At 69.1% G+C, this 113,624-nt stretch carries 104 protein-coding genes, 4 tRNA genes and 1 other RNA gene (2 of these 109 cut by a window edge); 43 read left to right on the top strand and 66 right to left on the bottom strand.

Annotation, left to right across the window (positions count from 1 at the left end; all coding sequences use genetic code 11):
• Nucleotides 1-1,024 carry the 3' end of a DNA gyrase/topoisomerase IV subunit A gene (locus tag AC4FS1_RS03935; RefSeq protein ID WP_491152826.1) on the top strand. It extends 1,433 nt beyond the left edge of the window, so the window shows 1,024 of its 2,457 coding nt (coding positions 1,434-2,457); its start codon lies off the left edge, out of view; the stop codon is at nt 1,022-1,024.
• Between the two features lie 32 nt (nt 1,025-1,056).
• Here AC4FS1_RS03935 and AC4FS1_RS03930 read toward each other — a convergent pair whose 3' ends face one another.
• On the bottom strand, nt 1,057-3,129 hold the full coding sequence (locus AC4FS1_RS03930; protein WP_491155636.1) for a DNA gyrase/topoisomerase IV subunit B: 2,073 nt from the start codon (nt 3,127-3,129) through the stop codon (nt 1,057-1,059).
• Nucleotides 3,130-3,293: 164 nt separating this feature from the next.
• Here AC4FS1_RS03930 and AC4FS1_RS03925 point away from each other — a divergent pair, with 164 nt between their 5' ends.
• Nucleotides 3,294-3,518 (top strand): DUF7455 domain-containing protein, encoded by a 225-nt coding sequence (locus AC4FS1_RS03925; RefSeq protein WP_491152824.1) that lies wholly within the window; start codon nt 3,294-3,296, stop codon nt 3,516-3,518.
• Here the strand turns inward: AC4FS1_RS03925 and AC4FS1_RS03920 are convergent.
• Both AC4FS1_RS03920 and AC4FS1_RS03915 read right to left on the bottom strand, forming a co-directional pair.
• Nucleotides 3,502-4,557: an alanine racemase gene (locus AC4FS1_RS03920; RefSeq protein WP_491152822.1), complete on the bottom strand. Its 1,056-nt coding sequence runs from the start codon at nt 4,555-4,557 to the stop codon at nt 3,502-3,504. The genes AC4FS1_RS03925 and AC4FS1_RS03920 overlap by 17 nt on opposite strands.
• Nucleotides 4,554-5,207: an alanine racemase C-terminal domain-containing protein gene (locus tag AC4FS1_RS03915; RefSeq protein ID WP_491152821.1), complete on the bottom strand. Its 654-nt coding sequence runs from the start codon at nt 5,205-5,207 to the stop codon at nt 4,554-4,556. The genes AC4FS1_RS03920 and AC4FS1_RS03915 overlap by 4 nt, the downstream gene beginning before the upstream one ends.
• Before the next feature lie 45 nt (nt 5,208-5,252).
• On the opposite strand from AC4FS1_RS03915, the gene AC4FS1_RS03910 reads away from it, so the two are divergent.
• On the top strand, nt 5,253-6,275 hold the full coding sequence (locus AC4FS1_RS03910; protein WP_491152819.1) for a sugar-transfer associated ATP-grasp domain-containing protein: 1,023 nt from the start codon (nt 5,253-5,255) through the stop codon (nt 6,273-6,275).
• 351 nt (nt 6,276-6,626) lie between these two features.
• Here AC4FS1_RS03910 and AC4FS1_RS03905 read toward each other — a convergent pair whose 3' ends face one another.
• From AC4FS1_RS03905 to AC4FS1_RS03895, 3 genes are all read right to left on the bottom strand, one after another.
• On the bottom strand, nt 6,627-7,325 hold the full coding sequence (locus AC4FS1_RS03905) for a coenzyme F420-0:L-glutamate ligase (RefSeq protein WP_491152816.1): 699 nt from the start codon (nt 7,323-7,325) through the stop codon (nt 6,627-6,629).
• Nucleotides 7,322-8,665 (bottom strand): RNA polymerase sigma factor, encoded by a 1,344-nt coding sequence (locus AC4FS1_RS03900; protein ID WP_491152814.1) that lies wholly within the window; start codon nt 8,663-8,665, stop codon nt 7,322-7,324. The genes AC4FS1_RS03905 and AC4FS1_RS03900 overlap by 4 nt, the downstream gene beginning before the upstream one ends.
• Nucleotides 8,666-8,880: 215 nt before the next feature.
• Nucleotides 8,881-9,825: a proteasome assembly chaperone family protein gene (locus tag AC4FS1_RS03895; RefSeq protein WP_491152812.1), complete on the bottom strand. Its 945-nt coding sequence runs from the start codon at nt 9,823-9,825 to the stop codon at nt 8,881-8,883.
• Between the two features lie 84 nt (nt 9,826-9,909).
• On the opposite strand from AC4FS1_RS03895, the gene AC4FS1_RS03890 reads away from it, so the two are divergent.
• The 3 genes from AC4FS1_RS03890 to sucB are packed head-to-tail and all read left to right on the top strand — an operon-like array spanning nt 9,910 to nt 14,656.
• Nucleotides 9,910-11,379 carry a leucyl aminopeptidase gene (locus AC4FS1_RS03890; RefSeq protein WP_491152811.1) on the top strand — a complete coding sequence of 490 codons (1,470 nt, stop codon included), beginning with the start codon at nt 9,910-9,912 and terminating at the stop codon, nt 11,377-11,379.
• Entirely contained in the window at nt 11,376-12,749 is a 1,374-nt protein-coding gene (gene lpdA, locus AC4FS1_RS03885) for a dihydrolipoyl dehydrogenase (protein WP_491152810.1), read from the top strand. The genes AC4FS1_RS03890 and lpdA overlap by 4 nt, the downstream gene beginning before the upstream one ends.
• Nucleotides 12,750-12,805: 56 nt before the next feature.
• On the top strand, nt 12,806-14,656 hold the full coding sequence (sucB, locus tag AC4FS1_RS03880; protein WP_491152808.1) for a 2-oxoglutarate dehydrogenase, E2 component, dihydrolipoamide succinyltransferase: 1,851 nt from the start codon (nt 12,806-12,808) through the stop codon (nt 14,654-14,656).
• On the opposite strand, the gene AC4FS1_RS03875 is transcribed toward sucB, so the two are convergent.
• Nucleotides 14,657-15,928, bottom strand: coding sequence for a hypothetical protein (locus AC4FS1_RS03875; RefSeq protein WP_491152807.1), 1,272 nt, complete (start codon nt 15,926-15,928; stop codon nt 14,657-14,659).
• Between the two features lie 122 nt (nt 15,929-16,050).
• On the opposite strand from AC4FS1_RS03875, the gene AC4FS1_RS03870 reads away from it, so the two are divergent.
• Complete coding sequence (locus AC4FS1_RS03870; protein WP_491152806.1) at nt 16,051-16,761, top strand: DUF4191 domain-containing protein; 711 nt, start codon at nt 16,051-16,053, stop codon at nt 16,759-16,761.
• A 59-nt stretch (nt 16,762-16,820) separates the two neighbouring features.
• Here the strand turns inward: AC4FS1_RS03870 and AC4FS1_RS03865 are convergent, their stop codons facing one another.
• Nucleotides 16,821-17,222, bottom strand: a complete 402-nt coding sequence (locus AC4FS1_RS03865; protein WP_491152805.1) for an RDD family protein — start codon at nt 17,220-17,222, stop codon at nt 16,821-16,823.
• Nucleotides 17,223-17,358: 136 nt separating this feature from the next.
• Here AC4FS1_RS03865 and glnA point away from each other — a divergent pair, with 136 nt between their 5' ends.
• A complete protein-coding gene (gene glnA, locus AC4FS1_RS03860) occupies nt 17,359-18,783 on the top strand; it encodes a type I glutamate--ammonia ligase (protein WP_491152803.1) in 1,425 nt (474 codons plus the stop codon).
• A 160-nt stretch (nt 18,784-18,943) separates the two neighbouring features.
• Here the strand turns inward: glnA and AC4FS1_RS03855 are convergent, their stop codons facing one another.
• From AC4FS1_RS03855 to AC4FS1_RS03840, 4 genes are read right to left on the bottom strand one after another with little or no spacing between them, the layout of a single operon-like run.
• On the bottom strand, nt 18,944-19,927 hold the full coding sequence (locus tag AC4FS1_RS03855; RefSeq protein WP_491152801.1) for an epimerase: 984 nt from the start codon (nt 19,925-19,927) through the stop codon (nt 18,944-18,946).
• Nucleotides 19,920-22,916: a bifunctional [glutamine synthetase] adenylyltransferase/[glutamine synthetase]-adenylyl-L-tyrosine phosphorylase gene (locus AC4FS1_RS03850; protein ID WP_491152799.1), complete on the bottom strand. Its 2,997-nt coding sequence runs from the start codon at nt 22,914-22,916 to the stop codon at nt 19,920-19,922. The genes AC4FS1_RS03855 and AC4FS1_RS03850 overlap by 8 nt, the downstream gene beginning before the upstream one ends.
• A gap of 13 nt (nt 22,917-22,929) precedes the next feature.
• On the bottom strand, nt 22,930-24,270 hold the full coding sequence (locus AC4FS1_RS03845) for a glutamine synthetase family protein (protein ID WP_491152797.1): 1,341 nt from the start codon (nt 24,268-24,270) through the stop codon (nt 22,930-22,932).
• Between the two features lie 20 nt (nt 24,271-24,290).
• Nucleotides 24,291-24,500 (bottom strand): SPOR domain-containing protein, encoded by a 210-nt coding sequence (locus AC4FS1_RS03840; protein ID WP_491152795.1) that lies wholly within the window; start codon nt 24,498-24,500, stop codon nt 24,291-24,293.
• A 91-nt stretch (nt 24,501-24,591) separates the two neighbouring features.
• Between AC4FS1_RS03840 and ppgK the strand changes: the two genes are divergently transcribed.
• On the top strand, nt 24,592-25,386 hold the full coding sequence (gene ppgK, locus AC4FS1_RS03835) for a polyphosphate--glucose phosphotransferase (protein ID WP_491152793.1): 795 nt from the start codon (nt 24,592-24,594) through the stop codon (nt 25,384-25,386).
• A 6-nt stretch (nt 25,387-25,392) separates the two neighbouring features.
• On the opposite strand, the gene rnpB is transcribed toward ppgK, so the two are convergent.
• The 4 genes from rnpB to AC4FS1_RS03815 form a co-directional block, all read right to left on the bottom strand.
• Nucleotides 25,393-25,775, bottom strand: an RNA gene (gene rnpB, locus AC4FS1_RS03830) — RNase P RNA component class A.
• A 40-nt stretch (nt 25,776-25,815) separates the two neighbouring features.
• The gene (locus AC4FS1_RS03825; protein WP_491152791.1) at nt 25,816-27,531 is read right to left on the bottom strand and encodes a bifunctional 3'-5' exonuclease/DNA polymerase; all 1,716 of its coding nucleotides are present in this window, start codon (nt 27,529-27,531) and stop codon (nt 25,816-25,818) included.
• Nucleotides 27,518-27,958, bottom strand: a complete 441-nt coding sequence (locus AC4FS1_RS03820; RefSeq protein WP_491152789.1) for a reverse transcriptase-like protein — start codon at nt 27,956-27,958, stop codon at nt 27,518-27,520. The genes AC4FS1_RS03825 and AC4FS1_RS03820 overlap by 14 nt, the downstream gene beginning before the upstream one ends.
• The gene (locus tag AC4FS1_RS03815) at nt 27,955-28,686 is read right to left on the bottom strand and encodes a zinc ribbon domain-containing protein (protein WP_491152788.1); all 732 of its coding nucleotides are present in this window, start codon (nt 28,684-28,686) and stop codon (nt 27,955-27,957) included. The genes AC4FS1_RS03820 and AC4FS1_RS03815 overlap by 4 nt, the downstream gene beginning before the upstream one ends.
• 127 nt (nt 28,687-28,813) lie before the next feature.
• Between AC4FS1_RS03815 and AC4FS1_RS03810 the strand changes: the two genes are divergently transcribed.
• The 4 genes from AC4FS1_RS03810 to AC4FS1_RS03795 all read left to right on the top strand — a co-directional run bounded on the left by AC4FS1_RS03810 (nt 28,814) and on the right by AC4FS1_RS03795 (nt 33,152).
• The gene (locus tag AC4FS1_RS03810; RefSeq protein WP_491152786.1) at nt 28,814-30,379 is read left to right on the top strand and encodes a deoxyguanosinetriphosphate triphosphohydrolase family protein; all 1,566 of its coding nucleotides are present in this window, start codon (nt 28,814-28,816) and stop codon (nt 30,377-30,379) included.
• A 1,003-nt stretch (nt 30,380-31,382) separates the two neighbouring features.
• Nucleotides 31,383-31,455 (top strand) — tRNA-Val (locus AC4FS1_RS03805).
• 120 nt (nt 31,456-31,575) lie between these two features.
• A complete protein-coding gene (locus tag AC4FS1_RS03800) occupies nt 31,576-32,199 on the top strand; it encodes a bifunctional 4-hydroxy-2-oxoglutarate aldolase/2-dehydro-3-deoxy-phosphogluconate aldolase (protein ID WP_491152785.1) in 624 nt (207 codons plus the stop codon).
• Complete coding sequence (locus AC4FS1_RS03795; RefSeq protein ID WP_491152783.1) at nt 32,196-33,152, top strand: sugar kinase; 957 nt, start codon at nt 32,196-32,198, stop codon at nt 33,150-33,152. The genes AC4FS1_RS03800 and AC4FS1_RS03795 overlap by 4 nt, the downstream gene beginning before the upstream one ends.
• Before the next feature lie 12 nt (nt 33,153-33,164).
• On the opposite strand, the gene AC4FS1_RS03790 is transcribed toward AC4FS1_RS03795, so the two are convergent.
• From AC4FS1_RS03790 to AC4FS1_RS03770, 5 genes are read right to left on the bottom strand one after another with little or no spacing between them, the layout of a single operon-like run.
• Nucleotides 33,165-33,917, bottom strand: a complete 753-nt coding sequence (locus AC4FS1_RS03790; protein WP_491152782.1) for an IclR family transcriptional regulator — start codon at nt 33,915-33,917, stop codon at nt 33,165-33,167.
• A 30-nt stretch (nt 33,918-33,947) separates the two neighbouring features.
• Complete coding sequence (locus AC4FS1_RS03785) at nt 33,948-34,712, bottom strand: SDR family NAD(P)-dependent oxidoreductase (protein WP_491152780.1); 765 nt, start codon at nt 34,710-34,712, stop codon at nt 33,948-33,950.
• A complete protein-coding gene (locus AC4FS1_RS03780; RefSeq protein ID WP_491152778.1) occupies nt 34,709-36,067 on the bottom strand; it encodes a mannitol dehydrogenase family protein in 1,359 nt (452 codons plus the stop codon). The genes AC4FS1_RS03785 and AC4FS1_RS03780 overlap by 4 nt, the downstream gene beginning before the upstream one ends.
• Nucleotides 36,064-37,419, bottom strand: coding sequence for an MFS transporter (locus AC4FS1_RS03775; RefSeq protein ID WP_491152776.1), 1,356 nt, complete (start codon nt 37,417-37,419; stop codon nt 36,064-36,066). The genes AC4FS1_RS03780 and AC4FS1_RS03775 overlap by 4 nt, the downstream gene beginning before the upstream one ends.
• On the bottom strand, nt 37,416-38,483 hold the full coding sequence (locus AC4FS1_RS03770; RefSeq protein WP_491152775.1) for an Ldh family oxidoreductase: 1,068 nt from the start codon (nt 38,481-38,483) through the stop codon (nt 37,416-37,418). The genes AC4FS1_RS03775 and AC4FS1_RS03770 overlap by 4 nt, the downstream gene beginning before the upstream one ends.
• Nucleotides 38,484-38,769: 286 nt before the next feature.
• Between AC4FS1_RS03770 and aceE the strand changes: the two genes are divergently transcribed.
• From aceE to AC4FS1_RS03740, 6 genes are all read left to right on the top strand, one after another.
• Complete coding sequence (gene aceE, locus AC4FS1_RS03765) at nt 38,770-41,496, top strand: pyruvate dehydrogenase (acetyl-transferring), homodimeric type (protein WP_491152772.1); 2,727 nt, start codon at nt 38,770-38,772, stop codon at nt 41,494-41,496.
• Between the two features lie 6 nt (nt 41,497-41,502).
• The gene (locus AC4FS1_RS03760; RefSeq protein ID WP_491152770.1) at nt 41,503-42,723 is read left to right on the top strand and encodes a PucR family transcriptional regulator; all 1,221 of its coding nucleotides are present in this window, start codon (nt 41,503-41,505) and stop codon (nt 42,721-42,723) included.
• Nucleotides 42,724-42,805: 82 nt separating this feature from the next.
• Nucleotides 42,806-43,726, top strand: a complete 921-nt coding sequence (locus tag AC4FS1_RS03755) for an ACP S-malonyltransferase (RefSeq protein ID WP_491152768.1) — start codon at nt 42,806-42,808, stop codon at nt 43,724-43,726.
• Nucleotides 43,723-44,724: a beta-ketoacyl-ACP synthase III gene (locus AC4FS1_RS03750; RefSeq protein WP_491152766.1), complete on the top strand. Its 1,002-nt coding sequence runs from the start codon at nt 43,723-43,725 to the stop codon at nt 44,722-44,724. Before AC4FS1_RS03755 ends, AC4FS1_RS03750 begins: the two co-directional genes overlap by 4 nt.
• A 74-nt stretch (nt 44,725-44,798) precedes the next feature.
• The gene (locus tag AC4FS1_RS03745; RefSeq protein WP_124293295.1) at nt 44,799-45,047 is read left to right on the top strand and encodes an acyl carrier protein; all 249 of its coding nucleotides are present in this window, start codon (nt 44,799-44,801) and stop codon (nt 45,045-45,047) included.
• Between the two features lie 52 nt (nt 45,048-45,099).
• A complete protein-coding gene (locus tag AC4FS1_RS03740; protein ID WP_491152764.1) occupies nt 45,100-46,338 on the top strand; it encodes a beta-ketoacyl-[acyl-carrier-protein] synthase family protein in 1,239 nt (412 codons plus the stop codon).
• A gap of 134 nt (nt 46,339-46,472) precedes the next feature.
• On the opposite strand, the gene AC4FS1_RS03735 is transcribed toward AC4FS1_RS03740, so the two are convergent.
• The 3 genes from AC4FS1_RS03735 to AC4FS1_RS03725 form a co-directional block, all read right to left on the bottom strand.
• Complete coding sequence (locus tag AC4FS1_RS03735) at nt 46,473-46,976, bottom strand: DUF3145 domain-containing protein (protein WP_491152762.1); 504 nt, start codon at nt 46,974-46,976, stop codon at nt 46,473-46,475.
• A gap of 224 nt (nt 46,977-47,200) precedes the next feature.
• Nucleotides 47,201-47,710, bottom strand: coding sequence for a DUF1269 domain-containing protein (locus AC4FS1_RS03730; RefSeq protein WP_491152760.1), 510 nt, complete (start codon nt 47,708-47,710; stop codon nt 47,201-47,203).
• 126 nt (nt 47,711-47,836) lie between these two features.
• Nucleotides 47,837-48,610 carry a hypothetical protein gene (locus AC4FS1_RS03725; RefSeq protein WP_491152758.1) on the bottom strand — a complete coding sequence of 258 codons (774 nt, stop codon included), beginning with the start codon at nt 48,608-48,610 and terminating at the stop codon, nt 47,837-47,839.
• Between the two features lie 213 nt (nt 48,611-48,823).
• Between AC4FS1_RS03725 and AC4FS1_RS03720 the strand changes: the two genes are divergently transcribed.
• On the top strand, nt 48,824-50,839 hold the full coding sequence (locus AC4FS1_RS03720) for a DUF262 domain-containing protein (protein ID WP_491152756.1): 2,016 nt from the start codon (nt 48,824-48,826) through the stop codon (nt 50,837-50,839).
• Nucleotides 50,840-50,971: 132 nt separating this feature from the next.
• Nucleotides 50,972-51,838 carry a CAP domain-containing protein gene (locus AC4FS1_RS03715; protein WP_491152754.1) on the top strand — a complete coding sequence of 289 codons (867 nt, stop codon included), beginning with the start codon at nt 50,972-50,974 and terminating at the stop codon, nt 51,836-51,838.
• A gap of 122 nt (nt 51,839-51,960) precedes the next feature.
• On the opposite strand, the gene AC4FS1_RS03710 is transcribed toward AC4FS1_RS03715, so the two are convergent.
• Nucleotides 51,961-52,434 carry a MarR family transcriptional regulator gene (locus AC4FS1_RS03710; protein WP_491152752.1) on the bottom strand — a complete coding sequence of 158 codons (474 nt, stop codon included), beginning with the start codon at nt 52,432-52,434 and terminating at the stop codon, nt 51,961-51,963.
• 81 nt (nt 52,435-52,515) lie between these two features.
• Here AC4FS1_RS03710 and AC4FS1_RS03705 point away from each other — a divergent pair, with 81 nt between their 5' ends.
• Complete coding sequence (locus AC4FS1_RS03705) at nt 52,516-53,409, top strand: alpha/beta fold hydrolase (protein ID WP_491152750.1); 894 nt, start codon at nt 52,516-52,518, stop codon at nt 53,407-53,409.
• Between the two features lie 165 nt (nt 53,410-53,574).
• Here AC4FS1_RS03705 and AC4FS1_RS03700 read toward each other — a convergent pair whose 3' ends face one another.
• From AC4FS1_RS03700 to AC4FS1_RS03680, 5 genes are all read right to left on the bottom strand, one after another.
• Nucleotides 53,575-54,132, bottom strand: coding sequence for a TetR/AcrR family transcriptional regulator (locus AC4FS1_RS03700; RefSeq protein WP_491152748.1), 558 nt, complete (start codon nt 54,130-54,132; stop codon nt 53,575-53,577).
• A gap of 145 nt (nt 54,133-54,277) precedes the next feature.
• Complete coding sequence (locus tag AC4FS1_RS03695) at nt 54,278-55,027, bottom strand: SDR family NAD(P)-dependent oxidoreductase (protein ID WP_491152747.1); 750 nt, start codon at nt 55,025-55,027, stop codon at nt 54,278-54,280.
• A gap of 235 nt (nt 55,028-55,262) precedes the next feature.
• Nucleotides 55,263-55,427, bottom strand: a complete 165-nt coding sequence (locus tag AC4FS1_RS03690; protein WP_491152745.1) for a hypothetical protein — start codon at nt 55,425-55,427, stop codon at nt 55,263-55,265.
• 70 nt (nt 55,428-55,497) lie between these two features.
• A tRNA-Ile gene (locus AC4FS1_RS03685) sits at nt 55,498-55,571 on the bottom strand.
• A gap of 70 nt (nt 55,572-55,641) precedes the next feature.
• Nucleotides 55,642-56,628 (bottom strand): DMT family transporter, encoded by a 987-nt coding sequence (locus AC4FS1_RS03680; protein WP_491152744.1) that lies wholly within the window; start codon nt 56,626-56,628, stop codon nt 55,642-55,644.
• Nucleotides 56,629-56,670: 42 nt separating this feature from the next.
• Here AC4FS1_RS03680 and def point away from each other — a divergent pair, with 42 nt between their 5' ends.
• The 3 genes from def to AC4FS1_RS03665 all read left to right on the top strand — a co-directional run bounded on the left by def (nt 56,671) and on the right by AC4FS1_RS03665 (nt 58,295).
• Nucleotides 56,671-57,237 carry a peptide deformylase gene (gene def / locus AC4FS1_RS03675; protein ID WP_491152742.1) on the top strand — a complete coding sequence of 189 codons (567 nt, stop codon included), beginning with the start codon at nt 56,671-56,673 and terminating at the stop codon, nt 57,235-57,237.
• A 74-nt stretch (nt 57,238-57,311) separates the two neighbouring features.
• Nucleotides 57,312-57,992 (top strand): HAD family hydrolase, encoded by a 681-nt coding sequence (locus AC4FS1_RS03670; protein ID WP_491152740.1) that lies wholly within the window; start codon nt 57,312-57,314, stop codon nt 57,990-57,992.
• A gap of 39 nt (nt 57,993-58,031) precedes the next feature.
• Nucleotides 58,032-58,295 (top strand): DUF8836 family protein, encoded by a 264-nt coding sequence (locus AC4FS1_RS03665; RefSeq protein WP_491152738.1) that lies wholly within the window; start codon nt 58,032-58,034, stop codon nt 58,293-58,295.
• A 31-nt stretch (nt 58,296-58,326) separates the two neighbouring features.
• On the opposite strand, the gene AC4FS1_RS03660 is transcribed toward AC4FS1_RS03665, so the two are convergent.
• From AC4FS1_RS03660 to dusB, 6 genes are all read right to left on the bottom strand, one after another.
• Nucleotides 58,327-58,536 (bottom strand): hypothetical protein, encoded by a 210-nt coding sequence (locus AC4FS1_RS03660; protein ID WP_491152736.1) that lies wholly within the window; start codon nt 58,534-58,536, stop codon nt 58,327-58,329.
• A gap of 161 nt (nt 58,537-58,697) precedes the next feature.
• Nucleotides 58,698-58,770: transfer RNA gene (locus AC4FS1_RS03655), tRNA-Asn, on the bottom strand.
• A gap of 62 nt (nt 58,771-58,832) precedes the next feature.
• Nucleotides 58,833-59,606: an ATP-binding cassette domain-containing protein gene (locus tag AC4FS1_RS03650; protein WP_491152734.1), complete on the bottom strand. Its 774-nt coding sequence runs from the start codon at nt 59,604-59,606 to the stop codon at nt 58,833-58,835.
• 32 nt (nt 59,607-59,638) lie between these two features.
• Nucleotides 59,639-61,504, bottom strand: a complete 1,866-nt coding sequence (gene dnaG, locus AC4FS1_RS03645) for a DNA primase (RefSeq protein WP_491152732.1) — start codon at nt 61,502-61,504, stop codon at nt 59,639-59,641.
• Nucleotides 61,504-62,844 (bottom strand): deoxyguanosinetriphosphate triphosphohydrolase, encoded by a 1,341-nt coding sequence (locus tag AC4FS1_RS03640; protein WP_491152730.1) that lies wholly within the window; start codon nt 62,842-62,844, stop codon nt 61,504-61,506. The genes dnaG and AC4FS1_RS03640 overlap by 1 nt, the downstream gene beginning before the upstream one ends.
• Nucleotides 62,834-64,012, bottom strand: coding sequence for a tRNA dihydrouridine synthase DusB (gene dusB / locus AC4FS1_RS03635; protein ID WP_491152729.1), 1,179 nt, complete (start codon nt 64,010-64,012; stop codon nt 62,834-62,836). The genes AC4FS1_RS03640 and dusB overlap by 11 nt, the downstream gene beginning before the upstream one ends.
• Nucleotides 64,013-64,065: 53 nt before the next feature.
• Here dusB and AC4FS1_RS03630 point away from each other — a divergent pair, with 53 nt between their 5' ends.
• The gene (locus AC4FS1_RS03630; RefSeq protein WP_491152727.1) at nt 64,066-64,566 is read left to right on the top strand and encodes a glutathione peroxidase; all 501 of its coding nucleotides are present in this window, start codon (nt 64,066-64,068) and stop codon (nt 64,564-64,566) included.
• 21 nt (nt 64,567-64,587) lie between these two features.
• On the opposite strand, the gene AC4FS1_RS03625 is transcribed toward AC4FS1_RS03630, so the two are convergent.
• The 3 genes from AC4FS1_RS03625 to recO all read right to left on the bottom strand — a co-directional run bounded on the left by AC4FS1_RS03625 (nt 64,588) and on the right by recO (nt 66,964).
• Nucleotides 64,588-65,286, bottom strand: a complete 699-nt coding sequence (locus AC4FS1_RS03625) for a DsbA family oxidoreductase (RefSeq protein ID WP_491152725.1) — start codon at nt 65,284-65,286, stop codon at nt 64,588-64,590.
• Between the two features lie 146 nt (nt 65,287-65,432).
• A complete protein-coding gene (locus AC4FS1_RS03620) occupies nt 65,433-66,239 on the bottom strand; it encodes an isoprenyl transferase (RefSeq protein ID WP_491152722.1) in 807 nt (268 codons plus the stop codon).
• On the bottom strand, nt 66,236-66,964 hold the full coding sequence (recO, locus tag AC4FS1_RS03615; protein WP_491152720.1) for a DNA repair protein RecO: 729 nt from the start codon (nt 66,962-66,964) through the stop codon (nt 66,236-66,238). Before recO ends, AC4FS1_RS03620 begins: the two co-directional genes overlap by 4 nt.
• A gap of 72 nt (nt 66,965-67,036) precedes the next feature.
• On the opposite strand from recO, the gene AC4FS1_RS03610 reads away from it, so the two are divergent.
• Nucleotides 67,037-67,726, top strand: coding sequence for a trimeric intracellular cation channel family protein (locus AC4FS1_RS03610; RefSeq protein WP_491155635.1), 690 nt, complete (start codon nt 67,037-67,039; stop codon nt 67,724-67,726).
• 104 nt (nt 67,727-67,830) lie between these two features.
• Here AC4FS1_RS03610 and leuA read toward each other — a convergent pair whose 3' ends face one another.
• From leuA to AC4FS1_RS03545, 13 genes are all read right to left on the bottom strand, one after another.
• The gene (leuA, locus tag AC4FS1_RS03605; protein ID WP_491152718.1) at nt 67,831-69,591 is read right to left on the bottom strand and encodes a 2-isopropylmalate synthase; all 1,761 of its coding nucleotides are present in this window, start codon (nt 69,589-69,591) and stop codon (nt 67,831-67,833) included.
• A gap of 277 nt (nt 69,592-69,868) precedes the next feature.
• Nucleotides 69,869-70,762, bottom strand: coding sequence for a GTPase Era (gene era, locus AC4FS1_RS03600; RefSeq protein ID WP_491152717.1), 894 nt, complete (start codon nt 70,760-70,762; stop codon nt 69,869-69,871).
• Nucleotides 70,755-72,089, bottom strand: a complete 1,335-nt coding sequence (locus tag AC4FS1_RS03595; protein ID WP_491152715.1) for a hemolysin family protein — start codon at nt 72,087-72,089, stop codon at nt 70,755-70,757. Before AC4FS1_RS03595 ends, era begins: the two co-directional genes overlap by 8 nt.
• Entirely contained in the window at nt 72,086-72,553 is a 468-nt protein-coding gene (gene ybeY, locus AC4FS1_RS03590; protein WP_491152713.1) for an rRNA maturation RNase YbeY, read from the bottom strand. Before ybeY ends, AC4FS1_RS03595 begins: the two co-directional genes overlap by 4 nt.
• Nucleotides 72,550-73,656: a PhoH family protein gene (locus tag AC4FS1_RS03585; protein WP_491152711.1), complete on the bottom strand. Its 1,107-nt coding sequence runs from the start codon at nt 73,654-73,656 to the stop codon at nt 72,550-72,552. Before AC4FS1_RS03585 ends, ybeY begins: the two co-directional genes overlap by 4 nt.
• Nucleotides 73,634-73,981: an HIT domain-containing protein gene (locus tag AC4FS1_RS03580; protein WP_491152710.1), complete on the bottom strand. Its 348-nt coding sequence runs from the start codon at nt 73,979-73,981 to the stop codon at nt 73,634-73,636. Before AC4FS1_RS03580 ends, AC4FS1_RS03585 begins: the two co-directional genes overlap by 23 nt.
• A 43-nt stretch (nt 73,982-74,024) precedes the next feature.
• Nucleotides 74,025-74,756, bottom strand: coding sequence for a 16S rRNA (uracil(1498)-N(3))-methyltransferase (locus AC4FS1_RS03575; protein WP_491152708.1), 732 nt, complete (start codon nt 74,754-74,756; stop codon nt 74,025-74,027).
• A gap of 3 nt (nt 74,757-74,759) precedes the next feature.
• Nucleotides 74,760-75,881, bottom strand: a complete 1,122-nt coding sequence (gene dnaJ / locus AC4FS1_RS03570; RefSeq protein WP_491152706.1) for a molecular chaperone DnaJ — start codon at nt 75,879-75,881, stop codon at nt 74,760-74,762.
• Nucleotides 75,882-75,934: 53 nt separating this feature from the next.
• Nucleotides 75,935-76,975, bottom strand: coding sequence for a heat-inducible transcriptional repressor HrcA (gene hrcA, locus AC4FS1_RS03565; RefSeq protein WP_491152704.1), 1,041 nt, complete (start codon nt 76,973-76,975; stop codon nt 75,935-75,937).
• An 82-nt stretch (nt 76,976-77,057) separates the two neighbouring features.
• Complete coding sequence (hemW, locus tag AC4FS1_RS03560) at nt 77,058-78,275, bottom strand: radical SAM family heme chaperone HemW (RefSeq protein WP_491152702.1); 1,218 nt, start codon at nt 78,273-78,275, stop codon at nt 77,058-77,060.
• Complete coding sequence (locus AC4FS1_RS03555) at nt 78,275-78,925, bottom strand: DUF1990 domain-containing protein (RefSeq protein WP_491152700.1); 651 nt, start codon at nt 78,923-78,925, stop codon at nt 78,275-78,277. Before AC4FS1_RS03555 ends, hemW begins: the two co-directional genes overlap by 1 nt.
• Before the next feature lie 107 nt (nt 78,926-79,032).
• Complete coding sequence (lepA, locus tag AC4FS1_RS03550; RefSeq protein WP_491152698.1) at nt 79,033-80,877, bottom strand: translation elongation factor 4; 1,845 nt, start codon at nt 80,875-80,877, stop codon at nt 79,033-79,035.
• Nucleotides 80,878-80,889: 12 nt separating this feature from the next.
• Complete coding sequence (locus AC4FS1_RS03545; protein WP_491152696.1) at nt 80,890-82,044, bottom strand: pyridoxal phosphate-dependent aminotransferase; 1,155 nt, start codon at nt 82,042-82,044, stop codon at nt 80,890-80,892.
• Nucleotides 82,045-82,261: 217 nt separating this feature from the next.
• Between AC4FS1_RS03545 and AC4FS1_RS03540 the strand changes: the two genes are divergently transcribed.
• From AC4FS1_RS03540 to rpsT, 3 genes are all read left to right on the top strand, one after another.
• Nucleotides 82,262-86,914: an ExeM/NucH family extracellular endonuclease gene (locus AC4FS1_RS03540; RefSeq protein ID WP_491152694.1), complete on the top strand. Its 4,653-nt coding sequence runs from the start codon at nt 82,262-82,264 to the stop codon at nt 86,912-86,914.
• A 63-nt stretch (nt 86,915-86,977) separates the two neighbouring features.
• Nucleotides 86,978-87,697 carry an alpha/beta fold hydrolase gene (locus AC4FS1_RS03535; RefSeq protein ID WP_491152692.1) on the top strand — a complete coding sequence of 240 codons (720 nt, stop codon included), beginning with the start codon at nt 86,978-86,980 and terminating at the stop codon, nt 87,695-87,697.
• A 111-nt stretch (nt 87,698-87,808) separates the two neighbouring features.
• Complete coding sequence (gene rpsT, locus AC4FS1_RS03530) at nt 87,809-88,069, top strand: 30S ribosomal protein S20 (protein ID WP_491152690.1); 261 nt, start codon at nt 87,809-87,811, stop codon at nt 88,067-88,069.
• A gap of 59 nt (nt 88,070-88,128) precedes the next feature.
• Here the strand turns inward: rpsT and holA are convergent, their stop codons facing one another.
• From holA to pabB, 5 genes are all read right to left on the bottom strand, one after another.
• Nucleotides 88,129-89,166, bottom strand: coding sequence for a DNA polymerase III subunit delta (holA, locus tag AC4FS1_RS03525; protein ID WP_491152688.1), 1,038 nt, complete (start codon nt 89,164-89,166; stop codon nt 88,129-88,131).
• 9 nt (nt 89,167-89,175) lie between these two features.
• On the bottom strand, nt 89,176-91,497 hold the full coding sequence (locus AC4FS1_RS03520; RefSeq protein WP_491152686.1) for a ComEC/Rec2 family competence protein: 2,322 nt from the start codon (nt 91,495-91,497) through the stop codon (nt 89,176-89,178).
• Nucleotides 91,494-92,090, bottom strand: a complete 597-nt coding sequence (locus tag AC4FS1_RS03515; protein ID WP_491152684.1) for a ComEA family DNA-binding protein — start codon at nt 92,088-92,090, stop codon at nt 91,494-91,496. Before AC4FS1_RS03515 ends, AC4FS1_RS03520 begins: the two co-directional genes overlap by 4 nt.
• A gap of 90 nt (nt 92,091-92,180) precedes the next feature.
• Nucleotides 92,181-94,760, bottom strand: a complete 2,580-nt coding sequence (gene leuS / locus AC4FS1_RS03510; RefSeq protein ID WP_491152682.1) for a leucine--tRNA ligase — start codon at nt 94,758-94,760, stop codon at nt 92,181-92,183.
• Nucleotides 94,726-96,129 (bottom strand): aminodeoxychorismate synthase component I, encoded by a 1,404-nt coding sequence (gene pabB / locus AC4FS1_RS03505; protein ID WP_491152680.1) that lies wholly within the window; start codon nt 96,127-96,129, stop codon nt 94,726-94,728. The genes leuS and pabB overlap by 35 nt, the downstream gene beginning before the upstream one ends.
• A gap of 42 nt (nt 96,130-96,171) precedes the next feature.
• Between pabB and AC4FS1_RS03500 the strand changes: the two genes are divergently transcribed.
• From AC4FS1_RS03500 to AC4FS1_RS03485, 4 genes are read left to right on the top strand one after another with little or no spacing between them, the layout of a single operon-like run.
• On the top strand, nt 96,172-96,834 hold the full coding sequence (locus AC4FS1_RS03500; RefSeq protein WP_491152678.1) for a DedA family protein: 663 nt from the start codon (nt 96,172-96,174) through the stop codon (nt 96,832-96,834).
• A 5-nt stretch (nt 96,835-96,839) separates the two neighbouring features.
• Complete coding sequence (locus AC4FS1_RS03495; protein WP_491152676.1) at nt 96,840-97,883, top strand: App1 family protein phosphatidate phosphatase; 1,044 nt, start codon at nt 96,840-96,842, stop codon at nt 97,881-97,883.
• 28 nt (nt 97,884-97,911) lie between these two features.
• Nucleotides 97,912-98,625 (top strand): SOS response-associated peptidase, encoded by a 714-nt coding sequence (locus AC4FS1_RS03490; RefSeq protein WP_491152674.1) that lies wholly within the window; start codon nt 97,912-97,914, stop codon nt 98,623-98,625.
• 19 nt (nt 98,626-98,644) lie between these two features.
• Nucleotides 98,645-99,508, top strand: coding sequence for a 3-methyladenine DNA glycosylase (locus AC4FS1_RS03485; protein ID WP_491152672.1), 864 nt, complete (start codon nt 98,645-98,647; stop codon nt 99,506-99,508).
• Here the strand turns inward: AC4FS1_RS03485 and AC4FS1_RS03480 are convergent, their stop codons facing one another.
• A complete protein-coding gene (locus AC4FS1_RS03480; protein WP_491152671.1) occupies nt 99,509-100,708 on the bottom strand; it encodes a glycoside hydrolase family 3 N-terminal domain-containing protein in 1,200 nt (399 codons plus the stop codon). It lies immediately after the preceding gene.
• Nucleotides 100,709-100,851: 143 nt separating this feature from the next.
• Nucleotides 100,852-101,880 carry a LacI family DNA-binding transcriptional regulator gene (locus tag AC4FS1_RS03475; protein ID WP_491152670.1) on the bottom strand — a complete coding sequence of 343 codons (1,029 nt, stop codon included), beginning with the start codon at nt 101,878-101,880 and terminating at the stop codon, nt 100,852-100,854.
• A 147-nt stretch (nt 101,881-102,027) separates the two neighbouring features.
• Here AC4FS1_RS03475 and AC4FS1_RS03470 point away from each other — a divergent pair, with 147 nt between their 5' ends.
• The 5 genes from AC4FS1_RS03470 to AC4FS1_RS03450 are packed head-to-tail and all read left to right on the top strand — an operon-like array spanning nt 102,028 to nt 107,820.
• Nucleotides 102,028-102,963 (top strand): nucleoside hydrolase, encoded by a 936-nt coding sequence (locus AC4FS1_RS03470; RefSeq protein WP_491152668.1) that lies wholly within the window; start codon nt 102,028-102,030, stop codon nt 102,961-102,963.
• A 28-nt stretch (nt 102,964-102,991) separates the two neighbouring features.
• On the top strand, nt 102,992-104,029 hold the full coding sequence (locus tag AC4FS1_RS03465; RefSeq protein WP_491152666.1) for an ABC transporter substrate-binding protein: 1,038 nt from the start codon (nt 102,992-102,994) through the stop codon (nt 104,027-104,029).
• Nucleotides 104,026-104,817, top strand: coding sequence for an ABC transporter ATP-binding protein (locus AC4FS1_RS03460; protein WP_491152664.1), 792 nt, complete (start codon nt 104,026-104,028; stop codon nt 104,815-104,817). The genes AC4FS1_RS03465 and AC4FS1_RS03460 overlap by 4 nt, the downstream gene beginning before the upstream one ends.
• Entirely contained in the window at nt 104,814-106,412 is a 1,599-nt protein-coding gene (locus AC4FS1_RS03455) for an ABC transporter permease (RefSeq protein WP_491152661.1), read from the top strand. The genes AC4FS1_RS03460 and AC4FS1_RS03455 overlap by 4 nt, the downstream gene beginning before the upstream one ends.
• A 34-nt stretch (nt 106,413-106,446) precedes the next feature.
• Nucleotides 106,447-107,820 (top strand): amidohydrolase family protein, encoded by a 1,374-nt coding sequence (locus AC4FS1_RS03450; protein ID WP_491152660.1) that lies wholly within the window; start codon nt 106,447-106,449, stop codon nt 107,818-107,820.
• Nucleotides 107,821-107,844: 24 nt separating this feature from the next.
• Here AC4FS1_RS03450 and AC4FS1_RS03445 read toward each other — a convergent pair whose 3' ends face one another.
• A complete protein-coding gene (locus AC4FS1_RS03445) occupies nt 107,845-109,353 on the bottom strand; it encodes an alpha/beta hydrolase (protein ID WP_491152658.1) in 1,509 nt (502 codons plus the stop codon).
• Between the two features lie 162 nt (nt 109,354-109,515).
• Here AC4FS1_RS03445 and AC4FS1_RS03440 point away from each other — a divergent pair, with 162 nt between their 5' ends.
• The 3 genes from AC4FS1_RS03440 to AC4FS1_RS03430 all read left to right on the top strand — a co-directional run bounded on the left by AC4FS1_RS03440 (nt 109,516) and on the right by AC4FS1_RS03430 (nt 110,656).
• The gene (locus AC4FS1_RS03440; protein WP_491152657.1) at nt 109,516-109,845 is read left to right on the top strand and encodes a hypothetical protein; all 330 of its coding nucleotides are present in this window, start codon (nt 109,516-109,518) and stop codon (nt 109,843-109,845) included.
• A 426-nt stretch (nt 109,846-110,271) separates the two neighbouring features.
• Entirely contained in the window at nt 110,272-110,433 is a 162-nt protein-coding gene (locus AC4FS1_RS03435; RefSeq protein WP_491152655.1) for a hypothetical protein, read from the top strand.
• Nucleotides 110,423-110,656 carry a hypothetical protein gene (locus AC4FS1_RS03430; protein ID WP_491152653.1) on the top strand — a complete coding sequence of 78 codons (234 nt, stop codon included), beginning with the start codon at nt 110,423-110,425 and terminating at the stop codon, nt 110,654-110,656. Before AC4FS1_RS03435 ends, AC4FS1_RS03430 begins: the two co-directional genes overlap by 11 nt.
• A gap of 3 nt (nt 110,657-110,659) precedes the next feature.
• Here AC4FS1_RS03430 and AC4FS1_RS03425 read toward each other — a convergent pair whose 3' ends face one another.
• Both AC4FS1_RS03425 and AC4FS1_RS03420 read right to left on the bottom strand, forming a co-directional pair.
• On the bottom strand, nt 110,660-110,818 hold the full coding sequence (locus AC4FS1_RS03425) for a hypothetical protein (RefSeq protein ID WP_491152651.1): 159 nt from the start codon (nt 110,816-110,818) through the stop codon (nt 110,660-110,662).
• A 94-nt stretch (nt 110,819-110,912) separates the two neighbouring features.
• Nucleotides 110,913-110,985: transfer RNA gene (locus AC4FS1_RS03420), tRNA-Ala, on the bottom strand.
• 111 nt (nt 110,986-111,096) lie between these two features.
• Here AC4FS1_RS03420 and AC4FS1_RS03415 point away from each other — a divergent pair.
• The gene (locus tag AC4FS1_RS03415; protein WP_491152649.1) at nt 111,097-111,531 is read left to right on the top strand and encodes a VOC family protein; all 435 of its coding nucleotides are present in this window, start codon (nt 111,097-111,099) and stop codon (nt 111,529-111,531) included.
• A gap of 16 nt (nt 111,532-111,547) precedes the next feature.
• On the opposite strand, the gene rsfS is transcribed toward AC4FS1_RS03415, so the two are convergent.
• The 4 genes in view from rsfS to AC4FS1_RS03395 are tightly spaced (at most 9 nt apart) and all read right to left on the bottom strand, a layout consistent with a single transcriptional unit that may run on beyond the window.
• The gene (gene rsfS, locus AC4FS1_RS03410; RefSeq protein ID WP_491152647.1) at nt 111,548-111,919 is read right to left on the bottom strand and encodes a ribosome silencing factor; all 372 of its coding nucleotides are present in this window, start codon (nt 111,917-111,919) and stop codon (nt 111,548-111,550) included.
• A complete protein-coding gene (locus AC4FS1_RS03405) occupies nt 111,919-113,004 on the bottom strand; it encodes a hypothetical protein (protein WP_491152645.1) in 1,086 nt (361 codons plus the stop codon). The genes rsfS and AC4FS1_RS03405 overlap by 1 nt, the downstream gene beginning before the upstream one ends.
• On the bottom strand, nt 113,001-113,597 hold the full coding sequence (gene nadD / locus AC4FS1_RS03400; RefSeq protein WP_491152644.1) for a nicotinate-nucleotide adenylyltransferase: 597 nt from the start codon (nt 113,595-113,597) through the stop codon (nt 113,001-113,003). The genes AC4FS1_RS03405 and nadD overlap by 4 nt, the downstream gene beginning before the upstream one ends.
• Before the next feature lie 9 nt (nt 113,598-113,606).
• Nucleotides 113,607-113,624 carry the 3' portion of a hypothetical protein gene (locus AC4FS1_RS03395; RefSeq protein WP_491152642.1) on the bottom strand. The gene runs 204 nt beyond the window's last position, so only the last 18 of its 222 coding nucleotides appear in the window; its start codon lies beyond the right edge, outside the window; the stop codon is at nt 113,607-113,609.

Genomic DNA, 113,624 nt, shown 5'->3' with positions numbered 1-113,624 from the left:
GGCGACATCGGATGCCCTCGGCACGCCGCGGCGGACAATGCTGCTGAACGGCGGACCGGTCACGCCCCGCGCGGCCCGCGGCGCTGCCGCCGCCGATCTCCAGATCGCTGACGCGCCATGCCGCGTATTCCTGTCGGCGACCGGGCGGATGGTGCGTGCCGAGCGCGCACCGGATGCTCCGAACGAGGGCATCGTGACACCGGCGCGCCGATCGAAGCACGACGCGATCCGCTCAGCCGTGGACACCACCACGCGCGGGGACGTCGGTGCCGTGACCAGCGCGGGCCGACTCATCCGCTTCTCCCCCGTCGACCTGCCCTCGGTTCCGGGGAACGCGGTGCAGCTGGCCGCGGGCACGCGTGCGGATCAGTATCTGGGCCTCTCCGGGGGCGAGCACGTGGTGGCCGTCGTGCCCCTGGTGGCCGATCCGCCGATCGCTCTCGGAACCGCGCACGGTGTCGTCAAGCGGGTGGCCGCGACCGAGTTGCCGGCGGGTAAGCACGACGTCTCCATCATCGCTCTGCGGGACGGCGACCGCGTGATCGGTGCCGCTCCCGCCAGCGACGGCGCCGAGCTCGTCTTCATCGCCGCCGACGCACAACTGCTGCGCTTCGACGCGTCCTCTGTGCGACCCCAGGGGCGCGCAGCAGGCGGCATGGCCGGCATCCGCCTGGCCGACGGGGTTGAGGCGATCGGGTTCTCCGCGGTCGGCGCATCCGCCTTCGACGCCGTCGTCGTGACCGTCGCCGGCTCCAGCACGGCGATTCCCGGTATGGATGCGGGAAGCGCGAAGGTGTCGGCGTTCACGGAGTACCCGGCGAAGGGTCGGGGCACCGGCGGTGTGCGCGCACAGCGGCTCCTCAAGGGCGAAGACGGGCTCACCCTGGGCTGGGTCGGCTCCGACCCCCGTGCGGTGGGCACGGACGGCGGCGTGCGACAGCTTCCACCCTCGGGGGCGAAGCGCGACGCGTCAGGCACGCCGGTCGACGGCATCATCGGCGCGCTGGGCACCACCGTCCGCTGACCTGGCAGTGTGGGGGCGAAGGATGCGGCCGGTCAGGCGTCGATGCGCTCGCGCGCGAGACGGTCGCTGGCGTCCACGATGAACTCGCGGCGCGGCGCCACGTCGTTGCCCATGAGCAGTTCGAAGACGCTCGCGGCCACCTCGGCGTCCTGGACGCGGACGCGGCGCAGCGTGCGGCCGGCGCGATCCATGGTCGTCGTGGCCAGCTGGTCCGCATCCATCTCGCCGAGGCCCTTGTAGCGCTGCACGGGCTCCTGCCAGCGCTTGCCCGCCTTGGTGAGCTTCGTCAGCAACGCGTGCAGCTCCGGCTCGCTGTAGGTGTAGATCGTCTCGTTCGGCTTGGTGCCCGGGTTCATGACCACGACCCGGTGCAGCGGCGGGACCGCCGCGTAGACGCGGCCCGCTTCGACCAGCGGCCGCATGTAGCGGAAGAAGAGGGTCAGGAGGAGGGTGCGGATGTGCGCGCCATCCACGTCCGCGTCGCTCATCAAGATCACCTTGCCGTACCGGGCGGCTTCGAGGTCGAACGAACGACCTGATCCGGCGCCGATCACTTGGATGATCGAGGCGCACTCGGCGTTGGAGAGCATGTCGCTGACCGACGCCTTCTGCACGTTGAGGATCTTGCCTCGGATCGGCAGAAGTGCCTGGTATTCGCTGCTGCGCGCCAGCTTCGCCGTCCCCAGCGCCGAATCACCCTCGACGATGAAGAGTTCGGAATCGCTGACGTCGTTGGACCTGCAGTCGACCAGCTTCGCCGGGAGCGACGACGACTCCAGCGCGTTCTTCCGGCGCTGGGTTTCCTTGTGCGTGCGCGCGGAGATGCGCGACTTCATCTCGGAGACGACCTTGTCCAGCAGGAGGGCGGTCTGCGCCTTATCGTCACGCTTGGCCGACGCGAAGCGGGCCGCCAGTTCTTTGGTGACCACGGACGACACGATCTGCCGGACGGCGGGCGTACCCAGGATCTCCTTGGTCTGCCCCTCGAACTGCGGTTCGGGCAGTCGCACGTTCAGCACCGCGGTGAGTCCGGCGAGGATGTCGTCCTTCTCGAGCTTGTCGTTTCCGACCTTGAGCCGACGCGAGTTCTGCTCGACCTGGCTGCGGAGCGTCTTCATGAGGCCCTGCTCGAACCCCTGCTGGTGCGTGCCGCCCTTGGGGGTGGCGATGATGTTGACGAAGGAGCGCATCACCGTGTCGTAGCCCGTCCCCCACCGCAGCGCGACGTCGACCTCGCACGTGCGCTCGACCTCTGTCGGCACCATCGCCCCGGCTGCCTGCAGGACGGGCACGGTCTCCGTGAACGTGCCGGAGCCGGTGAGGCGCCACGTGTCCGTCACGCCGCTGTCGGGCGCGAGGTAGTCGGCGAATTCGGAGATACCCCCGTCGAAGCGGTAGGCCGTTTCGACGGGCTCGGCGCCACGCTCATCCCGGACCACCATCTCGAGTCCGGGGACGAGGAAGGCCGTCTGACGAACGCGCTGCTCGAGCTCGTTCAGTCCGAACGCGGCGTCTTTCGTGAAGATCTGCCGGTCGGCCCAGTACCGGATGCGCGTGCCGGTCACGCCTTTGGGCGCTTTGCCCACGACCCGCAGTTCGCTGCTCTTCTCGAACGGGGTGAAGGTGGAATCCGGCGTGGGACCGGAGAACACGCCCGGCTCACCGCGGTGGAACGACATGGCGTACGTCTTGCCGCCACGGTCCACTTCGACGTCGAGGCGTTCGGACAGGGCGTTGACGACGGATGCGCCGACACCGTGCAGACCGCCCGATGCGGCGTACGAGCCGCCGCCGAACTTGCCGCCGGCGTGCAGTTTCGTGAAGACCACCTCGACGCCGGGCAGGCCGGTACGAGGTTCGATGTCCACCGGGATGCCGCGCGCGCGGTCCCGTACCTCGACGCTGCCGTCGGCGTGCAGGAGGATGTCGATGCGATTGCCGTGTCCGCCGAGGGCCTCATCGACGGAGTTGTCGATGATCTCCCACAGGCAGTGCATGAGACCCCGGGAGTCGGTGGAACCGATGTACATCCCCGGGCGCTTGCGGACCGCTTCGAGCCCTTCGAGCACCTGAAGGTGGTGGGCGGAATACTCGGAGGTCACAATCTCCCACGATAACGGGGGCCGCCCCCACTGGGACGCAGACACACGGCGCCCGTGGGCCGCCGTACGCGCTCAGCGAAATGGGGGGACAGGCGGGCATGCACCCAGAACCCCCGTGGTTGTATGTGATGACCGAAGCACCGCGAGCACCGGAGGAGGGTACCGAGATGAACACGCTTTCGACACCGACCGACAACGCTGCCGTCCTGGAGTACCGTCTCACCGCCGCTGATCGGTGTGACTCGTGCGGGGCGCAGGCATACATCGCCGCAGAGGTGAATGGCAGCGAGCTGCTCTTCTGCGCGCACCACGGCCGCAAGTACGAGGAGAAGCTGCGCAGCATCGCTTCCTCGTGGCACGACGAGACCGCGCGCCTCAGCGAGTCGGTCTGAACCGATAGATCCGCTCGATCGTCGGGGAGATCCGCAACGCGATCTCCTCGCCGATCGTCGCGATGCGCTCGGCAGCATCCGTGAACGGATGCGGCGAATCCGCGCCCAGCACGATCACCTCATCGCCGGGGCGCATGCCGTCCCACCCTTCCACCACCAGCCGATCCGGCAGTACGGAAATCACGCGCCGGACACCGCCGGGCGTACGGATACTGAGCATCCCGCCCAAGGGTGAGGGAATCCCATCGAGGTTTCCGACCCCCACGTGAGCGCGGACGCCGTCCGTCTCGATGACTTCGGCTCGAAGCGAAGCGATCGGCCTGATGCCGAGGGCTTCCTCGTCCGGGCCGCCGGCGGCACGGATGCCATACGCGAACGCCCCGATCCGGACGAGGTCCTCCCGGAACTCCGGGCGCGCGAAGCCGGCAGCGCTGGCCGCGAGGTGCGCGAACCGCGGTGTCAGCCCGGCGGCGACTGCTGTTTCCTGGGCCTGGAGGAACAGTGCGCGCGCTGCGTCGTCCTCCGCGTCCGACGCCTCGGCGATGTGGCTCCACACCCCCTCGACACCCAGGATGCCCGCTCGCTCCAGCTCGGCAGCGCGGGCGACCGCGTCCGGCCACTGCTCGGGACGGATGCCGTTGCGATGCAGCCCGGTGTCGATCTTCAGGTGCACGCGGGGCCGCGACCCGGCGGGTGCCGGTCCCCGTGCCGCGACATCCTCGAGCAACAGGTCATCCCCGACCCCGAGGTCGAGGTCCGCTTCCACGGCTGTCTGCAGATCTTCCTCGGAACTGATCATCCAGACGAAGATCCGGACGTCCGGGCCGAGCTCTTCGCGAACCGCGAGTCCGGTGGCGGTGTCGAACGCACCGAACCATCGGATGCCTTCCGCGTGGGCGCGGTGCACGATCGGGCGGAGCCCGTGCCCGTATGCGTCATCCTTGACGACCAGCATGTGGTGCGCTGGTGCGATCTGCTGCCGGATGACCCGCAGATTGCTCGCAAAGGCGTCCAGGTCGACCACCAACCGGGCGCTCACGGGCCCACCTCCCGGGCGGCGCGGAGTCCGGTGGTCGCGACGATCTCTCCCGCGGTCCATCCCGTCGCCCGGACCCACTCGGCCAGCGGGGGCGCGTCCTCGCGCGGGTCGCCGAAGAACACGACTTCGTCACCGCGTGATACGGCGTGTTCGGTGATGTCCACCACGCAGACGTCCATCGCCACACGTCCGACCAGCGGATGAAGCGTCCCGCCGATCCGCACCGCGACCCGGTTGCCCAGCATCCGCACGACCCCCTGCGCATACCCCCCGGCGACGAGGGCCACACGGGTGTCTTCGGGGGCGCGGTGGGCGTACCCGTACGAGACGCCTTCGCCCGCACGCAGGTGCTTGGTGGAGAGCACCCGGCCGACGAGGGTCAGTACGGGGCGCGCGTCCGAGTCCCCTCCGGGCAGCCCGAAGAGCGTCTCGGCCTCGACCGCCGCCTCGTCGACGCCTGCGGCGGCGAGCACATCCGTCACCCACGTGGCTCCGTGGCCCCACGCGTCGGCGTACAGCGCCGCCACTCGTCCCGCGCGCCGCGACAGGGCCAGCGGGATGTTGTGTCGCAGAGCGGAAGCGGACAGGCGGGCCACCGGCCCGGAGCCTTTCGGCGCAGGCCGGGGGGTTCCGAGGTCCGGCGCAGTCACGCCCAATAGACTATCCGCGTCCCGTCCCCCGACCCCGGAGACCGCATGCCTGAAAGAGGCTTCGCCCTCGCGCCCCGCGTCCGCTACCTGATCGGCCGCGCGCGGCGGATCGATGTCGGATCCGTCTTCGAGCGTGCGCGAGAGGCCTCGCAGCAGCACGGGAAGTGGATGCCGGTGATCGTGGCCGACATGCTGTTTCAAGCCGGATTCCGTAACGTCGGGTTCCAGGACTACATCGACTACGACTTCGCGATCCTTTCTCGCGCCGAACGCGGCACGTACATGACGCATCCGGTGTCGAACCAGATCTCGCAGAAGTACGACCACCCGGACTTCCGGCACCTGTTCCAGGACAAGATCGCGTTCGACCGTGTCTTCAGCGAGCATCTCCACCGCGAGTGGATGGTCGTCGAGGAGGACAACGCCGATGCCGTTCGGGCATTCGCCGAACGCCACGGCACGATCGTCACCAAGGAGCCGGTCGGTCAGGCGGGTACCGGGGTGCACCGGTACCACGCGGCAGAGGTGGACGACTGGGCGGCCTTCCACGCGGGCCTGCGGCAGCGCGGTGAACTCCTCCTCGAGCAGCTCATCGTGCAGCATCCCGATCTCGCGGCCGTCTGCCCCGGCACGGTCAACACCACGCGGGTCACCGCGTTCTTCGACGGTTCCACGACGCACATCCTTGCGATGGCGCAGAAGTTCGGCCGCGGCGCGGTGAGCGACCAGATGACGTTCGGCGGCTTCTACACGATGCTCGACGAGAACGGCCACGCCGTCGGCGCAGGTTACGACTCGCACGGCCATGTGCACGAGCACCATCCTGATTCGGGGTTCCGGATCGCGGACTTCCAGCTGCCGATGATGGACGAGGTGCGCGCGTTCGTAGACCGGGTCGCCCGTGTCGTGCCGCAGGTGCAGTACGTGGGCTGGGACATCGTGGTGACGCCTGAGGGCCCCGTGCTTGTCGAGGGCAACTGGGGTGCGGGCGTTTACGAGAACAAGCCCAGCGTCACGGGCATCCGCACCGGGCACAAACCGCGGTACCGCGCCGCCATCGGCTTCTAGCTCCACCCACGCGCGGCCCTTCGTCTCGGTCGCTGCGCTCCCTCGCTCAGGGTCCGGAACTTGCGATCACCGGGCGCTGAGCGAGCGCAGCGAGACGAAGCGTCAAAGGCCGCGCGGAGTGGCCCTTCGTCTCGGTCGCTGCGCTCCCTCGCTCAGGGTCCGGGGATTGCGATCACCGGGCGCTGAGCGAGCGTAGCGAGACGAAGCGTCAGGGCCCGCGCGGGGCCCTTCGTCTCGGTCGCTGCGCTCCCTCGCTCAGGGTCCGGGAATTGCGATCACCGGGCGCTGAGCGAGCGCAGCGAGACGAAGCGTCACGGCCGCGCGCGGCGTGTCCGGGTGCAGACCGACGGGTCAGGCGGGGCGGACGACGCCGAGCGGCGTGGACTCGTGGCCCTGCCCGAGCGGGTTGTCCTTCAGAATCGCCACCAGCCGGCGCTCACCGGCCTTATCCAGCGTCGAGCCGAGGATGTTGCCACCCAGGTCGTTGATGTCGACCACGGCGACCTCCGCCACTCCGCCGAGCAGCGACTTCAGATGCTGAGCGACCTCGCGTGGCTTGTCCGGACCCAGCACGACCGCCTTGTTGTACGGCGGGATTGTTCCGCTCGTCGGGCCGTCGATCGCGCGGGCCTTGTCTCCCGCGATGCGGTAGAAGTCGCCCTTGCGGCCGAAAGCCTTCGTCACGGCCGAGACCGCGGCAGCGAACAGGATGCGGGGTACCCCGCACTCGCGCAGCGCCATCTCCATCGTCTCCGGCATGCCGAGGCCGATGCCGTAGGGCGTGCGAACGACGAAACGCGACAGGAACAGTGCCAGACGCCGCGGATGGATGTCTTCGACGAGGTACGACCGGCCCTGCGTGATGGCGACGATCTTCTCCGTGACGAAGAAGATATCGCCGGGCTGCACGACGTCGGCGGCGTACTCGCGGATGAACGGATCGAGCTCGTCGCCCGGCATCACAACCCGCGTACGGATCGGGATGCGGGCGAACGACGCCCCATCGACGGTGACCGTCAACGCCTTGCCGGCGTTGGCCTCACCGGTCACTCGAGGTAATCCCGCAGCGACTGCGAACGGCTCGGGTGGCGCAGCTTCGCCATCGTCTTCGACTCGATCTGGCGGATGCGCTCGCGCGTCACACCGAAGGTGTCGCCGATCTGGTCCAGCGTCTTCGGCTGGCCGTCGCCCAGGCCGAAGCGCATGCGGATCACGCCCGCCTCACGCTCCGACAGGGAGTCCAGGAGCGACTCGAGCTGACGCTGCAGCATCGTGAAGCCGACAGCATCCGCCGGAACGACCGCCTCGGTGTCTTCGATGAGGTCACCGAACTCGCTGTCGCCGTCCTCGCCGAGCGGGGTGTGCAGCGAGATGGGCTCGCGCCCGTACTTCTGCACCTCGATGACCTTCTCGGGGGTCATGTCCAGCTCGCGGCTGAGCTCCTCGGGCGTGGGCTCCCGGCCCAGGTCCTGCAGCATCTGCCGCTGAACGCGGGCGAGCTTGTTGATGACCTCGACCATGTGCACCGGGATGCGGATGGTGCGGGCCTGGTCGGCCATCGCGCGTGTGATCGCCTGACGGATCCACCAGGTGGCGTACGTGGAGAACTTGAAGCCCTTGGTGTAGTCGAACTTCTCGACCGCGCGGATGAGGCCCAGGTTGCCCTCCTGGATGAGGTCGAGGAACTGCATTCCACGACCCGTGTAGCGCTTGGCGAGGGAGACGACGAGGCGGAGGTTCGCGCCGAGCAGATGCGACTTCGCGCGCTGACCGTCACGAGCCACCCACTGGAGGTCGAGGCCGAGCTGGCCCGACTTCTCCGCCGCCGACATGTGCGACAGCTTCTCCTCGGCGAACAGTCCCGCCTCGATGCGCATCGCCAGTTCGACCTCTTCGGCCGCGTTCAGCAGCGGAACTTTACCGATCTGCTTGAGGTAGTCCTTGACGGGGTCGGCGGTGGCGCCGGTGATCTGAGCGGAGTAGACCGGGACGTCATCCTCGTCATTGGACGAGATGACGATCGCGCCGGTCGGCAGCGGTTCGCTGAAGGCCGGCTTGGTGGCGTCTTCTTCGTCGTCGTCGTCCGCAGCGCCTTCGGCGGCCGGCTTGGCTGCGGGGGCAGCCCCCGGCGCGTCGTCATCGGTCACGTCGGTCGTGTCTTCTTCGACGACTTCGATATCGGCGTCCAGTTCGACGTCTTCGATCTCTTCGTCGACGTCGGCTTCGTCAGCCTTGGTCTTGCCCTTGGCCGTCTTCGACTTGGCAGCAGCCTTGGGGGCCGCCTTCTTCGCGGGCGTCTTCTTCGACGGCACCGCGGCGGTCTCGTCGACCGTGTCGATGTCGGTGTCCTCGCCGCTGCGGGAGCGGGTCTTGGTGTTCGTGCCTGCCACGTTTCGCCTTTCACCGGTGGCGCGCGTTACACGGTCGCCGGTCGTTCTCGGACACTATTAAGACCCTTGTCAAGTCCGCGGCGGTGAGCGGATGCTCCCACCGAGGATCGACAACGGGCCAGGTCCTTTATTGTCTCATACCTTCTCCGAGCAGCTGACGCGCGCAGAGAATACACCAGTCATAACCTCTGGCGACGGGTGGATATTCCCCCGCGTCAGCCCAGACTCGGCCCGCCGCGCTTGTCCTCGTCACCGCTCGGACGCGTGGCGAGGAAGCGCTCGAGTTCGGCCGCCAGTTCATCCGCGCTCGGGAGGTCTCCCGTGTGGATGATGGGCGTCGCCTGGTTGGAGCCGGCCATCCCCGCCATGTACGAGTCGTAGCGCTCCTCGAGGCCTTCGAGCATCCGGGTGAGTTCGTCGCTGCCGGTGACCTGCTCCTGGACCTTGTCGAGGTACTCCCGGTTCTCCTCGCGCACGGCGTCGCCGTCGAAGACCAAGCCGGTCGCGACGGTGATGCTGTCCATGCCCGCGAGAGCTGCGGCGGGATACTCCGTGTCGCCGAGATAGTGAGGGATGAGCAGGACGAAACCCGCCACCTTCGCGCCTGCCTCGGCGAAGCGGTACTCCAGCAGGTGGCCGACGGTCGCCGGAACCCGGGTGTGCGGTCGCCACACCGAATGGGCTTCGACCAGCTCGGTCCGCGTGCCGCTGACAGTCGTACCGATGGGGCGGGTGTGGGGCACGGGCATCGGGATGGCATGCACCCACGTGACCGATGACACCTGGAGACCGGCGCTGAGTTCCAGCACGGCATCGACGAAGGCATCCCATGCGAAGTCCGGCTCGTAGCCGGCCAGCAGGACGAAGGGCTGGCCCAGGGCGTCGTGGGCGAGGGAGAGCTCCAGGCGCGGCGGGTGATATCCGGTCAGGTGGTCTTCGTCGAAGGAGATGACAGGGCGCCGGGCACGGTAATCGAGCAGCACGTCGTTGGAGAAGACGTACAGCGCGGAGGGCTGCAAGTCATCGCGGAAGTAATCGATCAGCCGGGACACGGCAGAGCCGGCGTCGGTGAACCCTGTCAGCGCGATGACCAGCGGAAGCCCGGACGGCACCGGCGGCGCCGAGACGGCACGGTCGAACAGCGACGCGGGATAAGGCATACCTCAACTCTACGAGCGCAACCGACCTCGGGGAGCCGCGACCCCTCCCGCTCACAGCGAACACGCGAACCTAGGATGGAGCGCATGCCGTTTCCCCTCGTGACGCACAGCAGCACCCCCCTGGATGAGATCTCCGCCGATGCCATCCTTCTCGTCCTGCCGGCGGCGGGTGAGGATGCCGCGGTACCCGGCTGGCCAGGTCTCCGTGAGACGCTCAGCGCGGTGGGCTTCACCGGGAGCGCGGGGTCGTTCCAGCGGGTGGCCGTTCCCGGGATGACGACGCCGATCGCGGTGGCCGGAGCGGGCACCGACCCGCAGGCCTCTGGGTTGCGGGCGGCAGCCGGAACCGGCATCCGCCAGCTCACCGGATTCGCCCGAGTCGCCGTCGGCGCGCCCTCGACGCCGGATGCTGCGTGGCGCGCCCTGGCGGAAGGCGCAGCTCTCGGCGGTTACCGATTCGCCGGATACAAGACCGCTGCTCCGCCCTCGCGGGCCGAAGAGGTCGTGGTGGTGACTCCCACGGCGCCGGATGATGCTGAGGTCGAGGCCGTCGCTGCGATCAGCGACGCCGTGGCACTGGTGAAGGATCTGGTCACCACTCCCGCCGAGTGGCTCGGGCCGGCCGATCTCGCTGAGCGGGCGGCGGAATCAGTCGCGGGTCTCCCCGTCGACGTGACGATTCTGGATGAGGAAGCGCTCCGGGAAGCGGGATACGGCGGCATCCTCGGCGTCGGCCAGGGATCGGACCGTCCGCCGCGGCTCGTTCGCCTCGAGTACTCCCCCGACACCGCTACGCGCTCGGTCGCGCTGGTCGGTAAGGGGATCACCTTCGACACCGGTGGGCTGTCGTTGAAGCCGGCGGCGTCGATGGTCGGGATGAAGTACGACATGTGCGGTGCCGCCACGGTGCTCGCGGTGGTGCGGGCGGCGGCGGCTCTCCGCCTTCCCGTGCGCGTCACGGCGTGGATGTGCATCGCCGACAACATGCCCTCGGGCCGCGCCACCCGCCCCGGCGATGTCGTGCGGACGCTCGACGGAACGACCGTCGAGGTGCTGAACACCGATGCGGAGGGACGCGTCGTCCTCGCCGACGGCCTCGCCGCCGCAAGTCGGGAACACCCCGACCTTCTCATCGACGTGGCCACGCTGACCGGCGCGATCACCGTGGCTCTGGGAACCCGGCACGCCGGCGTGATGGGCGACGAGGAGGCCGTGAGCCGGTACCTGGATGCGGCGTCCCGCGTCGACGAACTGGCCTGGCCGCTGCCGCTCCCCGACCACATGGCCGATGAGCTGGACTCCCCCATCGCCGATCTGCAGAACGCGAAGATCGGCGACCCGGCGGGCGGCTCGCTGTTCGCGGGGCTGTTCCTCCGGCGTTTCGTCGGGCAGACTTCCGACGCGGAGGACGCTCCCCGCATCCCGTGGGTGCACCTCGACATCGCGGGCGTCGGCATGAACAAAGGTGCGCCGTATGGCTTCACGGACAAGGGTGTGACCGGCGCGACGGTGCGCTCGCTCATCGAACTTCTGGCCACGGAGGCGGCAGCATGACGGAGCACACGGCCGACCTCGTCGTGCTCGGCGGTGGCAGCGGGGGCTACGCCGCGGCGCTCCGCGCCGCGGAACTGGGCTCCTCGGTGATCATCGTGGAGAAGGACAAGGTGGGAGGCACGTGCCTGCACCGCGGATGCATCCCGACGAAGGCTCTGCTCCACTCGGCGGAGGTGGCCGACGCCACGCGCACCGCCGCCTCTGTCGGCGTGCGCGCAACCCTGGAGGGGATCGACCCGGCGGCCGTGCGGACCTACCGCGAAGGAATCGTCTCCAAGAAGTACCGCGGCCTCGAAGGCCTGCTCTCCGCGCGCGGGATCACTGTCGTCGCCGGGGAAGGCAGGCTCGAGGCGGGGCTCGCCGTCCGTGTAGGCGACGACCTGTACCGCGGCGCGGATGTCGTCATCGCCACCGGCTCGTATAGCCGGACGCTCCCGGGGCTCGACATCGGCGGTCGCATCATCACCAGCGAACAGGCTCTCGAACTCGACGCGATCCCCGCCCGCGTGATCGTCCTCGGCGGCGGCGTCATCGGCGTGGAGTTCGCGAGTGTCTGGCGTTCGTTCGGCTCTGAGGTCACGATCATCGAAGCACTGGATCATCTGGTGCCCGCAGAGGACGTCGCCTCCAGCAAGACGCTCGAACGCGCCTACCGCAAGCGCGGGATCGACTTCCGCCTCGGCACGCGGTTCGCTTCTGCCTCACAGAGCCCCGACGCGGTCACGGTGCAGCTCGAGGACGGCAGCTCTCTCGAGGCCGACTACCTCCTGGTCGCCGTGGGGCGCGGTCCCGCGACTGCGGGACTCGGGCTGGAGGAGTCCGGCGTGCTGCTCGACCGCGGTTTCGTGCGCACCGACGAGCGCCTGCGCACCGACGCCGAACACGTCTGGGCCGTCGGTGACGTCGTCGCCGGCCTGCAGCTTGCCCATCGCGGGTTCCAGCAGGGCTTCTTCGTGGCGGAGGAGATCGCCGGTCGCTCCCCCGTGCGTGTTCCGGAACACCACATCCCGCGAGTCACCTACTCCCACCCCGAGGTCGCCTCCGTCGGGTGGACGCAGGCCCAGGCCGCCGAACAGCACGGTGCCGACGCGCTCGTTGTCACCGAGTACAACCTGGCCGGCAACGCCCGCAGCGAGATTCTCGGCACGGCGGGTATCGCGAAGGTCGTCCGCCTCAAGGACGGCCCGGTTGTCGGGGTCCATCTCGTGGGCGACCGCGTGGGTGAACTCATCACCGAGGCTCAGCTCGTCGTGGGGTGGGAAGCGCATCCCGAAGACGTCGCTCCGTACATCCATGCGCACCCCACGCAGAGCGAGGCGCTCGGTGAAGCGTTCCTCTCCCTGGCGGGCTCGCCGTTGCACACGCTCTGAGCTGCCCGGCGCGTCACTAAGCTAGATACGAATCCGCCTTTGAAGGAGACAAGCTCATGAGCACTTCCGTCGTCCTCCCCGCGCTCGGAGAGAGCGTTACCGAGGGAACGGTCACCCGCTGGCTCAAGAAGGTCGGTGACACGATCCAGGAGGACGAGGGCCTGCTGGAGATCTCGACCGACAAGGTCGACACCGAGATCCCGTCGCCCGTCAGCGGAGTGATCGAAGAGATCCTGGTCGAAGAGGACGAGACCGTAGAGGTCGGCGCCGTGCTGGCGAAGATCGGTGACGGCTCGGGCGCGTCCACGGACGATGCCCCCGCGAGCGAGGCAGCAGCGGCGGAGTCGGCTCCGGCCGAGCAGTCCGCTCCCGCGGAGGAGTCCACCCTCGCCGAGCAGCCCGCTTCCGCCGAAGAGCCGGCTCCGGCGGCGGAGGCCCCACCCGCCGAGCAGCCCGCCGCCGAGCCGGCCGCCGCTGAGCCGGCTGCCCAGGATGGTGGCGAGAGCCGAGAGGTCGTTCTGCCGGAACTGGGTGAGAGCGTCACGGAGGGCACGGTCACCCGCTGGCTGAAGCAGGTCGGTGACGACGTCGCCGTCGATGAGCCGCTCCTGGAGATCTCGACCGACAAGGTCGACACCGAAATCCCCTCCCCCGTCGCCGGCGTGCTGCAGGAGATCCTCGTGGGCGAGGACGAGACGGTGGCGGTGGGGGCAGCCCTCGCACGCATCGGCAGCGGCTCAGCTCCCGCTCCTGCTGCGGCAGCCGCGCCCGAGGCGCCTTCCGTGGACAAGCCCGTAGAGGCTGACGAGCCCGCGGCGCAGCCGGAGCCCGCAGCCGCCCCAGCTCAGTCCGCCGAGCCGGAGAAGACGGCGGAGCCGTCCAAGCCGGCTGAACCGGAGAAGCCCGCCCCCGCGCCCGGAGCCTCCACTCCCGCCCCGCAGGCCCCGTCGACGTCGTCGGAGTCGCTGTCCGCGTCGAACGACGAGGTGACGTATGTGACCCCGCTCGTGCGCCGACTCGCACAGCAGCAGGGCGTCGACTTGTCGAAGATCACCGGAACCGGTGTCGGTGGACGCATCCGCAAGGAAGACGTGCTCAAGGCTGCCGAGCAGGCAGCGCAGGCGGCGCAGGCACCGGCGCCGGAGCCCGCGGCGCCCGCCGCCGCGGCACCCGCACCGCTCGAGGTCTCGCCGCTCCGCGGCACGACGCAGGCGATGTCTCGCCTCCGGAAGGTACTCGCCGAGCGTGCCGTCGCATCCATGCAGGCCACGGCTCAGCTGACGACTGTCGTCGAGGTGGATGTCACGAAGCTCGCGTCGTACCGCGATCAGGTCAAGGGCGATTTCCAGTCCAAGACCGGTGACAAGCTGTCGTTCCTGCCGTTCTTCGTCCTGGCCGCCGCCGAGGCGCTGCAGGCCTACCCCGTGATCAACGCCACGGTGGACGGCGAGACCATCGTCTACCCGCCGTCGGAGAACATCTCGATCGCGGTCGACACGGAGCGGGGCCTGTTGACCCCCGTGGTGCGTGAGGCCAGTGGGAAGAACCTCGCTCAGATCGCGCACGAGATCGCAGATCTGGCGGCGCGCACGCGGAACAACAAGCTCAAGCCGGACGAGTTGGCCGGCGGCACCTTCACGGTCACGAACACGGGCTCCCGCGGCGCGTTGTTCGACACCCCGCTGGTGTTCCTGCCTCAGTCCGCGATCCTCGGCACCGGAACGGTCGTCAAGCGCCCCGGCGTCGTGTCGGTGGACGGTAAGGACGCGATCTCGGTTCGCTCCTACGTGTTCCTCGCGCTTTCCTACGACCACCGAGTCATCGACGGGGCGGACGCCGCCCGGTTCCTCTCCGCGGTCAAGGCACGCCTCGAGGCGGCACAGTTCCAGGACAACCTCGGCATCTGATCAGGCGGGTGGATCCGCGACGTCGAACGCGTCGCGGATCCGCCAACCCCCCGGTGTCGTGACCACGGTCACGAACTGGGAGAGTTCCCCGGGAGCGTCCACCCGGAGGACTGCAAGGCCGCCGAAGTCGTCAAGCAATGCGATCGTCCGTTGCTCGGCGTCAACGGCGCCCGGGGGCAGCGTCTTGCCCTGATCCTCCTGAGCCAAAGCTCGGCAGGGCGCGTCCGGACACGCGGCACGCGCATCCAACAGCCCGCGCAGTGCCTCCGCGGCGTCGGCCGGCTGGTCACCGCTCCCTGTGCTCGCTTCCGCATCCGGTGCGACGGGCGACGCGGATGCCGGGGTGGACGGAACCGGCTTCTCGGCGCCGAGGGCAGCGTGAGGCCCGCTCGGCTCCGGCCAACTCAGTCCCACGACCAGGACCACTGCGGCCAAGCCGGCGGCCCACGCGACCGGACGGACCTTCCTGCCACGGCTCGTCATTCGCACGCGGATCCGATGCATGAGATCGAACGCGCTGGCGGCGAGCCCCGAGTCGGCGGCGACGGCCAGGCTGCTCCACCACTCGCGGCGCAGCGCCTCCGGCTCTCCGCCGGCCACCGTGTCCGCTGCCGGGATCGTGGGAGGCCGCACCGGACCGATCACCTCGGTCATGAGGGGTTCCGCCTCGACGACGGCGAATAAGGCGTCCTCCCACCTGTCGGCGTTACGGGGAAGGACGCGGGGCTGAGTCAGAGCATCGCGGAAGTCGTCGAGGACGTCGCGCAGACCTGGATCAGCGACTGTTTCCGCGAGTCCGGCGACGAGCTCTTGCGACGCGCGAACGGCGTCGCTTTCGCCCGAACCGCAGACGAGCACGGGCTTCCCTTCGACTGTGACCCACCAGGACGCGGTCTCGCCATCGAGCTCTTCGGTGAGCGCCGTCACGAGCCCGCGCAGGACGCTGACGGCCACCGTGAGCGCCTCACCGTCCGACACCGGCGCGCCCGCACCGCCCCGCCGGGCCACCAGACGGTCGAGGCGGTCGGCCACGGCCGGAAGCACGATGTCGTGCCCGTCTTTCCGTCGCACGACATCGAGCGGGGCGAGCATGTGGCTGTCGCCCGGTGCGCGCCACGCCGGCCAGTCCTGAAGCAGGTTCCGATCGACCAGCAGGACCGTGCCATCGCCGGCGCCGCGAGCAAGCACGCCCTCGAACGGCGCATCGGGGGGACCGACGGCGCGGATGGCCGGATAGGCGGTGTAGGCGGAAGGAACCGGAAGCGCTCGCACGCCTTGATCCTGTGCGCGGACGCGCCGGTGGTGGCGCCGTGGCACGGAATCAGGGGAAAGAGCCATCAGGACGCCGGTTGTGGAGGACGGACGCCCGGGGCGCCGGAAGGTAGAATCCCGTTATGGCCGCTCGCAGTTCCGCACCCGAGAAGCGCCCTGGCTTCTTCTCGCAGCTTCGTACCCTTTTCCGGTTCACACGCGAGGCTTACCGATGGCTCCCGTTCGCCCTCATCGGGATCCTTCTCGCCGGTATCGCTCTCGGTATCGGCATCGGCTTCCTCATCCCGCCCGTCGCGGTGTGGAGTGTCATCCTGTGGGGCGTCACGGGCCTGATGGCCGGCATCCTGGCGGCGATGATCACGATGACCCGTCTGTCGACCAAGGCCATGTACAAGAAGATCGACGGGATGCCCGGTGCCGCCGGTCACGTGCTGTCCACGGGGCTCGGCCGCAACTGGAGCGCATCCGAGATGCCGGTGGGTGTCAACCCGCGTACGCAGGAGGCGGTGTACCGCGCGATCGGTCGCGGAGGTGTCGTCATCGTCGGCGAAGGCGCGCGCGGCCGCCTCACGCGGCTCATGAACGATGAGCGCTCGAAGGTACAGCGGGTGGCGTCGGGTGTCCCCGTGCACGTGTTCTACGTCGGGCACGGCAACGATGAGGTCCCCATCGGCAAGCTCGCGTCGACCATCAAGGCGCTGCCGAAGAAGATCGACCGGGCCACGATGGCCGCTGTCATCAAGCGTGTCGACTCGATATCGCAGTCGGTGACGTCGCTGCCCATTCCGAAGGGCGTCGATCCCACCAAGGTCCGCGCGCCGCGGCCCCGCTGACTCCCGCACCACCAGCCCGCTGACTCCCGCACCATCGCGGCCCTGAGCGCGTCGAAGGGTCAGGCGCGAACGAGGACCGTGCCGGCCGCCCTGTCGTGGAGGCCGCGATTGTCCGCATCCCAGATCACCGCGGGAATCACCAGCGCGAGCAACACCGTCCGCACGATCGGCCGCCACAAGCCGGTCCAGCCTCCGGTCACGCGCTGCAACCGCATCCCGAACACCCGGTGACCGGGGCTTCCGCCGATCGTCGGGATGAAGAGGATCTGCACGAGCGCGAAGATCACCGTGGTGGCGAGGGCGTCGTACGCGAAGAACGCGATCGAGATCACCACTGCGCACGCCCAGTCGAGGATGATCGCCCCCACACGGCGGCCCAGGGTGGCGATGCTGCCCCTCCCCTGCGCCGGCAGCCCCAATCGCTCACCGGGATAACGTTCTGCGGGTGTAGCGTCGGGCATTACCTCAGCCTAATCAGGCACGCGTAACATGCCGGAAACATGAGAGACACTGCCGGGCAATGCCTCCTGGGTAGGTTCGAGGGGCCAGCCCTGGCAGGCCGGCGAATCCCGATGCCCTACCTCTGGAGTCTTCCACATGTTCAAAGATTCATCCGAGGTGCTGAAGTTCATCAAGGACGAGGACGTCAAGTTCCTCGACATCCGATTCACGGATCTCCCTGGCGTGCAGCAGCACTTCAACATTCCCGCGGCCACCGTCGATGAGGACTTCTTCACGGTCGGACAGCTCTTCGACGGCTCGTCGATCCGCGGGTTCGCGAACATCCATGAGTCGGACATGCAGCTGATCCCGGATGTCACCACCGCGTACCTCGACCCGTTCCGCGAGGCGAAGACGCTCATCATGGTCTTCGACATCTACAACCCCCGTAACGGCGAGATCTACTCCAAGGACCCGCGTCAGGTCGCCAAGAAGGCCGAGAAGTACCTCGCCTCGACCGGCATCGCCGACACCGCCTACTTCGCGCCCGAGGCTGAGTTCTACATCTTCGACGACGTCCGCTACGAGGTGAAGCAGAACACGAGCTTCTACGCGGTGGACTCCGAGGAAGGGGCCTGGAACACCGGCCGCGCCGAAGAGGGCGGCAACCTCGCCAACAAGACGCCTTACAAGGGCGGCTACTTCCCCGTCTCCCCCGTCGACAAGCAGGCCGACCTTCGTGACGACATCAGCCTCAAGCTCATCGATGCGGGCCTCATTCTCGAGCGCGCGCACCACGAGGTCGGCACCGGCGGCCAGGCGGAGATCAACTACCGCTTCGACACGATGGTGCACGCCGCCGATGACATCCTGAAGTTCAAGTACATCGTCAAGAACACGGCGCTCGAGTGGGGCAAGGTCGCGACCTTCATGCCCAAGCCGCTCTTCGGCGACAACGGCTCGGGCATGCACACGCACCAGTCGCTGTGGAACGACGGCAAGCCGCTGTTCTACGACGAGACCGGCTACGGCGGCCTGTCCGACGTCGCGCGCTGGTACATCGGCGGCATCCTCGCCCACGCGCCGGCCATCCTGGCCTTCACGAACCCGACGCTGAACAGCTACCACCGCCTGGTGAAGGGCTTCGAAGCTCCGGTGAACCTGGTGTACTCGGCCGGTAACCGCTCGGCGGCCATCCGCATCCCGATCACCGGCTCCAACCCGAAGGCCAAGCGCATCGAGTTCCGGGCACCCGACGCGTCGGGCAACCCGTACCTCGCGTTCGCCGCTCAGCTCATGGCCGGCATCGACGGCATCAACAACCGCATCGAGCCGCACGAGCCCGTCGACAAGGACCTCTACGAGCTGCCCGCCGAAGAGGCCAAGAACATCCCGCAGGTTCCGAACTCGCTGCTCGACTCGCTCGAGGCGCTGCGCGCCGACCACGAGTTCCTGCTCGCCGGTGGCGTCTTCACCGAGGAGCTCATCGAGACCTGGATCGAGTACAAGATCGAGAACGAGATCCAGCCGATCGCCCAGCGCCCGCACCCGTTCGAGTACGAGCTGTACTTCGGCGTCTGAGTTCTGGTCTGCGCGAAGGGGCTCCGGTTCGCCGGGGCCCCTTCGTCGTTTCCGGGATGCTGCGACTGCGCAGCGACGAATGCACGACGTGATGTCGAGCGCACGGCCTGATCACGTTGGGACGTCGTGCGTTGGGCGAGAACCCGTGCAGTCGGCGCGGTCAGGGCCGGCGCGAGACCACGGTTGCGAGCGACTCCTCGAGGTCAGGCCGACCGAAGACGAACCCCGCCTCCGTCAGCTTTCCGGGCAGCACCCACCGGCTCTTGAGAACGAGCTCCGGCTCCGTGCGCAGCACCCACATGGCCGGCTCCAGCATCCACCGCCACGCCGGAAGACCGATCGGCGTCCGGACGGCACGGCGGAGGGTGCGCATCAGCGTACGGTTGTCGACCGGATGCGGGCTGGCGAGGTTCACCGGCCCGGAGATGTCGTCGCGGGCCAGGAGGAAGTCGACCGCCGCCACGACGTCGTCCACATCGATCCAGCTGAACTTCTGCCGACCCCGTGTCCGGTGTCTGGGGGCGCTGCCCCCGGTGGGGCGCGGACCGATCCCGCGATAGCGCCGGTGCGGGAACCACCATCCGTCGAACTGCGGTCCGCCGAGCCCCACCCGCGCGAGCCGCAACAGCGTGCGCGTGGCCGGTCCGTCGCCGATCACGATGGCCATCCGCAGCGCGACCCGGCGCGTCGTCGGCAGGTCGCCGGCGAAGAATTCCTCTTCCCAGGCTCGAGCGACGTCGACTGAGAACCCGCTGCCCAGATCGCCGTGGTTCTCCGTGTTCGGCCGGTCCATCGCGTGACGGTAGATCGTCGCCGTGGACGCGTTCAGCCACACCCGAGGTGGCCGCGCAGCCGATTCCACCGCCTCGCGCAGTTGACGTGTGGTTTCCATGCGCGACCGCAGGATCTCGTCCCGGTTGGCGTCGGTGTACCGGCAGTTGACCGACTTCCCCGCCAGGTTGATGAGCACGTCCGCGCCGTCGACGAGCCGGCGGACCCCGGCCGCGTCGCCCCACACGGCGTCCCCGGACCGCCCGATCGTCCGTACGGCGAAGCCCTGCGAGGAGAGGGACCGGGTCAAGGCGCTTCCGACGAAGCCGCTGGCGCCCGCGATCACGGCCGTGCGGGGGCTCACATCATCCATAGAAGAGCTTCTCGAACACTCGGCGGGCCCGACGGGTGGCGGCGAGGTAGTCCTCCTCGACGCGCGTCGCGGAGCGGGGCGGGTACTCCAGGATGCGGCCGATGCCGTCGAGCTTGGTGCGGTCGGTAGGCAGCACGTCGCTGGTCTGCCACGACAGCAGGGTCGCCGCCGACCGCAGGCGGCTGGCCAGGCGCCACGCCTCCCTGAGTCTGGAGGCGTCGACATCGCCGACGAACCCGGCTTCTCGGGCCGCCTCGAGCGCGTCGAGTGTGGAGGTGGTCCTCAGACCGGGGACGGCGGCGGCGTGCTGGAGCTGGAGGATCTGCACGAGCCATTCCACATCGCTGAGCGACCCCGGGCCCAGCTTCAAGTGGCGCGCCGGGTCGGCGCCTTGAGGGAGGCGCTCGTTCTCCACACGCGCCTTGATGCGCTTGATCTCCCGCAACCCGTGGGGGTCGACCTGCGCCGGATATCGCACCTCGTCGGCGAGCTCGGTGAACGCGGCGATGAGCTTGACGCTGCCGGCCACTCCCCGCGCGCGGAGGAGCGCCTGGGCCTCCCACGACAGCGACCAGCGGCGGTAGTACTCCGCGTACGCCTCGAGCGACCGCGCGACGGGGCCGTTCCGTCCTTCGGGGCGCAGCCCGGCGTCGAGGTCGAGCGGCAGGCGGTGGTCCTCGGAGTACCGGCGCAGGCCGGCGACCAACTGCAGCGACAGTTCGTGTGCACGCTGCGGGTCCACCCCGTTCGCGCGGTAGACGTACATCACATCGGCATCGGAACCGAACCCGAGTTCGCGGCCGCCGAACCGTCCCATCGCGATCACCGAGAAATCGAGCGCCTCGTCTTCCGGCGGCACGACCTCGCGTCGTACCGCACGGAGCGTCGCCTGGATCGTCGTCTCCGTGATCGTCGTGAGCGCCCCGGCCAGCTCGTCGATCGTCAGCACACCGAGCACGGCCGCCATGGCCGTGCGCAGCATTTCCCGGCGCCGCAGGGTGCGCACCGAGCGCATGGCGTCTTCGATCGAGGTGTGCCTCGTCTGGATGGCGCGAGCCTCCGCCTGAAGCGCCATCCCCGTGCGGGGACGCAGCAACGCGTCGCCGTCGAGCCACGCCGCCGATTCCGGGATCCACTCCATCAATTCGCCGACGTAGCGCGACCCCGACAAGAGGCGGGTGAGGCTCTCAGCCGCGCCGGAGGAGTCGCGCAGCATCCGGAGGAACCAGGGTGTGTTGCCCAGCCGCTCGCTGATCCGGCGGAAGGCGAGGAGACCGTAGTCCGGGTCGACGCCTTCGGCGAACCACCGGATCATGATCGGCATGAGGTGCCGCTGGATCGTGGCTTTCCGACTCAGGCCGCTCGTGAGGGCGGCGATGTGACGGAGCGCCCCGGCCGGGTCACGGAACCCGATGGCCGCCAGACGGTCGTGGGCCTGCTCGGTCGACAGCATGCGCTCGTCTTCACCCAGGCCCGCCACAGCGCTGAGGAGCGGACGATAGAACAGCCGCACATGGATGTCGCGGACTTCGCGTTTGATGCCCTCCCACGCCTCCTGGATGCCGGCGCCGGTATCGGCGATGCGGGTCGCCCGAGCGAGGACGCGGAGGTTCTCGGGTTTCGTCGGCATGAGGTGGGTGCGGCGCAGGGCGCGGAGCTGGAGGCGATGCTCGATGACCCGGAGGACCCGGTAATCACGCGCGAAGGCGCTGGCGTCCGAGCGACCGATGTACCCCTCGGCTTCGAGCGCATCGAGGGCCTCGAGGGTGCCGCGCTGGCGGATGCGGTCATCCGTCAGTCCGTGCACCAGCTGCAGGAGCTGCACCGTGAACTCCACGTCCCGGATGCCACCGGGGCCGAGTTTCACCTGACGAGCCACCTCGTCCGGCGGGATGTGCTCGGTGACGCGCTCGCGCATCCGTTGCACACTGTCGACGAAGTTCTCCCGCGCGGCGCTCGTCCAGATCTTCCGCTGCACGGCTTCGACGTACTCTCCGCCCAGTGCGGGGTCGCCGGCGATGGCTCGCGCCTTCAGGAGCGCCTGGAACTCCCAACTCTGCGCCCACCGGTCGTAATAAGACAGGTGGGATGCCAGCGACCGTACCAACGCGCCCTGCTTGCCCTCCGGCCGGAGATTCGGATCGACTTCCCACAGCGCGGGCTCGATCTCCGGGCCGGAGATGCCGCGCATGGTCTGGACCGCCAAGCGTGTGGCGATATCAATGGCGCGCGCCTCGGTCACGAGGTCTGCGTCTGCCGTGCCGCCGACGAAGATGACGTCCACGTCGCTGACGTAGTTGAGCTCGCGCGCCCCGGCCTTTCCCATGGCGATGATCGCGAGCTGGGTGGGCGCGACCTCCTCGCGGGGAAACAACACCGGTGAGCAGCCGATCCCCGACACGCGAGCGCGTGCGACGGCCAGCGACGCCTCCAACGCGGCGCCGGCGGCGTCGGCCAGGCGCGCCGAAACCTGAGCGACGACGTCGGCGGGGTCGTCCTGCGCGAGATCGAAAGCCGCGATCCGCGCCAGCACCCGGCGGTAGGCGACACGCAGGAGGACCCAGGAGTCATCCGCGCCGGAGGCCGCGAATCCGTCCGCGGCACCCACCGCCTCGAGCATCGCGGCGCGGAGCTTCTCCTCATCGGGAAGGTCCTCGCCGGCGCCGTGGAGGTTCGCCAGCTCGTCGGGGTGGCGCTGGAAGAACTCGCCGAAGCCGCTGGACGCACCGACCAGCCGCCACAGCGCGGACCAGCCGAGTTCGTCGGTAGCGAGCGCCTTGACGGCACCGGCGTCGCGTCGCGCGATGCGCACGACGGCATTCAGTCCGTCGTCGGGGTCTGCCCCGAGTGAAGCGTGATCAGCGAGGGTATCGGCGGGCAGACCGATCGCATCGGACAGCTCGGTGAGGAGGTCGTCTGCCGCTTCCAGGCGCGTGAACCCACGGCGCGCGAGCGCCGTGAGCGAGCCGCTGCGTTCTCCCGACGTCATCGCCGGCGCCGGATCAGAGCATCTCGAGGTTGCTGCGGAGCTCGAAGGGTGTGACCTGGGAGCGGTACTGCTGCCATTCGCGACGCTTGTTCAGCAGGACGTAGTTGAAGACCTGCTCGCCGAGCGTCTCGGCGACCAGCTCCGACTCCTCCATGTACCCCAGCGCGTGGTCGAGGCTCTGCGGGAGCGGTGCGTAGCCGAGCGCGCGGCGTTCCGCGTCGGTCAGCGACCACACGTTGTCCTCCGCCTCGGCGGGGAGCTCATACTCCTCCTCGATGCCCTTCAGGCCTGCCGAGAGCATGAGCGCGTAGGCCAGGTAAGGGTTCGCCGCGGAATCGAGAGCGCGGTACTCGACACGCGACGACTGTCCCTTGTTCGGCTTGTACAGGGGCACCCGCACGAGGGCCGACCGGTTGTTGTGACCCCAGCAGATGAAGCTCGGGGCCTCGTCGCCGCCCCACAGTCGCTTGTAGGAGTTGACGAACTGATTGGTGACGGCCGAGATCTCGTTGGCGTGGCGCAGAAGTCCTGCGATGAAGTGCCGGCCGACCTTGGAGAGCTGGTACTGGGCGCCCTCTTCGTAGAACGCGTTCAGGTCGCCTTCGAACAGCGACATATGCGTGTGCATCCCGCTTCCGGGCTGTCCGCTCAGCGGCTTGGGCATGAACGTCGCGTACACGCCCTGCTCGATCGCCACCTCCTTGATCACCGTGCGGAAGGTCATGATGTTGTCCGCGGTGGTCAGCGCATCGGCGTAACGCAGGTCGATCTCGTTCTGGCCGGGGCCGCCTTCGTGGTGGCTGTATTCCACCGAAATGCCCAGGTCTTCCAGCATCCGCACGGACCGGCGGCGGAAGTCGTGGGCCGTGCCGCCGGGCACATTGTCGAAGTACCCCGCGGAGTCCACCGGTTCTGGCCGCCCGTCCGGGCCGGGTGCGGAGGACTTGAGCAGGTAGAACTCGATCTCGGGATGGGTGTAGAACGTGAACCCGGCGTCGGCGGCCTTGGCGAGAGTGCGCTTGAGCACGTGCCGCGGGTCGGCGACGGCAGGCGCCCCGTCGGGCGTCGTGATGTCGCAGAACATCCGCGCCGTCGGGTCGATCTCGCCGCGCCAGGGCAACGTCTGGAACGTCGTGGGATCGGGATGTGCGAGCAGATCCGACTCGTACGAGCGGGTCAGGCCCTCGATGGCCGATCCGTCGAAGCCGAGTCCCTCTGCGAAGGCGCCTTCGACTTCAGCCGGCGCAATCGCGACAGACTTGAGCGTCCCGATGACATCCGTGAACCACAGGCGCACGAACTTCACGCCGCGCTCCTCGATCGTGCGCAGTACGAAGTCGCGCTGCTTGTCCATGCTTCCCCCTCGTTCCCGGTTTACTTCCGGGATCCTTCGCCGCCCCAATTGTCATCGCGAGCTTCGTCCTCCGACCACGCACGCGAGCGCTCCTTGAAGATCTCTGGTGCCCGCGCGGCCTCTTCGGCGGTGTCGAAGGGGCCGGCCCGGTCAACGGCCGGAGACGCGAAGCCGCGCTCGACCGAACCGGTCGTGAGGTTGTACCAGTACTTCTCGCTATCGGCGCTCACAATGACTCCCTGCGTTCGCGTGCGCCCTGACCGGCCGGGCACCTCCATCGATCCTACTGACCCCGGCCCCGAGCCTGGATAGGCTGGGCGCATGGCAACGAACACGTCCCGCGCGGTGGGAGTCGACATCGGAGGAACCGGCATCAAAGCAGGTGTCGTCGACCTGGAGGCGGGTGCCCTCGTCAGTGACCGGATCAAGGTGCCCACGCCCGCCGGTGCGGAGCCGAAGGATGTCCTGGCCGCCGTCACAGAGGTTCTCGACCGGCTCGGCGTCGCCGGCGACGACTCTCTTGCGCTCGGCGTGGCCTTCCCCGCCATCGTGAAGAACGGGCGGACGATGTCGGCCGCGAACGTGTCGGAGAAGTGGATCGGCTTCGAAGCCGAGAAATTCTTCGAAGACGGCCTGGGCCGCGACATCCATTTCGCCAACGACGCCGATGTCGCCGGCATCGCCGAGGTGCGCTTCGGCGCGGCGAAGGGGGTCGAGGGTCTGGTGATCCTCACGACGCTGGGCACAGGCATCGGCTCCGCGATGATCTACGACGGCGTCCTCATCCCCAACAGCGAGTTGGGTCACCTGCAACGGGCGAACCACAAACGGGACGCCGAGGGCTACGCGGCCTACTCCGCCATGGAGCGGGAGAGCCTGTCGTGGGCGAAGTGGGCCGCGCGCCTGCAGTGGTACTACGACTACGTGGAGTTCCTCTTCAGTCCCGATCTGATCATCGTGGGGGGCGGGGTCTCCAAGCACGCGGATCAGTTCCTGGATTTGCTGAAGTTGAAGGCCCCCATCATCCCCGCGGTGCACCGCAACAACGCAGGGATCATCGGGGCCGCCGCACTCGGCCTGGCCGTACCGGAGGCGCTGCCCGCGGTCAACGAGTAGCGGAGGCGAATGGGCCGGCCTGTACGCCGGGTTCTGTTCGGGGGCCGAAGCCCCGTCGACGGTCATCTCTCTCGGCGACACGTTGCCGTGCCGCTCCAGCGGCCTACCCGGGGACTCGGCGAGCCGCGTCAACATCCCCTGTCTGGCCTTGCTCCGGACGAGGTTTACCTTGCGAATCGCGTCACCGCGATCCCGGTGGTCTCTTACACCACCCTTTCACCCTTACCGCTCCCGACCCTTCGACAAGCTCGGGGTCGGGTGCGGCGGTCTGCTCTCTGTGGCACTGTCTCGCGGATTGCTCCGGGTGGGTGTTACCCACCGTCCTGCCCTGTGGAGCCCGGACGTTCCTCGGCGCGGGAATCCCGCTACGCGACCGTCCAGCCGACCCATTCGCACCGCCGAGTGTAGCGGGGTGCGCTGAACGCGGCCTCACTCCTTGCCGGCATGGTCCACGATCCGCAGGTCAAGGAGGAAATCCACCGGGAAGTCCCCGAACAGCAGACGCCCGGCGGATGCTGCGGACTCCTGCACCGACGCGGCGACGGCATCGGCATGCACCACCGGCGTATGCACGATGATCTCGTCGTGCAGGTAGAACGCGACGTGCGGCCGGCGTGCGAAGGCCGGTCCGGAGCGCGGCGCGGACTGGTCCGCCGTCACCTCCGGTAGCGCTGTGAGCCGGCTGCGGAGGTCGGCCAGCCAGGCGAGCGCCCACTCCGCAGCTGTGCCCTGAACCACGAAGTTCCTCGTGAACCGGCCGCGGTCGCGCGCCGACCGGCGGGCGTGGGTCTGATCGACGTCCGAGGCGTCGGCATCGCTCGCGCGCGACTGGAGCTGTGCCCATCGCGCCCCCGGCTGGGGCGACGTCCTTCCGAGCCATGTGGACACGGTGTGGCCCTCCTCGCCCGTGCGAGCGGCGTCATCCACCAGTCGCATAGCGCGCGGAAACGCCTTCCGCAGGCGTGGGACCAGACGGCCTCCGTCGCCGCTCGTGGCCCCGTACATCGCACCGAGGAGCGCCACCTTCGCCTCGGCGCGGGATTCCAGGGCGCCCTGGGCCACGATCCCCGCGTAGAGGTCACGACCGCGCGCCGCCTCCGCGAGAGCGGTGTCTCGTGCCATGGCGGCCAGGATGCGGGGTTCGAGCTGGGCCACGTCGGCGATGACGAAGCACCAGCCGGGATCGGCGCGGACGGCGGCGCGCAGCTGTCTCGGGATCTGCAGTGCCCCGCCGCCGGACGAGGCCCATCGCCCGGTGACGACCCCCGCCGGCACGTAGACCGGGCGGAATCGACCGTCATGCACCCACTCCGCGAGCCACGCCCACCCGTTGGCCGTGTACAGGCGCATGAGCCGCTTGTACTCGATCAGTGGTTCGACGACGGGATGCCGGTGACGCTGGAGCTCCCAACGACTGGTCGACTCCACGAGGACCCCGGCGCGGTGCAGGGCGCGCAGCAGCTTCGGCTGCGAGTCCAGGCTCGCCGTCGGATCGCCCAGGGCCGCGCGCACTTCGGCAGCGCGACGGTCGAGTTCGCTCGGAACTCCGCCAGGCCCTCGCTCCCCCAGCATCCCCCGCAGGATCTCGTCGTGCGCGGCGGCTTCCCAGGGGAGGCCCGCTGCGCGGAGCTCGCACGCCAGCAGCGCGCCCGCGGACTCAGCGGCCACCAGGAGGCGCAGTGGCCCGGGCGTCCGCGCGCGCTCCAGCGCCGTACGCTGCCGGGCGAACTCCGCTAGCGACTCCGCAGCGTCCTCGGGCACCCCTCCGCCAGGGTCGGCCAGCTCGAACAGCGCGGGTTCCCCACGTCCGTGCTCGCCGCCGGCCGCATCCCACGTGCTCGCCGCCCGCAACCCGGCATCGTCGGCCACGGCATCCGCATCCCGCAGAAGAGCATGCGACAGCCGCAGGTCGTGCGCGCGGGAGACCCGGACCCCCGCCGCCAGGAGTTCGTCGTACCACCTCGGTGTGTCGTTCCACACCCAGCGCGGCGCATACGCCTCCTCCCGCTGCGCGACCCACGGCACGAGCTCCGCGACTGTGAGGTCGGTCCGTCGGCGTTCTCGGCCGTCCCCGTCCAGCTCCACCGCCACGACCCCGTTGCTCGCACGGGCGAGGACGATCCAGGTGGGCTCAGTCTCGTCCATGCGGGTCGAGGTCGCGCCGGAAACCCTCGCGGCGGTCCATCGCCTCATTCGCCGCCTTGTCGGCGCGGGAGTTGGACAGCCGTGGAACCCATTCGAAAGTCACGGGACGACCCGCGATGATCGCCTGCGCCTCCCGGACCAGCTGCTGCATGTCGGGATGCTTCACCTTCCAGCGGCCCGTCATCTGCTCGACGACGAGCTTCGAGTCCATGCGCACGTGCACGACCGCCTCTGGATCGCGCTCGTAAGCGGCGCGGAGTCCCGCGAGCAGGCCGTTGTATTCGGCGACGTTGTTGCTGGCGATTCCGACATACACGCCCAGCTCCGTCACGACGGCTCCGGAGTCGTCGATCACCACCGCGCCACCGCCGGCGACACCCGGGTTGCCGCGCGATCCCCCGTCGGCTTCGACGACGAGGGTGGTCACAGACCTGACTCCTCCGTGCGGACGAGGATGGCACCGCACTCGGGGCAGGTCACCACCGCATCGGCGGCCGCCTGACGGACCGCGTTGAGATCCGTGCCCGACAACACCATCCGGCACGCTTCGCAGGTGCCGCGGTGAAGGAGGCCTGCCGCTGTTCCGCGTGCGGCGATCCGGTCGTACAGGGCGAGGAGATCCGCCGCCACGGAGCCGGCGATCGCCGCTCGATCGCGCTGCGCCGCTTCGAGATCGCGCGTGGCATCGGCGACAGCCGCCTTGGCCTCTGCGCTCAGCCGGGTGCCTTCGTCGTTGGTCGCCGCAACGAGCGCCTCCTGCGAGGCCACCTCGCTGTCGACGGTATCCAGACGCTCCATGATCGCCAGTTCGGCGTCTTCCAGATCGCTCTTGCGGCGCGCCAGCGAGGCGAGTTCGTGTTCCAGGCCCTGCGCCTCTTTGGCGTTGGCGCTCGTCGTGAGCCGCTGCGCGTCGCGCTCGGCGCGGGCATCCACCACGGCGACATCGGACTCGATGCGCGCGAGCTCCGCCCGGAGATCTTCGCGGAGCCCCGACAGCCGGCTCAGCTCCTGCGTCTGCGTCGTCCGCTGCGTGAGCAACTCCTGCACGCGCGAGGCCTGCGGTGGGTTGGTACGCGCGGCCTCGACACGGCGAATCCGCACGTCGAGGTCGGCGAGGTCGAGCAGTCGGCGCTGGTCTGCAGGGTCGGCATTCACCCGACCAACCTACCTCCGACGCGTGCCAGCGGACGGCCGCCTCCGTTCGCGAGAGCGCAACGGCACCCGCCGCCGACAGTGCCACGCGTTCACCGCGGCATGACCGTCACTGGGTACACTGCGGGCCATGACGTCAGACACCGCGTCGCCCGCCTCCCCTCGCGACCTGCCCCGTGACGGGCGACAGGAAGAAACCGGGCGGCAGGATGCGCACAGCGTAGGGCGGCTGCACCCGGAGAGCGGCCGCCAGGTCACCGAGCCGTTCGCGCTCGACCTGCAGCGCATCCAGTTCTCTCCGTACTTCTCCCGCCTGTCGGCGGTCACCCAGGTCGTGTCGCCGTCGATTTCCGGAGCCCCGGTGCACAATCGCCTCACGCACACCCTGAAGGTCAGCGCGATCGCTCGCGCGGTGGCGCTGCACCTCAACGACCGTTCCCGCCGAACGGATGGGTCAGAGGTCTGTGACGTCACCGTGGTGGAATCCGCGGCCCACGCGCACGATCTCGGTCATCCTCCGTTCGGCCACCTGGGTGAATCAGTGCTCAACCGGGTGGCGCGGGAGGAGCTGGGACTTCACGACGGCTTCGAAGGCAATGCCCAGACCTACCGCATCCTGACGGCCCTGGATGTCACGGAGCAGGTTCCCCAGGGCCTCAATCTCACGGCGGCCGTGCGAGCCGCCACCGCGAAGTACCCGTGGACGGCGGTGGCGCCCGGCCAGGAGCGGGAGGACCGCGGCCTGCCGCGGGGCATGCGGCGCGACTCGGACGGCGGCGTGAGGGTCTTCAAGTACTCCGCTTACGACATCGACGCGGCCGATCTGGACCAGGCACGCTCCTTCCTGGCAATCGCGCCGCTCCGGCAGTCGGTGGAGGGCGCGGTGATGGACATCGCCGACGACATCGCGTATTCCGTGCATGACGTCGACGACTTCTATCGCGCCGGGATCCTCAATCACGCGCCGATCGCCGCCGAGTTCGATGCCTGGTTGGCCGCGCCCCACGAGTGGGGGCGGCGCGAGGCGAGTGACCTCCGCAGCGATTCCGCCCACGGGGCGGCGCTCGAGCGACTGCGACGCAAGATGCGGCGCGACGACGCGTGGATCGCCGAGGACGACGCTTTCCACGAGGCCGTCGCGACGGTGCACACCGAGCTGGTCGAGGAACTTCTGGCCCGGCCGTTCGACGGCTCCCTCACGGCGGAGCGTCAACTCGCGACCTTCACCGATCGATGGATCCGCGCCCTGGAGATCTCCGTGGTGACGAGCACCGCCGATGACGCGCGCTCGGGCCCGGTGCGCTTGTCCCCCGCCGCGTGGCACCACGTCGAGGTTCTGAAGTTCGTGCACAAGCATTTCGTCCTCAGCAGGCCCGACCTCACGATCTACCAGCGCGGACTGGGTCGGGTGCTCACCCGTTCCGTCCATGCGCTCGTCGAGTGGCTGGAAGACGCTCGCGATCGGGACCGCACGCCTCGGCGACTGCGGGAGCTGATCGAGCTTGCCCACCAGGGGTACGAGCGCTCCCGCGACGGCGAGCACTCCCCCACCACCGGAAACGAACTGCACCGCCTGGCACAGGCGCGGGGCATCCTCGACTACGTCGCGTCCCTCACCGATGCCCAGGCGACAGCGTTCTCGGAGGCCATCTCGGGCCGTACGGACCGGTTGTGGTCGCTCGGGCAAGGCCTCTGACCGCGGCACCCGCCGCCTCCGGCCTCGCGGCGAGTGCGGGCGGGCGGGAACACGCGGGGCGGCCAGTCCGGGGTTGTGCCCGGGCGTTTCGGGAGGAGATGTGCACTGCGGAGGCGGGATGGCGCCGATTCGGTCCTCCCGAAGCGCCATCTCCTCCCGAACGGTTCGGGGGTCCGGGGTTAACACGCGGGGATGCAGCGGCGGGCGATGCGGAGGGACGCTGCGGCGGGTCCCGGGTTGTGCCCGGGCGTTTCCGGAGGGGATGTGCACTGCGGAGGGGGGATAGTGCCGATTCGGTCCTCCCGAAGCGCCATCTCCTCCGGAGCGGTGCGGGGTTACGGGCGATGCGGAGGGACGAGGCGGCGGGTCGGGCTGTGCCGGGGCGTTTCGGGGTTGTGCCCGGGCGGTTCGGGAGGAGATGTGCACTGCGGAGGGGGGATGGTGCCGATTCGGCCCTCCCGAAGCGCCATCTCCTCCCGAACGGTTCGGGGGTGCGGGCGATGCGGAGGGATGCGGCGGCGGGTCGGGGTGTGCCGGGGCGTTTCGGGGCTGTGCTGGGGCGTTTCGGGGTTGTGCCGGGGCGTTTGGGGGCCGTGCTGGGGCGTTTCGGGAGGAGATGTGCACTGCGGAGGGAGGATGGCGCCGGCTCGGCCCTCCCGAAGCGCCATCTCCTCCCGAACGGTCCGGGGTGTCCGGCGATGCGGAGGGATGCGGCGGCGGGTTCCGGGTTGTGCCCGGGCGTTTCCGGAGGAGATGTGCACTGCGGAGGCGGGATAGTGCCGATTCGGCCCTCCCGAAGCGCCATCTCCTCCCGAACGGTTCGGGGTGTGGGGTAACGCGCGGGGATGCAGCGGCGGGCGATGCCGAGGGATCCGGCGGCGGGGCAGGGTGGTGCCGAGCGCCTCGGGAGGAGATGTGCACTGCGGAGGGCGGATGGCGTCGATTCGGTCCTCCGGGGCGCGAATCGACGTTCTCGAGGGCCCGCACCTAAACTGCTGAGGAGGGGCCTTTAGCTCAGCTGGTAGAGCGCCACGTTTACACCGTGGATGTCGTCGGTTCGATCCCGGCAGGGCCCACACACTCGCGCCGCGCTGGCCGCGGCGCATCGCGCCTCACCCACGCGCGCCTCCCGCCGTTCCCCACCGCTCACGCGACGCGCCATCGACACGCGCGCGTGCCAGAAGTAGGCTGGTTTCGTGGAACGATACGACATCCCGCGTGGCGGAACTGACGTGTTTGCGGCGCTGGAAGCTGCGTGGGCGACGTCGCCCCTGCTTCCGGTGCTTCGCACCGCCGACGCGACCCAGGCGATCGCCCATGCGCGCCTTCTGGCCGACGCCGGGCTGCAGACGATCGAACTCACGGCCACGACCCGAGACTGGCGGGTCGCCCTGGACGAGCTTCGCTCGCTCGACGTGCTCCTGGGTGTGGGCACTGTCGTGGATGCCGAGACGGCGTCCATGGCCCTCGACTCCGGCGCGGACTTCCTGGTGTCTCCGCGGTTGGCGCCCGAGGTTCGCGAGATCGCGTCGGCGCGGGACGTCCCGTTCATCGAAGGGGGCTTCACACCGACCGAACTCGCGGCGGCGCTGAGCGGAGGGATGGCCAAGCTCTTCCCCGCACACGTGGGCGGACCGGCTTACCTCCGGAGCGTGCTCGCGGTGGTTCCCGGGGCGCGGATCGTCCCGACCGGTGGGATCGAGCTGGACGACATCGACGAGTGGCTGTCTGCCGGTGCCGTGGCCGTCGGAGTCGGCTCGGCGCTCATCGCCCGACTCGCCGATGATCCGCAGGCGGTGGCGGGGCTGGTGCAGCGATGACCGACGCCATCGACGTACTCGTTCTCGGTGAGCCGCTCGTCGAGCTCTCCGCCTCCGCGCCGCTGGACACCGCCGAGACCTTCTCCCTGTCGTTCTCCGGCGATGCCCTGAATTCCGCGGCTGCCGCTGCCGCCGCCGGGGCACGCACGGCCCTTCTCACCCGCGTGGGAGACGACGAGGTCGGCCGTCGGCTGCGGCGCAACCTCGGCGAGTTGAACATCGACACCCGGCACGTGAGCGTCGGAGCGGAGCACACCGGCGCGTACCTCGTCGGGGCAGACCCCGACGGCACCCGCGACTTCGTCTATCTGCGGGCCGGGTCGGCCGCATCCCACCTGACGCCCGCAGACCTGGACCGGATCACGCCGTCCGAGGTGAAGGTGCTGCTCGTCAGCGGCATCACGATGGCCATCTCCGAGTCCGCGGCGGCAACCGTCCTCCGGGCGGTGAACGAGGTTTCCGAAGTCGGCGGCCTGGTCATCTACGACCCGAACTTCCGGCGGCGCCTGACCAGCGCCGAGGAGGCGCGAAACGCGTTCCGTGCCATCGCGCCCCACTGCCACCTCGTTCTCCCGTCGTGCCCCACCGACAGCAGCGCCCTTCTCGATACGGACGATCCCCTCGTCGCCGCCGAGCGGTCACTCGAGTGGGGAGCCGCGAACGTGTGCGTGACCCAGGGTGCGGCCGGCGTGCTCTTCCACGACGGAACCGACGTGAGCCGCATCCCGCCGTCGGCTGCTCCGATCATCGTCGACGCCACAGGGGCGGGGGATGTCTTCGCGGGAACCCTTGCCGCGTGCCTGTCACGTGGTCCTCTGGATGCCTCGGCCATCACGCTCGCCGGCGCGGCTGCCGCGCTGTCGCTGCGCGGCCAGGGGGGAACCGGATACCTTCCGACGCTCGCCGAGACGCAGAATCATGCGGCCGGCGTGAACGACCCCGCCCGCGCGTAGCGAACGTTCGGGTCAGGACCAGCCGATGCTCGCGGAGACTTCACGCGCGGTCTGAGCCACGAGGGGTCCGGCCACTTCGGGCGGCATCTCCTCGAGGTCGCTCACGAGTTGCGAGACGCTCACGGCCGCGACCACCCGCCCCGTGGCGTCGCGGACGGCAGCCGCCACGCACACCACGCCGACCTCATTCTCCTCATCATCGAGGGCCCATCCTCGGCGCGCCGAGGCATCGAGGTCGGCGGAAAGCGCCTCCAGAGTGGTGCGCGTGTTGGGCGTCCGCGCGAGCTGGCCGGTACGTTTCACGATCGCGAGGGCGTCCTCGCGGGGAGCCCCCGCGAGGAGTGCCTTGCCGATGGCGGTGCAGTGAAGCGGTAGCGACATGCCGATGCGCGATGCCATCCGGTACGGCTTGCTGGCCTCGAGCTTGCGCACATATATCGCCTCATCGCCCGCGAGCACCGCGAGATGCACGGTGGCCCCCGTTCGAGCGCGCAGTCGGTCCAGGGCGGGATCTGCGCCGGAGAGGGTGTCGAGGCGACCGAACACCCGGCCCGCCAGCCCCATGAGTTTCGGCCCCGGGAGGTAACCGCCGGCATCATCGACGGTGCAGAAACCGGACCGCACGAGGTCCTGGAGGATGCGGTGCACACTGGATTTCGGCAGACCCGTGGTGTGTACGAGATCAGCGAAACGCCGGTGGTCGCCCAGGGCATCGAGTACGGCGAGTACCTTCGAGGTCGCGTTGCCGCGCTGCTCTTCGTCCACTTCGGCCTCCCCCGTCACTCTAGAGCGACGTCAGTACGTTATGTGCTTCCCTCCGTCGACGATGACATCGACCCCGGTGACACCCCGCGCCCCGATGAGACCTGCGACCGCTTCGGCGACGTCGTCCGGGCCCAGCGTGCGCGCCAGGGGGGCCACCGCGCGTTCGCGCGCAGCCAGTTCCGCGAACGCGTCGCCGTGGTGATCGAGCTGCCACCGCGTCGATATGGTGCCCGGTGAGACCGAATTGACCCGGATCTCGGGGCCGAGGGTGGCGGCCAGCGTGCGGGTGAGCTGAACCAGCGCGGCCTTGCTCACGCCGTACGGGATCGAAGACCCGATGCCCCGGTATGCCGAGATCGAGGCGACGTTGATGATCACGCCTCGGCTGTCCTTGAGCAGTCCGGCGAACGCCCGAGCGGTGCGGAAGGCCGCCACCACGTTGACGCTGAAGAGCTCGTTCCAGGTGTCCTCATCGAGCGCGTCGAGGTCGGCCAGGGGGATCCACCGCGTGGTGCCGGCGTTGTTGACGAGCACATCGCAGCGTCCGAACTCCTCCTCGCAGCGCTTCGCGAGGGCACGCACCTGGGCGTCGTCGCGCACATCCGTCCGGACGGCGATGACCTGTGCTCCCGCGCTCTTGAGCCGGTCGACGGTCTCCTGGGCCGCGTCGGCGGAGCCGTTGTACGTGATGACCAAGCGATTGACGCCGGAGGCACGCAGGTTCTCGGCGATCGCCGCGCCGATTCCCGTTGCCCCTCCAGTGATGACCGCGACTCGTTCCGTGTCTTCCGTCATGACGCTCCTCTCTCGAACAGTTCCCTCACCGCGGCGTGTGCGCCTCGCCGCGCAAGAGTGTCTCGCCTGTCCGCCACTGCCGCCACGAACGTATCCGGAGCAACATGTCCCAGGCCGGCCGCACCCACGATCGTCCGCGCTTGATCCAGCCGAGTCCCTTCGGGGCGCAGAGCGGGCTCTTCAACCAGTCCACGGGCGCTGCAGTCGGCCCACGCGGCGAGGCAGAGGGCCAGCCATTCCCCGTCGCGACCGTGCGCGGATGCGTATCCGAGCGGGGACACCAGACGTTGCGCCAGCTTCTGGGCACCCCCGGCGGCGATCTGGTCCAGGCGGTGGTCGATCCGGGGGTTGGCGAATCGCCGGATCGAGGACTCGGCTTCGGCGATGGGTGAAATGCCTGGTGCCTCGGGGATCGCGGGAACGAGGTCCTCTGCGAAGGCGGCCTCGAGGCCGCGGCGGAGCACAGAGTCCTGTACCGCCGCGTACGTGTTGGTGTGCCCGACCAGGAGACCCAGGTAGGCGAGCAGCGAGTGCGGCGCGTTGACCAGGTTCAGCTTGACCGCCTGCCAGGGAGCGACGTCGTCGACGAAAAGCGCTCCGGCGCGTTCCCATCGCGGCCGCGCCGCGGCGAAGTCGTCCTGGAGAACCCAGCGGAAGAAGGGCTCGGTCGCCACGAGCGCGGCATCCTCGGCGCCGGTGGCCTCCTGCGCCTCCCGGACGATCTCCTCCGTGGGCGCCGGCACGATCCTGTCGACGACGGCATTCGGAAAGGCCGCGCTTTCCGCCAGCCAGCGTTCCGCGCCCGACTCGCCGCGCGCCCCGGCGAACTCGAGGGCGAGGGTGCGGAGCACGTCTCCCCCGTTGAGGATGTTGTCGCAAACGACGAAGGTCGCAGCGCCTGCACCCGTGCGTTCGCGTTCGCGTGCGGTGGCCACCACCTGCCCGATGATGCTCCGCATGCCGCCATCCCCGAGGTCGTCGGCGACGAGTGCCCGGTCGAGGCGACCCGCAGCTGTGTGTGGGTACGCGGCTTCGGTGGCGGTGATCGTGATGACCTCGGTGCGTTCGTCGGCGAGGGCGCGCAGGAGCGCGTCCGGTTCCCGCCGGGCGACGATACCTCCGGTCACGACCTCCACGCGTTCTGCGGTGACTCCTCGGGCGTCGCCTTCCACCACCGTGTACGCCCACTGGTTGTCGCGCAGCGATCCGACCACTCGATCGGATCGCTGCGCGACTGCCACCACTCCCCAGCCGTCCGCGTCGCCCTCGCGCTGCGCGCGAGCGGTGCCCAGCCAGGTGTGGGCGCGGGCGAAGGCGCCCGCCCCGAGGTGGACCTGCGTCCGAGAGGCGGTCATCGCCCCTGCGGGTCGCCCGGTCCGAGGTCCTCGATGTCGATGTCCTTGCCCTCCTTCGCCGCGGCGAAGGCCACGAACGACACGAGGGAGAGGATGACGAACAGGCCGGCGATCAGCCAGGGCTCGCCTCCGAGCTGCGCCTGGAGTCCCGCGGCGACGAGCGGGGTGAACCCGGCCAGGGCGGCGCCGATCTCTCGTGACGTCGCGAACCCCGAGTAGCGCACCCGCGCACCGAACAGCTCGGCATAGAACGCCGGCTGCACCGCGATCATCGGCGCCAGTCCCAGCGAGGTGGCGAGGACCAGGGCGATCCAGATGAGCACGGGCTGCCCGGTGTCGATCATGAGCCAGAACGGGAAGGCGAACGCGGCGGTGAAGATGACGCTGAACAGGTTGAGCGGTTTCCGACCGATGCGGTCCGAAAGAGCTCCGTAGATGGGCTGCAGCACGATGACGATGACGGAGAAGATGATGACGCCGGTCAGAGCGGTCGACCGCGGCAGACCGAGGGTTCCCGTGACGTAGCTCACGACGAAGGTTGCGCACAGGTAGACCAGCGCGGTGTCGGCGATGTGGGCGCCGATACCGATGAGCATGTTCTTCGGGTAGCGGCGCACGGCGTCGAGGACCGGCAGCTTGACCATCTTCTGGGTCTTGCGCATCTCCAGGAAGATGGGCGACTCCTCTACGCGCAGTCGGACGTACAGCGCGACCCCGATGAGAGCGAAGCTGAACAGGAACGGAATCCGCCAACCCCACGACAGCAGCACGTCGTCGGGCAGCATGCCGACGATGAGGAACACGACGGTGCCGAGGAGAAGACCGATCTGCACACCCGTCTGAGCGAAGGAGGTGAAGAATCCGCGCCGGGCCTGGGGGGCGTGTTCGGCGAGCAGAGTGGATGCTCCGCCGAACTCCGCGCCGGCGCCGAGACCCTGCGCCACGCGGAGGAGCACGAGCAGCAGTGGCGCGAGCAGGCCCACGGATTCGAAGGTGGGAAGCAGTCCGATGATGCCGGTGGAGACGCCCATCACGAGGGTGGTGATCACGAGCGTCGCCCGGCGGCCGATCCGGTCACCGATGTGACCGAAGAAGATGCCGCCCAGCGGACGGAACACGAAACCGACGCCGAAAGTGGCGAAGGCGAGGATGGCGCCGATGGCGGGTTCGCTGTCGGGGAAGAACAGGGGCGCGAAGACCAGGGCCGACGCCGTGCCGTAGATGAAGAAGTCGTACCACTCGAGTGCGGTGCCGACGACGGATCCGAACACCACGCGACGGAGGTCGCGTGGGCTGGTCGGTGTGGTCTGCGGCGCGGTCGCAGCATCATTGCTGGCGTGGGAAGAGCTCATGCTCGGTTCTCCTCGTTGAGGGTGGACAGGGATGGGACGTTCTGTTCGGTGGCCAGGCGGTCCAGGGCCTGGACGGTGCCGGGCGCGACCGATATTCCGGACGCGAGGCGCTGGCGACGGGTGTTCCATTCCGGCTCACCGGGCATCAGGATGCCCTGCGAGCCTTCGGCGGGCTCGGACCCGTGTACGCGCTCGCGCAGCGCTTCGACCTCGGCCGAGAATTCGTCGACATCGACGAAAGCCGCTACGTCGATCGCGATCAGGAGGGTTCCGAACGTGCCGTCGTACGCGGACGAACTTCCGCTCCCCGTCCGGCTCAGCAGCCCGGCGGCGATGTCGGCGATGAGCCCGAGGCCGTAGCCCTTGTGTCCGCCGAACGGAAGGAGGGCGCCCCCGGCGTAGAAATCACGGGGGTCGGTGGTGGCGCGGCCCTGCGGGTCGACGATGAGCCCCTCGGGGATCGACGCCCCGTTGGCCACGGCGACGGCGAGTTTGCCCTCGGCGGTCGCCGAGGTGGCGAAGTCGACGACGACAGGGGCGGTGCCCGCTGCCGCCGGGACCGCCCACGCGAGCGGGTTGGTCCCCAGCAGACGTGTCCGACCTCCCCAGGCCGCGACGGTGGGGTCTGCGTTGGCGATGGCGAAACCGACGAGGCCTCGCTCGGCCATCCGTTCGACGTACTCCCCGAGCCGGCCGACGTGCTGGCACCGGCTGAGGACGGCGGTCGAGATGCCGAACTGCGCGGCGCGTGCAGCCGCTTCGTCGGCGCCGAGGCGCGCGGTCAACTGGCCGAACGCGTTTGCACCATCGATACGGGCGACGGCCGGCGTCGGGGACTCGGCGACGACGGGGACGGCCGCGGGATCGAGGCGTCCCTGTCTGATCAAGTCCGCGTAGGGGGCGATTCGACGCACCCCGTGCGAGTCGTGGCCGCGGAGGTCGGCTTCGACGAGCGATTGCGCTACCGTCTCCGCGGTGTCGGCCGGCGCGCCGAGCGACTGGAGGAGGTTCGTCGCCCAATCCTGCAGCCTTTCGGCGCTCAGGGTCACTGCGTCGTTGATCACGTCGACGTCCTCGTCATTCGATCGGTGGCGAAAGTTCCGTGGAACAGAACGCGGTTCCATCCCGACACAGACGTTACCGCCCCACGCGCGACAGGTAAAGAGGGATCCCCCGGCGGTATCATGCGTCGTTTCGCGGACCGCGATGCGGGCGGATGCACTCCAGAAGCCTCCGACCGTGGTGTCACTCGCTAGGCTGGTGGGTGGTGCGTTGTGCGGAGCGGACAACGCTTTGCACGCACCGTTGGCGATTCCCTGGCACGATCTGCCAGCCGTAGAAAGGTCTGCCGTGACTGTTCACGATCAGGATCCGTACTCGCAGGACGCGCTCGACAGCGATCCGGATGAGACCGCAGAGTGGCAGGAGTCGCTCCAGGAGCTGGTGAAGGCCAAGGGCCACGGCCGTGGTCGCGAGATCATGCTGAGCCTGCTCAAGGCTTCGAAGGATCTCCACCTCGGCGTGCCGATGGTGCCGACCACCGACTACATCAACACCATCGCGCCCGAGAACGAGCCCGACTTCCCCGGCGACGAGGAGATCGAGCGACGCTACCGCGCCTGGATCCGGTGGAACGCGGCAATCACGGTGCACCGCGCCCAGCGGCCCGGGATCGGCGTGGGCGGGCACATCTCGACGTATGCCTCCTCCGCTGCCCTGTACGAGGTGGGCTTCAACCACTTCTTCCGCGGCCCGGACCACCCATCCGGCGGCGACCAGATCTTCATCCAGGGACACGCCTCCCCCGGCACCTATGCGCGGGCCTTCCTCGAAGGCCGGCTCACCGAGGCGCAGCTCGACGGCTTCCGTCAGGAGAAGTCGGCAGCCCCCAACGGCATCCCGTCCTACCCGCATCCGCGCCTCATGTCGGACTTCTGGCAGTTCCCGACGGTCTCGATGGGGCTCGGCCCGATCAACGCCATCTACCAGGCGATGACCAACAAGTACCTCACCAACCGCGGTATCAAGGACGCCGGAGACTCGCACGTCTGGGCGTTCCTCGGTGACGGCGAGATGGACGAGGTCGAGAGCCGCGGGCAGCTCCAGGTCGCCGCGAACGAGGGCCTCGACAACCTCACGTTCGTGATCAACGCCAACCTGCAGCGCCTCGACGGTCCCGTCCGCGGCAACGGCAAGATCATCCAGGAGCTGGAGAGCTTCTTCCGCGGCGCGGGGTGGAACGTCATCAAGGTCGTATGGGGTCGGGAGTGGGACGACCTGCTGAAGCGCGACACCGACGGCGCGCTCCTCAACCTCATGAACGTCACCCCTGACGGCGATTACCAGACCTACAAGGCCGAGAGCGGTGCCTACGTCCGCGAGAACTTCTTCGGCCGCGACGAGCGTGCCGCCGCTCTCGTGAAGGACTACAGCGACGAGCAGGTCTGGAACCTCAAGCGCGGCGGGCACGACTACCGCAAGGTGTACGCGGCGTTCAAGGCGGCTGTCGAGCACAAGGGGCAGCCGACGGTCATCATCGCCAAGACCATCAAGGGCTACGGTCTCGGACCGCACTTCGAGGGCCGCAACGCGACCCACCAGATGAAGAAGATGACTCTGGATGACCTCAAGCTCTTCCGCGACGCGATGCACATTCCGATCAGCGACGCGAAGCTCGAGGAGAACCCCTACCTCCCGCCGTACTACAACCCCGGCGCGCAGGACGAGACGATCCAGTATCTCCTGGAGCGGCGCCGGTCACTCGGCGGCTTCCTCCCGGAGCGTCGCTCGCACCACGTCGGGCTGACCCTCCCCGGCGACGACGCGTATGCGCTGCCGAAGAAGGGGTCCGGCACGCAGGAGGTCGCCACGACCATGGCGTTCGTGCGACTTCTGAAAGACCTGCTGCGCGCCAAGGACTTCGGACACCGGATCGTGCCGATCATCCCCGACGAAGCACGCACCTTCGGGATGGACGCCTATTTCCCGACCGCGAAGATCTACAACCCCAACGGCCAGCACTACACCTCGGTCGACCGGGAGCTCCTCCTGGCATACAAGGAGAGCCCGCAGGGGCAGATCATTCACGTCGGCATCAACGAGGCCGGCGCCCTGGCCGCCTTCACCGCGACGGGCACGTCCTATGCCACGCATGGTGAGCCGCTCATCCCGGTGTACGTCTTCTACTCGATGTTCGGCTTCCAGCGCACCGGTGACGCGCTGTGGGCGGCCGGCGACCAGATGGCCCGCGGATTCCTCGTCGGCGCGACCGCCGGCCGGACCACGCTGACCGGTGAAGGGCTGCAGCACGCCGACGGTCACTCTCCGCTCCTCGCGTCGACGAACCCCGCCGTCCTCAGCTACGACCCCGCGTACGGGTACGAGATCGCGCACATCGTCCGCTCGGGCATCGAGCGGATGTACGGCGGCAACCACCCCGACCCGAACGTCATGTACTACCTCACGGTCTACAACGAGCCGCTGGTCCAGCCGGCCGAGCCCGAGGGCGTGGACGTCGACGGCATCGTTCGCGGCATCCACCGCATCTCCGAGGGTCAGGGCGACGGCGCGCGTGCGCAACTCCTCGCCTCCGGCGTCGGTGTCCCGTGGGCCCTCGAAGCCCAGAAGCTGCTGAAGGACGACTGGGGGGTTGGCGCCGACGTCTGGTCCGTGACCTCGTGGGGGGAGCTGCGTCGCGACGGCCTGGCCGCGGACGCACACAATTTCCTGCACCCGGAGGACGCACCCAAGACGGCCTACATCACCGAGAAGCTCGCGGGCGCTCCGGGCCCGGTGGTTGCCGTGAGCGACTTCGAGCACGCGGTGCAGGAACAGATCCGTCCGTGGGTGCAGCACAATTTCCACACTCTCGGCGCTGACGGCTTCGGCTTCTCGGACACGCGTCCGGCTGCTCGCCGCTTCTTCAATATCGATGGGCCGTCGATCGTGGTGCGCACGCTCCAGGCGCTCGCTGCCGAAGGCGCGGTCGACCCGGGTCTCTCCGCACAGGCGATCGAGAAGTACCGCCTGCACGACGTGACCGCGGGCACGAGCGGGAACGCCGGCGGCGAAAGCTGAATCGGGATGACCGGGCGCAGCGCCACGCCGGCTGACAAGGCGGAGACGCTGGCGTGGCTGCGCCGTATCTCCGGTGACCTCGCGACCGCCACCATCCAGCGGCTCGAGGAATCGCTGCCGTGGTACGCCGAGATGCCGCCGGCCCGCCGCTCAGCGGTGGGGCTGGTGGCGCAGGCGGGCATCACGTCGTTCATCTCCTGGTACGAAGACCCGACCTCCACTCCGTGGATCGCCGCCGACATCTTCGCCGCCGCGCCCCGCGAGCTGCTGCGCAGCGTCAGCCTGCAGCAGACGCTGCAGTTGATCCGGGCGACCGTCGAAGTCACTGAGGAACGCGTCAAAGGCCGCAGCGGCAACGTCCGCGACGCCATCCTGCTGTACTCCCGCGAGGTGGCCTTCGCGGCCGCTGACGTCTACGCGCGCGCGGCCGAGGCGCGCGGGCTGTGGGATGCCAGGCTGGAGGCGCTCGTCGTCGACTCGATCCTCACCGGCGAGGCGGATGAGGAGCTCCCCAGCCGTATCGCCGCACTCGGCTGGCACGGGCACGGTGAGGTCGCCGTCCTCGTGGGGACCACTCCCCCTCAGCTCGACGTCGACCAGCTCCGCCGCACAGCCCGCAAGCTCGGCGTCGATGTGCTCATCGGTGTGCAGGGAATCCGCCTCGTCCTGGTCGTCGGCCGCGCGCAGGCGGCACGGACCGAGGATGCGGCGCCCGAGCTCCCCTTCGCCGAGATCGCCCGGCGCCTGGAACCCGGCTTCGGCTCCGGCCACCTCGTCCTCGGGCCGACCGTTCCCGCGCTGGTCGATGCCGGCCAGAGCGCCCGCGCGGCCCTCGCCGGCTTCGCGGTCGCGCGGGCGTGGCGCGGCGCTCCGCGCCCGGTGGACGCGGACGATCTCCTCCCCGAGCGCGCCCTGGCCGGCGACCCTCTGGCCAAGCAGACGCTCGTGGAACGCATCTACCGTCCGCTCCAGACGCACAGCACCGACCTGGTCTCGACCCTGTGGAGCTACCTCGACAACGGCCGCTCGCTCGAGGCGACCGCCCGCGAGCTGTTCGTGCACCCCAACACCGTCCGCTATCGCCTCAAGCGCGTGTCGGAGGTGATCGGCTGGGACGCCACCGGGCCCCGCGAGGCGCTGATCCTGCAGACCGCCCTCATCCTGGGGGCCATCGGCACCGACACCACCCGCCGTCGCGCGCCCACGCTGCGCCGGAACCCGCTGTGATGGAAGGTGGATACAAAGGTATGGCGCATTCTTGTGCGACGATCTCCGAAATCACACGCCCGATCCTTGGCAGGATGGACAAGTGATCATCGCCGTCTTCCCCGGTCAGGGTTCCCAGACCCCGGGCTTCCTTGCACCCTGGCTCGAGCTCGACGGGGCACGCGAGCGTCTCGAACGGTACTCGCACGACGCGGGTCTCGATCTCGTCGCGGCGGGGACCGAATGGGATGCGGACCGTATCCGCGATACGAAAGTCGCCCAGCCCCTCATCGTCGCGGCGAGCCTGCTGTCGTGGGCGGAGCTCACGGCGCAAGCCGACGCCGCGATCGATGGAGTCGCCGGGCACTCCGTCGGTGAGATCGCAGCGCTCGTTGCGGCGGGAGTGCTCTCCGACGACGACGGGATGCGGCTGGTTGCCCTCCGCGGACGCGCTATGGCCGACGCTGCGGCGCTGGAGCGCACAGGGATGAGCGCGGTCATCGGCGGCGATGCCGGCGACGTCCTCGCACGCTTGCAGAACCTCGACCTCACCCCGGCCAATCACAACGGCGGTGGACAGATCGTCGCCGCCGGAAGTCTGCCCGCGTTGGCCGAACTCGCCGACGTGCCGCTGCCCGGCAGCCGCGTCATCCCGCTTCAGGTGGCGGGGGCGTTCCACACGCGCTATATGGAACCCGCCGTCGAGACGCTTCGCTCGGCTGCCGCCCGCCTCTCCCCGGCCGACCCGGCCGTTACGCTGTGGACCAACTCCGACGGCTCCGTCGTCACCGACGGCCGCACCGCACTCGACCTCCTCGTCGCACAGGTCGCCTCACCGGTCCGCTGGGACCTGTGCATGGAGTCCTTCGGCACACACGGGGTCACCGGGATCGTCGAGCTCGCGCCCGCCGGTACGCTCACCGGCCTGGTCAAGCGCGGCCTTCGCGGCACGCCCACCGTCGCGGTGAAGACACCCGATGACATCGCCGCAGCCGTCGCGCTGCTGAAAGGAGATGCCGCGTGAGCGCCGTCCTCGTCCAACCTCAGGGCCCGGCCCATACGCGGATCTACTCCTACGGCGCAGCGCGCGGTGAGCGCGTGGTGCCCAACGACGACCTCGTCGGGCCGATCGACTCGAGCGACGAGTGGATCCGTCAGCGGACGGGAATCATCACCCGCGTCCGCGCGAACCCCGAGACCACGGCGATCGAACTGTCCACCGACGCCGCAGCCGAGGCGATCGCCCGTTCCGGGATCCCCGCCTCGGAGATCGACACGGTGATCATCGCCACGATCAGCAACCCCCGGCAGACTCCGTCCGTGGCGGCCATCGTCGCCGACCGCGTCGGGGCGAATCCCGCTGCCGCCTATGACATGAACGCCGCGTGCGCGGGCTTCGCCTACGGCGTGGCACAGGCCGACGCGCTGATCCGCGGCGGCAGCGCCCGGTATGCCGTGGTAGTCGGGGTGGAAAAGCTCAGCGACATCGTCGATCCCACCGACCGCAGCATCTCCTTCCTGCTCGGTGACGGTGCCGGCGCGGTCGTGATCGGCCCCAGCGACACGCCCGGCATCGGGCCGACGGTGTGGGGCTCCGACGGTTCCAAGGCGGACGCCGTCACCATGAATCACACGCTCATCGAGTTCCGCGATGGCGTGGCACCGTGGCCGACGCTGCGTCAAGAGGGGCCCACAGTGTTCCGCTGGGCGGTGTGGGAGATGGTGAAGGTCGCCCGTCGAGCGCTCGAGGCCGCGGGAGTGCAGGCGTCCGATCTGGCGGCGTTCGTCCCGCACCAGGCGAACATGCGCATCATCGACGAATTCGCCAAGCAGCTCGGCCTCCCCGAGAGCGTGGTGATCGGGCGCGACATCGAGACGACCGGCAACACCTCTGCGGCATCCATCCCCCTGGCCACGCACCGCCTGCTCGAGGAGCACCCGGAGCTCAGCGGTGGCCTCGCACTGCAGATCGGCTTCGGCGCGGGGCTCGTCTTCGGCGCGCAGGTCGTCGTCCTCCCATAGCCGCACGGAGCCGGACCCTAGACTGGACGAGGCCCTCCGGGGCTGGCGAACCCCACGAACGAACAGGAGTAACCATGGCATTCACCAACGACGAGGTCCTCGCCGGACTCGCAGAGCTCATCACCGACGAGACCGGGATCTCGGCCGACGAGGTCGCCCTCGAGAAGTCCTTCACCGATGACCTCGACATCGACTCGATCTCGATGATGACGATCGTCGTCAACGCCGAGGAGAAGTTCGGCGTCACCATCCCCGACGATGAGGTCAAGAACCTCAAGACCGTCGGTGACGCTGTCACCTACATCACGTCGAACCAGGCGTAATCGTTTCCGGTGGGGGTTCGCCCCCACCGGTTTCCCCTGAGGAACCCCATTTATGAGCACCTCTCGAATCGTCGTCACAGGTATCGGGGCATCCAGCCCCCTCGGTGGCACCGCACCGGAAAGCTGGTCGGCGCTGCTGGCCGGAGAATCCGGCGCCCGCAGCCTCGAGCATGACTGGGTCGAGCAGTACCAGCTCCCGGTCACGTTCGCCGCCGAGGCGAAGGTGCGTCCCGACACCGTGCTGGAGCGCCCGATCGCCAAGCGCCTGGACCCTGCGTCCCAGTTCGCGATGGTGGCCGCCATGGAGGCGTGGGCGGATGCCGGCAGCCCTGAGGTCGAGCCCGAACGCCTCGGCGTGGACTTCGCCACCGGGATCGGCGGCGTGTGGACGCTCCTGGATGCATGGGACACGCTGCGCGAGAAGGGTCCTCGCCGTGTCATGCCGATGACGGTCCCCATGCTCATGCCCAACGCCGCAGCGGGAAACCTCTCTCTGCACTTCGGCGCCCGGGCTTACGCCCGCACGGTCGCCAGCGCCTGCGCTTCCAGCACGGAGTCGATCGTCAACGCCCTCGAGCACCTTCGTGCCGGTTACGCCGATGTCGTCATCGCAGGCGGCACGGAGTCTGCCATCCATCCCATCACCCTCGCGGCGTTCTCCTCGATGCAGGCGCTGTCCCGGCGAAACGACTCCCCCGAAACCGCGTCGCGTCCGGGCAGCATCGACCGTGACGGCTTCGTGATGGCGGAAGGCGCAGCGGTTCTCATCCTCGAGACCGAGGAGCACGCCCGAGCACGCGGCGCGAAGATCTACGGTGTCGTCGTCGGAGGCGGCGTCACCGCCGACTCCTACCACATCACCGCCAATGACCCCGAAGGCCGAGGCGCGGCGCTGGCCGTGCGACAGGCTCTCGAGATGGCGGATGCTTCGCCTGATGACGTGACGCACATCAACGCTCACGCAACCTCCACCCCGGTCGGCGACCCCAACGAGTACCAGGCGCTGCGATCCGTATTCGGGCCGCGTGTCGAGGAGATCCCCCTGTCTGCCACGAAGGCTTCCACGGGCCACCTGCTCGGGGGCACTGGCGCACTGGAAGGGATCTTCACCATCCTCGCCCTGCGCGACCGGATCGCGCCGCCGACGATCAACCTCACGGAGCGCGACCCCGAGGTGCCCTTCGCCTTCTCCGGCGACCCGGTGGAGCTGGGCTCCGGAGACCAGCTCGCGATCAGCAACTCCTTCGGCTTCGGCGGGCACAACGCGGTTGTGGCCTTCGCCAACGCCTGACGGTTCATTCAGAAGACCCCCGTGCCTCGCGGCACGGGGGTCTTCCTGATGTCGGGCGGGGACACGATGTCTCGGCTGCCAGGGCACTCACCGGCTTCCGGTACCCCCGCGTCACGCCGCCCGAGGTCTGAGGGTCAGCCGACCTTGTGCAGCCAGACGACGGATGCGTCGTCGCTCGCGTGGCGGAACGGCTCGAGTTCCTCGTCCCACGCCGCACCGAGCGCAACCTCGAGCTCGGAACGAAGTTCCAGCGCGTCTCCGGCGGCGACCTCCATCGCGTAGCGGAGGCGATCCTCGCCGATCACGACGTTTCCCGCTGAGTCGGTCTGGGCGTAATGGATGCCCAGCCCGGGCGTGTGCATCCAGCGCCCGCCATCGCTGCGCGGTGTCGGATCTTCGGTGACCTCGAACCGCAGATGCTCCCACCCGCGGATCGCTGTCGCCAGAGCGGCGCCCGTGCCCACCGGACCCTCCCAGTAATACTCCGCGCGGCGTGCGCCGGCGAGTACGGGCTGATCCGCCCACTCGAAGTTCACGGCGCGGCCGAGGCTCCGACCCACCGCCCACTCGAGGTGCGGGCACAACGCGCGTGGCGCGGAGTGAATCAGAATCACTCCACGCGAAAACGTGCTCGCCATGGTTTCTCCTTCGTCAGGTACGTCTTCCCCTACGACCTGACCGGATACCCGGCGTTATTCGGTTGTGCTGACGCCATTATCGCTGTCTCGCGCCGGAACCACAAGGACGCCTCGCCGTCCGGCTGCTGGGGCTCGAGCGAGAAACGACGATCCGGACGAGAAACGCCGCCGCGCGTTGTGTTTCGGCCGGATCGTGGTTTCTCGGTTGGGGGTGGCGGGCGGCCTCAGCGGTTCACCGCGATCTTCTCGTCTCCGCCGTGGACGGCGTCCACAACCCGCTCATAGGCCTCCTCTTCGATGGCCGTGCTCACGGTCCTCCCGGCGCCCCCCAGTCCGGTGTCGGCGCGGTCGAAGTAGACGTCATCGACGACGGCGACGATCGCGGATGATCCCGCCGGCAGCCACTCCGCAGCATCCATCCCCACCCGCTTCTCGGCGTGGCGTTGGTCGATCGCACCCCCGTCAGCCTCAACCGGAACGCCGCCCGCCGCGAGCTGGAGCGGTGGCTCGAACAGGCCCACCACCAGGCCGGCCACAGCCGTGGGCGCCGTGCCGTACACGGTCAGTCGACCGCCGTGCTCGGTCACTTCGACGCGACCCTCCCGGTCGCTCGTGAGCACCACGGCGGCGACGACGTTGAGGTCGTCGGCCGACTTCATCTGTGCGAAATCACCCTGCGCCGAGGCTTCGTCTTCGAACGAGGCGACGAGCAGCGAGTAGCTGCGGCCAATCATGGGTCGTCCTTTCCGTGGACCCACCTTCCGCCGCGTTCGCCGGCAGTGCCAGAGCAGAACGTCCTGGCAGCGAGAGAGGGGCGCCCCGGTTCGACCGGAACGCCCCTCTCACCTGTTCAGCGAGGCTCAGGCCTCGCTCATGACGGTCTGCTCCGCCTGGCCACGGGCAGCCAGGGCCGCGGCGCGAGCCGCGAGTCGGCGGGTCTGCTCGGCCTGACCGGCGTCGAGGTACTCCTGCGAGACCTCGTAGTTCGGCACATGCGTGCGGCCGTTGTACTTCTCGATGTACGCGTCCAGCTCGGGTCCGGACGTCCACGACGTGATGAGGCAGTAGCGGGGATCGTTGCCCGGGTGGGTCGCGGCATGCCACAGACGCTGGGTGTCGACGATGAGCTGCGCCCCGGCCGGCAGGGCGATCCGGTACTCGACGCTCGGGTCGGTCCGGTTGTCCCGCAGGACGAAGAAGCTGTCCTTGTCGTCGGTGAGGTTGAAGAATCCGCGCACGACCCAGCCGGTGCCGTCGGGGTTCAGCCGGTTGTTGTCATCCTGGTGCAGGTTGTACAGGCAGTCGGCGTAGGTGTTCGGCTGCAGCTCGATGATGCGGCAGCGGCCGACGTTTGCGCCCGGCTCCTGTGCGCGACGGACGAGGTTCGGCGCCTTCTCGACCTGAGAGGGGATCCAGATGCCGTCTTTGTCGGTCCGCGGGGTCTTGCCGCTCCAAAAGCCGCCGCATTCGATTTCGCCGTCCTTGGAGGCCAGGGGTGCGAAGCGGGTGTCGCCGGAGGACTTCCAGTCGACGTACTCCAGGTCGAGCCACTCCTGGGGGTCGAGTTCCTGGTTGTAGCGGTCGAGGACGACGTAGCCGGTCTCTTCGAGAGCGGCGGACTTGATGTAACCCATGAGGTGAGTCATGCCTTCCGTAGGGGGCCAGTACGTTTTTCCAGGCCCTGGTAAGGCAAGCCTACCTGGGGCACCTGAGCCCTCTCGGGAGGCGAGGCGGAGAGCGTCGCCCGCCCCGTCTGCCCAGGTCTCCGCGGTTAGACTCGACGGGGCCTTCGTGCCGATCCCGGATCGCACGCGGCCCTTTCTCACGAGTGGAGGTCGAAACGGCACATGGTCAGCGCCACGAACGTCGATGCGAACGCGGTCAACACGGTGGGCTGGCTCTCCTCCCCCGACACGAACATCGTCGTCCCGGTGTATCAGCGGCAGTACCGGTGGGACATCGGCGGCTGCGAGCAACTCCTCGCCGACATCCGCGCGGTGGCAGACGCGGATGACCGCACCATGCACTTTCTCGGATCGATCCTTTCCGCCGCCAACACCGACCGGGGGAACGGATCTCCCGAGCTCGTGCTCATCGACGGGCAGCAGCGCATCACGACTCTGATGCTCCTCATCGCCGCTCTGCACCACACCGTGCGGGCCACCGACCCGGCTCTCGCGGGCGACCTCGAACGCGTGCTCGTCCGGGCTGCCGACCGCTCACGGACGAAGCTCCGCCCGCACCGCGCGTGGGCCGAGATGTTCGAGGCGGTCGTTCTCGACAGGTACGGCGACGACGCCGTGCGCGACTCCCGATTCGACGACAACTACTCCTTCTTCCGCAGTCAGGTGAGCCTGGACGAGGCGCCGCGAATCTGGCGAGGCCTTCAGAAGCTCGAGCACGTCGCCATCAACCTCGGCGCGGGCGCCAACGCACAGCAGATCTTCGAGAGCCTCAACTCCACCGGCGAACCGCTGCGCGACCACGAGCTCATTCACAACTACGTGCTCATGGGCCTCACCCACGCCGAACAGACGGAGATCGAGGACGAGTACTGGCTCCCCATCGAGCAGAACACCGGTGACTCTATTGCGGCATTCTGGCGCCATTACCTCGTGATGCGCACGGGGCGGGAGGTCACGACCGTCGGTGAACGGGGTGTCTACGACGCCTTCCGGACGGAGTTTCCGCGCCTTGACCGCGCACAGCTCGTTTCCGCTGCCGCCGAATGGAAGGCCTACTCGGAGATCTACCGGGTTCTGCTGGAGCCCGCCCACGCAGCGGACGGCGAGATCACCCGCGAACTCGGCTACCTCAACGTCTTCGGGCGGGGCATGTACCCCCTGGTCATGCAGGCGTACGGCGATTTCGCCGCAGGGTCGCTGTCGAAGACCGAGCTGCTGAAGACGATCCTCTACGTCCAATCTCTGCTGCTGCGGCGCCGAGTCTCGGGCCTCAGCAACGACCGGCTCGTTGCACGGCTCTGTCGAGCGCGCGCAGTCAGCAGTGAGGCTCTGGAGGCCGCGATCTCCCGCATCACTCCGTCGGATGAACGCGTGCGCGTCGGGCTGAAGTACGCCGACCTGCCGCATCCCGCGTACGTTCTCAGTCGGCTTGCCGGCGTTGACAACCCCGCTGACCTGGAGGTGGAGTACATCTTCCCGCCCGTTCCCGGCGATGCCTGGACGGGTGACGGCGTGCGCCCCTGGTCGGAGTACTCCGAGGACGAGCAGAACAGCCACCGCGCGCTGGCGAAGACGCTCGGCAACCTGACTCTGCTCGAGGAAGGTCTGGCGGAACGGGCCGCCGGCCGTTCCTTCCCCGAGAAGCGGGATGCGGTGTACCCGCGCAGCGCGGTGGGGCTGGCCCGGGAGCTCGCCCAGGTGGACACGTGGAATACCGCGGCGATCTCGGCCCGGTCGGCGGCCCTCAGCGAGCGCTTCCTGGAGATCTGGGCGAAGCCGCCGGTGGTTGCCATCGACGACGACGATCTCACGCCCATCCTCGACGCCAAGCGCCGCCGCGGCTGGCCCCGCGGCTGGCAGCGCGAGTGGGATTACGTGGAGTACCGCGGCGAGCACTGGGAGGTCTACGACGTCAAGTACCTCTTCAACCGCATCTTCAAGCGGCTCTGGGCTGACTCCCGCGATTCCGTGATCGCCTTCAGCGCCCGTCGCGGCGGCCCCGTCTATGACGCGCAATCGTGGAACGGGCAGTGGGACGCGCTGGATGACAGCCACTTCCTCTACATGGGCTGGGACTCGCGCTACATGCTCGCGGCCGTACAGGGGCTGCTGGACGAGGCCGGGATCGCATCGGAAGTGTTCGTGAAGTATTCCTACGTCGGCAACGCTATGCCCTGATCAGGAACCGATTCCACACTGTCGGGCTCACACATCGGCCCGGGCGCAACCCCTGTGGGGCGCAGGGGCGGGCAACGTAGAGTGGCCCGCGCATGGGGGGATTCCTGGGGTCAACAGAGTGAGGATGAACCGATGAAGTACAACAAACTGGCGGTGGCAGCGGCGTTAGCCGTGGCGCTTCCCGCCTTCGCCGGCACCGCTGCATCCGCTGCGGCCCCTGTCGCGACGCAGGCACCGACCGTCAGCATTTCCGCTGTCGCTCCCGCCGACGTCGCCTCCGCGCGGGCGACCATCCTGCCGCAGACGAACGCTGCCCGGGCCGCTGCCGGCCTCCCCGCGCTGACCGAAGACGCGGATCTGAACGCCATTGCGCAGTCCTGCTCCGAGACGCAGGCGGCCAACGGCGTCATGGCGCACTGCGACGCCTACTCGGCGTATCCCGCCGGCTGGACACGGGCGGCGGAGAACGTCGCATCCGGTCAGTCCGTCGAAGAGGTCGTGGCCGCATGGATGGCTTCGCCGGGTCACCAGGCGAACATCCTCGACCCCTCCACGACCCACATCGGCATCGGGTACGCGGTGGGCGCGGACGGACGCACCTACTTCACGCAGGACTTCGCAACCTACCCGGCCGGGACACGTCCGGCGCCCGCGCCTGCGCCTGCACCGGAGCCTGCCCCCGCGCCTGCTCCCGCACCTGCGCCCGCGCCTGCACCGGAGCCCGCCCCCGCGCCTGCTCCCGCACCTGCGCCCGCGCCTGCGCCCGCGCCTGTGCCTGCCCCTGCGCCTGCACCCGCACCTGCGCCTGTCCCCGAAACGCCCATGGTGCCCGAGGTGGACGTGCCGACGGCGGCCGAGATCCGCGAGCTCGTCTGGTCACACCTGCGGGAGTCCGGCTACCCCTGGGTCGACCGCGAAGCGCTGCAGCAGCAGATCCGCGATCAGCTTGCTGCGGCAGGCATCCCGTTCGAGCTGAACATCGCCGACTACCTGCCGTAAGCACCTTCGCCACACCAGAGCCCCGCGGGCGGATCCCCTCCGTGCGCGGGGTTTTCCCTGCCGACCACTCCCCCGAGTGAACCGCGTCCGCGCGCCACGCACGTGCGCGGTTGGCGCCGACGTCAGGCGTCGAGGTCGCGGACGTCCCAATCCCGCGAGTCGATGCGGAGCGCTCGATCTCCGACAAGCGTCCGGAGGATATCGACGACGGTCGCCAGCGATGCGGCGCCCACCTGCTCCTCCCATTGCTCTCGAAGCTCGTCGAAGATCAGTTCTCCCTCGTGAAGCATCGCCAGACCGTGATCGGTGACGCGCACCCGAATCCGCCGCCGATCGTCCGGATCCACGTCGCGCGTGACGTAGCCGCGCTCCTCCAGCGCCGCGATCGTCTTGGCTGCGGCCTGCTTCGTCACAGAGGTCGCGCGGCCGAGATCCGACGCGCTATCGGCACCGGCAAGGATCGCGCGCAGCGCGAAGTCGTGGGTCGGTCGGACGTCTTCGTAGCCCCGTTTCGCCAGCTCCGTGGTGGCCCGGTCGGCGAGGGTGCGAAAGCCGCCGAGCAGGAGCAGGGCGAGTTCGGCACCGGACCTGGACATGCCCCCAGCGTACGGAATATTGATGCGGACAACCCGGTTGTCTAATGTAGAGACAACCCCGTTGTCGATTTAAGGAGCACCATGACCATCATCACCCCTGCCGGGGCGACCATCCCCGGCGTCACCCACCACGTCGCGGAGATCAACGGCACATCCCTGCATTACGTCGCCGCCGGCGAGAGCGGCACACCCATCCTCCTCGTTCACGGCTGGCCGGAGACCTGGTGGGCGTTCCGCAAACTCCTCCCCCTCCTCGCGCGTTCCCACCGCGTCTACGCGGTCGACCTTCGCGGCTTCGGCGACTCGAGCGCCGACGACACCGGGTACGGAGAAACCGTGTCGGCGGAGGACCTGCACCACCTGGTCGGTCACCTGGCCGCCGGTCCGGTGCACGTCCTCGGCCAGGACATCAGCGGCGGCACGGTCTTTCGTTTCGCCGCCACCCACCCCCAGGACGTCTTGAGCCTCATCGCCGTCGAGACGACTCTCATCGGTTTCGGGCTCGAAGCCCTCGCTGACGTGAACAATTTCGGCTCGTGGCACGTCGGGTTCCTCGGCACGCCGGGGATCGCCAGCATGCTGGTGCCGGGGCACGAGCGACAGCTCCTCGCGGATTGGGCCTACCCCCTGATGAACGGCACGGAAGGCGCCGTCACCGAAGGGGACCTGAATGAGTTCCTCCGCTCGTACGTGCGCCCGAACGCATGGCGCGGGGCAGAGGGTCTCTATCAGCAGCTCTTCATCGACAAGGGCGAGACCAAGGCTCTGGCCGAGGCCCACCCCATCGCGGTGCCGGTCCTGGCAGTGGACGGCGTGAACGCCCCGTTCACCGCGGCCACCTTCCGGCAGGTGACCGCGGGCGAGGTCACAGAGGTGCACATCGAGGGTGTCGGTCACCTCGTGGCGCAGGAGGCGCCCGAAGCACTGGCCGAGGCCATCCTGGCATTCACGCACTGCGTTGAGAACAGTCGGTAGGGCGGGTAGGGCGTCGCGCATCACACGCCAGGCTCAGCGCAGGCGCCAGGACCGAGTGACGTCGGAACCTCATCGAGGCGGCGCATTCCGCACAAGACGCGGAATCGCGGCCGTCGTCAAGACGGCCCAGACAGCGGACCCGGTTGGGGGCGCAGGCGAAGGGGGTCAGCCAGGAAAGGCGAGGAGCATGCGCTCTGCGACCGCTGCGAGCTGCGCCCGAGAAGCGCCGCCGGCCGCCTGGACCGCCAACCCTGCTGATGCCGTCGACAGATACTTCGCCAGTTCGGCGGGGTCTTCGGCCTCGGAGAGATCACCTTCGGCGATGGCTCGTTGGAATCGTTCGGCCATTCGCGTTTCGCCGGCGCGACGACTGTCGCTCAGAAACGCGACGATGGCCTCGTCCTCCGCTCGCCCCGACAGTCCACCCTGGATCGACAGGCATCCGGCAGGCCGCCCCGGCGTGGTGATGGCGGCCACGTTGCTTCGAAGGTAGTGCTCGGCGACGGCCCTCGCCGTCGGCTCTGCAAGCGCCTCACGCGCGTACGCCATGTCGACCTCTGCGTAGCGCGAGACCGCCCGCTTGAAGGTGCTCTCCTTATTGCCGAACGCCGCGTAAAGGCTGGGCCGAGTGATGCCCATGGCGTTGGTGAGATCGTCCAGTGTCGTTCCCTCGTAGCCGTGCCGCCAAAAGACGTCTATCGCTCGATCGAGTGCGTCATCCATGTCGAACTCCCGGGGTCTCCCCCGCATCACCATGTGATCGCCTCGCCCGAGTTTTTCATACTGTCCAGGATAAAACGCAGGAACGATCACCGAGGCCCACAGCGTGCCCAGCCTCCCCACCGGGAGGCCGGGCACCGTGCATGGGTTAGATGTGAACCTCGCCTCCGTCCACGATGAGCTCTCCGCCCGTCATGAAGCTGCTTTCATCCGTCGCAAGGAAGAGCGCCGCATTCGCGATCTCCTCCGGCTCGGCGAGACGGCCCATCGGCACCGAACCGGCGATGAACTCCAGGAGCGCGGGCGCCTCCTCTTCACTGGAAGCCAAACCGCGAAGGCCCGGGGTATTTGTCGGGCCCGGGATGAGGGTGTTCACTCTGATCTTGCGATCCTTCAGTTCCGCCGCCCATGTTCGGCCGAACGAGCGAACCGCCGCCTTGGACGCCGCGTAGACGCCGAATGCCGGCGTGCCCCCGAACGTTGCCGAGGATCCCAGGAGAATGACGCGGGCGCCGTCCTTGAGGAGTGGAAGCGCCTCCTGCACCGTGAAGAGAGTGCCGCGGACATTGCTGTCGAACGTATCCGAATAGTGTTCCGCGGTTATGCCGCCCAGGGCTGCGAACGCGCCCCCGCCGGCGCCCGCGTACAACACGTCGATCTCCCGCCCGTCACGAGCGAGCGCGGTGAACAGCCGAGCAACCTGCTCGAGGTCAGCGACGTCTGTCTGGACGCCCGTCGCCGCGGGGCCGAGGTCGCGCACGACTTGCTCCAGCTCGGCGGGGCGCCGCCCCGTGATGATGACGCTCGCGCCCTCGGCGACGAATCGCTTCGCGGTGGCGAGTCCGATGCCCGCAGTTCCGCCCGTCACCAATGCGGTCTGTCCAGTGAGTTTTCCCACGGTCTTCTCCTTCGACACAAAGACGGTGGATCCGTCCGTGGGCAATTCTATATCGCGTAGTACAGAATGCGGCGCGCGAGCGGCGTCCGGCTGTATGGGCAGTCGTCGGCGCCTGCACCCGGGAGCGCCATGGTCCCTCGTCCAAGCGCACGAACTCAGGCTCAGGTCGGGTGGGGCGCGTGTTCCGGGGCGGAATTCCGCCGCCGTGGAGGCGCGTTGACGCATCGAGCCTGAGTTAGGTTCCGGCGGGAGGCACCCCAGCGTGCCGGAGCGCGGGCAGGACGCGGCGGAGGAGGCCCCTGCGGTCGTACACGTCGGAGAGGGTGCGGTCGGCGGCGGATGCGGCGCGCCCGGCGTTGTCCGCCGGTACGCGGTCGAGTGCGGCCGGGCCGTCGAGCATCGGGTATGCGGATGAACGCTGGTGTACCTCAGCTTCCGCGTGATTCCACGGAGGCCGGACTGCGACACTGTAGGGCGGGTGGGACTTGAACCCACGATCGTCGGGTTATGAGCCCGCTGCCTTGACCAGCTTGGCCACCGCCCCCTGCTGCTCCGAGCCTACCGGGCTGGGAGGAACAGCACGGGAGTCCTGGTCTTTCGCGGCCTCGGTGCTGTCAGTGCTGCGGCGGTTCGTTGCCGCCTCGCGGAATCGGCAATTCGTGCGAGGCGCTGACCACCTGCGGATGGAACCGAGTGAGCTGGATGACCCCCCACACCGCCACGGCGCCGGCCACGGCGAACCCGGCCAACGCCCAGAGAGGCGCGGTTGAGGCCTCTCCGAGGACGAGCAGGCCGATGAGGACGGCAACCAAGGGGTCGATCACCGTGAGTCCGGCGATGACGAGATCGGGAGGGCCGACGGAGTATGCCGTCTGCACGAAGTACGCACCCACGGCGACGGCCGCCAGCAGAGCCACGACGCACAGGAGTGTCAGCCACTCGAAGTCGCCGCTCTGGATGCGGCTGATCACGACCTTCGCGAGGGTCGCGACGAAACCGTAGATGACGCCGGCTGCGGTGATGTAGAACAGGGCGCGCATGCGCTTGCGCAGCCATCCCCACAGCACGGCGAAGATCACGATGACGACCGCGAGCACGGCAAGGATGATCCACAGCTCGCGGGGTGTCACCGCGTGCTCGGTGGCGAAGAACGCGGCGATCACCACGAAGATGAGGATGCCGCCGATGCACGCCGCGATCGCGATGAGGGACTGTCGTGTGGGCTTGTGACCGGACAGTCGTGCGTTCAGGAGAGTCGTCACGACGAGGGCGACGGCGCCCAGCGGCTGAACGAGGATCAGCGGCGCGACCGAGAGCGCTCCGAGCTGGGAGACGATCGCGAACGCCAGCATGACCGTTCCTACGACCCACGACGGCCGCCGGAACAGGGCCACCAGCTGCCCGCCATTCAGGCCCGAGGTGCCGGCCTTGCCCGACAGTCGCTCGACCTTCGCGACCCCGCGGGACTGGTACTGCGCACCGAACGACATGAACACCGCGCCCAGCAGTGCCAGAGGGATTCCGAGGAGGATCCGAGGGTCGCGGAAGATCCCGACGAGCTCGTCGGTGACATCGCCCAGCGATGCGTCCACGCCAATCACCCCTCGACACTAACCGTCCGAAGCCGTCGGTAGGCTCAAGGCGTGGCTGTTCTCCCGATTCGCATCATGGGCGACCCCGTCCTGCACTCTCCCGCCTCCCCGGTCGAGGTCATCACGGACGAGGTCCGTCAACTCGTCGCCGACATGTTCGAGACGATGGACACCGCGCCCGGGGTCGGTCTCGCTGCCCCCCAGGTCGGCGTGCCTCTGCGCCTGTACGTCTATAACTATTCAGACGATGAGGGTGCGCCGTGGCGCGGCGTCATCGTCAATCCGGAGCTGTGGATGCGCCCGCTGGAGCCCGGATCCCCCGACCCGGTCGAGGAGTCCGAGGGATGCCTCTCGTTCCCCGGCGAACGGTACCCCCTCCGCCGTTCGGAGGAGGTTCTGGTGAACGGCACCGACCTGGACGGTCACCCGGTACGCCTCCAGGTCTCCGGATGGCGCGCTCGCATCATGCAGCACGAGTTCGACCACCTCGACGGCATCCTGTACATCGACCGGCTCGAGGACAGCGACTGGAAGACCACGCAGAAGATCGCCCGCAAGCGGGGATGGGGTCAACCTGGCCAGAGCTGGCTGCCCGGCGTGGACGACATCGACGCGTGATTGTCCCTTAGACCCATCCCGTGGTGCGGCGCCACCCCATTCATCCGGAGGTCCGCATCGGATTGGGTGGACTCATGCCCGACACCTCGACGCCCCTGACCGTACTGTTCGACATCGACGGAACCTTGGTCGATTCCAATTACCTGCACGTGGAAGCGTGGGCGCGCGCGTTTTCAGAGGCGGGACATCCCGTCGACACGTGGCGGATCCACCGCGGCATCGGCATGGATTCCGCACTGCTGCTGGAGACGCTGCTCGGAGACCAGGCCGAGACCGTCGGCCCGCCGGCGAAGGAGGCGCACGGCCGCATCTACGCCGGCATGGCGGACCGCCTCCGCCCCTTCGGGGGCGCGCGCGAGTTGCTGATGGAGCTTTCCCAGCGCGGTCACACGGTGGTGCTGGCCACCTCCGCACCCCAGGAGGAGTTGGATGCCCTGCTCCCGGTGCTCGACCTCGGTGACACCCTCGACGTCGTCACCTCCGCGGAGGATGCGGAGACAGCCAAGCCGGCGCCCGACATCCTGCAAGTAGCCCTGAAGCGAGCCGAAGTACCGCCCGAGAGCGCGGTGATGATCGGCGACGCGGTCTGGGATGTCGAGGCGGCGGCGCGCGCGGGCGTCCGATGCATCGGCGTGCTCAGCGGCGGTACCGGCCGTGCCGAGTTGATCGCCGCCGGCGCGGTCGCCGTCTATGACGACGTCGCCCAGCTCCGCAGCGAGCTCGATGACAGCATCCTGGGCGGAGCCGGGGAATAGCCCGCTGACCGGGATTGTTCTACGCCCGGGAGGAAAGAAATGAAGGGTGATCGAGTAGAAATCGTGGTGGATGCCGGGGGCGGGATCGCGCGCACGTATGAGATCGAGGCGAGCCGCGCCGGTCGTCGACTGGACGTGACGCACGGACGCGGATTGATCGAGGTCGCAGAAGTGACCCGAAGCGGCAGGCCGGTGCGTTCAGCAAGGTTCATGGCGAACCGAGTGATCGCTCTGGTGGAGCACCCCGCGGACCAGCACCAGCAGCAACCCGACGAGGTCGTGGCGTTCGCGCGCGCAGCATGACGCAGCGCACCAGCCGAGACGCCGGGAGGCGTCAGGCGGTGTGTGCGTCGCGGTGCGCCGCCTCCATGGCGGTCGACTTCAGTTGAAGAATGGCGACGGCCTCGTGCAGTGAGCCGAGAGGCGCCTCGATCTCGTCGAAGTGGTGCACGAACCCGTTCGCGTCACGCGCGGTGACGGTCACGAACGCGTGACCGTGCCGAGGCACCCGGGTGCCCTTTGTTCGCACCTTGCGTTCCCCCATGCGCGACGCTCCTTCCGCTGAGTCGAATGTACCCGGCGACAGTGGCGCCTGCCCGGCGGACACGCGCTCATGTACGCGCGCACGCTCGCCACAAAAGGAAAGGCCCGGGGTGGAAGCCCGGGCCTTAAGTGAGAGCCGCGTTAGATGACGCGGTACTCTCGCTCCCCGGCTTGGACTCGAACCAAGAACCTATCGGTTAACAGCCGATTGCTCTGCCAATTGAGCTACCGAGGAATACGTCCCGCGCCATGCGCGCAACCCCACCATCCTAGCAAAGCATCCGACGTGCTTCGAACTCAGCGTGCCACCGCGCGCGTCGCGTCCACACCGTCAGGCGTCCACAGGAGGGCGTCGGCCCCGTGTCCATAGGCGACGGGATGTCCGCCACGGAGCACGAGAACATCTGCCGCCAGCTCCCGTGTCGCCTCGGCATCGTTCGTGACGACGATGGCCGACATGCCGTACCCATCGCGGCGCCGGAGGATGGCGTCACGTGCCGCTGCGCGCACCTCGATGTCGAGGTTGGCGTAGGGGTCGTCGGCGATCAGCAGCCGGGGGTCGAGAACGAGAGCTCGAGCCAACGCCACGCGCTGGCGCATTCCGGCGGACAGCTCGTATGGGTACTTCGCGGCCGCCCCGAGCGGCAACTGCATCTCATCCAGCAGTGTCGCCACGCGCACCGCCAGGGCACGCGTGTTCACCCGGCGGTCGCGGCTCGTGATGGGTTCGGAAATCACCTCGGAGACGGTCAGCCGCGCCGGCAGGTCGGCGCCGGCTCGCTGCGGCATGTGGCCGACCACATACGTGAGCTGTCGACGCGCACGGCCGGGCCGGCGGGCGTCGATCCCTTCCACGTGGGCCGAACCCCCCACGGCGACCACGCCGTCCTCCGTGCGCCCCGCGAGAAATGTCCCGAGCGTCGACTTGCCGGCGCCGGTGGGTCCCATGACAGCGAGGATGCCGCGCCGCGGGAGGGTGATCGAGACGCCTTCCACGATGCGCACGCCACCGCGTGCCACGGAGAGGTCGTCGGCGCGCACAGCGGTGTCCGCTTCGGTCGGGCGGGGCATCCCCTCATCCTGCCGTGTCGGACCTGCGCGCGCTACTGCGGCTCCAAGAGCCGCTGTCTGTCGCGATCGAGGTCACGCAGCCGGATGCGGAGGCTCCGACCCTCTTCGGAGTCCGGGGTCACCCGCTGGATGGCGCCCAGAAGTTCGCTCTTCTGTCGTTCGAGGGAGCGCACGATCAATCGACGCGCAAGATCCTTCGCGGATGCGACCGCGTGCGCTTCGTCGCGGGCGGGAAAATCGGCGGTGAGCAGCTCGGCGGCCAGGGACCGGAACGGTTCCCGCACGGCGCCGACGACGTCGGCCGCCCACCCGGGACGCGACGCCCCAGCCGCCCCGGCCACGACCGCGCGGACCGCCTCGAGAGCGGGCGAGCGGAAGGGGACCGAGAGGGCGCCGGCCAGCATCTCGGCATCGACGCGGTGCCCGTATTGCAGAAAGGCCATCAGCGCGTCCCGCTCCAGCGCTGTGTCGCGGTCGCGCGGCAGCGAGGCGATCGAGATCCGCACCTCCACCGGCTGGGCGTCGCCGGGATCCGCGCCGCGCTCGGGCGTCACCCGGTCGAGGGTACTCGCGCGTGCCGCTCCGCGCGCGGCGCGCTCCACGGCGGCGGACACCTCGGGGAGGTCCAGGCCGAGCCGGCGCGCGAGCACGCGCGTGTACCCCGGGCGCAGTGATGGGTCGCGGATCTCGGCGACGATGGGGGCCGCGCCCCGGAGCGCCCCGGCGCGTCCCTCCACTGTCGCGAGGTCGAAACCGGCCAGGCGCGAATCGATGACGAATTCGTACATCGGGACCTTGGTGTCCATCAGACCGCGCACGGCACCGTCGCCGCGTTCCAGTCGGAGGTCGCAGGGGTCCAGGCCCTCGGGCGCCACGGCGACATATGTCTGCGCCGCGAACCGCTTCTCGTCACCGAACGCCCGCAGGGCCGCCTTCTGACCTGCCGCATCCGGGTCGAAGGTGAAGACCACTTCTCCCGCGGCGGTGTCGTCACCCATGACGCGCCGGAGAACCGTGATGTGGTCCGATCCGAATGCCGTGCCGCACGTGGCCACGGCGGTGGTCACCCCGGCGAGGTGACACGCCATGACGTCGGTGTAGCCCTCGACCACGACGACCCGGTGCTCTCGCGAGATCTCCCGCTTGGCGACATCGAGCCCGTACAGCACCTGGGCTTTCCGGTAGATGGGGGTTTCGGGCGTGTTGAGGTACTTGGGGCCGTTGTCGTCGTCGTAGAGCTTGCGCGCCCCGAATCCGATGACCTGGCCTGTGACATCGCGGATCGGCCAGACCAGCCGCCCCCGAAAACGGTCGTACACGCCCCGCTGGCCCTGGGAGACGAGACCGGCCTGAGTGAGCTCTTCGCGGGTGAATTTCTGCGCGAGCAGGTGATCGGTGAGGGCGGACCATCCCCGGGGCGCGTACCCCACGCCGAAGTGCGCGGCGGCTCCGGCGTCGAAGCCCCGCTCGCCGAGGAACCTTCGTCCCGCCTCCGCCTCCGGGTCGGCAAGACGCGAGCGGTAGAACTCCGCCGCCGCGGCGTTCGCGGCATAGAGCCGCGACCTGCCGCTGGTTTCCGGCGCTGCGCCGCCATCCTCGTAGTGCAACGAGTAGCCCACCCGCCCGGCCAGGCGTTCCACGGCCTCACTGAACGAGACGTGGTCCATCGCCCGGAGGAACGAGTACACGTCTCCCGATTCGCCGCATCCGAAGCAGTGGTAGTACCCGACCTGAGGGCGCACGTGAAAACTCGGGCTGCGCTCGTCGTGGAACGGGCACAGTCCCTTCAGTGAGCCCACGCCGGCCGTTTTCAGGGCGACCCGCTCGCCCACGACGTCGGCGATGTTCGTGCGCGCCTTCACCTCATCGATGTCGCTCTGGCGGATGCGGCCGGCCATCAGGATCCGACCTCCGTCGTGCGCGAGAACCCGGGAGCCCAGATGCCGATGGATGCCGCATCCACCTCGCCGACCAGCCGGCTGTGCCACGCGAGCGCGAGCTGGTCGGTGAGGCTTGCGACCTGGTCGACGACCACGCGCCGGCGGTCGGCGTCGTTGTCGGCCGTGGCGAAGTCTGCGGCATGCAGCGAATCGAGAGACTCCGGAGAGTCCCACAGGGCCGTCGCAAGGCGCTTGAGAACGCGGCGCTGCTCCTTGTAGAGCGACCGGCGGCCTTCGATCGAGACCACCGTCGCGCCGATGATGCCCTTGAGGACGGCCATCTCGGCCTCGATCACGCGCGGAACCACCACGTGGGCACGGTAGCGGGTCAGCGTCTCGTAGGGGTAGGCCTCGCGAGTGGCGGTCGTGGCCGCGCGGGCGAAGCGTCCGATGAGGTCGCTGGTGAGATTCTTCAGTCGGGCCAGCGCCGGACGCGTGCCGTCGAATCCGCCGATCCACTCCGGGAGGCGCATCAGCCGGTACAGCGCGTCCGCGAGTTCGTCGCGGGCGAAGTCATACCCCACCCAGGTCTGGATGGCCGTGAGGAGGGCGTGGTGCTCACGGGTGTCGGCGAGGCGCGCGGGGTCGAGGTAGCGGTTCACGATGGCGTCCTCGAAGTCATGCACCGAGTAGGCGATGTCGTCGGAGAGATCCATCACCTCGGCCTCGATGCAGCGCACGCGGCCGGGCGCGTCAGCGCGCATCCAGTGAAAGACGTCTTCGTCATCGGGGTACACGCCGAACTTCAGCCGACCGCCGGGGTCCGGCACCGGGTGATCCGCCGTCCACGGGTACTTGCACGTCGCATCCAGGCTCGCCCGCGTGAGGTTCAGCCCGTGGCTCCGGCCCCCCGGGTCGACGACCTTCGGCTCGAGGCGGGTGAGGATGCGCAGCGTCTGCGCGTTGCCCTCGAACCCGCCGATGTCCTCGGCCCACTCGTTCAGCGCGCGCTCGCCGTTGTGACCGAACGGTGGATGACCGAGATCATGGCTGAGGCATGCGGTGTCCACGACGTCCGGCGACAGCTGCAGGGCGGTGGCCAGTTCGCGGCCGACCTGAGCCACCTCGAGGGAGTGAGTGAGACGGTTCCGGGCGAAATCCGCAGGGCTGGCGGGGCTCAGCACCTGCGTCTTCGCGGCGAGGCGCCGGAGGGCTGCCGAGTGCAGGACACGGGCGCGGTCCCGGGCGAAGTCGTCACGCTGGGACCCGTGGTGCTCGAACGAGTAGCGTGCGGCGTCCGCGTCGTCGTAGCCGGTCGGGCGGGGGGCACCGCTCCCGCGTTCGACGTCAGCCGCCACTGGAATCGAGCTCCGCCTCAGCAAGGTCTCGGGATGCGGCGTCGCCGAGGTCACGGGACTGCAGCCATCCGTCCGGCAAAGCAGGACTCTTGGGGGTGCCGGCCCGTCCCCGCTGGCCCTCCGCGGCCGCACCCGGGTAGGGCGCGTCCAGCTCGAGCTGCGCAAGCAGCTCGTCCATCTCCGCAAGGCTGGAGACGGTGGCCAGGCGTGCCCGCAGCTCGCCGCCGACAGGGTAGCCCTTGAGGTACCAGGCCACGTGCTTGCGGATGTCGCGGCATCCCCGGTCTTCGTCCTCGAAGAACTCGACCAGCAGCTCGGCGTGGCGACGGAAGGCCTGCGCCACGAAGCCGAGCGTCGCATTTACCGGCTGGGCGGCCGCCGCTCCCCCGCTGGTCGATCCCAGCGCCCGGGCGAGATCTCCGAACAGCCACGGACGGCCCAGGCACCCGCGTCCGACCACCACGCCGTCGCATCCGGTCTCGCTCATCATGCGCACCGCGTCCTCGGCCGACCAGATATCGCCGTTACCGAGCACCGGGATGCTGGTCACTGCCTCCTTGAGCGCGGCGATCGCCGCCCAGTCGGCCGTGCCGGAGTAGAACTGCGCCGCCGTCCGTGCATGCAGGGCGACCGCAGCCACGCCCGCATCCTCCGCGATGCGGCCGGCCTCCAGGAACGTCAGGTGATCTTCATCGATGCCCTTGCGCATCTTCACCGTCACGGGGATGTCGCCGCCGGCGCGCACCGCCCGCGTGACGATGTCTCGGAAGAGGCCGGTCTTCCACGGCAGGGCCGCGCCTCCGCCCTTCCGGGTGACCTTGGGGACGGGGCATCCGAAGTTCAAGTCGATGTGATCGGCGTGATCCTCCTCCACGAGGATTCGCACGGCGGCCTCCACGGTCGCCGGGTCGACGCCGTACAGCTGGATCGACCGGGGCGTCTCGGACTCGTGATGGCGGATGAGGCGCATCGTCGTCGCGTTGCGCTCCACGAGAGCCCGGGTCGTGATCATTTCGCTGACGTAGAGGCCCGCACCGTATTCACGGCACAGACGGCGGAACGCCGTGTTGGTGATTCCGGCCATGGGAGCCAGCACGACGGGAGCATCGAGCTGCAGCGGGCCGATGCGCAGGGGGCGCGTCGGGGCGAGGGCGGTGGTCACTCTCATATTCTCCCAGACGAACGGGGCCCCCTGCCCCGGAGAAGTCCTAACCTGGGGACATGACGACGACGTCCACAGATCTGCGCGACATTCCCTTCACGACCGCTGATGGCGGCACCGCGACGTTGGGCGACTATGGCGACAACGTGCTTCTGATCGTGAACGTCGCGTCCCGCTGCGGGCTGGCGCCGCAGTACGAGAAGCTCGAAGAACTCCAACGCACCTATGGCGACCGGGGCCTCACGGTCCTGGGCTTCCCGTGCAATCAGTTCATGGGGCAGGAGCCGGGCTCGATGGAAGACATCCTCGAGTACTGCTCCACCACGTGGGGCGTCACCTTCCCGATTCTCGAGAAGGTGCGTGTCAACGGATCGCACGCCGCTCCGCTGTACAAGGCGCTCAAGAGCGCGAAGGATGAGGAGGGCAAGCGCGGACCGATCCTCTGGAACTTCGAGAAGTTCGTCCTGACGCCCGACGGCGACGTGCACCGGTTCCGGCCGACCGTCACCCCCGACGACCCGGCGATCGTGTCGGTCATCGAGGACGCCCTCCCCCGCTGATGTGGACCGGCCGGGTGCCGGTCAGTCGGCGGCGACCCCTGCAGGCTCTTCCTCGACGACCGCGTTCCGCTCGGTCCACAACTGCCGGGTGATCTGCGCGAAGGCCGCCGGTGGTTGGGCGCCGCTGACGCCGTACTTCCCATCGAGGACGAAGAACGGCACGCCGTTGATCCCGTAGGCGGCGGCTTGCTCCTGGTCGTTGCGCACGTCGGAAAGATGGCGGTGCGACTCCAGCGCGGCTCGCGCCTCCGCAGCATCCAGCCCGACCTCGGCAGCCAGGGAGACGAGCTCCTCCTCCCGCCCGAGGTGACGACCCTCGATGAAGTACGCCGACATGAGCCGCTCGGCGAGCTCCAGCTGACGCCCCTGCGCCTTCGCGAAGTGCAGCAGCTCGTGCGCCTTCACCGTGTTGGTGTGGTGGACGAGGTCGAAGCGGTAATGGAGCCCGGCTTCGACGGCCACCCCCGTGACGCGGTCGAGCATCTGCTGTGCCTGCTCGCGTGAGATGCCTTTGTTGAGCGACAGGTAGTCCGCCTCGCCGCCTTCGAAGTCGACCGGAGTGTCCGGTGACAGTTCGAAGGAGTGGTACACCACCTCGACCTGGGGCGCGTCGTCGTCGCCGGCGACCTCGGCCAACCCCTTCTCCAGGTTGCGCTTGCCGATGTAGCACCACGGGCAGGCGATGTCGCTCCACACGTCGATCTTGATGGTTTCACTCACGTGCGGTGCAACCGCACAGTGTGCGTTCGCATTCCGCGCGGCGTATACCCGTCGGGCGCCCTCACCGAGGAACGACATCCAGGATGGGAAACAACGCGTCGCGGGGCGTCTCGTCCGGAATTTCGTTTCTCGGTGAAGGCGTGCCGTCAGAGCCCGCCCGGCGCGTCGATGGCACCGCCGAAACGCCGGTCGCGGTCGAGGTAGAGCTCGATCGCCTCCCACAGGTGCGTGCGGCGGAAGTCGGGCCAGAGCGTGTCGAGGAAAACGAACTCGGCGTAGGCCGACTCCCACAGGAGGAAGTTCGAGCTTCGCTGCTCGCCGCTCGAGCGGACGAACAGGTCGACGTCGGGCATGTCCGGTTGGTAGAGGTGACGCCGCACGAGCTTCTCGGTGATCGCGGACGGCCGGAGCTTTCCGGCAGCGATCTCTTCCCCCATCCGCCTCATCGCGTCGACGATCTCGATGCGCCCCCCGTAGTTCACGCACATCGTGAGAGTCAGCACGTCATTGCCCGCGGTCAGCTGCTCGGCGAACTGGAGCTCCTTGATCACCGACCCCCACAGGCGGGGCTTGCGCCCGGCCCACCGCACACGCACGCCCCACTCGTTGAGCTGGTCGCGGCGGCGATGGAGCACCTCGCGATTGAACCCCATGAGGAAGCGCACCTCGTCGGGAGAGCGCGTCCAGTTCTCGGTGGAGAACGCGTACACCGACAGATGCTTCACGCCCGCCTGAATCGCGCCGGCCACGACATCCAGCAGAGACGCTTCACCGGCGCGGTGCCCCTCCACCCGCGAAAGCCCGCGACGGTTGGCCCACCGCCCGTTGCCGTCCATGACGATGGCGACATGCTCCGGCACGGAGCCCTTGCGGAACTCCGGCGGGCGCTCCCCGGTCCAGTCGACAGGGCGAAAAGGCACCGCATCCTTGTGGGTGTAGGGCTTGGGGGTCATCGTCCCGTGTCCACGTGCTCGAGCGAACGGATGCCGCGCTCCAGATGCCACTGAGCGTAGGCCGCGATCAGGCCGGATGCGGCGGACATGGCACCGGGTGCCGCCTCATCCACCTGTGTCCAGTCGCCCCGCAGCAATGCGCGAAGGAGGGACGCGGTGGGAGCGGCGACGCGCGCCGACCCGACCGGCGCGCAGTTCGTGCACACCATTCCGCCGAGCTGGGCGACGAACGATTCGTGCTCGCCGGGAGCGCCGCAGCGCGCGCACTCCTCCAGCCCGGGGGCCCACCCGGACAACGCCATGGCACGCAGCATGTACGAATCCAGCACACTGCGTGAGGCATGCTCGCCGCGCGCCAGAGCCCGAAGGCCGCCGACGAGCAGGAGGTACTGCTGCGGCGTGGCCTCGGCTTCGTTCAACCGGTCGGCCGTCTCCACCATCGCGTTCGCTGAGGTGTAGCGGTCGTAATGCACGGCGATCTCGGCGCCGTACGCACCGACGGACTCGGCCTGCTGCACGATGTCGAGCGAGCGGCCCTGGTACAGCAGCACATCGGCGACCATGAACGGCTCCAGCCGCGACCCGAACCGCGAGGAGGTGCGGCGGACGCCCTTAGCCACCGCGCGGATCTTGCCGTGCTTGCGCCCGAGCATGGTCACGATGCGGTCCGCCTCCCCGAGCTTGTGGGTACGCAGGACCACAACCTCGTCGCGGTAGGTGGGCACTCCCCCATTATCCGCCGCGGGGCGCTTCCCGGCCTCTGCCCGCGCCGCGAGAATGGACGTGTGACCTCCCAGATGCTCATCATCCCGTTGTGGGCCGACCTGACCGCCGTGGGGCTCGGCGGTATCCAGGGCGCCCTGTTCGCGTCGGGCTTCCGCGGGCAGACGCGGCTGGACTTCCTCGGGGTCGCGATCATCGGCGTCATGATCGGGATGGGGGGCGGCCTCATCCGCGACCTGCTGCTCGGTGTCGTGCCCACGACCCTGCAGAGCAACTGGTACCTGCTCACCGCGGCCGGCGCCGCACTCGTCGGGATGCTCCTGGCGGGGATCTTCGAACGCTTGAACAAGGCGATCGTGGCGCTGGATGCTCTCGTCATCGGGCTGTTCGGAGCCTTCGGCACCAGTAAGGCCCTGGCTATCGGGCTTCCTCCGGTGCCCGCGGTGTTCGTCGGCGTGTGCTCGGCGGTGGGTGGCGGCGTTCTCCGCGATGTGCTGATGGGGCTCCCGGTGGCCATCATGCACGTCGGGTCTCTTTACGCCGTCGCGGCGGGGGCGGGGTGCGCCGTTCTCGCTACGGCCGCGACGCTGGGCGCTCCGCTCGAGATCGCCGCGATCGTGGGGATCGTGGTGACCACCGTGCTCCGCATCCTCGCGGTGATCTTCGACGTCTCTCTTCCGGAACAGCGGATGCTGCATCGCCGCAAGGTCGCCGTCGAGACCTCCGCGATCCCCGTCGTCCGCCCCGGCGACGCCTCCGACTGACCCCGCGCCTCCCGCGCGGCGAGAAACGACATTCCCGGCGAGAAACAACGCGACGCGCTGTTTCTCGCCGGAAATCCCCTGTTTCGCGGGGCCGCCCGGAGGGGTCAGACGGTGGCGAGTGACGGCGATTCGCTCCGCGCGCGGATGGCGCGGTTCACGGCCGAGACGACGGCCTTCAGCGACGCGGTGGAGATGTCGCCGTCGATGCCGACGCCCCACAGGCGCTGACCGTCCACCTGCAACTCCACGTAGGCGGCCGCCTGCGCGTCGCCGCCGGCGCTGAGCGTGTGCTCGACGTAGTCGTAGAGCGAGATGTCGAAGCCCCGCGACGAGAGGATGTCGAGGAACGCGTCGATCGGCCCGTTGCCGTGCCCCGTCGCATCCTCGACCTCTTCGCCGTCACGCAGGCGGATGACCAGTTCGACGTCTCCGGTCATCTCGCTCGAAGTGCGGGTCGCGACGAGCTCGAAGCGGCCCCACCGGTTGTCGGCGACGGAGGCCGGCAGGTACTCGTCGGTGAAGACATCCCAGATCTGTGCGCTCGTCACCTCGCCGCCGTCGGCGTCGGTCTTGGCCTGGATGACCCCGGAGAACTCGATCTGCAGGCGGCGCGGCAGGTCGAGGGCGTGATCCGTCTTCAGCAGGTACGCGACACCGCCCTTGCCCGACTGGGAGTTGACGCGGATCACGGCCTCGTACGACCGGCCGAGATCCTTGGGGTCGACCGGCAGGTACGGCACCGCCCATTCGATCTCGTCGACCGAGACGCCCGCGGCCTTGGCCCGCGCCTCCATCGCCTCGAAGCCCTTCTTGATCGCATCCTGGTGCGATCCGCTGAAGGCGGTGAAGACGAGGTCGCCGGCCCAGGGGCTCCGCTCGGGGACGGGGAGCTGGTTGCAGTACTCAACGGTGCGCTTGATCTGGTCGATGTCGCCGAAATCGATCTGCGGGTCGATCCCCTGCGTCAGCATGTTCACGCCCAGCGCGACCAGGTCGACGTTGCCCGTGCGCTCTCCGTTGCCGAACAAGCACCCCTCGATGCGGTCGGCGCCGGCCATGTATCCCAGCTCGGCGGCCGCGATCGCGGTGCCCCGGTCGTTGTGCGGATGCAGCGACAGGATGACGTTCTCGCGGTGGTTCAGGTGACGCGACATCCACTCGATCGAATCGGCGTAGATATTCGGGGTGGCCATCTCGACCGTGGCGGGAAGGTTGATGATCACCTTGCGCTCGGGGGTCGGTTCGAAGACCTCCAGCACCTGGTTGCAGATGTCGGCGGCGAACTCCAGCTCGGTGCCGGTGTAGCTCTCCGGCGAGTACTCGTAGAAGACCTCCACCTCCGGGACGGTCTTCTCGTACTGCCGGCAGAGCCGGGCGCCCTCGAGCGCGATGTCGATGATGCCCTGCTTGTCGGTGCGGAACACGACCTCGCGCTGCAGGACGCTCGTCGAGTTGTACAGGTGCACGATGGCGCGCTTCGCGCCGGCGATGGACTCGTAGGTGCGTGCGATGAGGTGCTCACGCGCCTGCGTCAGCACCTGGATGGTGACGTCATCCGGGATCAGGTCATCCTCGATCAGCTGACGGACGAAGTCGAAGTCGAGCTGGCTCGCGCTGGGGAAACCGACCTCGATCTCCTTGTACCCGAGGCTGACCAGCAGCTCGAACATCACGCGCTTGCGCTCAGGTGTCATCGGATCGATCAGGGCCTGGTTGCCGTCACGCAGATCCACAGCGCACCAGCGCGGTGCGGTCGTGATGCGGGCGTCGGGCCACGTGCGATCGGGCAGGTCGACGCGGATCTGCTCGTGGAACGGACGGTATTTGTGCGTCGGCATGCCCGACGGCTTCTGGGTGTTCTCCATGAGGGATTCGCTTCCGGTTTGTCGAGGATACGGGCCGACGACAAACTCCGCGACGAGGAAGGCCCTTAGAACGAGGCCTCGCCGCGGCAGCTAAGAAGGAGCCGACCGCCGGAAAGCACGATGTCAGGCTACACCAGCCCGTACGCGCGGTCGAACGTGGCATCCCCCGCCCGTGCGGGAATCGAGGACATCCTGGAGAAAGAGGCGCGGATGCGGCACCCCGCTCCTCGATACGCGGGATCCCCTCGATTTGCGCGACGGCAGGCGGCGCTCGAGGCTAGAAACCCAGGCGGCCGAGCTGTTTGGGGTCGCGCTGCCATTCCTTGGCGACGCGCACGTGGAGCTGCAGATTGACCTTCGTGCCCACGAGAGGCTCGATCTGAGCGCGTGCGCGCGCGCCGACGTCCCGCAGCCGCGAGCCCTTGTGGCCGATGATGATGGCCTTCTGGCTGTCGCGCTCGACGACGACATTGGCGAAGATGTCGGTCATCGAACCCGTCTCCCGCTTCGAGATGTCGTCGATCGTGACCGCGATCGAGTGCGGGAGCTCATCGCGGACCCCCTCCAGCGCCGCTTCGCGGATGATCTCGGCGATGCGATCCTCGGTGGACTCGTCGGTGACGACACCCTCCCCGTACAGCGGCGGACCCTCCGGCATGAGGCCGAGCAGCTCGCCCGCGAGCACGTCGAGCTGATCGTGGGTGAGGGCGGACAGCGGGATGACCGCGTGCCAGTCCTCGCGCAGCGCGTCCACCTCCAGCAGGCGCTCGGTGATCTGGTCGCGTCCGGCCGCGTCGGTCTTGGTGACGATCGCGACCTTTCTGGCGCGCGGATAGTTGCTGAGTGACTCGGCGATCCGTCGGTCTCCCGGGCCGACCTTCTCCGTGGCCGGCACGCAGAAGGCGATCACATCGACGTCGCCGAGCACCTGCTCGACGAGGTCGTTGAGGCGCTGCCCGAGGAGCGTGCGGGGACGATGGATGCCGGGGGTGTCCACGATCACCAGCTGACCTTCGGGACGGTTCAGGATGCCGCGGATGGCGCGCCGGGTCGTCTGAGGCTTCTCGCTGGTGATGGCCACCTTCTCGCCCACCAGCGCATTGGTCAGCGTCGACTTGCCCACGTTGGGCCGACCGACGAATGTCACGAAGCCGGACCGAGGTTCACTCATCGCCCTCTCCCTTCCGTGGCACGCGGATCTCTCCCGTGCGCAGTCGCGGGGGCGCCTCCTCGGCGGCCTCCGATTCTTCAGCGCGTTCGACGAAGACGGTGGAGATGCCTCGCCCTCTGCCGCGCGACGCTCCCCCGGTCATCGAGAGCCCCGCGTACTCGGCGGTGGCCCCGGGCTGCGGGATGCGGCCGAGCGCCTTGCCGAGCAGACCGCCGATGGAGTCCACCTCTTCGTCGTCGAGTTCGAGACCGAACAGATCGCCGACCTCGTCGAGACCGAGTCGTGCGCTCACGCGGAACCGCCCGGGCTCCAGCTCGCTGATCTCGGAGGAACGGGGGTCGTATTCGTCGGCGATGTCACCCACGAGCTCCTCGATGAGGTCTTCCAACGTCACGAGGCCCGACACTCCCCCGTATTCGTCGATGACGAGACAGACGTGCACCGCGTCGCGGCGCATCTGCTGCAGGAGCGTCTCGGCACGCATCGACTCCGGGACGAAGACGGCAGGACGGGCGATGCGGCGGATCGGGGCATCACGCCATCCGTCCTCGTCGCGGAAACCGAACTGCACGAGATCCTTGAGATACAGCATCCCCACGACGTCGTCCGCCTCGTCGTCGATCAGCGGGATGCGGGAGATCCCCTTCTCCAGGAAGAGGGTGAGCGCCTGGCGGGTGGTGGCTCCGGCATCGACGGAGACCATGTCGGTGCGGGGAACCATGACTTCACGGACGTAGCGGTCGGTGAAGTCGAACACCGAGTGAATGAGCTGGCGGTCATCCTGCTCGATCAGTTCGTTCTCCGCCGCCTCGTCGATGATGCTGAGCAGCTGTTCTTCGGACGCGAACGACGATCCCGGTGCCACCCCGGGGGTGACGCGGCTGCCGAGTGCCACCAGCCCGTAGGCGAGCGGTCCGAGAAGGATGCGCACGGCGCGGACCACGGGAGCTGTCGCCTGCAGGAGCCCGCGCGCATGCTGGCGGCCCACGGAACGCGGGCTGGCTCCGACGACCACGAACGAGATTCCCGTCATGATCACCGCGGCGACCAGTGCCGCCCACCCGATGTTCCCGAACAAGCGCACGAACGCCACGGTGACCAGTACGGCCGCGGTGGTCTCCCCCAGAACGCGGATGAAGGCGACCGCGTTGGCGTGGGCGTCGGGGTCGGCAGCGATCCGGCGGAGCGACGCGCCATTGCGGCCCTCGGAGCCGAGATCCGCGAGGTCCGCACGGGACGTCACGCCCAGCGCGGCCTCGAGAGCGACCATGAGGCCGCTGAACGCCACCAGCACGAGGGCAGCGAAGAGGAGGAGTACTTCGGTCATGTGCGACGGCGGCGCTCGGCCGACTGGAAGCCGACGATGAGGTCCTTCTGCAAGCCGAACATCTCCCGCTCCTCCTCCGGCTCGGCATGGTCGAACCCGAGAAGGTGGAGCAGCCCGTGGGTGGTGAGGAGGACGAGCTCGTCCTGTGTGGAGTGCTTCGCCGCCACCGCCTGAGTCTCGGCGACCTGCGGACACAGCACGATGTCACCGAGGAGCCCGGCGGGAGTGGGAACGTCTTCCGTGCCGGGGCGGAGCTCGTCCATGGGAAAGCTCAGCACATCGGTGGGGCCGGGCTCGTCCATCCACTGCACGTGCAGGGCTTCCATCGCCCCTTCATCGACGAGAACGATCGCGACGTCGGCATCCGGGCTGACGTGCAGCTCGGCGAGGTTGTACTCCATCAGCCGGAGGAGGACCTTCTCATCGACGTCCATGCCGGACTCGTTGTTGATCTCGATCGTCATGAGCGTCCTCGTCGGGGCAGGTGGTCGCGTGGCCCGGGGGCGCGCCCAGACCGCCGGTCGGCCCGGCTGGCGAATTCGGTCGCTTCGTCGCGCTCCCGCTTGGATACCAGCCGCTTCTCGTCGTACTCGCTGTACGCGTCGACGATGCGGCCCACCAACGTGTGGCGGACGACATCTTCGCTCGTGAGGTAGGAGAAGTTGATGTCGTCGACGTTCGAGAGGATGCGGGTGACCAGGCGGAGGCCGGAACTGCCCTGCGGTAGGTCGACCTGTGTGATGTCGCCGGTGACAACCATGCGGGTGCCGAATCCGAGACGGGTGAGGAACATCTTCATCTGCTCGGGCGTGGTGTTCTGTGCCTCGTCAAGGACGACGAAAGAGTCGTTGAGCGTGCGACCGCGCATGTAGGCGAGGGGAGCGACTTCGATCGTGCCCGTCGCCATGAGCTTCGGCACGATCTCGGGGTCCATCATCTCGTTCAGCGCGTCGTACAGCGGCCGAAGGTAGGGGTCGATCTTGTCGGTGAGCGTTCCAGGGAGGAACCCGAGCCGCTCCCCGGCCTCGACCGCCGGACGCGTCAGGATGATGCGGCTGACCTCTTTGCGCTGCAGAGCCTGGACGGCCTTGGCCATGGCGAGGTAGGTCTTACCCGTCCCGGCGGGACCGATGCCGAACACGATCGTGCTCTCTTCGATGGCGTCGACGTACGCCTTCTGCCCCAGAGTCTTCGGCCGGATCACCTTCCCGCGGGAGGACAGGATCGCCTCCCCCAGCACTTCGGACGGTCGCAGCCCCCCGCCGGCGTCGGCGGCGTTGCGCAGGATGCGGCTGGAGCTCGACACGTCGGCGGGATCCAGTCCGTGACCGGCCCGCGTCATCGACAGCAGCTCGTCCACCAACTCCCGCGCACGGGCGACGGCCTCGGCCGGACCCGTCAGAGTGATCTCGTTTCCACGGACGAGCACGTCCACATCCGGATGTTCCTTCTCCACGACCCGCAGCAGGCGGTCCTGCGGACCGAGAAGCTGCACCATCGCCACGCCGTCCGCGTAGACGCGATCGACGGAAATGCCGGAATCATCAGCCACCGAGGCTCTTTTCATCAAGGTCACCCGCGAGGACGTGGGCGTGGACATGGAAGACGGTCTGACCGGCGCCGGGGCCGGTGTTGAAGACGAGACGGAAGTCGCCGCCGGCCTGTTCAGCCGCGACGCTACTGGCGAGCCCGACAAGCTCCGCCAGGAGTCCCGGATCCCCGGCGGCCAGCTCGACGACGTTGCGGTAGGCGCTCGTCTTCGGGATCACCAGCAGATGCACGGGCGCCTTCGGCGCGACGTCCCTGATGGCGAACGCGTTCTCCGTCTCGGCGATGATCTCGCCGGGGACTTCGCCCTCGAGGATGCGCGTGAAGATCGACGGTTCGCTCATACGTCCAGTCTATCGACGGGCCGCCCACCCCAGGCGGGGCGGGTCACCAGCGGCCGAGGGCCACGTTCGCCACCGAGAGAGCTGCGGCGCCTGCAGTCGAGGTGCGGAGCACTGCCGCGCCGAGGCGCACGGGCTCTGCTCCGGCCGCGGTGAGCGCAGCGATCTCGCCCGGCGACACGCCGCCCTCGGGCCCGACGACCAGGGCGATGTCGCGCGCGTCGGCACCGAGGTCGAGCCCGGACAGCGGCAAGGACGCGGACGGTTCGAGGACCAGCATCCGCACTGCCGGTGACAGCGCCGAGAGTGCCGTCGTGTCGACCGGCTCGGTCACCTCCGGCAGCCACGCGCGGTGCGCCTGCTTGGCCGCCTCTCGGACGATCGTGCGCCAGCGGCCGAGGGCCTTTTCGACTTTGCCATCCCACCGCGACACGCTGCGCTCCGCTTGCCAGGGAATGATCCGGTCCACGCCCAGCTCGGTGGCCGCTTGCACGGCGAGCTCGTCGCGGTCGCCCTTTGCGAGGGCTTGCACGAGGATCAGTCGCGGGGCCGGCGCCGGCACCTCGGTTCGGGCCGAGACCCGGACGACGACCTCCCGCGCCGACACGGAGGTCGCGGCGCCGTCGAGCCACACCCCGCGTCCGTTCCCCACGGTCACGCCCTCCCCGGACCGGAGGCGCCGCACGTTCGCCGCATGGTGCGCCTCCGCGCCGGTGAGGACCACGTCGCCGCCCGGCTGCGCGTCGGTCGCCTCCTCGGTGAGGAAGTGCAGCGCCACGGCTCAGGCGTTTCGGAAGCGGTCGCGCAGCTTCGCGAACAGCCCCTGGTGGAACTCCGCCAGCCGCGGCTCGGGCGGCTTCGCCCGCCGGGCGAACTCCTCGATGAGCGCACGCTCCTTGCCGTCCAGCCGCGTGGGGGTGACCACGTGCACGCCGACCCGCAGATCGCCGCGCTGAGTGCCGCGCAACGGGGTGACGCCGCGGCCCTTGATGGTCAGGACATCGCCGGATTGCACGCCGGGGCGCAGCTCGAGTTCGACCTCGCCATCCAGAGCTTCGATGGTGGTCTCCGTGCCGAGGATGGCGTCGGGCATCGACACCTCCAGCGTCGCCAGAAGATCGTCGCCCTCCCGGCTGAACACCTCGTGCGGCGCGACGTTGATCTCGAGATAAAGGTCGCCGTTCGGCCCGCCGGCGGGACCGACCTCGCCGGACCCCGGCAACTGCAGCCGCAGCCCCGTCTCGACGCCCGCAGGAATGTCGACCGACACCGTGCGACGCGAGCGGACCCGGCCCTGGCCCTGGCACGTGGCGCAGGGGTAGGGGATGGTCGTGCCGTATCCCTGGCACGTCGCGCAGGGCTGCGAGGTGACCACGTTGCCGAGGAGGCTCCGCACGGTCCGCTGAACATTGCCGGTGCCGTGGCAGATGTCGCACGTGACCTCGGACGTGCCGGGCTGACAGCAGGAACCCTGACACGTCTCGCACAGCACGGCGGTGTCGACCTCGAGGTCGCGATGCGCGCCGAACACGACGTCGCCGAGCTCCAGCGTCACCCGAACGAGCGCATCCTGGCCGCGCTCACGCCGCGACCGCGGGCGCCCACCGCGCCCGCCGCCGCCCGTGCTTCCGAAGAAGGACTCGAAGATGTCGCTGAAGCCGCCGAAGCCGGCGGCACCGCCCCCGCCGAACGGGTTCGAGTCGCCGCCCATGTCGTAGCGGCGGCGCTGTTCCGGGTCGCTCAGAACGTCGTACGCATGCGTGACGAGCTTGAACTTCTCCGCTGCATCCTCGCCGGGATTGACGTCGGGGTGCAGTTCGCGCGCCAAACGCCGGTAGGCACGCTTGATCTCGTCCACGGACGCGTCGCGCGCGACGCCGAGGACCTCGTAGTGGTCAGCCACAGTCGCCTTCCTGCCCGCAGAGCGCGGGATCGTTCGGGAACCGGATGCCCGCCTCAGCGGCTGTTCTCGTCCTCTTCGAGCATCCGGGTCAGATAGTGCGCGACGGCGCGAACCGTCGCGAGATTGGAGGGGTAGTCCATTCGGGTCGGACCGAGCAGACCCACGCGTGCACCACTGGCAGGTGCGTCGTAGTCGCTGATGAGCACGGAGGCCTCGGGGAGGCCGAACGGTTCGTTCTCGCGCCCGATACTCGCCGAGAGTCCCTGTTCATCCGCGACCATCTCGCTCATCAGACGGAGCAGGGTCACCTGCTCCTCGATTGCTTCGAGGAGCGGGTAGATGCTGCCTCGGAAGTCAGACTCCCGCCGCGCGAGGGTCGCCGTGCCGGCCATCACCAGGCGGTCCTGGCGGAATTCCTCGAGCTCCTCGGCGAGCACGCGAAGGATGGGGTGCGCGATCGCGTCCAGTCCGCCGCCGGCAGGCGCAGCGCCGTTCAGGAGGGCCGTGAGCCGCTCCGCGCCGTCCCGCACCGAGCGCCCGACCACCAGCGCCCCGATGCGGGCTCGCAGCTGGACGAGCTCAGCGTCGGTGGGTGCCTCGCGGGCGAGCGCGATCCGCTGCGTGACACGGCCGGTGTCGGTCACGACGACCACCAGCATCCGGCCGCCGCCGAGCCCCACCAGCTCGACGTGGGTGACGTTCGCGGCGGCGAACGACGGATACTGCACCATCGCGACCTGCCCGGTCAGACGAGTGAGGGCACGGACGGTGCGCGCCAGCAGATCGTCCAGGTCGCCGGAATCGCCCAGAAACGACGCGATGGCGGAGCGTTGGGCCGGCGTGAGGGGGCGGAGGCCGGCGAGGTGATCGACGAAGACGCGGTATCCCTTGTCGGTGGGGACGCGTCCCGAGGAGGTATGCGGGGCGGTGATGAGCTCTTCGTCTTCGAGCAGCGCCATGTCGTTGCGGATCGTGGCGGCCGAGACGCCGAACGCGTGGCGATCGACGATGGCCTTGCTGCCGACGGGCTCACGCGTATCGACGTAATCCTGCACGATGGCTCGCAGCACCTGGAGACCGCGTTCCGTGACCATGGCGCTCCTCCCCTACGAACGTTGGCACTCGTCATCCCTGAGTGCCAATTCTAGCGGATGAGTGTGGACGTCAGCCGGAAGCTCACCGCGTCAGCGTGTGCACGACAGCATCCGCCAGCAGGCGCCCACGACGAGTGAGCACCACGCGCCCGCGCACGGCTTCGCCGCCCTCCACGAGACCGTCCGCCACGAGCCCGGCCACGGCGTGGCGTCCCTCGGCCAGGAGCTCGGCCACGGGGATGCCCTCCCGGATGCGCGAGCGCAACAGCACCGCCTCGAGCCGCTGGGCGTCGGCGTCCGGTCGCTCCCGTCCGGCCGCGGGCGACTGGCCCTGCGCGAGCCGGGCGGCGTACGCGGCCGGGTGGCGGACGTTCCACCATCGGACTCCCCCGACATGACTGTGCGCGCCAGGGCCGTAGCCCCACCAGTCGGTGCCGCGCCAGTACGCCAGATTGTGCCGGGAGCGCTGCTCGGGGGTGCGTGCCCAGTTCGACACCTCGTACCAGTGGAGCCCCGCCGCCTCCAGCAGGTCGTCGGCCAGTTCGTACATGTCGGCCTCGAGGTCGTCGTCGGGCTCGGCGAGCTCCCCGCGCCGGATCTGCCGCGCGAGCTTCGTGCCGTCCTCGACGATCAGCGCGTAGGCCGAAAGATGGTCGGGTTCGAGCGAGATGGCCTCCTCCAGGGAGGAGCGCCAGTCTCCGAGCGACTCACCGGGGGTGCCGTAGATGAGATCGAGGCTCACGTCGAGGCCGGCCCGTCGCGCGGCAGCGACGGCGGTCCGGACGTTCGCGGGATTGTGCGTGCGGTCCAGAGCCGCCAAGACGTGAGGTTGCGCGGACTGCATGCCGATGGACATCCGGGTGACGCCGGCGGCGGCCAGTTCGACGGCGACGGCGTCGGTCACGGTGTCCGGATTGGCCTCGACGGTCACCTCCGCGCCGGGGACGACTCCGAACGCGCCTCGGACGCCGTCCAGCATCCGTGCGAGGTCGCCCGGCGGAAGCAGGGTCGGTGTTCCGCCACCGAGGAACACCGTGGATGCCGGTCGCACCTCTCCGGTGGCCGCGAGGACGCCGACCGACATGTCGATCTCTCGGAGGAGAGTGTCGGCGTACTGGTCCTGCCGGGCGCCGCGGAGTTCGGAGGCGGTGTAGGTGTTGAAGTCGCAGTACCCGCACCGCACTCGGCAGAACGGCACGTGGAGGTACGCCCCGAAATCGGCCGCGGGATCGGTATGGATGTCAGCAGGGAGGGCTCCGTCAAGCGGTGCGGGCTCGCCGAGAGGAAGAGCAGCGCCCATCAGCGCGACGTCGCGTACAGCGGAGAGATCGCGCGCAGGTACCGCTGGAACAGGTCACGACGCCGGTGGCGGATGAGCCGCGGGTAGAGCCGGTAGAGCAGCGCAGCAGGAGCGTCGAAGGCCCGGACGGTGAACCACACCTCGTCGTTCTCGCGCCACTCGAGCAGGAACAGCTCCTCGCCGCTGACGACGGAGTCTCCGACCGTCCCGAGGATGAAGCCCACGCGACGCGGCTCTTCGCTGACGGAGATCACACGTAGTTCGGCGTCGACGCGCATCCGGCGCACGCGACCGCGCAGGCGCACCGTCGTACCGGGGGCCACGAACGGGGTGCCGTCCGCGTCGAATCGCTGGTCGGATTCGAGCCGGCTGGGGGCGACCGGATTGCCCTCGGCGTCGTAGCCGACGCCGGCATACATCGGCCCCTGCGCGGGGCGGACGTCGGTGAGCGAGAGACCCCCCTCGCGCTGCGCAGCCCAGGACAGGAGAGCTTCACTCGCCACCGCGAAACGCTCCTCGCCGCTGCCGATCCGCCAGCTCTCCTCCGCGGGAATGGACCGCTCCGGCGGGTAGTGCATGAGGTCGGGTGCCTGGGTCGCTCCCACGGCGGCGTAGTCGACCGTCTCGTCTCGAAAGGTCCCACGGCGCATGCATCCAGGGTACTTCGGGTTTCCCGTGTGGCGCCCGTGATCTCCCCAGCCCTGTGGAACATGCTCCGATTCGGGCGGTCTCCCGCGGCCCGGCGCCCGGGCGCGGGCTACTTCTTGGTGTCGATGTCGCCGGAGAGAGCGGCGATGAACGCCTCCTGCGGCACCTCGACCCGGCCGACCATCTTCATGCGCTTCTTGCCCTCTTTCTGCTTCTCGAGGAGCTTGCGCTTGCGGGTGATGTCACCGCCGTAGCACTTGGCGAGCACGTCCTTGCGGATGGCGCGGATGTTCTCACGGGCGATGATGCGCGCGCCGATCGCCGCCTGGATGGGGACCTCGAACTGCTGGCGCGGGATGAGCTTGCGCAGGCGCTCGGTCATCAGTGTGCCGTAGGCGTAGGCCTTCTCCCGGTGCACGATCGAGCTGAAGGCGTCCACCTTCTCGCCCTGGAGGAGGATGTCGACCTTCACGAGGTCGGCCTCCTGCGAGCCGGCGGGCTCGTAGTCGAGGCTCGCATACCCCTGCGTGCGGCTCTTGAGCTGGTCGAAGAAGTCGAACACGATCTCGCCGAGCGGCATGTTGTACCGCAGCTCGACGCGGTCCTCGCTCAGGTAGTCCATGCCGAGGAGGGTGCCCCGGCGGGACTGGCAGAGTTCCATCACCGTGCCGACGTAATCCTTCGGCAGCAGGATCGCCGCCTTGACCATGGGCTCCGACACCGAAGCGACCCGCCCGTCCGGGTACTCGCTGGGGTTGGTGACGGTGATGGTCTCCCCCGTGTCGGTGGTGACGGTGTAGATCACCGACGGCGCCGTGGTGATGAGGTCGAGTCCGAACTCGCGGGCGAGGCGCTCGGTGATGATCTCCAGGTGCAACAGCCCGAGGAAACCGGCCCGGAACCCGAATCCGAGCGCCACCGAGGTCTCAGGCTCGTACTGCAGGGATGCGTCGGAGAGCTTGAGCTTGTCGAGCGCCTCACGCAGGTCGGCGTAGTCGCTGCCGTCGATCGGGTAAATGCCCGAGAACACCATCGGTTTGGGATCGGTGTACCCCGGCAGGGCGTCGGTCGCGGGCTTGCGGTGCGTGGTGATGGTGTCACCCACCTTGGACTGGCGGACGTCCTTCACACCGGTGATGAGGTAGCCGACCTCGCCAACGCCGAGCCCCTGGGTGGGCGTGGGTTCGGGGCTGGACACCCCGATCTCGAGGAGTTCGTGGGTGGCCTTGGACGACATCATCTGGATGCGCTCACGCGGATCGAGCTTGCCGTCGATCATGCGCACATACGTGACGACGCCGCGGTACGCGTCGTACACGGAGTCGAAGATCATGGCGCGGGTGGGGCCTTCGGCCTTGCCCTGGGGTGCCGGAATCTCTTGGACGATCCGGTCGAGGAGCTCTTCGACGCCCTGGCCGGTCTTGCCGCTCACCCGCAGGACATCATCGGGGCTCCCACCGATCAGTCCGGCAAGCTCAGCGGCGAACTTCTCGGGGTCAGCCGCGGGGAGGTCGATCTTGTTGAGCACCGGGATGATGTGCAGGTCGTTCTCGAGCGCGAGATAGAGGTTCGCCAGGGTCTGCGCCTCGATCCCCTGCGCGGCGTCGACGAGGAGGACCGCACCCTCGCACGCGGCAAGAGACCGGCTGACCTCGTACGTGAAGTCCACGTGCCCGGGCGTGTCGATCATGTTCAGCGCGTAGGTCTGGGAGGCCGAGGCCCACGGCATACGGACGGCCTGGCTCTTGATCGTGATGCCACGCTCGCGCTCGATGTCCATGCGGTCGAGGTACTGCGCACGCATGTCGCGGTCGGCGACGACACCGGTGATCCCCAGCATCCGATCGGCCAGCGTCGACTTGCCGTGGTCGATGTGGGCGATGATGCAGAAGTTTCGGATCAGCTCGGGCGGGGTCGCGGACGGCGCGAGAGGCTGTAGGGCACGGGGTGACATGTCCCCTCGATTCTACGGGCGCGGCGCGCGCGGCGCGGGCAGTCGCCGCATCCCCTCCACGAGCGCCTCTCGATCGCTCGCCACGCACACGCGGATCCACCCCTCGCCGGACGCCCCGAACGCGGAGCCGGGGGCCACTGCCACACCACGCTCGTCCAGGAACCGCTCGCACCATGCCGCCACGTTTCCCTCGGTCGCGTGCGACATGTCGATCCAGAGGTAGAAGGCGCCGCTGGGCTCGAGATAGGTGAATCCCCCGTCGTCGAGCACCGCTGTGGCGGCTCTGAGGTTGGCGGCGTAGTGCGCTCCCGCCGCGATGACGCCGTCCTGAGGTCCGGTGAGAGCTTCGAGGGCGGCGTACTGCGCGGCGGTGTCGACGCAACTGATCGCCGCCTCCTGCACGCGAAGCATCGTCTCGGTCATCCCCGGCGGGGTGACGAGCCATCCGACTCGCGCACCGGTCATGGCGTAGGTCTTGGAGGTCGAGAACACCGTGAACACGCGCCCGTCGGTGTCGAACCTGGCTGCGCTGGCGTGTGGAGCACCCCACGTGAACCGTTCGTACACCTCGTCGCTGATGAGCCACAGATCGTGCCGACGGGCGAACGCGACGAGCTCGGCGATGAGGTCGGGGGCGTAGGTGACTCCGAGGGGGTTCGACGGCGAGTTGATCACGATCGCACGGGTGCGCGGTGTGACCAGCTGCGCAAGGGTGTCGGGGTCGGGCGCGAAGCCGCGTACGGCTTCGAGTCGGTACGGCACGGGCCGGGCCTGGAGCATATGAGCGTTCATCGTGAAGGTGGTGTAGCCCGGGTCGGGAACGAGAACCTCGTCGCCGGCGCTGAGCGCGAGCGTCATCGCCTGGTGCAGCGCCTGCGTTCCCCCCACGGTGACCCAGATCTGCTCGACGTCGACGTCGAGGTCGTTCTCGCGTGCGAGCTTGGCGACGATCGCCTCGCGGAGCGGCCGGATGCCGCCGTTGGGCGTGTAGCGGGTCGCACCGTCCGTCCACGCCTGCGCGCCTGCCGCGCGGATCCGCTCCGCGACGGCCTCCCCGGGCTCGCCGACGGACAGGATGATCGTCCCCGGGCGCCGCAGCGCGATCTCCAGAATCCGGCGCACGCCCGACCCCGGCATGTCGTCGATGTGCGCGGAGACGTGCGGCATGCCGCCATCGTAGGGGGCGCCCCCCATCTCCGAACCCAGGCGCGGGCGACCCGCCGACGAGCATCATTTCGATGGCGGGAACGGACTGTTCACACCCCGGAAACCCGGTGTCCGCGGCCATCCCTATGATCGGAGTCAGGTCCCCCCGACCCCCCACGGTGCCCACCCCGGGCGCATCGCGACGCTCGCGTGCGCTCAAAATCTCGGAGAAGAGTCTGTGACGACGCATCCCTCGGTCCCGGTTCTGCGTGATTCCCACCGGACGGGGACGATCCGCTCCCTGCTCTCGGCCGCGCTCGTCGGCGCGCTGTCGCTCGGCGCGGTCGGTCTCGGCGTCCCCGCCTCGGCCGCAGTGAGCCCGGATGCCCCGGTCGTCATCAACGAGGTGTACGGCGGTGGCGGCAACAACGGCGCCACCCTGACCCACGACTTCGTCGAGCTGGTCAACGTCAGCGACGCACCGGCGGCGCTGACGGGCTGGACGCTGCAGTACGCCTCCGCCACCGGCGCATTCTCCCAGCAGTTCCCGCTGACGGGCACCATCCCCGCACGCGGCCACTTCCTCGTTCAACTCGCTGCGGGCGACGGCGGAACCACTCCCCTGCCCACCCCGGACGCCACCGGCTCGCTGGCGCTCGGGGGCACCGCGGGCAAGGTGGCCCTCGCGTCCGACACCACGGCGGTCAGCGGCCCGGATGCGGCGAACGTCGTCGACTACGTCGCGTGGGGATCGAACGCCACTCCCGCGGCCGGCACCCCCGCGCCGGGGGCGACGAACACGACGAGCGTCTCTCGGGATACCGCGCACACCAACACCGCCGTCAACGGGGCGGACTTCACCGCGGGAACTCCCACCCCGCGGAACTCGCAGGGGGCCGCCGAACCCGCCCCCGGGCCGACCCCGGAACCCACACCCACCGAACCCGCGCCCGAGCCCACGCCGACGGACCCGGCGGTCGTGACGATCGCCGGCATCCAGGGCACGGGACCGTCGAGTCCGCTCGGCGGTCAGACCGTGACGACCGAGGGTGTCGTGACGGCGCACTACCCCACGGGCGGTTTCAACGGGTACGTGATCCAGACGCCCGGCACGGGCGGCGCGCTGGATCTCGCCACCCACACCGCGTCCACCGCCGTGTTCGTTTTCGCGCCGCAGGCGGTCTCGGAGGTCGCCCTCGGGCAGACCGTCCGCGTGACCGGAGTGGTCGGTGAGTTCAACGGCCTGACGGAGCTGACCGTCGGGCCCAGCGACGCGCAGGTGATCGCCGACGCGGCCGAGCCCGTGCCCGCCACCGTGGGGTGGCCCACCGATGACGGCCAGCGTGAGGCACTCGAGTCGATGCTCGTGCAGCCGCAGGGCGCCTTCACCGTCACGAACACCTTCACGACCAACCAGTACAGCGAAGTCGGACTCGCAGCTGGCGACGAGCCGCTGCGCCAGCCGACGGATGCCGCGACCCCGGGCAGCGGCGAGGCGGCGGCCGTCGCAGCTGACAACGCGGCGCGTGCCGTGACCCTCGACGACGGTGCGTCGACCAACTTCCTGAGCGCCGCGAACAGCGGGCTGACCCCGCCCTACGTGTCACTGACGGAGCCGGTGGTCGTCGGCGGTGCGGCGCGCTTCGCCGCACCCGTCATCGTCGACTGGCGCAACGGCGCCTGGAAGCTCAACCCCACGCGCGCGCTGGTCGGCGACGGCTCGGGCGGCGACGACGGCGTGGAATTCTCGAATCCCCGTACGGCGGCTCCCGCCGGCGTGGGGGGCGCTGTGAGCGTCGCATCCTTCAACGTCTTGAACTACTTCACGACGCTTGGAGACAGTGACCCGTCGTGCGAACCATTCGTAGACCGCACCGGCAACGGCAACAACGTGGACGAGGGATGCCTGCAGCGGGGCGCTTGGGATGCGGCGGACTTGGAGCGCCAGCAGGACAAGATCGTCTCGGCCATCACGACCCTCGACGCCTCCGTCGTCGGGCTGATGGAGATCGAGAACTCCGCGGCGGTCGGTGAGACCCCGGACGAGGCCACAGCATCGCTCGTGGACGCGCTGAACGACGCGGCCGGAGCAGGCACGTGGGACTACGTCCGATCCTCGGAGGAGCTGCCGCCCGTCACGGAGCAGGACCTCATCACCAACGCGATCATCTACCAGCCGGCGCTCGTCGAGCCCGTCGGACCGTCCCGCGCCCTGGGCGCCCTGAGCGACGGCGACGAGGCGTTCAGCAACGCGCGTGAGCCGATCGGTCAGGTGTTCGAGCCCCTCGCCGGAGGCGACCCGTTCCTGTTCGTCGTGAACCACTTCAAGTCCAAGGGATCGGCCGGACCGCTCCCCGGCGACGAGGACAGCGGTGATGGACAGGGGGCATCGAACGCTTCCCGGGTGGCGCAGGCGACCGCGCTGCGGGACTGGGTCACCGACATCCAGGGTGATACCGCCTCCGTGATCCTTGCCGGGGACTTCAACTCCTACGGCCAGGAGGACCCGCTGCAGGTGCTCTACGCGGGGGGTTACGCGGACGCGGAGGCTGCCTTCGAACTGGGCGAGTCGAGCTACTCGTTCCAGGGACTGTCGGGCTCACTCGACCACGTGCTGCTGAACGAGGCGGCGCTCGCACGCGCCACCGGCGCCGACATCTGGAACATCAACTCGGGCGAGTCCGTCGCTCTGGAGTACAGCCGCCACAACAACCACGGCGCCCTCTTCCACGAGCCCGGCCCGCACCGCTCATCGGACCACGACCCCGTCAAAATCGGCCTCACCGCCGAGGAAGCACCGGTCGAGATCGACATCCTGACCATCAACGACTTCCACGGTCGACTGGAAGCGAACCCGTCCGGTGACGAAGCGGGTGCTGCGGTGATCGCCGGGGCCGTGAAGGCGCAGGAGGCGGAGAACCCGAACACCTTGTTCGTGTCGGCCGGTGACAACATCGGGGCATCGACGTTCACGTCGCTGATTCAGGACGACAACCCCACGATCGACACCCTGGTGGCATCGGGGCTGGACGTGAGCGCGGTGGGTAATCACGAGTTCGACCGGGGGCTCGATGACCTCGTGAACCGGGTCATCCCGCGGTTCGGGGGGAACACCGACCCGGCGAATGTGACCGCCGAGCAGCGTGCACTTGGTGAGGCGTACGGCCTCGGGGCGAACGTGTACGCGAAGGGCACCGCCGATCCGGTGCTTCCGGAGTACGTGATCAAGGAGCAGGACGGTGTGGGGGTCGCCTTCATCGGGACGGTGACACCGGACACGGCCACGATGGTCGACCCCGCCGGGGTCGCGACGATCGAGTTCGGCGACCAGGTGGAAGCGGCCAACCGGGTCGCCGCCGAACTGGCAGCGCGGGATGATGTGGACGTCATCGTGCTGCTGACCCACTCCGGCGCCGCGACCTCCGGCGACTGCGCGGCCCTCGCCGCCGATCAGGCCGGGTTCGGGGCGCTGGCGACCGGCGCGTCGGCGGAGATCGACGCGATCGTGTCGGCGCACACGCACCAGACCTACGCGTGCGACGTACCCGTCGATGGGGCTGCGGGTCAGACCCGCCCCGTGATTCAAGCGGCGGAGTACGGCAAGGCGATGGGCAAGCTCGACATCGCCTACGACCGGGTCCGCGACGAACTGGTCTCCATCGATGGAAGCACCTTCCCCTTGAAGGGCGCGTACCCCGCCGACGCCGGCATCCAGGCGACCGTTGACGCGTACGTCGCCGAAGCCGACGTGCGCGGTGCCGTACCGGTCGGGGAGATCAGTGGCGACATCCTCCGCGGCGGTGCCAAGCCCGGTGATGACCGCGGGGTGGAGTCGTCGATGGGGAACTGGGTCGCCGACGTGTACCTGTGGGCCACCAGTGACAACCCGCAGTTCGCGGGCACCCCGGCCCAGATCGCGTTGATGAACCCGGGCGGACTGCGAGCGGACCTGCTCCGCGGCGAGGACGGCATCGTCACCTACAAGGAAGCGGCCCTGGTACAACCCTTCGCCAACACCCTGGTGACGGTCACCCTCACCGGCGCGCAGATCCAGGAGATCCTGCAGCAGCAGTGGAAGGCGACCGGCGACCGACCCAAGCTGCACCTGGGGGTCTCGGACGGGTTCAGCTACGAGTACGTCGAGGATGCGCCGCCGCCCGGGCAGGCCGCACCGCGGAGCGGGCGGGTGGTCTCGATGAGCTATCAGGGTGAGGCGATCGCTCCGACGGACACGTTCACCGTCGTGACGAACTCGTTCCTCGCCAACGGCGGCGACGGATTCGCCACGTTCGCCGAGGGCACCGACCGCACCGACACCGGTCAGGTCGACCTCGACGCGACGCTGGCGTACTTCGAAGAGTTCGACGTGGTCGACCCCGCGCCGCTCGGTCGCGCGATCCTGTCCCTCGTCGGCAACCCGGGTCAGAACCCGGGGACGCCGCCGACGCCGGTCGACCCCGGTGTCACCCCGCCCGCGGCCGGTCAGCAGACGGGTGGCGAGTGGGCCGACGTCACGCTCAGCAACGGCGGTCGCGTCGAACTGGGCGGCGTGCTGCGGGTCACCGTCAGCGACCTCGACCCCGGGCAGCAGATCGCCGCGACTCTGTTCAGCGACCCGATCATCGTCACCGGCATCCCCGCGGCCGACGCCTCCGGCGTCACCTCGTTCTCGATCGCGATCCCCGTCGACTTCGACCTCGGCACCCACCGCCTGGTCATCACGGCAGCCGGACTCGACCCCATCCAGGTCGGCGTCACCGTCCTCCGATCCGGCACCCTCGCGGTCACCGGTGCGGAACTGCCGTGGGGTGTCGCCCTGGCGGGCGGGTTCCTGCTGGTGGCCGGCGGCCTGGCGTTCGTCCTCCGGCGCCGGACCGCCGCGTCGCGCTGACGCGTGCAAGGCGGCCCCGGTCTCCCGTGCGGAGAGGCCGGGGCCGCGTCGTATCGTGGGTGCATGACGGTCCAGGTCGTGCTCGTCCACGGCATCCGCACGTCGGCGACCATGTGGCGCGCCCAGGTCGCGTACCTCGAAGGCCGCGGCACGCCCGTGACGGCGGTGGACTTGCCGGGCCACGGCACGAGGATGGCCGAAACGTTCACCCTCGACGGCGCATTCGAGACGATCGACACCGCCGTGCGCGCCGCCGCCGAACGCGGCCCCGTGCTCCTGGTGGGACATTCAATGGGCGGGCTGCTGTGCATCGAGTACGCCGGTGCAACGGACCCGCCGCCTCTTCACGGCTTCATCGCCGCGTCCTGCACCGCCATCCCCCGCGGCTTGGGCCTGGCCACCTACCGCGCACTGGCACGGGGATTCGACGCGCTTCCCGGGCGGGGGCTGCGCATCACGCAGTACATGCTGGAGAAGACCCTCCCCGCCGAGACCCGTGAGGACTTCGGCGCCGGCGGTTACGCCTTCGATGCGCAAGACACCGCCATGGCCAGCCTTTCCGTGCTGGACCTGCTCACGGCGCTGCAGCGGATCCACGTTCCCCTGTGGTTCGTCAACGGCCAATACGATCAGCTGCGATTGAACGAGCGACTCTTCCGCAAACTCGCCCCGCACGCCGAAATGGTCATCGTTCCGCGCACCACTCACCTCGTCTCCGCCATGCGTCCCGAGGTCTTCAACGCGGTACTGAACCTGGCGATCACGACCCTTGAGCACAACTGATAGACTCGGTCATTGGCTTGCGTGTGGGTCCCACCCCTCACGACCGCTGCGTGGCACCCCTCTACTGTCATGCAGCATTGACCAGACAACTCCGAACGAAAGACGTCGACCGTGGCGAATATCAAGTCGCAGATCAAGCGCAACAAGACCAACGAAAAGGCGCGTGCGCGCAACAAGGCCGTCAAGAGCCAGCTGAAGACCGAGGTGCGTCGCACCCGCGAGGCCATCGCCGCCGGCGACAAGGCCGCCGCGGAGAAGGCGCTCATCACGGCGACCAAGAAGCTCGACAAGGCCGTGAGCAAGGGCGTCATTCACGAGAACCAGGCAGCGAACCGCAAGTCGGCCATCGCCAAGCAGGTCGCGGCTCTCTAAGACCCGTTTCGAAGGCCCGCTCCGTTCGCGGAGCGGGCCTTCGGCGTACCTGCGCCGCGTCAGGCGGCGAACGGTGCGCGGGTCGCGATGACGGTGATCATGCGCTCCAGGGCGAAGATCGGGTCTCGTGAGGCGCCCTTCACCTCGGCGTCGGCCCGCGCGGTGGCATGGATGGCCATGCCGAGGGTGACCTGTGACCACCCGACCAGGTCGCGGCGCGCGCGATCGACCTGCCAGTCCTTCATGCCCAGCCGCGCAGCCAGGGCTCCCGAAGGCTCCCGGCTCCCGGCGACTCGCGCCATCGTCCGGAGCTTGAGGGCCACCGCGGCCACGAGCGGCACAGGGTCGGCGCCGGAGGCCAGAGCGTGCCGTAGCGCGAGAAGCGCGTCTCCGTAACGTCCGGAGATCGCCATGTCGGCGACGGTGAAGGCTGATGTTTCCACCCGTCCGCCGTAGTAGCGCTCGACGATCCGGTCGTCGATGTCGCCGGGAACGTCGGAGATCAACTGCTGGCACGCGGACCCGAGCTCGGTGAGGTCGTCCGCGAAGGCCGAGACGAGCGCCCGGAGCGCCGTGGGCGCGATGCGTTTGCGCGCCGCGGAGAACTCGCCCGCAGCGAAGTCGTATCGGTCGGAGTCGCGCTTGATCGCCGGGCAGGCGATCTCGATGCCGCCGCCCTGCCCCGCTCGGATGGCATCGAGCAGCTTCTTCCCGCGCACGCTCGCGCCGGTGTGCCGCAGCACGACGGTGGCACCCTCCTGGGCTTGCGAGAGGTAAGAGACCGCCTCAGCCAGGAAGACGTCCGAGCACCGTTCCACGCCCGACACGCGCACCAGGCGTGGTTCACCGAACAGCGAGGGGGACGTCACCCCCAGCAGCGTCCCGGCGACATAGTCGTCGGCGCGCACGTCGCTGACTTCCAGGCTGGGGTCTTCCGCCTTCAGGAACTCGCGAATGCCCCCGATCGCCCGTTCTGCGCACACTTCTTCCGGCCCCGAGACGAGCACGATCGGAGCCGGCTGCGGGTTCCGCCACGACACCTGCGGGATCGCGGAGCGCGCCTTGGCGGGGGCGCTGCGGCGTGGTGTCGAAGCCATGCATTCAGCCTAACGATCGGCGGGGACGCTGCGCTCACGCCACAGTCGCAGCGCCTCCCCCTCCCGCCACACGGCGACCGCTCCGTCGGTGTCCGATCGGACGATGCGCGTGCCGTCGGCGCGGAGAAGATCCAGAAGCGTCTCGCGCGGGTGGCCATAGTCGTTGTCCGGGGCGACGGGGATGAGAGCGAGTTCGGCGCCTGCCTCGTCGTAGAGCTCGGCGTCCTGATCCGCACTGCCATGGTGCGCGACCTTCACGATGTCGTAGTCGCCCAGCTCCGAGGCGGCGCGCAGACGCGTCTGAGCCTCTTCCCCGAGGTCTCCGAGCAGGAGAGTGGAGGGGACGCCTCCTCCCGTCACACCGATCGCGACGCTGGCGTCGTTGCCCGGCTCCCGCACGGATCGCGCCGGCCAGAACACGCGAACGGCCGATGGCCCGAGCCGGCCGGAGTCGCCCGCGGCGACCTCACGCCGCGCGGCACCGCCCGCCTCGAGCGCCGCGAGAACCCGTTCGCCGTCGGCATCAGGCGGACCGTGCCAGACCGTCCCGACCCGGCCGGCCAGCGCCTCCACCCCTCCGACATGGTCGGCGTCGAAGTGGGTCAGCACGAGGAGCTCGACCTTCTCGATGGCGAACCGATCGAGGCATGCGCGAAGCGGCGTCGGGTCCGGCCCGGTGTCGACGAGCGCCACCGCCTCCCCCGAGCGGAGGAGCACGGCATCCCCCTGCCCCACCTCGCACAGGGCGATCTGCCATCCGACGGGCACCGTCCACGGCGCTGCGACGCTGACCAGGGCTGCCTGTCCCGCGGCGAGCCCGCTCGCCAGGGCCAACACCGCCCAGCTGATCCCGCGCACCGCACGCCACTGGCGCATGCGCGCGGGTCGGGTGACGATCACCGCGAAGATCGCTGCAGACAGGAGCGCGAGCGTGCCGACGCCGAGAGGACCCTCGATCCACGGAATGCGCTGAGCGGGGAGGGCGGCGATCGTCTCCGCGACGCCGGCGATCCAGGATGCCGGAAGCCAGGCGACCGCCACGAGGCCGTCCTGCAAGACGGGAATCGGTGCCGCGAGGCACGCGAAGAGACCCACCACGGTGGCGAGTGGGGCAGCCGGCCCCGCGAGCAGGTTGGCCACGACCCCGAGCACGGGAACGTGCGGGTCGAGGAGGATCAGGAGCGGGGCGCACGCCAGCTGAGCCGAGAGCGGAACCGCGATCGCCGCGGCCAGCAGCCGCGGTATATGACGCGACAGACCCGCCGCGAGCGGTCTGGCCAGGAGAAGCAGGGATGCGGTGGCGGTGACCGACAGGGCGAAGCCCCACGTCACGGCGAGCCACGGGTCGAACATCAGGAGGAGGGTCACTGCCGCGCTGAGCATCCCCATCCCGGCTCCCGAACGTCCGAGTCCCACGGCGATCATCGCGATCGATGCCATCGCGGCGGCGCGCACCACGCTGGGCTCCGGGGTGACGAGCAGGACGAACAACCCCAGCGCCCCGAGCCCCGCCGCGATGCGCACGGCCCGACGTGCCCCGCACAGTGCCGCGCAGCCGAAGGCCAACCCCACGACGATCGCGCAGTTCGCGCCGGACACCGCTGTGAGGTGCGTCAGCGACGAAACGGTCATCGCATCCTCGAGCCTCGCGGCCACCCCAGCGGTATCGCCCACCGCCAACCCCGGAATCAGCCCGGCCCCGGGGCCCGGCAGGCGCTGCGCCGATTCTGCGAAGCCTCTCCGCACGCCCGACAGCGCCTGCCAGATCCCCGTGGGCGGCGTGAGCGTGTCGATGGGCTCGGTGGCGCGCACGATGGCCACCGCACGATCGCCCGGGTCGGCCCCCAGCGACGCTCCGTGTACGCGGATGGTCGCCCCCAGGTCGACCCCGGCAAGCGAGCCCGCGTGATCGGCGCTGACGCCGACGCGTACCGAGACGTCATGGGATGCGGTGCGACTTCCCGCCCGGATCGTGTGCGCGGTGGCATCGAACCACACGTCCCCGGATGGCGCGGGGTCCAGTCGCCCGGTGACCGTTGCCACCACGTCCAGGGGCCGGCCTTCCAGGCCGGTCACAGAGGTCGCGGCCTCCCGCGGCGGCTGGGCCCCGGCGACGTGGAGGCAGGCGCTGCCGGCGACGGCGAGACCGACGGCGGCGATCCCGAGCCAGGGCCGAGGATGCCGGATCGAGGCGACGACGGCAGACGCCGCCGCCGCCCACAGCCCGAGCCCGGCGAGACCTGCCGCGGTGGGAAGGAACACCGCGAACGCCGCCGCGCCCCACGCGGTGACCGCAACGGGTACGAGCCGGAAGCCGCGGCTGAGGTTCACACCCGCACCTGCTCGCGGAGGCCGGCGAGGAGCTTCTCGCCGATCCCCGGCACGGCAAGCAGATCCTCGACGCTGGCGAAAGGTCCGTGATCCTCCCGCCAGGCGAGGATCCGCTCGGCCAGCGCCGGTCCGATGCCGGGGAGCTCTTCCAGCGCGCTGATGTCGGCCGTGTTGAGGTCCACGACCACGTCCCCCGCTTCGCCCGGTGGGGCCGGTGCGGGCGCGGCGCCGACGACGGGCACCAGGATCTGCTCGCCGTCTGCGACCGGGCGTGCCAGATTGATGGAGCCGCGGTCGGCGTCCGCAGCGAATCCACCGGCTGCTGCGACCGCGTCCACCGCGCGCGCACCGGACGCAAGCGTGTACAGTCCCGGCGCAGCCACCGCGCCGGCCACGTGGACGTACACCGCATCCGCGGTCTCCGCCTCCGCGCTCGCCCGGACCGGTGAGGGTGCGACCGTCTCGGCTCCACCGGCCGCACCGCGGAACATCCCGATTCCCACCGTGATGGCGAAGGCAGCCAGCACCACCACGATGACCGCCCCCGCGCCCCATCGGCGGCGGACGCGGGTGCCCTCAGATGGTGACGCCACCCGCGACACGCTAGGCGGCGGGATGCGGCCTCCCCGCCCCCCGCCGGCATCCCGTGGATGACGCCTCGCGGACGCCGGCTGGGGAGGAGGCTACTTCGTGGCGAAGCTCACGACCTTCGGCGGGCGCACCACCGCACGGACGATCTCGCGGTCACCGAGCGCCCGCTGCACCTTGACGTCGGCACGGGCGCGCGCCTCCAGATCGGCGGCGTCGATGCGTGCCGGCACTTCGAGCGTTCCGCGCACCTTGCCGTCGACCTGAACGACCGCGGTCACCGTCTCCTCGACGAGAAGCGTGGGATCGGGCGAGCGCCACGACACCAGCCCCACGAAGGGCTCGTAGCCGAGCACGGCCCACATCTCCTCCGCCGTGTGGGGCGCGAAGAGGTCGAGAACCATGGCGGTCACCTCGGCGGCCTCGCGGACGGCCGGATCGCTCGCGCCGGCGCCGGAATCGATCGTCTTGCGGGTGGCATTGACGAGCTCCATCAGGCGGGCCACGACGACGTTGAACTTCGTCTGCTCGATCAGCCCGGGAGCATCCGCCAGCAGGCGGTGCGTCACGCGGCGCAGGGCCGCGTCGCCTTCCGCCCACACGACGTCCGTGCGGCTGTCGACGTCGTGGGCGACCCGCATCGCGCGGGCGAGGAACTTCGACGCGCCCGTCGTGGACACGTCATCCCAGTCCTTGTCGTCCTCCACCGGGCCGGCGAACGCCAGCGCGACGCGGAGGGCGTCGGCGCCGTGCGTGTCCAGCTCCTCTTGGAAGAGGACGAGGTTGCCCTTGCTCTTGGACATCTTCGTTCCGCCGAGGATGACCATGCCCTGATTGATGAGGTTCGAGAACGGCTCGGTGAACTCCACCATCCCCATGTCGAACATGGCCTTGGTGACGAAGCGCGCGTAGAGCAGGTGCAGGATCGCGTGTTCGACGCCGCCGATGTAGAAGTCGACCGGTCCCCACTTGTCGGCTTCGCGGGCGGAGAAGGGCTGCGTCTCGTCCCCCGGCGACAGGAAGCGCAGGAAGTACCAGGACGAGTCGACGAACGTGTCCATGGTGTCGGGGTCGCGGCGCGCGGGGGCGCCCGTCTCGGGATCGACGGTCTCGACCCATCCGGTGGCGGCGCCGAGCGGCGAGGTGCCCTTGGGCTTCAGATCGAGGCCTTCCACCGCGGGCAGCTGCACGGGCAGTTCATCCTCGGGCACGGGGATGATCCGCCCGTCCTCGCCGTGCACCATGGGAATCGGCGTGCCCCAGAACCGCTGGCGGGAGATGAGCCAGTCGCGCAGGCGATAGGTCTTGGCCGCACGGCCGCGGCCGGCCGCCTCGAGGATGTCGATGACCCGGGCGATCGCGGTGCGCTTGGACAACCCGTCCAGGGGTCCGGAGTTGATCATCCGGCCTTCGCCGGTCAGCGCCACACCCGTGCGGGCCGGGTCCAGGTCGTCGACCTCCCCCTGCAGCGGGTCGATCGGCACGCCGTCCTCGTCCACGTCGATCACGGGGATGGCGCCGGTCACCGGGGCCATCGTGTCCACGACCACCTTGACCGGGAGGTCGAACGCGCGAGCGAAGTCGAGGTCACGCTGGTCGTGCGCGGGAACGGCCATGACGGCGCCGTGCCCGTAATCGGCGAGCACGTAGTCGGCCGCCCAGATCGGCAGGCGCTCTCCGTTGACCGGGTTGATGGCGTACCGCTCCAGGAAGACACCGGTCTTCGGACGGTCGGTGGACTGGCGGTCGATGTCGGTGGTCTTGCCCACCCGGTCCAGGTAATCCTGGAAGCGCATGCGCACTTCCGCTGATGCGTCGACGACGAGTTCTGCCGCCAGGTCCGAATCGGGGGCCACCACGAAGAACGTGGCACCGTACAGGGTGTCGGGGCGGGTGGAGAAGACCGAGACCGTGCCGGCACGCCCTTCGATCTCGAACTCGATGTCGGCGCCGACGGAGCGCCCGATCCAGTTGCGCTGCATCTGGAGGACCTTGTGCGGCCAGAAACCCTCGAGCTGGTTGAGGTCGTCGAGCAGCCGGTCGGCGTAATCCGTGATCTTGAGGTACCACTGCGTGAGCTTCTTCTTCACGACTTCGTTGCCGCATCGCTCGCAGCGGCCGTCGATGACCTGCTCGTTGGCCAGCACGGTCTGGTCGAAGGGGCACCAGTTGACCGGGCTCTCCTTGCGGTATGCCAGGCCGCGCTCGTACAGCTTCAGGAAGAGCCACTGGTTCCACCGGTAGTACTCGGGGTCGCTCGTGTGGAGCACCCGGCTCCAGTCGAACGAGACGCCGTAGTCGTGGAGGCTCTGCTTCTGCTGCGCGATGTTCGCGTACGTCCACTCCACCGGGTCCGCACCGCGCTGGATGGCCGCGTTCTCGGCGGGCAGCCCGAAGGAGTCCCATCCGATCGGGTTCAGGACGTTGTAGCCCCGGTGCCGCCAGAAGCGCGCCACGATGTCGGAGTACAGGTAGTTCTCGGCGTGCCCCATGTGCAGGTCGCCGGACGGATACGGGAACATCGCCAGCACGTACTTGCGGGGGCGAGAGTCCTCGTCGCCACCCGCGCGGAACGGGTCGTGCGCGGCCCAGAGGTCCTGCCACTTCCGCTGGATCGCGTGCGGGTCGAATCCACCGCTGTCAGCTGCGGTCGAAGGGGTCGTGGTCTGGGACACGGGGAAAGCCAATCTGGAACGTCGGAATCTGCGCCGAGGGCGCCCCTCTCAGGGTACCGGACCCCCGCTCAGCCCAGTCTGGCGGGAGGTGCGCGCCCGCAGCGGCCAGCGGCGCGCGGGCTTTCAACGCCACCTCGGACACCTCGGCGTCGGCGCGGGAGCGCCAGGTGATGCCCCCGCCGGCACCGACGTAGGCGCCGCCCGGGAACGTCACGATGCTCCGGATCACCATCGCGAGGTCGGCGGCGCCGTCGTCGCCGACCCATCCGAAGCACCCCGCGAACACCCCTCGGGGTGCCCCTTCGAGCTCGGAAAGGATCGTCATCGCCGAAAGCTTCGGCGTTCCGGTCATACTCCCCGCAGGAAACGCCGCATCCAGGACGGCGCCGATCGTCGTCCCCGGCTCCAGCTCGCCGGCGATGGAACTGACGAGCTGGTGCACGGCCGGGTAACTCTCGATCTCGAGGAGCCCTTCGACGGTCACGCTCCCCGGCCGGCTGACCCGCGAGAGGTCGTTGCGCATCAGGTCGACGATCATGACGTTCTCAGCGCGCTCCTTGGGATCGGCGCGCAGCTCATCGGCCAGCGCCCGATCCGTCTGCGGGTCGGAGTCGCGCCGGCGCGTCCCCTTGATGGGATGCGTGCGCACCGAGCCGCCCGAGATCTCCAGGAATCGCTCGGGCGTCGCGCTGGCCAGGGCGACGTCGCCGCTTCGCACCAGTCCGCCGTGGTGCGAGGGGGCCGCCGCGCGCAGCCGCGCGTACGCGTCGAGCGGATCCACCGGCTCGGCGACGGAGAAGCGCGTCGTGAGACAGAGCTGGTAGGCGTCGCCGTCGCGGATGCGATCGCGACACCGTTCGATGGATTCGGCGTATTGCGCCGTGGTGTGGCGTGCCGAAGCCGGCCGTGTGCGAGCGGCGGTCGGCACCCCGGGGTCGCGGGCCGCCAACAGCCGTTCCGACAGGTGCGGAACCCGATCCTCCGGTGCGATCAGCCACGCTCGCCGCGCGGCGTGGTCGAAGGCGATCACGTCGTCGACCCGAAGCCACATCTCCCCCGGCACAGGGTCCTCCGCGGGGTGCACCGGCGCGCCGGCCGCCGCGGCGCCGGTTTCGTAACCCACCCAGCCGACCCACCCGCTTCGGAACGCCCCCGCCTCCGATGGGGTCGGGCGCTGCGTCGCATCCACCTCGCGCACCCTCCCGGGATCCGCCTCCGGGCTCCCGACACCGATCCAGCTCCACCCGTCGGCCGCGTCGGGTCCGGCATCCAGCCAGAACACATGCGGGTCGGTCGCGGCCAACGTCGCGAACACCGCCGCCGGGTCGACCCACCGCGGCAGCGGAACGGTCACGGATATGGGCGGCACGCTCCCAGGCTAGAGGGGCTCCGCGGCTCTAGGCTCTGTCCCGTGAACGAGATCCTGACGGACCTGCTCAATGCGGTCCAGGGTGTGGATCCGGTCATTCGCACGCTCGTCGCCGGCCTCGCCATCCTGCTGGAGACCAGCGTCTTGGTGGGGCTCGTCGTTCCCGGCGACACGATCGTCATCGTCGCGGGCACGGCGGTCGCCTCGCTGTGGGAGGGGATCGCTCTCGGCGTCTCCGTGGTTCTCGGCGCGCTCGTGGGCGAGAGCATCGGGTTCGGGCTCGGCCGGTTCCTCGGACCACGCATCCGCGCGTCTCGCCTCGGCAGGCGCATCGGTGGCCGCAATTGGGAGCGTTCGGAGAGGTACCTGCGGCGCCGCGGAGGCCTTGCGATCTTCCTGTCCCGGTTCCTCCCCGTCCTGCATTCGCTGGTTCCGCTGACCGTCGGGATGAGCGGGTACAGCTACCGCCGGTTCCTCGCGTGGACGGCTCCGGCCTGCGTCATCTGGGCCAGCCTCTACATTTCCGTTGCCGCTCTGGCAGCCGGTACCTACCGGGACCTGGCCGACACCCTGCACTTCGCCGGTTACCTCTTCGTCGGTGTCATCGTGCTCTTCGTGGTGCTCGTTTTCGTGGGGAAAAAGGTCATCGAAAGGGTCGAACGTCGCCACCTCGACGAGTCGCAGTCCGAAGACGTGGAAAACTAGACCCGATGTCCTCCGACGAACCCGAACGCACCAAGATCCTCTGGCTCGCCCGCCTCGAGCGCCGCGCGCACTCGTGGCGCGAACGGCGCGCCCGGGCGCGCGGTCTCCAGCCGCAGGTGACCGGGTTCCCCGGATACGGCGCCGAAGACTGGGTGCGCATCGTCGGCCGGGTGCTGATCGCGCCCCCACTGCGCAAAGACGCCTCCGGAGAGTACGCGAGCGTTCGCGGATGGCGCAGCTTCGTGTCCGTCCCCGTGGGATACGCCCAGGTGCGCGTCACCGTGGAGGGGACGACGCATGAGGTCGTCGCCGATCGCGGCGGCGTCATCGACACGGTCATCCCCGCTCGGCTGGAGCCGGGATGGCAGACGCTGACGATGTCGGTGGAAGACAGCGAACCGGTCGAGACGCGCGTGTTCATCGTGGCGTCGGACGTGCGCTTCGGCATCGTCTCGGACGTGGACGACACGGTCATGGTCACCGCGCTGCCGCGTCCGCTCCTCGCGGCGTGGAACTCCTTCGTGGTCGACGAGCACGCGCGGCAGCCCGTGCCCGGTATGGCGGTGCTGCTCGAACGGCTGACACGGGAGAATCCGGGCGCCCCCATGCTGTACCTCTCCACGGGGGCGTGGAACGTCGCACCCACCCTGATCCGGTTCCTTCGGCGGCACCTGTTTCCGCCGGGGTCGGTGCTCCTCACCGACTGGGGCCCCACGCACGATCGTTGGTTCCGTAGTGGCCGTGACCACAAGGCGGGCAACCTCGAGCGGCTGGCCGCGGAGTTCCCCCAGATCCGCTGGCTGTTGGTCGGTGACGACGGGCAGCACGACGACGAGATCTACACGAAGTTCGCCAGTGAGAATCCCGGCGCGGTCGCGGCCGTGGCCATCCGTCGCCTCTCCCCCGCCGAGGCGGTGCTCGCCGGCGGTCGCACGGTCGTCGACGACCACTCGGCCGCGAAGGTGCCATGGGTGACCGAGTCGGATGGCGCGGGTCTGCTCGAGCGGCTCGAAGCCGTCGGGATCGCGTCGACGGACCCTCACGCCTGACATCGCAGCCACGGCGTACGGTGGAGCCATGTGCGGTCGATTCGTCGTAGCGAACGTCGGTTCCGAGCTCGTGGGCGCGCTCCGGGTGGATGTCGAAGCCGATGACCTCCCCGCGCCGTCGTACAACATCGCCCCGACGGCGACGGCCGCGATCGTGCTCGACTCGGCCAAGACCGACCCTCCCACGCGGCGCCTGGAGCCGGCGAGATGGGGACTGGTGCCCAGCTGGGCCAAGGACCCGAAGATCGGCGCACGCGCGTTCAACGCCCGCAGCGAGGAACTGGAAGACAAGTCGATGTTCCGAGGCGCGCTGCACAAGCGCCGCGCGATCGTCCCCGCGTCGGGCTACTACGAGTGGAAGGTCACCGACTCGGGCAAGGTGCCGCACTTCATCCATCCCGCCGAGGGCTCCCCGATGTTCTTCGCGGGCCTGTACGAGTGGTGGAAGAACCCGGCCCTGCCCGACGACGACCCCGACCGATGGATGCTGAGCTTCACGATCCTCACGCGGGATTCGATCGGCCACCTCGGCTCGATCCATGACCGGATGCCGCTGTTCATGGACCCCGATCATGCGGACGCGTGGCTCGACCCGTCCACGGAGAACGTCCGCGATGTGCTGGATGCGGCGATCGACGCCGCACCCGCGGTAGCCGACGCGCTGGAAGACCATGTCGTGTCCAAGGCCGTGGGCAACGTCCGCAACAACGGCCCCGAGCTCATCGAACCCGTCGACGAGTGACGCCGCTTATCCTCGAAGGATGTCCGTCGACCTTGCCCCCGCGGTCGTGCTCGATGCGGCGGAGTGGCGCGAGGCAGCACACGCGCACGCAGAGCGTGCCGACGCTCTGACGGCGGGACGGCGCGAGCGGGCGGCCCGGGGACAAACGCATCCGGTCGAAGACTTTCTCTTCACGTATTACTCGTACCGGCCCGCGCTTCTGCGGCGGTGGCATCCCGGCGCCGGGGTACAGCTGCGCGACGCGGCGGAACGGGTCGCGTGGCGGTGGTACCGCGCGGGCGACGAGCCGGACACGGCCCTGGTCGACGACGCTCGCCTCGGCGCGGAAAGGGCCGGGCTGCTCCGCGGCATCCGTGGCCTCCTCAGGGCTACCGCGCAGCGAGCACCCGTGTACGGATGCTTCGGACTCCACGAGTGGGCCATGCTGTACCGCACCAGCGAGGTGCGCCATCCTGCCCCCCTGCGGCTGGGGTCCGACGGCACCGACGCGGTGGTCGAGGCTCATGATCTGCGGTGCACGCACTTCGACGCGTTCCGCTTCTTCACCCCGGATGCGGCACCCCGTAACCGCGCCGCGCTCAGCCGTGAGCAGCAGCTGTCGTTCGAGCAGCCCGGGTGCCTGCACGCCGGGATGGATGTGTACCGATGGGCGGTCAAACTCGGCCCGCTGGTGCCGGGGAAGCTTCTGCTGGACAGCTTCACTCTCGCGCGTGACATCCGCGAACTCGACATGCGCGCGTCCCCCTACGACCTCACCGAGTGGGGGTATGAACCGGTCGCGATCGAGACCGCCGAAGGGAAGGCGGAGTACGTGCGGCAGCAGCGTGGTTTCTCTGCGCGGGCGGCCGGTCTCCGAACGCGGCTCCTCGCCGTCGTGGGCTGATCAGCCCGCCGGCGCGCACGCCGGACACGGCGCGAAGCCGGCACCGGCAGCTGCCCGAGCGAGGCGCAGGTCCGCGACGCGGGTCGCAGCCTCGTCGAGCCGCTCGGCCGGGAGCGCGCCCGACTCGACAGCCGCGACGATGCCGTCGACGAGGCGCGGCGCCGAGTCGGCGGTGGTGAACATCACGGACAGGACAAGGTCGTTCCCGGCTGTCAGCGCCGACACGGCATTCGCGACAGGATCGGCATAGGCCGGTTCGCCCGAAGCCTGCAGCATCCCGAGATCGTCGGTGACCGAGACTCCGGTGAACCCGAGTTCTTCCCGGGCGATCCGATGCCACTCGGGGGAGAGCGATGCGGGGGCCGAGTCCACTGCGGAGTAGCGCAGGTGACCGTACATCAGGAGCGGAGCGCCCGCCTCGATGCCCGCGGCGAAGGGCACGGCATCGCTCGCCCGCCACTCGTCCAGCGGCTCCCCGGTTTCCGGGATCCCGGTGTGTGAGTCGCCGGGCGCTGCGCCGTGACCGGGGAAGTGCTTGAGGGTCGAGGCCGCCTGGCCGCCCTCGCCGAGCACGGCGGCACGCACCCGCTCCGCGGCCCCTGCCGGGTCGGCCCCGAGCGCCCGGCGGAAGATGAACATCGACCGGTCGGAGGTGACGTCGGCCACGATGCCGAAGTTCACGGCGATTCCGGCGCGGTCGACGAGCGCCGCGCGACCGGCGAAGGCGTCGCGTGCCGCATCGGGCGGTGCATCTTTCAAGGTCCGCGCTGCCGGGAGGTCGTCCCACGGAAGGCGCGAGACGTCGCCGCCCTCTTGATCGACGGCGATCAACGTCGGGAAGGCCGGATCGGGGGTCAGGGCCGAGGTCAGCGCGCGGAGCGCGTCCTCATCGCCGCTCACATTGGCGCCCATGAGGATGAACCCGCCCAGCCCGTTGGCGGTGACGTACGCGGCGGCGGCGGCCGGGTCGGTCGTGGGAATGTGGCCCATCACGACACTCGCCGCCTTCTCGCGCAGCGTCATCGCGGCGACCCGCGCGGCCGCCCGCTCGCGTGTTGCCCCGTCGTCCGGGGGTGCGGGAGCGACCCGGACCCCGACGCCCGGCGACGGGGTGGGCACGTCCGCGGGTGAAGGAGAGCCGGCTGCGCCTGCCGCCAATACGACGGCCGCCGCCAGCGGTGCCAGAAGGCGACGCATCATCAACTCAGCCTACGCCGCGGCCCCGCACGCCGATTCGGAGATCGCCCGCGGACATGGACCCAGCGGCTCGCAGCATCCGAATCCGCCGCGCCTCGACGAATCTGCGACGCGGTCTCGGCGACCGCCGCGACGACTCGGCTGCCTCACGACGTCGAGGCGAGCCGGGCGGTGGAAGCTCTCGGGATGACCGTGGGCCTCTCCACCACGACATCCTGCACTTCCTCCCCCGCCAGCGCGCGGATCAGCACATCGGCCGCCGTCTGCGCCATCGCGTCGAGTCCGAGGGCGAGCACGGTCAACGGGGGCGCGCTTCCGGCCGCGCGCGGTCCGTCGTAGTTCGTCGCAACGAGGAGGTCGCCACCGATGACCCGCCCGCGATCCCGTGCGGCGCTCAGGGCTCCCAGGGCGAATGCGTCCAGCGGCGCGTAGATGGCGTCGACCTCCGGGCGCTCGCGCAGCAGTTCGGCGATCGCGTGGTGCGCGGCGCGTTCGCCTCCCGCGGCATCGGCGGCGACGACGATCACCTCGGCGTCACGCCAACGGCCACCGTTCGCCAGGGCGAGCCCCTCGAGCACGGAGGCTGCGCCATAAGCCTCCGCGCTCCGTACGACGGCGATGCAGCGGGCCCCGCGGTCCACGAGATGATCCAGCATGACGTCGGCCCCCGCCATCCCCCGGTCAAGGATCGCGTCGGCACGAGCGCCCTGGGCTCTCCCGATCGTCACCACGCGGACCCCGCGAGATTCCAGCGCGGCGCAGCTCGGATCGTCGACGAGCGGGTCGATGACGATTGCGCCGTCGATATCGAGACCGTCGAGATAACCACTGCCGGCACCCGGCGGGACCAGCACGAGCGAGTATCCGTACGAGAGGCAGGCCCGCGCGGCCGGCATCGCCATGTCGAGGAGGAATCCCATCTCCGACCCTTCCCCCACGATGGAGGGAGGGAGGGCGGAGAGGATGGCCACCGAGCGCGCGCTTCCTCCGCGCAGGCGCTGTGCCCGCGGGCTGGGACGATATGCGAGATCGGCAGCCGCCCGCAGGACGCGCTCCCGCGTCGCGGGGTCGACACGCCCCTTGCCGGCCAGCGCATGGGAGACGGTGGTCCGAGAGACACCGGCGCTTTTCGCGACGTCCGCGATGGTCGGTCTGCCGGCGGGCGATGGCGTCATCGGGCCTCCTCTCTCTGGCGCCATGCTAACGAGCACCGGATCCCCGCGCGCGATCGCCCGCGTGACTGTCTCGTTCCCGCTCTGTGACGTTCTTGTTTCGGCGCCCATTCGAAGCCTGGTCGACGCGTAGATTGATGACAAATCGATTTGGCATCCCATCGAAACGAGTGCGCCATCTACCTCATCGACACCGATCCCGGGCTCGACGACGCTCACGCCATCGCCATGGCGACGCGTTCTGCCGCACATCCCGATCTGGTCTTCACGACGGTCTCCGGGAACGTCGGCATCGACACCGTCACCGCGAACGCGGCCTGGCTCATCGAGCAGCTCGCACCCACGGCGCCGCTGTACCGTGGCGCAGCCGCTCCCCTGGTGGGACCTGTCGTCGGCGCCGCACACATCCACGGGGACGACGGTCTCGCCGGTTTTCCGCGCACGCGCGCCGGAATCGTGACCCGCCCGGAACACGCCGCCCTCGCGATCGTCGAACACGCTCGCACGCACCGCGCGGAGCTGCACATCGTCGCGCTGGGACCGCTTACCAACATCGCCCTCGCCCTCGCCCTGGAGCCAGACCTTCCGAACCTGGTGGGCTCCCTCACGATCATGGGCGGCAGCCCGGCCCAGCACGGCAATGCCTCACTTGCGGCCGAGTACAACATCTACGCCGACGCGGCGGCGGCCGAAGCCGTGTTCTCGCGCATGCAGCGCATCACCCTCCTCACGTGGGACGCGTCGTTGGCCACGCGCTTCTCGGGCGAGGAGATGGCCGCCTTCTGGGCCGGCACCTCCGCCGAGGCTCGCCTGCTCGGCGGCCTCGCCGAGCACCGGCTGTCCACGGATGCCGCGTACGCGGCCAGCGCCGACTTCGGACGTGCCGACCCGCTGGCGATGGCCATCGCCCTCCGGCCGGAGGTCGTCGCCGACTCACGCCACCATCGGGTGCACGTGGTTCACGACGGCGGGTTGGCGCACGGCGTCACCATCGTCGACGAGCGCGACGCGACGGATGACCGCGAGCCCGTGCGCATCGTCACCGCCTTCCACCGCGAGCTCCTGCTCGATGCCCTCACCCTCTGATACCTCTACCCACCCCAGGAGCGACACCATGAACTCGAACCCGAACTCCCGCACCGTCGCACGTCGCATCACGGCCGGTGTGGCCCTTGCCGCGGTCGGCACTCTCCTCGCCGCCTGCGCGCCGGGCGCCACCTCCTCGGCAGATTCGTCCGAGGATGCGCTGACCCCCGCCGCAATCCAGCTGGGCTGGCTGCCGAATGTGGAGAACATGTCCACCATCGTCGCGGACCAGAACGGGTACTTCGCCGACGAAGGCATCGACATCGAAATCCTTCCCGGTGGCCCGGACGTGAGTGCAGACGCGCAGATCGCCGGTGGCAACGCCCTCATGGGCGTGCTCTCCGCCGAGGCGCTGGCGAACTCGGTGGCCGCCGGATCGGGGCTCGTGGGAATCGCGGCGACGTATCAGACCACCTCCTCGGCCATCATCACGCTTGCCGGATCCGGGATCGAAGAGCCCGCCGATCTGGCTGGACGCAAGCTCGGTATGTCGCAGACCGACGTCCCCGTGTACACCCCGTTCTTCGACCTCGTGGGCGTGGACCCGACCGACATCGAGCAGGTGCTTGTCGGTTCCGACCCCGCAGCCCTCGCATCGGGCGAGGTGGACGCCATCACCGGCACCCTGCCCAACCAGCCGGTCGTGCTCGCCGCTCAGGGCCTGGATGTGACGTCGATCCCGCTGGCCGACTACGGATACAGCCGCTGGAGCGGCGTGTTCGTCGTGCGGGAGGAATCGTTGCAGGACGAGGAGGAGCGCGCGCAGATCGTGGGCATGCTCACCGCCCTCAAGCTCGGCACGGAGTACGCCGTGGGTGACCCGGAGGCCGCCGGGCAGATCGTGTTCGACGCGTACGGGGAGCAGCTCGGCCTCGAGCTCGAGACGCAGACCGAGGGCGCAGTCATCTGGGCTGAGCTGGCCCAGCGCAACACGGAGGACACGGGGCTGCTCAAGGTGGACGACGAGGCTCTGGCGGAGCTGCAGTCCTTCTACGACGCCGTCGGCATCCAGCAGCAGGCCACCGACATCTTCGACCTCACCGTCGGCGAGGAGGTCTTCGAATGAGCTCGGCTGCCGGGGGCTTGGAGACGCACTCGGTCGCCAAGCGCTTCTCGACGGGCAGGGGCGTCGTGGAGGCACTGTCGGGCGTGACGCTGCGCACTGCTCCCGGGTCCTTCAGCGCCCTCATCGGACCATCCGGGTGCGGCAAGTCGACCTTGCTGCGCATGTTCGCGGGGTTGGAGGCGCCGACAGCAGGCACCCTGAGCGTGCTCGGTCGTCCACCCCAGGAGGTCCAGGCCCAGCATGAGATCGGGGTGGCGTTCCAGGACTCAGCGCTCCTTCCCTGGCGGTCCGTGACAGCAAACATCGCCCTTCCGCTGCAAGTCGCCGGACGCCGCGTCGACCGGAAGGCGATCGCGGACCTGGTCGCGTTGACCGGCCTCCAGGGGTTCGAGGATGCCCGTCCCGCGCAGCTGTCCGGCGGGATGCGTCAGCGCGTCGCCATCGCCCGCTCGCTCGTCCTCGAACCGCAGGTGCTCCTGCTGGATGAGCCGTTCGGCGCCTTGGATGACATGACGCGCCGGTCGATGAACGTGGAATTGCAGAGGATCTGGACCGAGCGGCCCACGACGACTCTGCTCGTGACGCATTCCCTCGACGAGGCGGTGTTCCTCTCCGACCGGGTGCTGGTCATGGCGGCCCGCCCGGGACGCATCGTCGAAGAGTTGCCGATCGATATCCCCCGGCCCCGCCGCCCCGAGGTGCAGCGGACCGAAGAGTTCCATGGTTACCGCGACCGACTGTCGGAGCTGCTGTTCGCGGCCCGGGACCAGTCCAGCTCGGCGGCATGACTACCGCGGTCCTGACCTCCGCACGCGCGCGGCGTACCGGCCTCCGCATCGGGGCGCTGACGATCGCGACGATGATCGTCCTGTGGTGCGCGGTCGCTGCGGGGTTCGCGTCCACCGGCATCGTCCCGTATCCGTGGGAGCTCGTCGCGCAGATCGCAGCCGACTGGGGTCTGCTGATGATCAACACGGCGGTGACGCTGGGCGTTGCGGCAGCTGGGCTCTTCTGGGCGATCGTCGTGATCGTTCCGCTGACCTGTCTCTGCCTGGTGCTGCCCGTGAGCGAGCCGATCGTCATGCGTGTCGCCGTGGTCGTGCACGTCGTGCCGTTCGTGGCGATCGCGCCGATCCTGATGGTGGCTCTGCCCGGCGAAGTCTCGCGCATCGTCATCGCGGCGCTGCAGGTGTACTTCCCCCTCCTGATCGGCCTGCTGCTGGGACTGCGCTCCACCGACGCTGCCGCCCTCGACGTTGTGACAGCCAGCGGCGGTCGCAACCTCGCCAGGCTTCGCTTCGTCCGCGCCGCGAGTGCGGTGCCGCAGATGATCGCCGGCTTGCAGATCGCGGTACCCGCGGCCATCCTCGGCGCCGTCATCAGCGAGTTCTTCGGCTCCGATCGGGGCCTCGGCGCGATCATCGTGACCTCGCAGCAGTCGTTCCTCACCGATCGCACGTGGGGAATCGCCATCTTCATCGGCGCGCTGGCGGCGATCGGCTACGGCCTGGTCACCCTCGCCGCGCGCATCCTCGCCCCGTGGGCCGGGCGAGGTGCCGGTGTCGGGACCGGCGTCGCCGGCACCGAGCGCGCCGTCCTCCCACGGTGGCAGACGCTCACGGCAGCCGCGCTCTCGCTCCTGCTGTTGATCGGATTCTGGCAGTCGCTGCGCACCGTGTTCGAGCTTCCCGAGTTCTTCACGAAAACCCCCGTGGATATCGCCGGGTTCCTGGTCGCGGGAAACCCTCGGACCGGCGCGCCGGCCTCGGAGTTCTGGGAGGTGTTCCTGGGTGGGCTCGGCCAGACCCTGCTCGATGCCTCGGTAGGCTTCCTCGTCGGCACCGTGGTCGCCGTGGGCGTCGCGATCCTGTTCGTGGCGGTGCCGGCGCTCGGCCGAGCGGTCATGCCCTTCGCGATCGTGCTGCGTTCGGTGCCGCTCCTCGCCCTCACCCCGCTGCTGATGCTCATGTTCGGGCGCGGTCTGCTCGGGGTGACCGTCCTCGTCACTCTCGTGACCTTCTTCCCCACTCTCGTGACGGTGATGGCCGGGCTGCGCGCTGCCCCCGAGGGTGCACTGGATGTCGTGCGCGCGTCGGGCGGTTCCGCCGGACACGCCGCCCGGTTCGTCCGGCTGCAGTACGCGCTCCCCTCGATCACCGCGGCGGCGAGGATCGCCGTCCCCGGCGCGATCGGCGGAGCGACCCTGGCCGAATGGCTCGCCACCGGTAAGGGGCTCGGTCAGCTGCTCACGCAGTCATCCATCCTCGCCGACTACTACACGCTCTGGGCCGCCGGAATTCTGCTGGTGGTCGTCGCTCTCCTGGCCTACGGGGCCATCGGATGGCTCGACCGCGTCGTGACGCGCCGCCTCGGCCTCGCCTGACAGCCCCACCCGACCCTGCACTCCGAGGAGCACCATGCACCCCCGCCCCGTCGATCTCGTGCTCGAGCACGCCTACATCGTCGCGTTCGACACCGATCGCACCGTCATCCGCGACGGTGCGATCGCCATTGCCGACGGCGCGATCGTCGACATCGGCCCCACCGCCGATGTCCGCACGCGCGTCGCTCCCGCCGCGAGCCGCGATCTCGGGGGCCGGATCGTCATCCCCGGACTCGTCGATGCCCATATCCACACTGCACAGACGATGATGCGCGGCCTGCTCACCGACATGCGCCGCACGCGCGAGCTGCGCGTCCCCACGTGGCGCGAGTACCTCGTCCCCTTCGAGGCGAATCTCGACGAGGACGACGTGGAGCTTTCCGGCCTTCTGGCGTACTCGAGCATGCTCGCCACAGGGACGACGGCCTTCTTCGAAGCGGGAGGGCCGCACCCCTCGGCGATGGCCCGGGCAGCGTGGCACGCCGGCATCCGCGGGGTCGTGTCGCAGAACACGATGGACGGCGGCGCGCGGATTCCCGGCTCCATGCAGCTGACGAGCGACGAAGCGGTCCAACGCAACATCGACGTTGTCGAACAGCACCGCGCCGCTCCCGACGGATCGGTGCGCGTCACGGGGGGCATGTCACTGCGCCAGATCGTCGCCTGCTCTCCCGGCCTCGTCGTCGACATCCATCGCGAGGCACGCGCTCGGGGCGTGAAGGTGCACACGCACCTGGTCGAGGGCACCTACGAGATCGACTACGCCCTGGAGCACTTCGGTCGGCGACCGGTGGAGTATCTGCAACATCTCGGAGTCTTCACGGACACCCTCCACGGCGCGCACTCCGTCCTCGTGGGTGACGAAGACATCGCCGCCTACGCCCGCAGTGGCGTTTCCGCCGCGCACTGCGCGAAGGGGAACTTCGGCATCGGCCCGGCACCGGCGGTGCGGATGTGGCGGCGCGGTGTGGACATCGGCCTCGGGTCGGATGGGGTCGCATCCCTCGGCACCCTCGATCTCTTCCGCATCGCGATGATCACGCGCGTCGGCCAGCAGCTGGTGGAAGGGGTGCACCGCCACAACCGCAATGAGATCGACCCGCGTGAGCCGCTCGAAATGGCGATCGTCGGCGGCGCGCGCTCGATGGGATTGGGCGCGGTCATCGGTTCGATCGAGGTCGGCAAGCGCGCGGACCTCGTCGTCATCTCCATGGACAGCCCGGACGCCGCCGGATACGACTCCGAGGAGGCGTTCCTCTACGAGTGCGCCAGCGGCCGCGACGTCCGGGATGTCTACGTCGATGGTCAGCGCGTCGTCGAAGAAGGCGTCAGCACCACCGTCGATGCCGCCGAGATCCATGCCAGGGCGCGTCGCCGGCAGCGCGAACTCGCCGACCGGATCGCGTGAGCTGATCGACGCCCCGCGGCTTCCTCAGCCGAGATCGTTCACCGACCTCATCCGCCAGTAGGACTCGCTGTGCTCGTGGTGTCGCTCGGTCGGGGTCGCGCCCTGGAGCACGAGGCGGTTGAGATCGTCGATCACGCGCGGGTTGGTGCAGAAGTAGGCGTGGCCCGTCCAGTCGTCACGGGTTTCCTCCACGACGATGCGGGTCACCTCGATCGTGTCCATGGGAAGGGCGACGAGGATGCCGTCGCGAGCATCGCCGGCGCGGAAGAAGTTGCCGTGCAGGAGGCGAGAGAAATCGAGCGCTGAGTCCACGCCGCACGTGTACAGAGTCAGGTGCGGCGCCCTGGGCGGTTCGAAGGAGGCGACCAGGTCGTTGAAGCGCCGAGCGAACTCGCCGAAGGTGTCTCGGTCGACGTCCGGCGCGGCGAAGACGATCTCACGGACCGGGGTCCGGTAGACGGTGTTCTCTTCGGCGATGGATCTCAGCGCGTTGGTCGTCAGGCGATTGCCCATGCTGTGGGCGACCAGATGCACCCGGCGCGCGCCACTGTTCGCCAGCACGTCCTGGAGAAGCCCGGTGAAGTGGTCCTGCGCCCAGAGCACCTGGTCCTCATCCCTTCCATAGCCCAGGAACGTGCCGCGGGAGGGCCAGGAGTACATCACGGTGCGGCCTTGGAACCCCAGGTCCCAGGTGAACTGGGCCGCGGTTCTCGCGGCATCACCCCACGTCGTGTTGTACCCGTGCACGAAGACCAGGACGTCGCCCCGGGTGTCGGTGCCGGCAGGTTTCCCACTCTGGAGCCCGTATCGCAGGGACCTCATCCAGGCGTCGTGGCCGAGCTCCCGGATGCTTCGGACCACGATGTGCAGGTCGGGGTCCTCCTGCTGCCACGGTTTGTACCACTTCGGGCGCTCCTTCTCCCCCGCTTCGTGGACATCCGGGATGCTGACCGTCACGGTTCCGTAGCGAAGAAAGGTGCCGTTCTCCGCTGTACTCCGCTCGCTGCCGAAACGGTCGGACGGTCCCTCCCCCGGCCGGTGGTCGCGGTCGGTCGCATACCAGATCGGCACGAGCACGTGCTTCGCGTTCGGCGGCCTCACGACGTCCGCCGACGTCAGCACGTCCTCGACGGCAGTGAGCGCGTCCGCGTCGAACGGAGGGACGCCGACAGGAGCGATGTCGAGGAAATCGCTCGAGGGCGGGCCGGCCGCGTCATCCACGGAGAACGTCGTCCCGGCGGGATCGAACACCTCAGCCAGGGGGGCCTCGTGCGCCGCGAGGGCGGGCCCGAGCGTCGCCGTGCTCGCGAGAAGGTCTGTGATGCGGTCGTCCGGATCGCCCTCAGGGGTCTGCGTGTAACGGCGGACCAGCTGCACGGTATCGCTCGCGGCAGCTCGACTGTCATCGCCGTCGAGCTCCCCGAGAAGTGCGAGGAGCGCGGCCTGAAACTCGTCGGCGCGGCCACCGAGGAGTTCGATCAGGCGGTCCCCGATCGCTTTGAGGTCCAGCAGGACACGATCGATCTCACGCATGGGTGCTCTCCCCCGGGCTTGATGCCGCACACGATAGTCGCCGCCGGCGTTCCGCGCGAGGGTGTCCTCCCACCACCGGGTTGCCCCACGACCGAAGACGGAGGGGGCCTCTCCCCCGGGAGGGGGAGGAGATCCCGACGTAGCCTTCGTAGGGTGCTTCGTATGGCGACGGACGACGAGAAGCAGCTGAACGGCACGGCGTGGGCGGCCGGTATTCCCCTGGGCGTCGCCATCGGCGCAGCCATCGGTGTCGCGATGGGAAACATCGGCGCCGGTATCGCCGTCGGCATCGGTATCGGCGCCTCGCTCGCCGTCGCGTTCTCGCTGTGGGAATCCGAGAAGGCGAAGGGGTCGAAGACGGCTGCTGACGGCTCCGACGGCTCGGCCGCGGCCGCGGGGTCCGGTGACCACGACCGCACCATCGGTCATGACGGTGACTCCGGCGACGGTGGCGGCGGCGACGGTGGCGGCGGGGGCGGTGGCGGAGACTGACCGTCCTTGCCACCGCCCTGCCCTCGCGCGGTACCGGATGACAGCGTTTCCTCAGGTGCCCCCGCGATGCCTCGGCCAGGCCGAGGTGTGCGCATCGCCGGGGCCGCAACACGCCCCGCAACGCGAAAACCCCCGGTCTCCCGGGGTGTTTCGTGGACCTGAGGTGACTCGAACCCCTGACCCCTGCATGCCATGCGTGATTCCTGGGTGATCCTGGTGTTGCCTGTGGAGGTCACCAATGCGGTCACCCTGCCCCGTATCCAGTCACCGGCCGCCGGCTCCAGGAGCACTGGGGGACCCACTGGCGCACAGCTGCACGCCTGTGGTTCCCTATGCGGGAGACCTTCGGGGGTGACGGTGATGAAGAACCACATCCTCTGGCTCTGGGTTCTCGCGATTCTGGTATAAGGCGCGACGGTCGTCGCTGTGTTCGCAGGCGGCCTGGACGCCGAGGCGCTGGTCATCGTCATCACGTCGATAGGAACAATCGCGGCTTTCATCACACTCGCTGTCGCACTCCGTAACAGCGGCAAGGAACTCGAACTCGACGAGCCGGGAGAAGGCCAGGTTCCCCGCCATGACGAATAACCCACAGAGCAGTGTGAACCGTCGCCTTTACAAGGTCGTCCACGTCATGGGTATCGCGGTGACGATCCTCGGGCTCCTCATGCTGGCTGGCGCGATATACCTCGAGATGTGGGGTGGGCTGTGGGGAGCGCTCACGCTCCTCATCACAGGGATCTCGGCCACCGTCGTCACGGCCCTCGAGCTCAGGAAACCGCGCCCGCCACTATCCGAGCCGCGTGGCTGAGGGCTAGAGCGTGCGGACGCTCAGCAGCTGCCAGCCGTCGGGCACCTTCGTGCGCAGCGCCCCTCTGTCGTCCGCTTCGATCTCCGTCACGCCGGTCCGGCGGGCGAACGTGCCGACCGCGTCGAGGGTGATGGAGCCCCTTCCGGCGGTGCCTCTGGACACAATCCGGGCACTGGACCGACGATAGTGCCCGCATCACCGGCGCGGCATGAAGGGTGAAAACACGAAGACCCCCGCAATGACGGGGGTCTTTCGGTGGACCTGAGGGGACTCGAACCCCTGACCCCCTGCATGCCATGCAGGTGCGCTACCAGCTGCGCCACAGGCCCGAAGCTGCCTCACGAGGCAACTACGCAAGACTACTACATCCCGCCGAGGCTCTCGAACCGCGGCGGCTGTCGGCGGCGGTCGATATCGTGCTGGCAACGAAGGGATGCGCTATGCCGTCACTGGGAAACATCGTCATCTATGCGGATGACCCGCCGAAACTCGCGCGTTTCTGGTCGGACGTGTTCGGGTACCCCCATATCGAGTTCGAGGGCGAGCTGCGGGATATGCTCCTGGCCAACGGGCTGACGGAGGAAGACCTCTCCCATCGCGGACTGGCGGAGGATCCGACGGGGAAAGGCCCGCGGATGTTCTTCCACCATGCCGACGGACCGAAGACGGAGCGCAATCGCCTGCACATCGACCTCACCGCCGATCGGCCGGACGGTCAGCTGCAGGTGGACGCGGCGACCCTCGACGCAGAGAAGGACCGCCTGGTCGCTCTCGGTGCCGAGGTCGTTCGGCTGGTGGAGCAGAACTGGGGGCCGTGGCCGGAGCGCTACTGGCAGCTGCGCGATCCCGAGGGGAACGAGTTCTGCCTGCAGTGAGGGCGTCGTCGCGACGCTACTCCGCGTGTGCGGGAAGGTCGATGGGGACGACCGGACAGTCCTTCCAGAGGCGCTCGAGCCCGTAGTACACGCGCTCCTGCTCGTGGAAGACATGCACGACGAGGTCGCCGAAGTCCAGCAGAATCCAGCGCGACTCCGCCCGACCCTCCCGGCGTAGGCGTTTGTGTCCGCCTTCCAGGAGCTTCGCTTCGATCTCGTCGGCGATCGCAGCGACGTTGCGTTCGTTTCGCCCCGTGGCGATGAGGAAGATGTCGACGAGCGGAAGCGGCTGCGAGACGTCGAGCGCGACGAGGTCTTCGCCACCCTTGGAATCGGCGGCGTGGGCGGCGATGTCGAGCATCGTCCGCGAGGACTCGGTGGCGGCCATCAGAAGACTCCGGTTGTGACGGCGGCGATGAGCACACCGACGAGGGCGAGGGCAAGGACGCCGGCGGTGATCACCAGGGCAAGCATCAATCGGTTGCCCTTCTCAGGTGCCGGCGGTCGGATGATCTCCTCGCCGGGGTGTCGCGCGGTGCTGATCGCCGCGCTCGCGGCGATCGGTGTCGGGGAGGACGAGGCAGGGAGCTCGCCGTCGATGAGGACGGCGTCGACGTCTTTGCCGTCCGTGGTTCCGTGCGCGTGCCCGACAGACCCCAGCCCGGCAGGCAGGTCGAACGAGCCCGTGATGAGGAGCTCGCCCGTCGCCGATATCGGTGAGAGCGGGGCCGCGCTGGGCGTCTGGGAGAGGATCAACGCGTTCGGCGTCGCGATGGACCCGGTCGCAGAACTGCCGCGCGCAATCAGCTGATCGAATGAGGACGGGGCGGAAACGGGAGGCGTCTGGCCGGCAAGCAGGCCGGAGCCCAGCTCCGGATTCACCACGGACGGCGCGGGCGCCTCTTCGTCCTCGGCGGGGCGTGGGAGGTGGGCGATCGGACCAGAATCGGCTTCGGCCTCTTGCCCTTCGGCCTCTTGCGCTTCGGGCTCGGCAACCCCGGCGTCGGTTTCCGCCTCTTGTGCAGCATCCGGCTGCGCGCCGGTCGGCTCCGGCTCCGGTCGCGGGTCGGCGGGAACCTCATCCTCGGGCGTCTCCTCCGATGCCGTCGGCGCGTCCGTCGCGGGCGGCACGGCAGCCGCCGACGCGTCCGACAGCATGTCGGGCTGGATGACGGGGACCGAGGCGGTGCGGATGCGCTCCTGCGCCCGGGCCTGGCGGCGCGTCAGGGCGGTCACTCCGAGGTCGATGGAAGTGTCGGGCAGGGGTGCGGGAGCAACCGGGGCGGGTTCGGCGGCGCGCGGCAGCGGGGTGGGTGCTGCGGCGACCGGCTCCGGTACAACGGTCTCGGCGGGCGAATCGCCGGCCTCTTCCTCCGTTGGCGGAGGAATGATGGGGTTGGCGCCGGTCGCGCGGATCTCGCGGATGCGGCGACGGGTCAGCGGAGTCGTCTCGGGCTGATCTGGTGTGCTCATGCCTTGCTCCGGTAAAGGTGGTGCTTTGCGATGTACTGAACGACCCCGTCGGGGACGAGGTACCACACGGGGTGTCCTCGGCGGACGCGGTCCCGACAGTCGGTAGACGAGATCGCCAGCGCCGGGATCTCGAGTTGGCTGACGTCTTCGGTGGGCAGCCCTTCCGTGCTCAGTACGTGGCCGGGCCGTGACACCGCGACGAAGTGCGCGAGGTCCCACAACTCATCATGGTCCCTCCAACTGAGAATCTGCGCCACGGCATCCGCACCGGAGATGAAAAACAGCTCGGCGCCCGGGCGTTGGGCCTGCAGGTCGCGCAGAGTGTCGATCGTGTACGTGATCCCGATCCTGTCGATGTCCACCCGGCTGACGCTGAACTGCGGGTTGGACGCGGTGGCGATCACCGTCATGAGGTAACGGTGTTCGCTCGGCGAGACCTCTTGCTTGTGCCACGGCATACCGGTCGGCACGAAGATGACCTCGTCGAGCCCGAAGCCCTGTGCCACTTCGCTGGCCGCAACCAGGTGACCGTTGTGGATGGGATCGAAAGTCCCGCCCATGACCCCGATCCGCGCCGCGCGCTCCCCCGACATCCAGTGGGCCTAGTGGCCGTGTCCCTC

It is taken from the genome of Microbacterium sp. Z12_35, from assembly GCF_058310475.1.
The sequence above is the reverse complement of the archived record's forward strand: the minus strand, read 5'-3'. Positions and strand labels throughout refer to the sequence as shown.

Excerpts from the sequence above, each read along its gene's own strand:
- AC4FS1_RS03925 (WP_491152824.1), top strand. The coding sequence starts at position 3,294 with ATGAACACGCTTTCGACACCGACCGACAACGCTGCCGTCCTGGAGTAC.
- AC4FS1_RS03910 (WP_491152819.1), top strand. The coding sequence starts at position 5,253 with ATGCCTGAAAGAGGCTTCGCCCTCGCGCCCCGCGTCCGCTACCTGATC.
- AC4FS1_RS03895 (WP_491152812.1), bottom strand. The coding sequence starts at position 9,825 with ATGCCTTATCCCGCGTCGCTGTTCGACCGTGCCGTCTCGGCGCCGCCG.
- AC4FS1_RS03890 (WP_491152811.1), top strand. The coding sequence starts at position 9,910 with ATGCCGTTTCCCCTCGTGACGCACAGCAGCACCCCCCTGGATGAGATC.
- lpdA (WP_491152810.1), top strand. The coding sequence starts at position 11,376 with ATGACGGAGCACACGGCCGACCTCGTCGTGCTCGGCGGTGGCAGCGGG.
- sucB (WP_491152808.1), top strand. The coding sequence starts at position 12,806 with ATGAGCACTTCCGTCGTCCTCCCCGCGCTCGGAGAGAGCGTTACCGAG.
- AC4FS1_RS03870 (WP_491152806.1), top strand. The coding sequence starts at position 16,051 with ATGGCCGCTCGCAGTTCCGCACCCGAGAAGCGCCCTGGCTTCTTCTCG.
- AC4FS1_RS03865 (WP_491152805.1), bottom strand. The coding sequence starts at position 17,222 with ATGCCCGACGCTACACCCGCAGAACGTTATCCCGGTGAGCGATTGGGG.
- glnA (WP_491152803.1), top strand. The coding sequence starts at position 17,359 with ATGTTCAAAGATTCATCCGAGGTGCTGAAGTTCATCAAGGACGAGGAC.
- AC4FS1_RS03855 (WP_491152801.1), bottom strand. The coding sequence starts at position 19,927 with ATGGATGATGTGAGCCCCCGCACGGCCGTGATCGCGGGCGCCAGCGGC.
- AC4FS1_RS03850 (WP_491152799.1), bottom strand. The coding sequence starts at position 22,916 with ATGACGTCGGGAGAACGCAGCGGCTCGCTCACGGCGCTCGCGCGCCGT.
- AC4FS1_RS03845 (WP_491152797.1), bottom strand. The coding sequence starts at position 24,270 with ATGGACAAGCAGCGCGACTTCGTACTGCGCACGATCGAGGAGCGCGGC.
- ppgK (WP_491152793.1), top strand. The coding sequence starts at position 24,592 with ATGGCAACGAACACGTCCCGCGCGGTGGGAGTCGACATCGGAGGAACC.
- AC4FS1_RS03825 (WP_491152791.1), bottom strand. The coding sequence starts at position 27,531 with ATGGACGAGACTGAGCCCACCTGGATCGTCCTCGCCCGTGCGAGCAAC.
- AC4FS1_RS03810 (WP_491152786.1), top strand. The coding sequence starts at position 28,814 with ATGACGTCAGACACCGCGTCGCCCGCCTCCCCTCGCGACCTGCCCCGT.
- AC4FS1_RS03795 (WP_491152783.1), top strand. The coding sequence starts at position 32,196 with ATGACCGACGCCATCGACGTACTCGTTCTCGGTGAGCCGCTCGTCGAG.
- AC4FS1_RS03785 (WP_491152780.1), bottom strand. The coding sequence starts at position 34,712 with ATGACGGAAGACACGGAACGAGTCGCGGTCATCACTGGAGGGGCAACG.
- AC4FS1_RS03780 (WP_491152778.1), bottom strand. The coding sequence starts at position 36,067 with ATGACCGCCTCTCGGACGCAGGTCCACCTCGGGGCGGGCGCCTTCGCC.
- AC4FS1_RS03775 (WP_491152776.1), bottom strand. The coding sequence starts at position 37,419 with ATGAGCTCTTCCCACGCCAGCAATGATGCTGCGACCGCGCCGCAGACC.
- AC4FS1_RS03760 (WP_491152770.1), top strand. The coding sequence starts at position 41,503 with ATGACCGGGCGCAGCGCCACGCCGGCTGACAAGGCGGAGACGCTGGCG.
- AC4FS1_RS03745 (WP_124293295.1), top strand. The coding sequence starts at position 44,799 with ATGGCATTCACCAACGACGAGGTCCTCGCCGGACTCGCAGAGCTCATC.
- AC4FS1_RS03740 (WP_491152764.1), top strand. The coding sequence starts at position 45,100 with ATGAGCACCTCTCGAATCGTCGTCACAGGTATCGGGGCATCCAGCCCC.
- AC4FS1_RS03735 (WP_491152762.1), bottom strand. The coding sequence starts at position 46,976 with ATGGCGAGCACGTTTTCGCGTGGAGTGATTCTGATTCACTCCGCGCCA.
- AC4FS1_RS03730 (WP_491152760.1), bottom strand. The coding sequence starts at position 47,710 with ATGATTGGCCGCAGCTACTCGCTGCTCGTCGCCTCGTTCGAAGACGAA.
- AC4FS1_RS03725 (WP_491152758.1), bottom strand. The coding sequence starts at position 48,610 with ATGGGTTACATCAAGTCCGCCGCTCTCGAAGAGACCGGCTACGTCGTC.
- AC4FS1_RS03720 (WP_491152756.1), top strand. The coding sequence starts at position 48,824 with ATGGTCAGCGCCACGAACGTCGATGCGAACGCGGTCAACACGGTGGGC.
- AC4FS1_RS03715 (WP_491152754.1), top strand. The coding sequence starts at position 50,972 with ATGAAGTACAACAAACTGGCGGTGGCAGCGGCGTTAGCCGTGGCGCTT.
- AC4FS1_RS03710 (WP_491152752.1), bottom strand. The coding sequence starts at position 52,434 with ATGTCCAGGTCCGGTGCCGAACTCGCCCTGCTCCTGCTCGGCGGCTTT.
- AC4FS1_RS03705 (WP_491152750.1), top strand. The coding sequence starts at position 52,516 with ATGACCATCATCACCCCTGCCGGGGCGACCATCCCCGGCGTCACCCAC.
- AC4FS1_RS03700 (WP_491152748.1), bottom strand. The coding sequence starts at position 54,132 with ATGGATGACGCACTCGATCGAGCGATAGACGTCTTTTGGCGGCACGGC.
- AC4FS1_RS03690 (WP_491152745.1), bottom strand. The coding sequence starts at position 55,427 with ATGCTCGACGGCCCGGCCGCACTCGACCGCGTACCGGCGGACAACGCC.
- AC4FS1_RS03670 (WP_491152740.1), top strand. The coding sequence starts at position 57,312 with ATGCCCGACACCTCGACGCCCCTGACCGTACTGTTCGACATCGACGGA.
- AC4FS1_RS03665 (WP_491152738.1), top strand. The coding sequence starts at position 58,032 with ATGAAGGGTGATCGAGTAGAAATCGTGGTGGATGCCGGGGGCGGGATC.
- AC4FS1_RS03660 (WP_491152736.1), bottom strand. The coding sequence starts at position 58,536 with ATGGGGGAACGCAAGGTGCGAACAAAGGGCACCCGGGTGCCTCGGCAC.
- AC4FS1_RS03650 (WP_491152734.1), bottom strand. The coding sequence starts at position 59,606 with ATGCCCCGCCCGACCGAAGCGGACACCGCTGTGCGCGCCGACGACCTC.
- dnaG (WP_491152732.1), bottom strand. The coding sequence starts at position 61,504 with ATGGCCGGCCGCATCCGCCAGAGCGACATCGATGAGGTGAAGGCGCGC.
- dusB (WP_491152729.1), bottom strand. The coding sequence starts at position 64,012 with ATGAGAGTGACCACCGCCCTCGCCCCGACGCGCCCCCTGCGCATCGGC.
- AC4FS1_RS03630 (WP_491152727.1), top strand. The coding sequence starts at position 64,066 with ATGACGACGACGTCCACAGATCTGCGCGACATTCCCTTCACGACCGCT.
- AC4FS1_RS03620 (WP_491152722.1), bottom strand. The coding sequence starts at position 66,239 with ATGACCCCCAAGCCCTACACCCACAAGGATGCGGTGCCTTTTCGCCCT.
- AC4FS1_RS03610 (WP_491155635.1), top strand. The coding sequence starts at position 67,037 with ATGCTCATCATCCCGTTGTGGGCCGACCTGACCGCCGTGGGGCTCGGC.
- leuA (WP_491152718.1), bottom strand. The coding sequence starts at position 69,591 with ATGGAGAACACCCAGAAGCCGTCGGGCATGCCGACGCACAAATACCGT.
- era (WP_491152717.1), bottom strand. The coding sequence starts at position 70,762 with ATGAGTGAACCTCGGTCCGGCTTCGTGACATTCGTCGGTCGGCCCAAC.
- AC4FS1_RS03595 (WP_491152715.1), bottom strand. The coding sequence starts at position 72,089 with ATGACCGAAGTACTCCTCCTCTTCGCTGCCCTCGTGCTGGTGGCGTTC.
- ybeY (WP_491152713.1), bottom strand. The coding sequence starts at position 72,553 with ATGACGATCGAGATCAACAACGAGTCCGGCATGGACGTCGATGAGAAG.
- AC4FS1_RS03585 (WP_491152711.1), bottom strand. The coding sequence starts at position 73,656 with ATGAAAAGAGCCTCGGTGGCTGATGATTCCGGCATTTCCGTCGATCGC.
- AC4FS1_RS03580 (WP_491152710.1), bottom strand. The coding sequence starts at position 73,981 with ATGAGCGAACCGTCGATCTTCACGCGCATCCTCGAGGGCGAAGTCCCC.
- hrcA (WP_491152704.1), bottom strand. The coding sequence starts at position 76,975 with ATGGTCACGGAACGCGGTCTCCAGGTGCTGCGAGCCATCGTGCAGGAT.
- hemW (WP_491152702.1), bottom strand. The coding sequence starts at position 78,275 with ATGGGCGCTGCTCTTCCTCTCGGCGAGCCCGCACCGCTTGACGGAGCC.
- AC4FS1_RS03555 (WP_491152700.1), bottom strand. The coding sequence starts at position 78,925 with ATGCGCCGTGGGACCTTTCGAGACGAGACGGTCGACTACGCCGCCGTG.
- lepA (WP_491152698.1), bottom strand. The coding sequence starts at position 80,877 with ATGTCACCCCGTGCCCTACAGCCTCTCGCGCCGTCCGCGACCCCGCCC.
- AC4FS1_RS03545 (WP_491152696.1), bottom strand. The coding sequence starts at position 82,044 with ATGCCGCACGTCTCCGCGCACATCGACGACATGCCGGGGTCGGGCGTG.
- AC4FS1_RS03535 (WP_491152692.1), top strand. The coding sequence starts at position 86,978 with ATGACGGTCCAGGTCGTGCTCGTCCACGGCATCCGCACGTCGGCGACC.
- holA (WP_491152688.1), bottom strand. The coding sequence starts at position 89,166 with ATGGCTTCGACACCACGCCGCAGCGCCCCCGCCAAGGCGCGCTCCGCG.
- AC4FS1_RS03495 (WP_491152676.1), top strand. The coding sequence starts at position 96,840 with ATGTCCTCCGACGAACCCGAACGCACCAAGATCCTCTGGCTCGCCCGC.
- AC4FS1_RS03490 (WP_491152674.1), top strand. The coding sequence starts at position 97,912 with ATGTGCGGTCGATTCGTCGTAGCGAACGTCGGTTCCGAGCTCGTGGGC.
- AC4FS1_RS03485 (WP_491152672.1), top strand. The coding sequence starts at position 98,645 with ATGTCCGTCGACCTTGCCCCCGCGGTCGTGCTCGATGCGGCGGAGTGG.
- AC4FS1_RS03480 (WP_491152671.1), bottom strand. The coding sequence starts at position 100,708 with ATGATGCGTCGCCTTCTGGCACCGCTGGCGGCGGCCGTCGTATTGGCG.
- AC4FS1_RS03475 (WP_491152670.1), bottom strand. The coding sequence starts at position 101,880 with ATGACGCCATCGCCCGCCGGCAGACCGACCATCGCGGACGTCGCGAAA.
- AC4FS1_RS03465 (WP_491152666.1), top strand. The coding sequence starts at position 102,992 with ATGAACTCGAACCCGAACTCCCGCACCGTCGCACGTCGCATCACGGCC.
- AC4FS1_RS03460 (WP_491152664.1), top strand. The coding sequence starts at position 104,026 with ATGAGCTCGGCTGCCGGGGGCTTGGAGACGCACTCGGTCGCCAAGCGC.
- AC4FS1_RS03455 (WP_491152661.1), top strand. The coding sequence starts at position 104,814 with ATGACTACCGCGGTCCTGACCTCCGCACGCGCGCGGCGTACCGGCCTC.
- AC4FS1_RS03450 (WP_491152660.1), top strand. The coding sequence starts at position 106,447 with ATGCACCCCCGCCCCGTCGATCTCGTGCTCGAGCACGCCTACATCGTC.
- AC4FS1_RS03445 (WP_491152658.1), bottom strand. The coding sequence starts at position 109,353 with ATGCGTGAGATCGATCGTGTCCTGCTGGACCTCAAAGCGATCGGGGAC.
- AC4FS1_RS03440 (WP_491152657.1), top strand. The coding sequence starts at position 109,516 with ATGGCGACGGACGACGAGAAGCAGCTGAACGGCACGGCGTGGGCGGCC.
- AC4FS1_RS03430 (WP_491152653.1), top strand. The coding sequence starts at position 110,423 with ATGACGAATAACCCACAGAGCAGTGTGAACCGTCGCCTTTACAAGGTC.
- AC4FS1_RS03415 (WP_491152649.1), top strand. The coding sequence starts at position 111,097 with ATGCCGTCACTGGGAAACATCGTCATCTATGCGGATGACCCGCCGAAA.
- rsfS (WP_491152647.1), bottom strand. The coding sequence starts at position 111,919 with ATGGCCGCCACCGAGTCCTCGCGGACGATGCTCGACATCGCCGCCCAC.
- AC4FS1_RS03405 (WP_491152645.1), bottom strand. The coding sequence starts at position 113,004 with ATGAGCACACCAGATCAGCCCGAGACGACTCCGCTGACCCGTCGCCGC.
- nadD (WP_491152644.1), bottom strand. The coding sequence starts at position 113,597 with ATGTCGGGGGAGCGCGCGGCGCGGATCGGGGTCATGGGCGGGACTTTC.